We start from the raw sequence: 110810 nt of genomic DNA, 5'->3' as shown, positions 1-110810 counted from the left end.
GCAGGTGGCGGAGTCGGCGCGCCGCCTGATCGATCCGCGGCGCGACTCCCCGCCGGCGGCCATCGTCGTCCCCGACGTCCCCGCCACCCGGGTGATGTCGACGGAGCCGCTCGCCGAGACCGAGCCGATCACGCGGACGGAGGCGCTCGACCCGACCCGCCGGCTCGCGGCCGACGCGTACCCGGCCACGGAGGCGATCGCTCCGACGCAGCGCTTCACCGCGACCGAGCGGATCGCTCCGGCACCGCGCATCGCTCCGGCACCGCAGACCGCTCCGGCGCCGCTCCGCCCCGCGACCCCCCCTCCGCAGCGCCGCGGCCCGAGCCCGTGGCTGATCGTGCTGGTGCTCGCGCTGGTCGCGGTCGCCGTCGGGCTCGCGATCATCCTGATCGACGGTCCCCAGTCGCCTCTGCCGCAGGTGGACGGCGAGCTGGGCGACCACCTCCGTCAGCTGCGCGAGAGCATCCGCTCGTGAGGGGCCTCCGACTGCGCGCCGTCGGCGCCGTGCTCGCCTCGGTCCTGCTGCTGAGCGGATGCTCCTCCGCGCCGCAGGGCATCGACGAGGGCACCGCCCAGACCCTCGACGACGCGGTGGTGGCCGTCGCCGAGAAGGCCTCGGCCGACGACTACCAGGGCGCTCTCACCGAACTCGCCTCGCTGCAGTCGGCGCTCGACGCCGCGCTCGCCGAGGGATCCGTCAGCTCCGACCGCGCAGCGACGGTGCAGGCGCAGGTCGACGTCGTCCGCGGCGACCTCGAGGCCCTGATCGCGGGAGCCCCGGAGCCGGCACCGGCCGAGACGACCGAACCGGCTCCCGAGGAGACGACCCCGGTCGAGGAGGAGCCGGAGGACACGCCGGCCCCCGTCGAGACCGAGGACGACCCCGCCCCCTCGCCCGAGGAGTCGGAGCCGGAGGAGACGCCGACCGAGCCGGAGGAGCCCGCGGAGGAGACCCCGGCCGCTCCCGGCGACGACGCTCCGGGGAACAGCGGCGACGCTCCGGGGAACAGCGGTGGCGCACCCGGCAACAGCGGGAACGCTCCCGGCAACGGCAACGGCAACGGCAACGGCAACGGCAACGGCAACGGCAACGGCAACGCGGGCGGCAACGGCAACGGCAACGGCCCCGGCGCTCGCGGTGCGGCGACCGGGGTCGGCGCCCCCGCGGGCAGCGGTGCCGCGCCCGGGGCCGCGAAGGGCCCCGGCGGCCGCTAGAGCGCTACTCCTGCGTCGAGAGCACGGCGAACGCCGAGTCGAGCTCGACGTCCACGTCCGTGCCGTCCTCGCGGGTGACCTCCACCTCGAAGGCGTGGTCGGCGTCGTCGCTGCGCTCGGCCTCGGTGACGGTCCCGGAGCCGACGGCGCCCAGCGCCGCCTCGCTCGCGCGGGCGAGGTCGTCGCCGGTGAGGTCGTCCGGGTCCACGGCGGCCGCGGTCGGGTCGCCGGCAGGCACGCCGTCGTCGTCGGAGCCGGCCTGGAGAGCGCGGTCGTCGGGGTCCACGGACACGACGGCGAAGGAGTCGTCGAGGCGCACCTCGTACTCGAGGCCGGCGCGGTCGGTCAGGTCCAGCTCGTAGCCTGTGGCGCCGTCGTCGTCGCGCTCGGCCGAGGTGACGGTCCCGCCGCCGATCTCGGCGAGCGCTGCCTCGCTCGCGCGGTCCAGATCGCTGCCGGTGAGGGAGTCGGATCCCTCGAAGCCGTCGGTCGCGGCGTAGGCGATGCCCGTCCCGGCTCCGATCAGCACGACCGCTCCGGCGATCCCGGCGATGATCTTCGTCTTCTTCTGCACGATGGCTCCGTCCCGGCGCCGCTCGTCGACGCCTCCAGCACTCTCGCGGTCGGGCGCTGAAGCAGGCCTGAAGCGCCCGCTCAGCGGACGAGCGGCACCCGCACCTCGACCCGGGCGCCGCCCAGCGCCGAGTCGCCGACGACGACCCGTCCGCCGTGGGCCCGCGCGATCCCGGCGACGATCGCCAGGCCGAGGCCCGATCCTCCGGCGTCGCGCGCCCGGCCCTCGTCGAGGCGGACGAAGCGCTCGAGCACCCGCTCGCGCTCCGCCGCCGGGATCCCCGGCCCGTCGTCGTCCACCGCGAGCACCGCCTCCGCTCCGTCGATCCGGGTCGAGAGCGCCAGCTGCGAGGAGCGGTGCCGCACCGCGTTGTCGACCAGGTTCCGCAGCGCCCGCGAGAGCAGGGCCTCGTCGGCCACCGCCTGCACGGGCGAGATCCCGCTCGCGTCGACCCGGGCCCCGGAGTCGCGCAGGCGCCGCACCTCGCCGAGGGCGAGGTCGTCGAGATCCACGGGAGCCGCCGCCACGGCCAGGCGCGCCTCGTCCGCCCGGGCGAGCAGCAGCAGGCCCTCGATCAGCCCGCCGAGCCGCACCGACTCCTCCGCGACCGTCCTCGCCAGCCGGGCGGAGTCGAGCCGGTCCGGGTGCGCGAGCGCCACCTCCGCGGTCTGGCGCAGCGCCGCGACGGGGGAGCGCAGCTCGTGCGAGGCGTCCGAGACGAAGCGCCGCTGCCGCTCCTGCCCGCTCTGCAGCCGATCGAGCATCCGGTTGAGGGTGTGCGCCAGCCGGTCGACCTCGTCGCCGGAGCCGGGAGCGGGGATCCGGCGGTCCAGGGCGGAGGAGGTGACCGCCTCGGCCTCCTCGCGCATCCGCTCCACGGGGCGCAGCGCCCGGCCGACGACGACGGCGCACACCACCGCCACCAGCGCGATCAGCAGCGGGACGGCGACCGCGAGCAGCCCGATCGTCGTGGACACCGCCTCCTCGCGGCCCTCGTCGGGCACGCCGACCACGACGAGGGAGTCGTCGTCGAGCTCGCGGGCAACGACCACCACCGGCCCCTCGTCGTCCACGTCGACCGTGACCGGGTCGTCGCTCTCGGCCAGCGCGAGCGGAGGGAGGTCCTCCGCGTCCTCGCCCGCGGCGGCGACCCGCCCGTCGACCACGAGCTGGACCAGTCCCTCCGAGCCGCGGACGGCCTCCGGGCCGCCCTGCTCGACCAGCGCAGCGACCCGCTCCGCCTCGGCGTCGGCGGCGGAGGCGGCGCTCGAGGCGAGCACGGAGGAGAGGACCAGGACGAAGAGCACGCTCCCGAGGAGCGCGGCGGCGGCCACCACGGCGGTCGCGGCCGCGGTGATGCGGGTCCGCAGGCTCCGGCGGCTCACCCGGCCACCAGCGTGTAGCCCGCCCCGCGCCGGGTGCGGAGGGTGTCGCGGCCGAAGGGCCGGTCGATCTTGTTGCGCAGGGTGCGGACGTAGACCTCGACGATGTTCGGGTCGCCGTCGTAGTCGAAGTCCCAGACTGCTCCGAGGACGTCGCGCTTGGAGACGACCTCGCCCGCCCGTGAGACGAAGTACTCGAGGACGCTGAACTCGCGCGCGGTCAGCGGCACGGCGACTCCGCCCCGCTCGACGGTCCGGGACGCCGGATCCAGCACGAGATCGCCGACGACGCGCACCGTGGGCCGCTCGGCGGCTCCACGGCGGATGAGGGCGCGCAGCCGCGCGACGAGCACCGGGAACGAGAACGGCTTGGTGAGGTAGTCGTCGGCGCCGGTGTCGAGGGCCTCGACCTGGTCGAGGTCGCCGTCCTTCGCGGTGAGCATCAGGATCGGGGTCCAGTCCTCGGCGGCGCGCAGCCGCTCGCAGACGCGGAAGCCGCTGACGTCCGGGAGCATCAGGTCGAGGACGATGGCGGCGTAGTCGGCCTCCTGCGCGTACCAGAGGGCGTCGGTGCCGGTGGTGGCGGTGTCCACGGCGAAGCCCTCGGCCTCCAGGCCCGTCTCGAGGGCGCGGAGCAGGTTGATCTCGTCGTCGACGACCAGGATGCGGATGGCGGCCTCCCCGGGCTCGGCGCGCGGGGGCCCGCGCGAGCCCAGGCTAGCCGCGGCCCCGCTGAAGCCCGCCTGAAGCGCCGACGGACCACCGCGTCCCGCCGAGGCGCCGGCTCCCCGCCGGGACACCGGCCGGAGCGCGGTGTCCCGGCGGGACGCGCGGCGCCCGGGCGCGGGTCACTCGTCGCGGTCGGTGTACTCGCCCTCGCCCTCGGCGGAGGTGCCCGCGGCGCTGGTGTCGACGTAGCTGCCCTTGTCGGCGGTGCTCTGCTCGTTGACCGAGGTGTCGACGTAGCTGCCCTCGGCCTCGCCGGCGGTGTGCGAGACGCCCTCCGTCGAGGTGTACTCGCCGCCTTCGGTGTCCTCGGTGCTCGTGCCCTCGGCGACGTGACGGCCGTGGCCGGCGGTGTGCTCGTCGTGACCCTCGTGGTGGTCGTGGTGCTCGTGACCCTCGTGGTGCTCGTTGTCGTGGTCGTGGTGGGCCATGGCGGCCTCCTCGCTTCGTCGCGTCGGTGCGCGGTCGGATCCGCCGCGCTCGCTCCGAGACTTCTGCATCGGGGGCGGGGGTGCAAGACGTGGCGGCTGCACATCCGTGCCGCGCAACTCCTACCGGCGCCGGATCCGTCCGCCTAGCCTCCGGGGATGAGCAGACCCCCTCGCACCCGCTGGAGCGTCATCGGCCAGCTCGGCCCTGCCTTCGACGACGGCGGTCCGATGCTGCTGGTCGAGGCCCGATCGGCGTTCGGGCGCCGCCCGATGCACCGCGCCAAGGCGCAGCTGCTGCTGTCGGCGCTCCGCCACCGCGCCCGCGAGCTCGGGGACCGCGCCGAGTACGTCCGCTCCGAGACCTTCGGCGAGGCCCTCGCCGGGCGCGACGACCTCGAGGTGATCGACCCGCCGACCCGCGGCGGCCGCCGCCTCGCCCGCAGGCTCGGCATGAGCGTTCTGCCCAGCCGCGGCTTCATCACGGCCGAGGAGGACTTCCGCGAGTGGGCGCTCTCCCGCTCGGGCAAGCGCCTGCTGCTGGAGGACTTCTACCGGTGGAGCCGCGAGCGCACCGGCGTGCTGATGCGCGGCGACCAGCCCGAGGGCGGCCGCTGGAACTACGACCACGACAACCGCCAGCCTCCGCCCAAGGGCGCCTCCCGGCTCGGCCTGCCCGACCCGTGGTGGCCGGAGGAGGACGACATCGACGAGGAGGTGCGCGCCGACCTCGCGCGCTGGGAGGCCGAGGGGGCGGTCCGCCTGGTCGGCGCCGACGGTCCGCGCCGCTTCGCCGCGACGCCCGCCGAGGCCGAGGCGGCGCTCGCCGACTTCGTGTCGTCGCGCCTGGGCGACTTCGGGACCTACGAGGACGCGATGCTCTCGGGCGACTGGACGATGGCGCACTCGCTGCTCAGCGCCCCGATGAACCTCGGCGTGCTCGATCCGCGGACGGTCGTAGAGGCGGCCGAGGCGGAGTACGCCGCCGGGGGCGCGCCGATCGCGGCGACGGAGGGGTTCATCCGCCAGATCCTCGGCTGGCGCGACTACGTCTGGAACCTGTTCTGGCACCTCGGGCCGGAGTACCGGAACCGCAGCCGCGCGCTCGGCGCCTCCAGGCCGCTGCCCGCCGAGCTGCTCGCTCTCGACCCGAGCGGCATCGAGGCGAACTGCCTGCACGAGACGCTCGACGACGTGCACCGGCACGGCTGGGCGCACCACATCCAGCGCCTGATGGTGCTCGGCAACTGGGGGCTGCAGCGGGGGTGGGATCCGGCGGAGCTCAACGACTGGTTCGTGGACGTCTTCGTCGACGGCACGGAGTGGGTGATGCCGGCGAACGTGATCGGGATGTCCCAGCACGCCGACGGCGGCGTCGTCGCGACGAAGCCGTACGCCTCGGGCGGCGCCTACATCAACCGGATGTCCGACTACTGCGGCGGCTGCCGCTTCGACCCGAAGGTGCGCCTGGGCGAGAACGCCTGCCCGGTGACCGCCGGGTACTGGGCCTTCCTCGACCGGGCCGAGCCGGTCCTCCGCGGCAACCACCGGATGGCACAGCCCCTCGCGGGCCTGCGCCGCCTCGCGGACCGCGAAGCGGTGGTCGACCAGGAGCGCCTGCGCGAGACGTACTGACGCGGGGTCGGCGGCACGCCCACCGCTACTCCGCGCGCACGAAGCGCGACACGGTGACCGCGACCGTCACCGCGGTCGTCCCCTCCACCGCCGCGAGCCGAGCGTCCAGCGCCTCGGGATCCACGTGGTGGGCACTCGGCCCCATCAGCACCTCGGCGCGCAGCTCGTCGACGCTCATGAGCACCGTCGTGTCCAGCTCGCTGCGCTCCCCGAGCGCGAACCCCGCCAGCTGCTCGTCGAGCCGCTCCGCCTTGCCGGCGTCGATGCCCAGCATCCCGAACCGCTCGCGGATCTCGTGCAGGTGCCTCTCGCGCGGAGTGACGACGACGGCGACGCCGCCCGGACGGAGCACCCGCCGCATCTCCGGGGCGTTCCGCGGCGCGAAGACGGTGAGCAGCGCGTCGGCGGAGGCGTCGGCCAGCGGGAGGGGCTGCCAGAGGTCCGCGGTCGCGATCGCCGCCCGGGGATGCGCGCGGGCGGCGCGGCGGGCGGCCGGGGCCGAGAGGTCCAGGCCCAGCCCGTCCGCCGCCGGATGCGCCTCGAGCACGGCCGCGAGGTACGCCCCGGTGCCGCAGCCCAGGTCGACCACGAGCCGTGCGCCGGCGGGGACGGCCGCGGCGACCGCGTCCTGGATCACCCGGTAGTGGCCGGAGCCGAGCAGGTCGGCGCGGGCCTGCACCATCGCCGTGGTGTCGCCCGAGGTCGCGTGCCTCCCGCGCAGGAGCGAGGCGTAGCCCTGGCGCGCGAGATCGGCGCTGTGCCCGAGGGTGCAGCGGAGCGAGGAGGGGCGGGGCAGCGCATCGGGGGCGAGCGCGCCGCCGCAGACCGGGCAGGCGAGGGCGGGCAGCACCGTCGATCCGGGTCGGGCGGCCGGATCGAACGCGCTCACTCCGCTCCGGGCGCGCGCGCCCGCATGGCGGTGACCGCCGCGTTCAGCGTCGCGATGGTCGGCACCGCGAACAGCGCCCCGGCGAGCCCGGCCACCTCGAGCCCGGTCGCGACTCCGAGCACCACGGCGAGCGGATGCACCTTCACGGCGGTCCCGAGGATGAGCGGCTGCAGCACGTGCCCCTCGAGCAGGTGCACCAGGATCACGACGCCGACCATCACCAGCGCGGCGACGGGCCCGCTGAACAGCAGCGCGACCAGCGCGGCGAGCGCACCGGTCACGATCGCGCCGAGGATCGGGACGAACGAGCCGAGGAACACCACGATCGCGATCGGCACGACGAGCGGCAGCTGCAGCGCGAGCGCGCCGATGCCGATGCCGACGGCGTTGATCCCGGCGACGCCGAGCTGCGCGATCACGAACTGGCTGAGGGTCCGCCAGCCGGCGGCGCCGCCGCGCTCCATCGCCGGGCGGGCGCGGCGGGGGAGGAGGCGGAGGAACCAGTGCCAGATCCGGCGGCCGTCGAGGAGCAGGAAGATCAGCGAGAACAGGGTGAGGAGGGTCCCGGCGAAGACCTCGGCCAGCTGGGAGCCGACGGCGAGGGCCCCGGACGCGATCGTCGACGCCTGCGCGTCGGCCCAGTCGACCGCGCGCTGCGCCCAGTCCGAGAGCTGCACGTCCGAGAACGACAGCGGCGGGCTCCGCAGCCACGCCTCGACGCCGTCGACCGCGTCGAGGGCGCGCTGTCCCACTCCGCTGAAGCCGGAGCGGGACTGCACGACCACCAGCCCGACGAGGCCGGTCAGCAGGAGGAGCATCAGGACGATCGAGACCAGGACCGCGAGCGGGCGGGGGAGCCGCAGGCGCTCGAGCCGGTTCCGCAGCGGAGTGAGGAGCGCGGTGAGCAGCAGCGCGATCAGCACCGGCACGACGATCACGGGCAGCAGCGAGACGAGGCGCACGAGGAGGTAGAGGAGCCCGGCGACGGCGAGGAAGCGCCACGACCAGGCGGCGGCGATCCGCATCCCGGTCGAGACGTCGCCCGAGGCGTCGTCCGGAGAGTCCGCGAGGGCCGGAGCCGGGACCGCTGCCGGGGGAGCGGCGGCCGCAGGCGGACTCGCCGCCGTGCCGTGCCGCTCGTCGCGCGCTCGCCGTCCCCGCATGACCCCTCCGATCCTCTCGCAGTGTACGGCGGAGCGGCCGTCCGGGACCGGGAGGGAGCCCGGGGGCGCCCCGCCTGGAGGGATCGGGGCGCCGGATGCGCCGGCAGCGGCTCGTCCGGAGGGCGGAACGCGCCGGATCGCGCCGTCTCCGCCCCGTTCCCCGCCTCGGCCGCGGGAGGCCGGTCCGCGCCGGTAGCGTCGCGCGGGTCGATGCCGAGCGAGGAGGGCGACGGATGCTGGAAGCGGTTCTCGCGATCGCCGCGTGGTGCGCGGGCGCGGTGCTCGTCGTCAGCGGTGCCCTGAAGCTCGGCCGCGCGGAGCGGTTCCGGGCGAGCCTCGAGGCGCTCGGGGTCCCCCTCCTCCTCCGGCGCCGCGGCTGGTTCGCGGCCGCCTTCCCCGTCGTCGAGATCGCGCTGGGCGCCGCGGTGGTGCTGGCGCCCGCTCCGGCGCACCGTGCCGCCCTCGTGCCGGTGGCGCTCCTCGACGCCGTGTTCCTCGTCGTCGCCGTCCGCGCGGTCCGCGCGGCGGAGGACGTCGACTGCGAGTGCTTCGGCGGGCTGGGCTCGGCGCGGATGACCGGACGCACCGTCGCGAGGAACGCGGTGCTGCTCGCGCTCGCGGTCGCCGGGGCGCTCGGCGGGCTCGCTCCGGCCGCGCTGCTCGGCGGCGGCGGTGCCTCGGCGGCGGCGTCCGGGCTCGCCGCCGCTCTCGCCGCGGTCTCGCTCGTGCTGGTGCGCGACCGCCGTGCGGCGTCGACGGCCGCTCGCGTCCGGGCGGCCGCCCGCCTGTCCGCAGCCGACAGGGAGTCCCCGCCGGGGCCCGCGCGCGAGGATGCCCTCTCGGCCGCCGACCTCTCGTTCGTCACGGTGGCCGGCGAGCTCCTGACGCTCGAGGAGCTGTCCCGCCCGGCGACGCACCTCGTCTTCTTCTCGCCCTCGTGCGCCGCCTGCCACGAGCTCGTCGAGCGCTTCCGCTGGTGGCCCCACGGCCTGCGCCCGGGCGAGGAGCTGCTGCCCGTCCTTCTCGGCCGCCGCGAGGACTTCGCGGTGCACGCCGTCTACGGGCCGCTCGTCGACCACGCCCTCTACGATCCGGAGGGCCGCGTCGCCGCCGTCCTCGGCCGAGCCGGGACGCCGGGGCACGTGCTGCTCACGCCCGAGCGTCCGCTCGGCGACGGCTGGACCTCGGGAGCCGCGTCGATCGAGGCGCGCGTGCTCCGGCCCGGGTTCCTCGCCGAGCTGCAGGCGGGCGGCCCGGACCCGGCTCCGGCGGCGGGCGGCGCGGTACCGGCGGGGTGACGACGGCCGGAGGGCGGAGCAGTGCCGCCGGGTCGACGACGACCGACCGACGGCGGCCGGGCTCAGCGGCGCTCGAACTCGCCGGACATCGAGCCGTGCACGGGGTGGGCGGGATCGTCACCGACGGCGCGGGAGGGATCGTCGATCTCGACGGCGCGGGACGGGGCCTCCTCGTCGCTCGCGTCGAGGCCGAAGCCGTCCTCGAGCAGCTCCTGGGCGATGCGGCTCGAGAGGCCGCTCCTCTCGCCCGGTCCGGGGTCGCTCTCCGGGTCGACGGGGGCGGCGAACGCCTGCTCGAGTCCGGACGCCGGCATTCCGGCGTCGTCGATCGAGTCGGCTCGTCCGTCGGAGGGTCCTCGTGCAGGTCTCGGCATGCGCCCGAGCGTAGAGGACGGGCCCCTGAAGGTCGACGCTCCGTCGCGCACTGCCTGGCCGCCTGCGCGCCGGGTCAGTCGTGCAGCGACCAGGAGTGAGGAGCGACCTGGACGCCGCCGACGGTCGCCGTCTGGTCGCCGATGTTCAGCGCGAGCCGCGCGGTGCGTCCCTCCGGGCCCTCCGCCACGAGCAGCACGGCGGTGTTGGAGAGGTCGACCGTGCGGGTGCTCGCGCCGACCAGCCACGGGTTCCGTCGGCGGAACGCGACGACCTCCTGGTGGGCCCGGTAGGCCTCCCCGCCCGGCCACTCGGCGGGATCGGCCGGGAACTCCGGGCGGATCGCGTCGTCGCCGCCGATCCGCTCCTCCTTGACGCCGCGCAGGCCCCGCTCGTCGCCGGAGTAGATGCTCGGCACGCCGGCGACGAAGCCGAGGATCGCCGTGGCGTGGCCGTGGTGGCGCTCGTCACTGACGGCGCTGGCGATCCGGGTCACGTCGTGGTTGCCGACGAAGGTCAGGGGCAGGAACTCGCGGACGAAGTCGTCGTGGCGCTTCAGGGACCAGGCCAACTCGAAGAGGTTCGCCTCCTCGAGGGAGTTGCGGACGGCCTTCCAGAGCTCGTACTGCGTGACCGAGTCGAGCCCCGACTCCCGCACGTAGCCGGTGTAGTCGCCGTGGATGACCTCGCCGACGAACCACGCGTCGGGGAAGCGCTGCCGCACCGGATCGATCGCCGCGCGCCAGGCCGCCGGCGCGACCGCGTACGCCGCGTCGAGCCGCCAGCCGTCGATGCCCCGCTCGAGCCAGTGCGCGAGCACGGAGGACACGTGCTCCGCGACCTCGGGGTTCCCGTTGTCGAGCTCGACCAGGGCGTCGTGCCCCTCGAACACGTCGACGCGGAGGCCGTCGACCTCCTGCGACCGCTCGCTGCGGGAGAAGCGCGCCGCCTCGGGGGAGCCCTCGCCGGCCGCGACGGCGGCACGCCACCAGGGGTGCTCCCGTCCCACGTGGTTGAAGACCCCGTCGAGCAGCACCCGGATCCCGCGCTCGCGGCACGCGGCGATCAGCGCGTCGAGGTCTGCCTCGTCGCCGAGGCGGGGATCGACCCGGAAGTGGTCGACCGTGTCGTAGCCGTGGGTGGAGGAGGCGAAGACCGGCCCCAGCAGCAGCCCGTTGCAGCCCAGCGCCAGCAGGTCGTCGAGCCAGGGGAGCAGGGCGCGGAGGCGGTGCTGCGGCTCGTCGTCCGGGCCCGGACCCTCCGAGGCGCTCGCTTCGGCGCCCGTGAAGCCGAGCGGGTAGACGTGCCACCAGATCGCCGTCGAGATCCAACCGTCCGTCTGAGCCATCGTGGCCGTCCTCCCGGCCCGCTCAGGCGCGGGCCGCCGTCACTGTAGCGAGGCGGGCTGGACCGGAGCCGCGCCCGCTCACGGGCCGGGCCGCAGGGCGGTGATCCAGGCCAGCACGGCCAGGCCCGCCCGCACGGAGGCGGGTGCCGTGACGGAGCAGACGAGCAGTGCGAGAGCCGCGCAGGCGAGCCCGGCCACCGCGCTCCTCCGCTCGCCCGCCCACCGCAGCGCCCGCACGGACGCGATCACCGCGGCGACCGCCACGGCGACGGCGGGGAGGGCCCAGAGCGGATGCACGGAGGACGCGAGCGCGAGCAGGCCCAGCGCGAGCGCGGCGAGGCCGGGCTCGTACGGCCGGCGGGCGGGAGGGTGCCGCCGGGGCGGCCTGGGGAGGGCCGCGTCGCCCGGAGCGGGTGGAGGGAGGAGTGCCGTCGTCGTCATGAGCCGATCCTCGTCAGGCGGCGGACTCTGCGGAGAGGCGATCGGCGGACCGGTGGACGAGAGGCGCCGAGCGCCTCCTGTGGAGGGACCGACCGGCGCGATCGGCGTCGTTCCGGGCGTCTCGGGGCCGGAATCGCCGGAGATCCGGGGCGGGGCTGGTAGGTTACCGACGGTCCGACCGGTTGAGGACGTCCGTCCCCGGCCGAGGACGATCCATCGAAACCAGCTGTTCCGACAGCGAGAACGTCCTGGGAGGACACTCCATGGCTGACAAGTCGCTCAACCGCACCGAGCTCGTCGCGAAGATCGCCGCCGACTCCGGCCAGAGCCAGGCCGCCGTCAACGGCGTCCTCGACTCGCTCTTCACCACCCTCGCCGACTCCGTGTCGAACGACGTGAAGGTCACCATCCCCGGCTGGATCGCCGTCGAGCGCACCTCCCGCGCCGCACGCACCGGCCGCAACCCGCAGACCGGCGAGACCATCCAGATCGCCGCCGGCCACTCGGTCAAGGTCTCCGCGGGCACCAAGCTCAAGGCCGCCGCGAAGTAGTCGCGCCCTCCGACACGGCCCCGGCACTGCGCCGGGGCCGTCGTCGTCCGCGGACGCGGCCGCCGATCGTCCGCGGACGCGGCTGCCGATCAGCCGCGGAACGTAGGCTGGACCGGTGAATCGAACCGTCCGGATCGTCGGCCCTGCGCTCGTGCTCGTCGCCGCAGCGCTCGTCGCCCTCCTCGCGGCCCTGGCCTTCGGCGGGGGAGCCGCAGCTCCGCTGCTGAACGATCCCGGCCCCGTGGTCCGGTACGGCCTCCCGATCGCCAAGCTGGCCGTCAATCTCGGCGCCGCGGGGATGATCGGCTCGCTCGTGCTGACGCTGTTCGCGCTGAGCCCCCGCGCCGCCGCCGCCCGCGAAGCCCGGTCCTCGTCCCGATCTTCGACCGCTCACGCCTCCTCGCGCGGCGGCCAGTCCTCGCGCGGCGGCCAGTCCTCCTCCCGCGCCGGATCGACGCGCACCGCGGTCGCCCCCGCGCGCCCCGCGCCCGGCGAGGCCGCGCCCGAGCCGCGCACCGAGTTCTCGATCGCCCTCGACGTCGCCGCCGCCAGCGCCGCCTTCTTCGCGGCGGCCAGCGCGGTGACCGGGTTCCTCACCTTCCTCAACGTCACGCAGACGCCACTGAGCCTCGATCGCGACTTCGGCACCAAGCTCAGCTACTTCATCGGCAGCATCGAGGTCGGCCAGGCCTGGCTCATCACGACCCTGCTCGCGGCCGTCGTCACCGTCCTCTGCTTCGCCGTCCGCAACCAGACCGCGCTCGTCTTCGTCACGGGCCTGGCCCTGCTCACGCTGCTGCCGATGGCGCAGCAGGGGCACGCGGCGGGAGCGAGCGGGCACGACGCCGCCGTCACGGCGCTGGGCCTGCACCTCGTCTTCGCGGCGATCTGGCTGGGCGGCCTCATCACCGTCATCGCCCTGCGGCCCCTGCTCGGCGGCTCCCGCCTGCTGCCCGTGATCGAGCGCTACTCCAGCCTCGCGCTCGTGAGCTTCGTCGTGGTCGCGGCGTCCGGCTACGTCAGCGCCGAGCTCCGGCTCGCCACTCTCGACAACCTGCTCACCGGCTACGGGATCCTCGTGCTGGTCAAGGTCGCGGCGCTGGTCGCGCTGGGCCTGTTCGGCGTGCTGCAGCGCCGCTACCTCATCGAGCGGATGCGGAAGGCCGGCGGCGTCGGCGGCCGCAGCTTCTGGTGGCTCGTCGGCGCCGAGATCGCCTTCATGGGGATCGCCTCCGGAGTCGCCGCGGCTCTCGCGCGCACCGCGACCCCGGTCGACCAGATCGCCGCGAGCCAGCTCACGGATCCGACCCCGGCTCAGCTGCTGACGGGCGAGCCCCTGCCGCCGCCCGCGAGCGCGATGAACTTCCTCACGCTCTGGAACATCGACCTGGTCTGGCTCCTGGTCTGCTCCTTCGCCATCGCGTTCTACGTCGCCGGAGTGGTGCGCCTGCACCGCCGCGGCGACCGCTGGCCCCTGCACCGCACGATCCTCTGGATCGCGGGCATGCTCCTCCTGGCCTACATCACGAACGGCGGGGTGAACGCGTACGAGAAGTACCTGTTCAGCGCCCACATGCTCTCGCACATGGTCCTCACCATGGCGGTGCCGCTGCTGCTCGTCCCGGCGGCACCGGTCACGCTCATCGCCCGCGCCGCCGCCCGCCGCACCGACGGCTCCCGCGGCGCCCGCGAGTGGGTGCTGCTCGCCGTGCACTCGCGCTTCGCCACCGCGATCTCGCACCCGATCGTCGCCGCGCTGCTGTTCGTCGGGTCGCTCTGGGGCTTCTACTACTCCCCGCTGTTCCGCTGGGCCACCACGGACCACATCGGCCACGAGTGGATGATCGTCCACTTCCTGATCACCGGCTACCTCTTCGTCAGCGTCCTGATCGGAGTGGACCCGAGCGTGCACCGCGTGCCCTACGCGATGCGCCTGCTGCTGCTGCTGGGCACCATGGCGTTCCACGCCTTCTTCGGCCTCGCACTGATGACGGGGGAGGGGCTGCTCCTCGCCGACTGGTACGGAGCGATGGGCTGGGGCACGTCCGCGCTCGCCGATCAGCAGGCGGCCGGCGGCATCGCGTGGAGCATCGGCGAGATCCCCACCCTCGCGCTCGCGATCGTCGTCGCGATGATGTGGAGCCGCTCCGACGCCCGCGAGACCAAGCGCCGCGACCGCCAGGCCGACCGCACCGGAGAGGCCGAGCTCACGGCCTACAACGACCGCCTGGCCGCCCTCCAGAAGCGCGGCTGATCCGCGCCCGGGCCCCGGGGTCCCGGCGGCCCGCGGGTACAGTGGAGCGGTGACTCAGCCGACCCTCTCCGACGAGCAGCAGCGGGTCTTCGACCTCATCGAGAACACGCGCGAGCACCTGTTCGTCACGGGTCGCGCGGGCACGGGCAAGTCCACCCTGCTCAACCACCTGAGCTGGAACACCGACAAGCAGATCGTCATCTGCGCCCCCACCGGCGTCGCGGCGCTGAACGTCGGCGGCCAGACCATCCACTCGCTCTTCCGACTGCCGATCGGCGTCATCGCCGACTCCGACCTCGACCAGCCGCCCGAGCTGCGCAAGCTCCTCAACACCATCGACACGCTCGTCATCGACGAGATCTCCATGGTCAACGCCGACCTGCTCGACGGGATCGACCGCAGCCTCCGGCAGGCGCGGCAGCGGCGCTCCGAGCCGTTCGGGGGCGTGCAGGTCGTCCTCTTCGGCGACCCGTTCCAGCTCGCACCCGTGCCCGGCGATCCGGAGGAGCGCGCCTACTTCGCCGACCGCTACCGCTCGCTGTGGTTCTTCGACGCCCTCGTCTGGCAGGAGGCGCCGCTGCGGATCGTCGAGCTCGGCCGGATCCACCGGCAGAGCGATGAGCGCTTCAAGTGGATGCTCAACGCGGTCCGCTTCGGCATGGTGACGAAGGAGATCGCCGACGTGCTGAACGCGGCGGGCGCGCGGACGCCTCCGGCCGACGACGCGATCACGCTCGCGACCCGCAACGACACGGTCAACCGCATCAACCAGGCGGCGCTCGCGCGGCTGAAGGGCCCGCTGAAGACCGCGTCGGCCGAGATCAGCGGCGACTTCGGCGGGCGCGCCTATCCAGCGGACCAGAACCTCGAGCTCAAGATCGGCGCGCACGTGATGTTCCTACGCAACGACTCCGAGCAGCGCTGGGTGAACGGCACGATCGGCCGGGTGACGAAGGTCGCGGGGACGGTGTGGGTCGAGGTGGACGGCGAGGTCCACGAGGTCGAGCCCGCGACCTGGGAGCGCTACCGCTACTCCTACTCCGCCGCGACGAAGAAGCTCACCCGCGAGATCGTCGCCGAGTTCGCGCAGTTCCCGCTCCGCCTGGCGTGGGCGGTCACGATCCACAAGTCGCAGGGCAAGACCTACGACTCCGCCGTGGTCGACCTCGGGCAGCGCGCCTTCGCCCCCGGGCAGACCTACGTGGCGCTCAGCCGCATCACGAGCCTCGAGGGGCTCTACCTGACGAGGCCGCTCCGGCCGAGCGACATCATCGTCGACAAGGACGTGCTGCGCTTCATGTCCGAACGGCGAGCCGAGCCGGCCGCCGTCGCGGAGGCGTCCGCGGACTGACGCCCCGCGGAGGACGTGGGAGCAGGGGCCTCAGGCCGCCGCGCAGGTCCGGGCGAGATCGCGGAACAGCTCCGTCGTCAGCCGGTACGCCTCCGCGACCTCCGCGATGACCCGCTCGCGCTCCTCCTCGTCCCAGCCCGCGGCGTCGAGCTGCTCGCGGTAGGTGGCGCGGAAGGCCGACGGTGCGGCGATCTCGCCGAAGAGGAAGAAGCCGACGCCGTTGGTCTCGAAGCCGAACCGCCGCTGCAGCAGCCCGCGGACGATCGCGCAGCCGGAGAGGTCGCCGAGGTAGCGCGTGTAGTGGTGGGCGACGAAGCCGCCGCTCCAGCCCGCGGCCACGGTGCGGATCCGGTCGACGTAGGCGCTGGTCGAGGGCAGCGGGCGGATGCGCTCCCGCCAGTCCTCACCGACGAGGAAGCGCAGGTCCTCCGCGATCGCGGGGAGCCGGGTGAGCTTGGCCGAGAGGAAGGGCTCCGCGACCGGATCGCCGGCCATGTCCTCCGCCACGGCCTCGAGGGCCTCGTAGACGAAGTAGTGCTGCGAGATGAGCGCGATGTAGTCGTCGCGGCTGCCGGAGCCGGTCATCAGCGAGGTCATGAAGGCGGCGCCCTCGTCGTCCGCGCCGGACTGCCCGATGCGCAGGCGCAGGGCCTCGGAGAACGGGATGACGTTCGACACGGTGGCCTCCCTCGGCGACTTAGGTCTGCCTTACCTTAGCCGAGCGGAGCCGCTGGGACCAGAGGCGTCAGTGCCCGTGTCCGCCGTCGACGACGGAGTGCATCATCCCGCCCATGTCGCCCGTACCGCCCGAGGAGGCGGCCATGGCGGGGGTGGCGAGGGCGGAGACGGCGAGCGCGCCGGCCAGGAGTCCGACGAGAGCTCGCGACGGCGAGACGGCCTTCTCCTCGACGCGCGGAGAGCGGAGCGAGACGGCCACCACGGCGACCGCGATCAGCTGGAGGACCGCGGCGGCCAGCGCGGGGAGGGGCTCGGCGAGTGCGCCGAGGGCCAGAGCGAGGGCGAACGCCGCCAGGGAGGCGACCGCGACGACCAGCGCGGAGCGCGGCACGACGATCCGGCCGCGTGCCAAAACGAGGACCGCCCAGAGGATCTCGACGGCACCGAGCACCCCGATCACCGGGGCCTGCACGCCCTCGCCGCCGGCGGCGAGCGAGAGGTGGACGAGCCCGGCGCCGAGTCCGGCGAAAGCGGCGTTGCAGCGGGCCACGGTGGTCATGGCGGCTCCTTCGCTGGATCGGGGAAGAAGAGGAGGCCCCGGATCGACACACCGCATCGTGTCGTCCGGGGCCGTTCAGTCCGTCCGCCGCGGAAAACGGCGGGCCCACGGCGGACGGAGTAGAGGGGGGCGGCGGGTGCCGCCCGGGTCAGGCGGTCGCGGCGGTGCGCGTCCTCGCCGTCTTCTCGGTGCCGAGTCCGACTCCCAGGAGCACCAGCGCGCTGGCCAGGTGCAGGAAGTGGTCGGCGGTGTTCAGCGCCAGCACGTTCAGGGCGGTGTCGACCAGGAAGAAGCCGACGATGCCGAGCAGCAGGTACACCGCTCCGACGGTCACGTTGACGGTCTTCGCCGCGGCGACGGTCGACAGGCCCGCGATCAGCAGCGCGCCTCCGATGAGCAGGTGGGCGATGTTGTGCAACGGGTTCACCTCGAAGATGCCGAGCAGGAGCCCGCCTTCGGTCGAGAGGAACTGCACGCCTCCGGTCACGACGAAGCCGAGGAGCCCGACGACGACGTAGACGGCTCCGAAGAGAGTCGCCAGCAGTCGATTGGGGGATCTGCGCATGGTCTCTTACCTCCTTCGAGCAGCGCCTCTGCGCTGTACTCCCTCTCTTCGTAACCCGGCGCCTGCCGGTTTGGGAACGGGGTGGACTCCGCCGGTCACGGTCAGGACACGAATCGCGATCGCGCGCTCAGCGGCCCTCTCCGGCCCGACGGAGCCCCCGTACAGTGGTGCCGTTCGCAGACGACGGGGGAGTCGCACGGCATGGGATCTCGCAGACGGACGCGGACGGGACTGCTCGTCGTCCCGGTCCTCGTGCTCGCACTGGCCGGCTGCACGCCCGCCGCCGCCTCGCGCGTGGCGGAGGCGCCCGCGCAGGCGGCGTCGGAGGAGCTCGCCTCCGCCCTGTCGGGGTTCCTCGACGAGACGGTCGGCGTCGCCGGCGCGACCGGAGCGGTCGCCGGGGTCTGGTCGCCGTGGGGCGGCAGCTGGGAGGGCGCAGTCGGCTGGGAGTCGGACGAGCGCACCACCGCCCTCACCACCGACGCGCACCTGCGGCTCGGCACCGGCGGCACCGAGGCGATGACCTGCGACGTGGTCCTCGCCCTCGCCGACTCCGGCCGGGTCGACCTCGACGCCGACGTCGGCGAGACGCTGCGCTCCCTGCCCGGCATCGACGGCCTCACGCTGCGCGAGCTCTGCGCGCACACCTCCGGCCTGGCCGACTTCCGCTCGGCGCTCTGGCCGACCGTGCTCCAGAACCCGCCGCGGCAGTGGCCGACGCTCGAGCTGCTCGCCGCGGCCCAGGTGCGCGGCGCCTCAGCCGAGCCCGGAGCGGCGTGGTCCGACTCCGCCACCGGTCCGCTGCTCGCCGGCATCGTCGCCGCGCAGGTGACCGGTCGGAGCATCGGGGAGCTCTACGACCAGTACGTGGTGCCGCGGTACGGGCTGCGCAGCACGGAGCTGCCCGGCGCCTCCGAGGTCGATCTGCCCGCTCCGTCCCCCCGCGGCTACGCGGTCGCGCTGGACCCGGCGACCGGGGAGAAGCGCTGCGACGTGCGACTCGACGTCACCGCCGCGTCCCCGTCCGCCCTCGGCGCCGCCGGCGGAGCGCTGACCGATCTGGAGGACCTCCGGCGGCTGGCGACGGGTCTCGCGGCCGATCCCGCGGGCGACGCCATGTGGCAGGACCCGGTCGTCCAGGGCCAGGGCCGCGCCGACTACCTCCGCGCCGGGCTCGGCGGGCACGAGGCGGGACCCCTCCGCGGCTTCTCGGGTCTCGCGCCCGGCTTCGTCACCGCGGCCTACTCCGACCCGGTCTCGGGCCTGACCGTGGCCGTCTCGATCAACAGCTCGACGCCCGGCGGCGACTTCGCCGCGACGGTCGCCCGCACCCTGGCCGCCATCGCGGTCGAGCAGGGAGCCGCGACGGGAGCCGAGGGCCTGCCCCGGCTCCCGTGGACGGCCGACGGCGAGCGCGGCGCCGTGCAGGGGACCCCGACGCGCTGCTGATCCGGCGGCGCTCTACTCTGGTGCCATGCCGATCACTCCCGACACCAAGGACTGGACCTGGGTCCTCGAGCGCCCCTGCCTCGAGTGCGGTTTCGACGCCTCGCTCGTCGACGCCGACGAGGTCGCCGAGCTCATCCGCGAGAACGCCGCCGCCTGGCCCTACGTGCTCGACCGCGACGACGCGGCGGGCCGGCCCGACGACGAGACCTGGTCGCCGCTCGAGTACGCCGCGCACGTGCGCGACGTGCACCGCATCTACCGCACCCGCGTGCAGCTGATGCTCGCCGGCGACGACCCGCTCTACCCCAACTGGGACCAGGACGTCACCGCCGTGGAGGAGCGCTACGACCAGCAGGACCCCGCGACGGTCGGCCGCGAGCTGGTCGAGGCGGCCGATCGCATCGCCGAGGTGTTCGACTCCGTCGCCGGCGCCCAGTGGCAGCGTCGAGGCCGCCGCAGCGACGGCGCGGCGTTCACGGTCGACACGATCGCCCGCTACTACCTGCACGACGTCCAGCACCACCTGCACGACGTGCAGGGCTGAGCTCAGGTGTCGATGAGCTGCGGATTGAGGAACGAGAGCGTCCTCGCGTAGGCGAGCGCCGCAGAGGCGGGGCTGACCGCGTCGCGCAGGTTGCCGTTCGCGAAGTGCCGCTGCGTGTCCGGGTAGGTGTGCGCCGTGACCGGCGTCCCCGACTCCTTCAGCCGCCCGACGAACGACTCCGGGTCGTCGCCCGCGGGCCACTCGTCGCTCTGCGCGTAGTGCAGGAGGGTGGGGCACGGGACCAGCACGTGCTCCTCCGCACCGAGGGTGGCGTAGTACGCGACCACCGCGTCCACGAGCCCGGTGCCCGCGGCGAGCAGCCCGAGGCGGCCGCCGAAGCCGAAGCCGATGACGGCGCTGCGCGGCGCCCCGGCCGCGACTCCGGTGCCGACCGCCTCGGCGACGGCGGCGAGGGTGCGGTCCTGCGCGGCCATCGCGGCGAGGTCGCGCGCGTCCTCCGGGGCGAGCGTGGCCCAGCCGTCGTAGAGGTCGGGCACGAGCACGTGGTAGCCGTGCTTCGCAACGGCCTCGGCGAACGGCTCCAGCCACGGCAGGCGCCCGAAGACGTCGTGCAGCACGACCACCACGGGCCGGCCGGGGTGCCCGTACTCGAGGGCGACGCCCGGCGACGGGATCTGGACGAGCTCTGTCACCCCTCCACCCTGCCCTCTGCGTCCCGCGATCCCGCGCGCTGCCACTGATCCGCCCGGCGTGTCGCGTCGGAACGCCGCTCGGGCGCCTCACCGCTCCGCGCGGCCGTGCGGCTCCAGCGGCAGGACGACCTGCTCGCGCAGGTGCTCGTAGACGACCGAGGTGCGCACGTCGGCGACCTCGCGGCGCTGCGTCAGCTCGTCGATGACGAAGGCGTAGAGGTCCTGGTTGTCGCGGACGGCGACGTGGATGATGAAGTCCTCCGAGCCGGAGGTGACGAACACGCCGACCGTCTCGTCGAGGCCGGCGACCCAGTCGCGGAAGGCCTCGATGATCTCGCGCGACGGCGGACGGATGCGGACCGCGATCAGCGCCTGCACGCCGCGCCCTAGGGCCGCGAAGTCGAGGGTGAGCGTCGCGCCGGTGATGACGCCGCGGCGCCGGAGGCTCCTCGTGCGGTCGAGGGCGGTGGTGGGCGAGACGTGCACGGCGGCTGCGAGGTCCCGGTTCGTGATCCGTGCCTCCGACTGCAGGACCTGCAGGATCCGGACGTCGAGTTCGTCGAGTGCCGCTCCTGGGCCGTTCTGCTGGTCGTTCATACGGAGATCCTGCCGCAGGGGACCCCTCCTGCCTACTCTTCGTGACGTCACTTCGCACGAACCGAGGAGCAGCATGACCATCCCCGCCCCCGACGCCGTCGGCTTCCACCCCGACGAGATCGACACCGCCGCGCCCACCCGCTCGGCCCGCCTCAAGTGGGTGGTCGTCGTCGACGAGTCCCTCCCCGCCGGTCGCGCCGTGAACGCCGCGATCTGCGTGGGCGCCGCGACGGCCGCGCACGTCGCGGGACTGCTCGGACCGAGCCCCGCCGACGCGTCCGGATCGCTGCATCCCGGTCTGCCGTGGGCCGGCTGCACGGTCCTCGCCGCCGACGCGGCCACCCTGCTCGCGATCCGCGAGAAGGCCGAGGCGCACGACGGGACGTTCGTCGCCGACATGCCCGCGTCGGCGCAGGCCACCCGGGTGTACGACGAGTACCGGGAGGCGGTGGCGGCGAGCGGCTCCGACGAGCTGCAGTACCTCGCGGTCAGCCTGGTGGGGCCGAGGAACCGGATCGACAGGATCGTCGGGCGGCTGCCGCTGCTGGGCTGACGGACACCGCGGGGCTGCCGGACGCCGCTGCGCTGACGGACGCCGCTGCAGCGCCGGAGGAGGAGCCGCTCGCGTCGGGCCGGAGGAGGAGCCGCTCGCGTCGGGCCGGAGGACCGGCCGCAGACGAGGGGAGAGGAGAGCGAGTGACGGGAATCGAACCCGCGCCATCTGCTTGGGAAGCAGAAGTTCTACCATTGAACTACACTCGCGCGGCGCCGCTCGGGCGCACCAGGACATCGTAGCAAGGCCCGGAGCCGGCCCACGCCCCGGGGTCGCGCCACGCCCTAGGATCGCAGCGTGCTCCTCTCCGACCGCGACATCTCGCTCGAACTCGCCTCCGGCCGCGTGGGGCTCGCCCCGCACGATCCGTCGATGCTGCAGCCGTCGTCCGTCGATGTGCGCCTCGACCGCTTCTTCCGGTTGTTCGACAACCACCGCTACCCGTACATCGATCCGGCCGAGGACCAGCCCGAGCTGACCCGCCTGGTCGAGACGCCGCAGGGCGAGCCGTTCATCCTCCACCCGGGAGAGTTCGTGCTCGGCTCGACCTACGAGGAGGTGTCGCTGCCGGACGACATCGCGGCGCGCCTCGAGGGCAAGAGCTCTCTCGGACGGCTCGGGCTGCTGACCCACTCGACCGCCGGGTTCATCGATCCGGGCTTCACCGGCCACGTCACCCTCGAGCTCAGCAACGTCGCGACGCTCCCCATCACGCTCTGGCCGGGGATGAAGATCGGCCAGATGTGCTTCTTCCGCCTCAGCTCGCCCGCCGAGAAGCCCTACGGCTCGGCGGAGTACAGCTCGCGGTACCAGGGCCAGCGCGGTCCGACCGCGTCGCGGTCGGCGCTCAACTTCCACCGCACGGACGTCTACACCGACTGACGCCGGCGCAGGGATCAGGGCGTGGGGGTCAGCCCAGCAGGCGGGGGAGCTGCAGCACGAGCCAGGGGGAGAATGCCCAGGGGGTCGAGCGGACGGCGGCGAGCGTCGCCTCGGCGTCGACCCACTCGTAGTCCATGACCTCGTCGAGGCGCGGATCGAGGGCGTCGCGGCTCGACAGCGTCGCCGTGTAGACGGGGCAGATCTCGTTCTCGACGACGCCGGACGCGTCGACCGCGCGGTAGCGGAAGTCCGGCAGGGCGACCTCCAGAGTGGCCAGTCGGGCGCCGAGCTCGCGCTCGGCCCGGCGGACGACGGCGTCCTCGATCCGCTCGCCCGGGGCGGGGTGCCCGCAGAAGGAGTTGGTCCAGACGCCCGGCCAGGTGCGCTTCTCGAGCGCGCGGCGGGTCACCAGCAGCGCGCCGTCCGGGGAGAAGACGTGGCAGGAGAACGCGAGGTGCAGGGGGGTGGCCGTGTCGTGCACGGTCGCCTTGTCGGCGACCCCCACGGCGTTCCCGGCCTCGTCGAGGAGGACCACCTGCTCGATCCGGTCCGTCTGCACAGTGGCGGCTGGCGAAGTCATACCCGCAAGTCAAGCACGCCGCAACACATCAGCCGGCTTATCGTCCTGGTTCTCCCCTTTGTTAGCCTTCCCACGTGGATACGCGCGACCCCGTGGTTCTGTCCCGGTTGAGGCAGGAGCACGTCGATGCCGTCCTGGACAGGTTCTTCTCGTTGGCGAGGTCCCGGGCGGTGCGTCTCGGACCCCGCTACCTGACCCTCTGGCAGACGCTGGAGGCCAACACCCGCGGCGGCAAGCGCTTCCGCCCGCTGATGGTGATCTCGGCGTACGAGGCCCACGGCGGCCAGGATCCGGAGGCCGCCGCCCATCTCGGCGCGGCGTTCGAGCTGTTGCACACCGCGCTGATCGTGCACGACGACGTGATCGACCGCGACTTCGTGCGCCGCGGCGGCCCGAACGTCTCGGGCAGCTACCGCGACGAGGCGACGACCGCGGGCCTCTCCATCCCGATCGCCGAGCACCGCGGCACCTCGGTGGCCGTGATCGCCGGGGACCTCGCCCTCACCGGCGCCCACCGCCTCGTCGAGGGCGTCGGCGCCTCCGACGGCGTGCGGGCCCGCCTGCTCACCCTGCTCGACGAGGCCGTCTTCGCCTCCGCCGCGGGCGAGCTGGCCGACGTGGACTTCTCCCTCATGCCGGGCATGCCCTCGGTCGACGAGGTGCTCGAGATGGAGCGCCTCAAGACGGCCGTCTACTCCTTCGAGGCGCCGCTGCAGGCCGGAGCGATCCTCGCCGGGGCCTCGGACGCCGCGGTGGACGCGCTCGGCGAGTTCGGCCGCTGGATCGGCATCGCCTACCAGATCGTCGACGACCTGCTCGGCGTCTTCGGCTCGGAGGGGCAGACCGGCAAGACCACGCTGGGCGACCTCCGCGAGGGCAAGCGCACCGTCCTCATCGCCCATGCGGCCGGCACGGACTGCTGGCCCGACATCGAGGCGCTGATCGGCGACGAGCACCTCGCGCCCGAGACCGCGGAGAAGGTGCGCGGCATCCTCGAGGAGTGCGGCGCCCGCAGCTACGCCGAGGGGCTCGCGAACCAGTTCGCCGATCGCGCCTGGGCGGCTCTGGAGACCCCCGCGGTGTCGGAGGCCTTCCGCAACGAGGTCCGCCCGCTCGTGGCCAGCGTGGTCGGGCGCACCCGATGAGCGCTGTCCGCCACGCGCGGATGCGCGCGACGATGCGCTCCGCCCGGCCGAGCCCCCGTACGGTGGCACGATGAGCCGCCAGAGCGAACTGTACGACCGCGTCGCGCACGAGTCGTCCGCGCAGGTGATCCGCCGCTACTCCACCTCCTTCGGGCTGGCCACTCGCCTGCTCGCCCCGGGCGTCCGCGAGCGGGTGGAGGACGTCTACGCCCTCGTGCGCGTCGCCGACGAGATCGTCGACGGCGTCGCCGCGGAGGCCCGTCTCGACCGGGCCGCGGTGGAGGAGTCCCTCGACGCCTTCGAGGCCGAGACCGAGCGCGCGCTCGCCTCCGGCTACAGCTCCAACCTCGTGATCCACGCCTTCGCGCGGACCGCGCGGGCGACCGGATTCGGCACCGAGCTCACCCGGCCGTTCTTCGCGTCGATGCGCGCCGACCTCCGCGAGACCGAGCACACCCCCGAGTCCTTCGAGGCCTACGTCTACGGCTCCGCCGAGGTCGTCGGGCTGATGTGCCTGCACGTGTTCCTCGCGGCGCCGGACGCGGGCCTCGTCTCCGAGGCCGCCCGCGCGCGGCTCGTGGCCGGAGCGCGCCGCCTGGGCGCCGCGTTCCAGAAGGTCAACTTCCTCCGCGATCTCGCCGCCGACGTCGACGGCCTCGGCCGCAGCTACTTCCCCGGAGTCGACCCGCGGGCGTTCTCCGAGCGCGACAAGGCCTCGCTGCTCGCCGACCTCGACGACGACCTCGCCGAAGCCGCCGCCATCGTGCCCGAGCTCCCGCGCTCGAGCCGGCGCGCGGTCCTGCTCGCCCACTCCCTCTTCGCCGCCCTGGCCGACCGGATCCGCGCGACGCCCGCCGAGGAGCTCCTCCGCGCCCGCGTCAGCGTGCCCACGGCCGCCAAGGCGGCGCTCGCGGCGAAGGCGGCCGTGTCGACGCTGGGCCCGCGCCTGGGCCCCGGCCCCGTCCGCGCGACCCGCTCGAGGACCGGCCCGCACCGCGCCGTCGTCATCGGCGGCGGGATCGGCGGGCTCGCCTCCGCCGCGCTGCTCGCGCGCGACGGCTACGACGTGACCCTCCTGGAGGCGCGCGAGGCCGTCGGCGGCCGCGCCGGCTCGTGGGAGCACGAGGGCTTCCGCTTCGACACCGGTCCCTCCTGGTACCTCATGCCCGAGGTGTTCGACCACTTCTTCCGCCTCATGGGCACCAGCGCCGAGGAGCGCCTCGACCTCGTCACGCTCGACCCCGGCTACCGGGTCTACAGCGAGGGCGTCGACGAGCCGATCGACGTGCTCGCCGACCTCGAGTCGAACCTCGCGCTCTTCGAGAGCATCGAGCCCGGAGCGGGCGAGCGGATGCGCGCGTACCTCGACTCCGCGCGCGACACCTACGAGATGGCCAAGCGCCGCTTCCTCTACACGAGCTTCTCGTCCTTCCTCCCGCTGCTGCGCCGCGACGTGCTCAGCCGGACCGGGAAGCTCGGCCGCCTGCTGCTCACTCCGCTCGACACGTTCGCGGCGACGGCGGTCACCGACAACCGGCTGCGCCAGATCCTCGGCTACCCGGCCGTCTTCCTCGGCTCCTCGCCGTTCGCCGCGCCGAGCATGTACCACCTGATGAGCCACCTCGACCTCGCCGACGGGGTGCTCTACCCGATGGGCGGATTCACGAAGCTGATCGAGGCGGTCGCCGACGTCGCCGAGGAGGCCGGCGTCACCGTCCGCACGTCCTCGCCCGCGACGCGGATCCTCACCGCGCGCTCGCCCCGCGGCGGACGCCGCGGCGCCGAGGTCGTCGGAGTCGAGTTCACGGGCCCCGACGGCACGGAGCGGATCCCCGCCGACCTGGTCGTCAACGCCTCCGACCTCTTCACCACCGAGCAGTCGCTCCTCCCCGAGGAGCTGCGGACCTACCCGCCCGCCTACTGGGAGAAGCGCGAGCCCGGCCCGAGCGCCGTCCTCGTCCTCCTGGGCGTGCGCGGGGAGCTGCCCGAGCTCGAGCACCACACCCTGCTCTTCACGAAGGACTGGCGCGACAACTTCGACAAGATCTTCGGCGAGCACCCGACCGTGCCCGACCCCGCGTCGATCTACGTCTGCCGCCCGAGCGCGACCGATGCGAGCACGGCTCCAGAGGGGCACGAGAACCTGTTCGTGCTCGTGCCGATCCCGGCCGACACCTCGATCGGCCACGGCGGAGTCGACGGCGCGGGCGACGCGCGCGTCGAGGCCATCGCCGACCAGGCCATCGCGCAGATCGCGTCCTGGACCGGCGCGACCGACCTGGCCGAGCGGATCGTCGTCCGCCGCACCATCGGCCCGGCCGACTTCGAGAGCGACCTCGGCGCCTGGCGCGGCTCGATGCTCGGACCGGCCCACGTCCTCTCGCAGAGCGCCTTCTTCCGCGCCGGGAACGTCAGCAGGCACGTCGACGGACTGCTCTTCGCCGGCAGCTCCACGATCCCCGGCATCGGCCTGCCGATGTGCATCATCAGCGCCGAGGTCATGCTCAAGCGCGTGCGCGGCGACGTGTCGACCGAGCCGCTGCCCGTGCGGGAGGCGCCGTCCGCTCCGGTCGCGCCCGTCGCCGTGGGGGAGTAGGCGTGGGGATCCTCTACCTGCTCGCGCTCCTCGTCTCGATCACCGGGATGATCGTGCTCGACCGCCGCTTCCGGCTGTTCTTCTGGGCGGACGCGCGACGCGCGGCGATCGTGCTGCCCGTGGGAGTCGCGTTCTTCCTGGTCTGGGACCTCGTGGGGATCGGCCTGGGCGTCTTCTTCCGCGGCGAGACCTCCTACATGACCGGCCTGCAGATCGCGCCGGAGCTCCCGGTCGAGGAGGTCCTCTTCCTCACCCTGCTCTGCTACCTGACGATGGACGTGCACGGCTTCCTCTCGCAGCGGGTCGCCCGGCGGGCGGAGGCGCGCGCGTGACCTACCTCCTCCTCAATGCCGTGTTCCTCGCGGTGGTGCTGGTGCTGCTGCTGCTCGCGCTGCGCCGACGCGTCCTGCGCCTGCCCGCCGTCCTCGGCACCCTCGCCGTGCTGCTGGTGATGACCGCCGTGTTCGACAACATCATGATCGGAGTGGGCCTGCTGGTCGCCTACGACGACGACCTGATCTCGGGCATCCGGATCGGTGTCGCTCCGATCGAGGACTTCGCCTACGCGATCGCCGCGGCCCTCGCCCTCCCGGCGCTCTGGGTGCTCCTGCCCTCGCGTCGTCGGAGCGAGCCGTGAACCGGCTGCGCGCGCTGTTCGTCTCGAGCCGCCCGCTGAGCTGGGTCAACACCGCCTACCCGTTCGCGGCGGCGTACCTGCTGACCACCCGCGAGATCGACCTCGCCTTCGTGCTCGGCACGATCTACTTCCTCATCCCCTACAACCTCGCGATGTACGGGATCAACGACGTCTTCGACTACGAGTCCGACCTGCGGAACCCCCGCAAGGGCGGCGTCGAGGGCGCCGTGCTCGACCGGAGCGAGCACCGCGCGACGCTGATCGCGGCGGTGGCCACGAACGTGCCGTTCCTGGTGGCGCTCGTGCTGCTCGGGTCACCGGTCTCGTGGCTGGTCCTCGCGATCAGCGTCTTCGCCGTGATCGCCTACAGTGCGCCGGGGCTCCGCTTCAAGGAGCGCCCGTTCGTCGACTCGCTGACCTCGGCGACCCACTTCGTCAGCCCGGCCGTCTACGGGATCGCCCTCGCGGGCACCGTGGTCACCGGACCTCTGGTGGCGCTGCTCGTGGCGTTCTTCCTCTGGGGGATCGCGAGCCACGCCTTCGGCGCGGTGCAGGACATCCTGGCCGACCGCGCGGGCGGCATCGGCTCGATCGCGACCGTGATCGGAGCGAAGGCGACCACGCGCTTCGCCATCGCCGCCTACGTCGCGAGCGGCCTGCTCCTGCTCCTGCTGCCCTGGCCGGGGACCCTCGCGGCGATCCTCGCGGTGCCGTACGCGGTGAGCATCTGGCCGTACCGGTCGCTCGAGGACGCCGAGGCGGAGCGGGCGAACGCGGGCTGGAAGCGCTTCCTCGCGCTGAACTTCCTGACCGGCTTCCTCGTCACGCTCCTGCTGATCGTGTTCTGGATCGCCACGGTCTGATCCGCGGCCGGCGGCGCGCGGGGAGGGGCCTCGCCCGCGTCTCCCGCGGGACGGGCCTCGTCAGTCCCGGCGGGCGGGCGGAGCGAGCCGCGGCTCCGGCACGACGGGGGCGGTGGCCGGCGGGCGGCGCACCGGCAGGAGCAGCACCAGCCCCACGGCGAGGACGAGGACGAGCCCGAGGATGCCCCAGTACTGCACGTTCGCCTCGCCGCTGCCCGAGACGGCCGCGGCGATCGAGACGGCGGCTGCGAAGGCGGCGGGCGCGAGGAACGAGGCCGCCCGCCCGGTGGTCGCGTAGAGGCCGAAGATCTCGCCCTCGCGTCCCTCCGGGATGAGGCGGGCCAGGTAGCTGCGGCTCGCCGACTGCGCCGGGCCGACGAACAGGCACAGCAGCAGGCCGAAGATCCAGAACACCGTGCTCCCCCCGTCGTGCAGGACGAAGACGGCGGTGCCGCAGACGACCAGGCCGATGAGCGAGGCGACGATCACGGCCTTGGGGCCGATGCGGTCGTCGAGCGCGCCGACCGAGATGGTCGCCACTCCGGCCACGACGTTCGCGGCGATGGCGAACAGGATCACCTCGCCGGCGTCGAAGCCGAAGGTGCCCTGCGCCAGCACGCCGCCGAAGGTGAAGACCCCGGTGAGCCCGTCGCGGAACACCGCGCTGGCGATGAGGAAGGCCACGGTGCTGCGGCTCTCGCGCCAGAGGGCGGCGACCTGCGCGAAGAGCGCGCGGTAGGAGGCGATCACGCCGACGCGCTCCGCCCGGCTCGCGCGCGCCGGCGTCTCCGGCACCGCGACCAGCACAGGGAGGGCGAAGACGGCGAACCACACGCCGGCGACCAGGATCGAGACGCGCACGTCGAGGCCGTCGTCCCCCGTCACTCCGAAGAGCCCGACCTCGGGCGAGATGAAGCCGAAGTACACGATCAGCAGCAGGACGATCCCGCCGACGTAGCCCATGCCCCACCCGAAGCCGGAGACGCGGCCGATGGTCGCCCGGGTCGAGACCTGGAGGAGCATCGCGTTGTAGTTGACGCTCGCGAACTCGAAGAAGACCGTGCCGACCGCGAGCAGTCCGAGTCCCAGCCAGAGGAGGGCCGGGTCGGGGCGCACGAGGAACATCAGCAGGATGCAGAGGACGACGACGGCGGAGTGGATCCCGAGCCAGAGCCGGCGGCGCCCGCCGAGGTCGGCCCGGCGGCCGGTGATCGGCGCGATCACGGCGACGACCACGCCGGCGGCGGCGAGGGACCAGCCGAGCGCGGCCGAGACTCCGCTCGAAGTGCCGAAGAGCCCGTCGGTGGTCAGGTAGACGGTGAAGACGAAGGTGGTCACCACCGCGTTGAAGGCCGATCCGCCCCAGTCCCACAGGCCCCAGGCGAGGACGGGCCAGCGGCCGGTGCGCGTCGTCATGGGCCCACCGTAGGGGGAGGAGGTGAACGGCCGGAAGCGGCGGGACCCGCGAGTCTGAGAGTTGAGCCGATGCGACTCAACTTCTCGCCTCCGGACTTGACGCGAGACGACGGACGCGTAAACTTGAGCGTGCGGGGCTCAACTCCCGCAGAGGATTCCGCACCACCCGTCAACTGACCGGCAGCCGCCCGCGCGACGCCGATCGCGAAGGAGAACAACGCATATGTCCCGTGCCGTAGGCATCGACCTGGGAACCACCAACTCTGTCGTGGCCGTCCTCGAGGGAGGCGAGCCCACCGTCATCGCCAACGCCGAGGGCTTCCGCACCACGCCGTCCGTCGTGGCGTTCACCAAGGACGGGGAGGTGCTCGTCGGCGAGACCGCGAAGCGCCAGGCCGTCACCAACGTCGACCGCACCATCGCGTCGGTCAAGCGCCACATGGGCACCGACTGGACCTTCGGCGTCGAGGACAAGAAGTACACCCCGCAGGAGATCTCGGCCCGCATCCTGGGCAAGCTCAAGCGCGACGCGGAGCAGTACCTGGGCGACAAGGTGACCGACGCGGTCATCACCGTCCCGGCCTACTTCAACGACGCCGAGCGCCAGGCGACCAAGGACGCCGGCGAGATCGCCGGCCTCAACGTCCTGCGCATCATCAACGAGCCCACCGCGGCCGCGCTGGCCTACGGCCTCGACAAGGGCAAGGAGGACGAGCTCATCCTCGTCTTCGACCTCGGCGGCGGAACGTTCGACGTCTCCCTCCTCGAGGTGGGCAAGGACGACGACTTCTCGACCATCCAGGTCCGCGCGACCTCGGGCGACAACCGCCTCGGCGGCGACGACTGGGACCAGCGCGTCGTCGACCACCTGGTCAAGCGCTTCAAGGACTCGACCGGCGTCGACGTCTCGAAGGACAAGATCGCTCGCCAGCGCCTCAAGGAGGCCGCGGAGCAGGCGAAGAAGGAGCTCTCCTCGAGCACCTCGACCAGCATCCAGCTGCCCTACCTCTCGCTCACCGAGAACGGTCCGGCGAACCTCGACGAGACGCTCACCCGCGCCAAGTTCGAGGAGCTCACGAGCGACCTGATCGAGCGAACCCGCAAGCCCTTCACCGACGTCATCGCCGAGGCGGGCGTCAAGGTCGAGGACATCGCTCACGTGGTCCTCGTCGGCGGCTCGACCCGCATGCCGGCCGTCGCCGAGCTCGTCAAGAAGCTCACCGGCGGCAAGGAGCCCAACAAGGGCGTCAACCCGGACGAGGTCGTCGCCGTCGGCGCCGCGCTGCAGGCCGGCGTCCTCAAGGGCGAGCGCAAGGACGTCCTCCTGATCGACGTGACCCCGCTCTCGCTGGGCATCGAGACCAAGGGCGGGATCATGACGAAGCTCATCGAGCGCAACACCGCGATCCCGACCAAGAGGTCCGAGACCTTCACCACGGCCGACGACAACCAGCCGTCCGTCGCGATCCAGGTCTTCCAGGGCGAGCGCGAGTTCACCCGCGACAACAAGAACCTGGGCACGTTCGAGCTGACCGGCATCGCGCCGGCCCCGCGCGGCATCCCGCAGGTCGAGGTCACCTTCGACATCGACGCCAACGGCATCGTCCACGTGTCCGCGAAGGACAAGGGCACCGGCAAGGAGCAGTCGATGACGATCACGGGCGGCTCGTCGCTGCCCAAGGACGACATCGACCGCATGGTCCGCGAGGCCGAGGAGCACGCCGCCGAGGACAAGGCCCGCCGCGAGGCCGCCGAGATCCGCAACAACGCCGAGACCCTGGCGTACTCGATCGACAAGCTGATCAAGGACAACGAGGACAAGCTGCCCGAGGACGTCAAGTCCGAGGTGCAGGGAGACGTCGACGCGCTGAAGACCGCGCTCGCCGGCGACGACGACGCGGCCGTCAAGACCGCGTTCGACGCCCTCAACGCCTCGCAGACCAAGATCGGCCAGGCGATCTACTCCCAGGACCAGGCCGCGCAGAGCGCCCCCGCGGACGCTCCGGCCGACGGTGACAAGAAGGACGACGAGGACATCGTCGACGCCGAGGTCATCGACGAGGACGAGCCGAAGGACACGAAGTAGCCATGGCAGCCGAGAACGAGCCCCAGGACCTCCCCGAGGAGCAGCCGGCCACCGGCGGCGAGGCGGGAGCCGAGGCGGCGCAGGACGCCCAGGACCAGGAGGGCCTCATCGAGGCCGAGGGGCCCGACGTCGAGACCAGCCTCTCGGACGCCGACCTCTCGTTCCTCTCGGGACAGTCCAGCGCCGAGACGCTCGCGGCCGAGCACCTCGCCGATCTCCAGCGGGTGACCGCGGAGTACGCGAACTACCGCAAGCGCACCGAGGCCAACCGCCAGGTCGACAAGGAGCGGGCGATCGGCGACGCGGTGAAGGTCATCCTCCCCGTGCTCGACGACCTCGACCGCGCCGAGAAGCACGGCGACCTCGCCGAGGGAGGGCCCTTCACGGCCATCGCGCAGAAGCTGCGCGGCGGAGTGGAGAAGCTCGGCCTGGTGAAGACCGGCGCCGTGGGCGACCTGTTCGACCCGAACATCCACGAGGCGATCTTCCAGCAGCCCACCCCCGGCGCCGAGACCTCCACGGTCGCGGACGTCGTCGAGGCGGGCTACTACCTCGGAGGCTCGCTGCTGCGGGCCGCCAAGGTGGTCGTGGCAGTCCCCGCCGACTGACCCCGCCACCGGCACCACCACCGCGGAGGACCCCGCCCCGCTCGGCAGCACGCTGCCGGACCGGGGCGGGGTCCCTCGCCGCATTCGACACAGGAAGAGGCACATGGCCAGCCAGGATTGGTTCGACAAGGACTTCTACAAGGTCCTCGGCGTGTCCAAGGACGTCTCCGCCGCGGACCTGAAGAAGACCTACCGCAAGCTCGCCCGCCAGTTCCACCCCGACTCCAACCCGGGGGACGCGAAGGCCGAGGCGCGCTTCAAGGAGATCAGCGAGGCGTACACCGTGCTCTCGGACGCCGAGCAGCGCAAGGAGTACGACCAGATCCGCGCCATGGGCGGCGGAGCGCGCTTCACCGCGGGCGGCCAGCCCGGAGGGTTCGACGACGTCTTCGGCGGCATGTTCGGCCAGGGCGGGCGCACCTCCTACAGCACCCAGCAGGGCCCGCCGCCCGGCTTCGAGGACATCCTCGGCGGCATGTTCGGCGGCGGAGGCAGCCGCTTCGGCCAGCCCAGCGGCGGCTACCGCGGCTTCGGCGGCCCGCAGAAGGGCGCCGACGTCACCGCCAGCACCACCATCGACTTCCGCACCGCGACCCGGGGCGACACCGTCCAGCTGCAGACCGGCGACGGGCGCACCCTCTCGGTGCGCATCCCCGCCGGCGTGGCCGACGACCAGAAGATCCGCGTCCGCGGCAAGGGCCGCCCCAGCCCGGACGGCGGCGATCCCGGCGATCTGGTGCTCACCGTCTCGGTGCGCAAGCATCCGGTGTTCGAGCGCGACGGGCTGAACCTGCGCGTGACGGTTCCCGTGACCTTCGTCGAGGCCGTCTTCGGCGCGACGATCGAGGTGCCGACCCTCGGCGGCGAGCCCGTCAAGCTCCGGGTCGCCGCAGGCACCCCGAGCGGCCGCGTCCTGCGCGTCAAGGGCCGCGGCGTCACGACCCCCAAGGGCACGGGCGACCTGCTCGCCGTCCTGCAGGTCGCCGTCCCGAGCCACCTGTCCGCCGCCGCCCGTGAGGCCCTCGAGGCCTACGCCGCCGCCGAGCCGGACGAGGACCCGCGCGAGGACATCCTGGAGAAGGCCCGCTACTAGCACCGGATCGGCGCGACCGGTCGGAGGAGGAGACATGGACGAGAACACGCCCGTCTTCGCGATCGCCGTCGCCGCCGATCTGGCGGGGATGCACCCGCAGACCCTGCGGCAGTACGACCGGCTCGGGCTCGTGAGCCCGACCCGCACCGCGGGCAAGTCGCGCCGCTACTCGATGCGCGACGTGGTGCAGCTGCGCGAGGTCGCGCGGCTCTCCTCCGAGGGCGTCTCTCTCGAGGGCATCGCGCGCATCCTGCAGCTCGAGAACCAGGTGCAGTCGCTCTCGCAGCGGGTGCGCGAGCTGGAGTCGGCCCTCGCCGACGAGCTCCTGAACCGGCCGGGCCGCCGCGTGTTCGCCGCCGGACTCGAGGGGGACGTGGTCACTCTGCGCCACGGCACGCGCGCGCAGCGCCGGACCGAGCTGGTCGTCTGGCGCCCCGCGCCACGATCAGGGGCCGCCGACGACGCCACACCCTGAACGAGGGGTAGCCTGACCGGGCGCCGCCCCGTCATCGCGGCGCCTGCCCCTCCGCTCGGGGCGGAGAGCAGGAGGACCGCCGTGGACCACGACAGCAGCACCCCGCGCGACGAGCGCGACGCCCGCCGGGAGCAGGCCGCCCAGGAGCAGGCGTCGGACGCCTCGCGACAGGAGCAGGCCCCGAACGCCACGCGCGCGTCCCGCAGGACGCCCGTCGTCCCCGACAACGGGTTCTCCCGCGAGTCCTACGCGATCCACGCCACCCGCAGCGACCTCCCCCTCTTCTCGGATGCGCTGAACGCCGGCCGCGACGACTCCGGCTGGCTGTCGTCGCTCTCGAGCACCCTCGCCGGACCCACCGGGCCGGTCGGCTCCCCGGACTCGGCCGCCGAGACGGCGCAGGCCGCGCTCGACCGCCGCACCCGCCGTCGGAGAGAGGAGTCCGACTCCTGAGCCGCGGCTCCGGCTAGTCGCGCAGGCGCGTGGCGGCCATCCGGGCGTCGACCAGGCGGCCGCCGCTGAGGCGGGCGAGGATCACGGAGCCGAACGGCAGCGCGCGCACGAGGGGCAGACCCTCGACCCGCTCCTCGTCCGTGTAGCCGAGGAGGACGTACATCCCGACCACGGCGATCGCGGCGATCGTCGCGACCCGCGCCGGGATCTGGTCCATCGTGCCGCCTCCGCCGTCGATCGGCTCGGCGAGCGTGACGCACATGAGGAAGATCGACGCGTAGACCGCCAGATGCACGTGGGAGCGGCTCCACGGGCGCGCGAGCGCGGCGATCGGCAGGATCCAGAGGGCGTACCAGGGGTGGATGGCGGTCGACGCCGTCACGAACGCGAGCAGCGCGCCGGACAGGCGGGCGAGCGGATCGATGGAGCGCCGCGACAGCATGAGGCGCGCAGCGATCAGGCCGGCGAGCCCGAGCGCGAGGATCTTGACCACGGCGATCGCCGCGGCGGGGTCGTGACCGGTGAACTCGACGGCGCGGGAGACCGAGACCGTGACGAACGACATCGGCGCGTACCAGTGCAGGATCGAGCCGGGCACGACCATCGCCGCGACCCAGCCGACCCCGACGCCCGCGAGCAGCCCGACGGCGACCACGAGGCCGAGCGCTCCGGCGCCCGTCCAGAGCCAGCCGCGGGTGCGCTCGCGCCACGTCGCGTCGTGGCGCAGCCACAGGAGCGCGAGCACGGGGAGCGCGATCACGGCGATCGGCTTGATCGCGATCGCTCCGGCCATCAGCACGACGGCGGCGATGCGCCGGTCGGTCTGGGCGTAGTAGAGCGACGCGAGGATGAGCGCCAGCATCACGGAGTCGTTGTGGCCGGCGACGACGAAGAGCACGAGGGTCAGCGGGTTGGCGACGATCGTCCAGGCGGTGAGCGGGACCGAGAGGCCGCGCAGGCGCGCCAGGCGGAGCGCGTAGACGGCCATGACGGCCACGCCCGCGACCGACACGGCGCGGAGCATCGCGATCGAGAGCTCCGGTGCGCCGTAGCCGGCGAACTGCACGGCGGTGCGCTCGATCAGGAGGTAGAGGGGCCCGTAGGGCGTGGGCGTGTCGGCCCAGAGCGGGTCGACGCCGAGGTCGAACCAGCCCGGGAGCGTCGCGACGCCGTGGGTGTAGGGGTCGATGCCCTGGGTCATCAGGCGACCCTGCGCCACGTAGGAGAACATGTCGTGGCTGAACAGCGGCACCGTCACGAGGAGCGGAGCGGTCCAGGCGAGGGCCGCCACCACGATGGTGCGGACGGAGCCGGGGCCCGCCGCGAGCGCGACCGTGCGCAGGCGGAGCCACGCGATCAGCAGCAGCATCCCGCCGCCCACGACGAGGGCGCCGCTGGACTCGGTGAGCCAGCCCGTGGCGCGGATCGAGGCGACGAGAGGCCAGTCGCGGATGGGCGAGCCGGCGGGCAGGTAGCCCACGCCGAGCGAGCCGAGGAGGATCGCGATCGAGCCCAGCAGGCCCGTCGCCAGCGGTGCGGCCTCCATGAAGCGGAGCCGCGGTCGGCGCTGCCGTCCCGTTGCCCGGGCCGTGTCCGGCCGCTCGATCGTCCCCCGTGAAGCCATCGGAGCCACGCTAAAGGATGGGACTCCGAAGTGCATGGACGGCCGGTGAACGGTTGATCAGTCGGCGCTCAGGTTGTACAAGCACCCGCACGCGCACCGATCAGGGCAGGCGCGGCACCGGGGCCGGCTCCGCGAAGCGCAGCTGGTTGCCGAACGGATCGATCACGTCGAGCGCGAAGCCGAACGGCGTGCGGGTGATCCGCGGGTTGAGGTAGGGGTACGCCTTCGCGTCGAGCTCGGCGTGCAGCTCGCGGACACCGCGGAGGGCGACGTGCACCGCGGCGCCGGGACTGCCGTCGCGGTGGTGCTCGCTGAGGTGCAGGCGGAGCCCCGAGCGCGACACCTGCAGGTAGAGGGGGGCGTCGAGCGCGGCGCGGTGCTCCCAGTCCACCTCGAAGCCGAGGTAGTCGACGTAGAACTCGCCCGCCTTGGCGACCGAGAAGATCCGCAGGATCGGCACGGCCGCCTCCAGTCGCACCGGCTCGAGCCGGTCCGGCTCCTCCGCGCTCGACCGGTCCCGTGCACGCCGTCTCGTCTCCACGCCACGAGGCTAGCCGCCCCGCGGCCGGCCCGGCGCCGGAGGGTCAGTCGACGAGATCGAGACCGCGCAGCAGCCGGAGGGTCTCGACCCCGGCGGGCGGGCAGCGGCCCGCATCGGAGCCGTCGACCCAGTGCAGCGAGTCGATCTCGCCGCTCGGGCGCGCCTCCCGGTCGAGCTCGGCGGCGAAGACGCTCATGTGGACCTCCCGCCCCTCCGGCTCGCCGTGCGCCTGGGTGCGGACGGTGAACAGGGGCTCGAGGCCGAGCGCGACGGCGCCGAGCTCCTCGCGGGCCTCGCGGGCCGCCGCCTCGATCCCGCTCTCGCCCTCGTCGACCTTGCCGCCGGGGAGGTAGAGGACGTCGCGGCCCCGCGCCGTGACCATCAGGACGCGCCGGTCGCGGAGGACGGCGACGGCGGACACGACGATCGGCGGGAGGGTGCTCATCCGCTCATCATGCCCGCCGCGGGCGGACCGTCGCGGCGCCCCCGCGGCTACCATGGGGGCACACCAGAAGGACGCGCGCAGCCGGCGCGCGCCGGGGCCCCGTGCGCCCGAACAGCTGAGGAGCAACCCGTGGCAGAACCCACCACCCTCGACAAAGTCATCACCCTCGCGCAGCACAGGGGATTCGTCTTCCCCTCGGGTGAGATCTACGGGGGCACCCGCTCGGCGTGGGACTACGGGCCGCTCGGCGTGGAGTTCAAGGAGAACATCAAGCGCCAGTGGTGGAAGACCTTCGTGCAGGGCCGGGGCGACGTCGTCGGCCTGGACTCCGCGGTCATCCTGCCCACGGCGATCTGGCACGCCTCGGGACACGTCGGCGTCTTCTCGGACCCGCTGACCGAGTCGCTGATCACCCACAAGCGCTACCGCGCCGACCACCTCTTCGAGAAGTACGAGGAGGTCAACGGCCACCCGCCCGTGAACGGCCTCGCCGACATCCCGGACCCGGAGCACCCCGACAAGGTCGGCCAGTGGACCGAGATCAAGCAGTTCTCGGGCCTGATGAAGACCTACCTCGGCGTCGTCGACGACGAGTCGGGTCTGCACTACCTGCGTCCCGAGACCGCCCAGGGCATCTTCACCAACTTCGCGAACGTGCTGCAGAGCGCCCGTCGCAAGCCGCCCTTCGGCATCGGCCAGATCGGCAAGGCGTTCCGCAACGAGATCACCCCCGGCAACTTCATCTTCCGCACCCGCGAGTTCGAGCAGATGGAGCTCGAGTTCTTCGTCGAGCCCGGCACGGACGAGGAGTGGCAGGAGACCTGGATGCAGCTCGCCTGGGACTGGTTCGTCGGGCTCGGGATGAACCCCGAGAACATCCGGCAGTACGAGCACCCGAAGGACAAGCTCTCCCACTACTCCAAGCGCACCGTCGACATCGAGTACCGCTTCAGCTTCGCCTCGGGCGAGTGGGGCGAGCTGATGGGAGTCGCGAACCGCACCGACTACGACCTCAAGACGCACATCGAGCACTCGGGCAAGGACCTCTCGTTCTTCGACCAGAACAAGAACGAGCGCTACGTGCCGTTCGTGATCGAGCCGTCGTTCGGCCTCACCCGCGCGCTCATGGCGTTCCTCGTCGACGCCTACGAGGAGCAGGAGCTGCCGCCGAACGCCAAGGGCAAGGTCGAGACGCGGACCGTGCTGCACCTCGACCCGCGCCTGGCGCCGGTGAAGGTGGCCGTGCTGCCGCTCTCGCGCAACGAGGCCCTCTCGCCGCTCGCGCGCCGCGTCGCCGACCAGCTGCGCCAGCTCTGGAACGTCGACTTCGACGACTCCGGAGCGATCGGCCGCCGTTACCGCCGCCAGGACGAGATCGGCACCCCGTACTGCGTGACCGTCGACTTCGACTCGCTCGAGGACGACGCCGTGACCGTCCGCGACCGCGACACGATGAAGCAGGAGCGCATCCCGCTCGAGCAGCTCGAGTCGTACCTCTTCACCGGGCTCCGCGGGGCCTGACGCTCCTCCCGGGACGCCGCCGACCGGACGGGCCGGCGGCGTCCCGGAGGGCGCGGACCAGCCGGCCCTGCGGTCAGCGCTCGCGGGCGAGCAGGGCGAAGACGAGGGTCGAGGTCCACTCGCCCTTGCAGAACTCGTCCTCCCGGTGGTGCGCCTCGGGGCGCATCCCGAGGCGCTCGCAGAGGCGGGCGGAGGCGGTGTTCCGAGCGTCGAGCTGCGCGATCACGCGGTGGGCGCCGAGGGTGTCGAACGCGAGGTCGAGCAGCGCCCGGGCGGCCTCGGTCGCGTAGCCGCGCCCCTGCGCCTCCGGGTGCAGCACCCAGCCGATCTCGACCGCCTCCTGCTCGACGGACGTCGCGATGAGCGTGAGGTCGCCGATCATCCGCCCGGCGAGGACGCCCTCCCGGGGGACGATCGCCAGCACGGCCACGTCGCCGTCAGCGGCGAGCCGTGTCGAGGGGAGGCGGCACTGCAGGTGCGCCCGCGACTCCTCGGGCGTGCGCACCGGCCAGCGGAGGAACCGGACGGCGTCGGCGTCGCCCTGGTAGCGCGCGTGGTCCTCGGCGTCCTCCGGTCCGAGGGGACGCAGGAGCAGGCGCTCCGTGAGCAGCGGCGCGGAGCACAGCGGTTCCGCGTCGAAGGGGAGCCGGAGGCTCACGCGGTGGCGGCGTCAGAGTCGGGGCGCGCGGCGGCGGGCTCGGCCGGGACCTCGATGCCGAAGAGCGCCTCGAGCCCGGTGAGGTACGCCTCCTGCGCTCCGGCGCGCGCGTAGTCGCGGGCGCGGACGCTCGGGGTGTGCAGCAGCACGCCGGCGAGGTGGCGGAGCGCCTGCTCGGTGCGGCCGTCCTCGTCGCCGCGCGAGCGGGCCCGCTCGATCTCGGCGTCGAGCGCGTCGAACACGTGAGCGCGCAGGGCGACGACGGCCGGAGTGAGGCTCTTCTCGTCGGCGACGTCCGAGAACTTCCGGGCCGCCTTGTCGACGAGCGCGCGCGCCTGCTGCGACGCGTCGAGCACGTCGAGAGGCGCGTGCAGGCTGATCGTCTCGAGGTCGAGGAGCTCGACGCCGGCGACCGAGGTGACGTCGGAGGCGACGTTGCGCGGCAGGCCCAGGTCGATCACGAGCTGGCGCTCGCGGGAGAAGCCCTGGAGGCGCCCGGCGGCGAGCAGGGCGGCGTCGAGCACCGGCTCCTGGGTCGTGGTGCAGGTGATGACGATGTCGGCCGAGACCGCCTCGAGCGCGAGATCGGCGGCGGCGATGGGCCGGAGCGAGCGGCGGGCGGCGAAGCCCTCGGCGCGGCCGGAGGGGGAGTGCACGGCGATGTCCACCACTCCGCGGTCGCGCAGGGCCGCGACGGTCGCCCGCGCGTAGCTGCCGGTGCCGACGAGGAGGACGCGGGCGGCCCGCCAGTCGGTGACGCGGCTCGCGGCCAGGTCGAGCGCGAGGCGCACGATCGAGCGGCCGGCGCTGCCGAGGCCGGTGCGGTTCTTGATGCCGCGCGAGGTCTGCGAGGCGCGCTGGAACAGCCGCTCGAGCTCGGAGGAGGTGGTGCCGAGGCGGCGCGCCTCCTCGAGGGACCGGCGGACCTGGCCCGCGATCTCGCCCTCGCCGACCACGACGGACTCGAGCCCGCTGGAGACGGCGAAGAGGTGCTCGGCCACCCGGTCGCCCGAGACGACGTCGACGCTCCCGCGCAGCTCGTCCTGCTCGACGCCGGTCGCGGCGCTGACGGCGGCGGTGGCGGCCTCGACGGCGACGGCCTGCGCGGCGGTCAGCGGCTCCTCGATGTCGAGGTAGGCCTCGAAGCGGTTGCAGGTCGCGACGACGACGGCTCCGGAGACGAAGTCGATCCCCTCGGAGAGGGCCGCGGTCACGGCGGAGGAGTCGACGGAGAGCTTCTCGAGGAGATCGAAGCTGGCGTTCTTGTGCGACGCCGTCAGACACAGAAGCACCACGTCAGTCTACGCGCGCTCTGCGGGGCGGGGTCCCCGGACTGGGGAGGAATGCACGGATGCGCCTGGAATAATGCCGCGGTGACCTCCCCCACCGACGGCCTGCTCGATCCGCTGCACCCCCTCTCCGCCGGCCGCACGGCCGACTCGCTGCTCCTGCGCGCCTACCGCTCCGAGCGGGGCGAGAGGACGCCCGTCTGGTTCATGCGCCAGGCCGGCCGCAGCCTCCCGGAGTACCGGGCCCTGCGCACCGACACGAAGATGCTCGACGCCTGCCTCGACCCGGCGCTGGCGAGCGAGATCACCCTGCAGCCGGTGCGGCGCCACGGAGTGGACGCGGCCATCTTCTTCAGCGACATCGTGATCCCGCTGCGGCTCGCGGGCGTCGGCGTCGACATCGTCCCCGGGCGCGGTCCGGTGCTCGAGAAGCCGGTGCGCACGGCCGCCGACGTCGCCGAGCTCGCCTCGATCGACCCGTCCGTGCTCGACGAGACGCTCGAGCCCATCCGCGAGGGCGTGCGCCGCACCGTCGCGGGCCTCGGCGACACTCCGCTCATCGGCTTCGCCGGCGCTCCCTTCACCCTGGCCGCCTACCTGGTGGAGGGCGGCCCGTCCAAGGACCACCTGCGCGCGCGGACGATGATGCACGCCGACCCCGCCGCCTGGGCCCAGCTGATGGAGTGGACCGCCGAGGTCACGGGCCGCTTCCTCCGCGCGCAGGTGCTCGCCGGGGCCAGCGCCGCGCAGCTCTTCGACTCCTGGGCCGGGGCGCTCTCGCTCTCGGACTACACGACCCACGTCGCTCCCGCCTCCGCGCGCGCCCTCGTCCACGTGCGCGACCTCGCGTTCGACCACGGGGAGACGCGCCGCAACGTCCCGATCGTGCACTTCGGCGTCGGCACCGGCGAGCTGCTCGGAGCGATGCACGGCATCGGCGCCGACGTGGTGGGCGTCGACTACCGGATCCCGCTCGACGAGGCCAACCACCGCCTCGGCGGCTTCGTGCCGGTGCAGGGCAACGTCGACCCGGCGCTGCTGACCGCGCCGTGGGAGGTCCTCGAGTCCCACGTCGACGACGTGCTCCGCCGGGGCCTGAGCGCCCCCGCGCACGTGCTCAACCTCGGCCACGGCGTGCCGCCCGAGACCGACCCCGACGTGCTCACGCGCCTCGTCGCGTTCGTGCACGCCTGGCGGCCGTGAGCGAGGAGCGCCCCCGCGACGCGGCGTCGTACGACGTCGCGGTCGTCGGCGGCGGAGTGGCGGGGCTCGCCGCCGCCGCGGAGTGCCTGCGCATCGGCCTGCGCGTCGTGGTGCTCGAGGCGGGGGAGCGGGTCGGCGGCTCCGTCTCTCCGCTCGCCCTGGCCGGAGCCGCGCTCGACGCGGGCGCCGAGAGCTTCGCCACCCGCGGCGGCCACGTCGAGCGGGCGCTCGCCGCGCTGACCCTCGACGGCGTCCCGCTCGCCGAGTCGATCGTCGAGCCCCGGACGCACGGCTCGTGGCTGCACCTCTCGGGCGGCCGCTCCGTGCCGTCGCCCCGGGCCGGCATCCTCGGCATCCCCGGCACGCCGCTCGCCCCCGACGTCGTGCGGGCGATCGGCCGCCGCGGCGCCTGGCGCGCCTGGCTCGACACCCTGATGCCGGTGCTGCGCATCGGCCGCGCGCACTCCCTCGCCGAGCTGGTGCGCACCCGGATGGGCGAGCGCGTGCTCGAGGACCTGGTCGCGCCGGTCGTCTCCGGCGTCTACTCGAGCCGGCCGGACGACATCGACGTCGACCTGGCCGCACCCGGACTGAACGGCGCGCTCACCCGCGCGGGCTCCCTCGCCCGGGCCGTGGCCGCCCTCCGCGCGAACCTCCCGGCCGGAGTCGCGGTCCGCGGGCTCGAGGGCGGGATGCACCGCCTGGTCGCCGCGCTGGTCCAGCGGATCGACTACCTCTCCGGCGAGATCCGCACCGGCGCCTCCGTGCAGCGGCTCGAGGGCTCCGACGGGGACTTCGTCCTGACCCTCGCCGACGGCGCTCTGAGCGCCCGAGCGGTGATCGTCTCGACCCCGGAGCGCGACGCCCGGGCGCTGCTCGCCGGCCTCGCTCCCGCCGTCGCGGAGCGCGCCGACGAGGCGCCCCACGACTCCGTCGAGCTGGTGACCCTGGTCCTCGACGACGCCCGCCTGGACGCAGCCCCCCGCGGCTCCGGCGTGCTCGTGGCGCCCACCGCCACCGACGTCACGGCCAAGGCGATCACGCACGCGACCGCGAAGTGGGACTGGCTGGCCGCCTCCCTCCCTCCCGGCCGCCACGTGCTGCGCCTCTCCTACGGGCGCCCGGGCGAGCGCCCGCCGCTCGAGGGGCGCACCGATGCCGAGGCGGCCGCGATCGCCCTGCTCGACGCCTCGACGCTGCTCGGACTCGCCCTCGATCCGGCCTCGCTCGTCGACTCCGCCCGGGTGCGCTGGGCCAACGTCCGCCCCGCCGCGGCGCTCGGCCGCCGCGCGCACCTGGAGGCGTTCCGCGAGGCGCTCCTCCCGATCGAGGGAGTCGCCGTGACCGGCACCTGGATCGCGGGCACGGGCCTCGCCTCGGTGCTCCCGCACGCCGCCGAGACGGCCGCCCTTATCCGGCGCCGACTGGTGCGTCAAGGAGTCGGGCTGCCGAGCGACGCCCGCGACGCCGACGGCTACTCTTAGGCCCAGGCATCCGCGCGAGCGCGCGGCGTGCCCCGGCACGAGTGGTCACCGACCGCGTGGACGATCGCGAGAGCGACCCAGGACGAGGAGTAGGCGTGAAGGGCAAGATTCTTTTCGTGGCAGGAGCCGCAGCCGGGTACGTGCTGGGAGCACGCGCCGGCCGCAAGCGGTACGAGCAGATCGCCTCGGCGGCAGGCCGCTTCTGGCGGACCCAGCCGGTGCAGGACGTCGCGGGCGCCGTCGGCGGTGCCGCGAAGACCCAGCTGAGCAGCGTCTCGGACAAGGCGTACGAGGTCGTGCGCTCGGTGGTCGTCAAGGCCGTGTCCGGCGGCAGGAAGGCCCAGGGAGCGAGCGACGCGGAGGCGTCGGCGGCCGCCCGCAAGGCGGCCTCGAAGGTCGACGAGGCCGCGGCGTCGGCCGGCTCCGGCGGGTCGACGACGTCCACCTCCACCAGCAGGGCCTAGTGCTCATCCCTCCGGCCGTGCCAGGCGCGCGCCGGCCGGCACGTCCCACCCTCGAGGAGCTCCCGTGGTGAACGAACGCAATCCCAAGAACGCCCGATCACTGGGAGAGCTGGTCAGCGACCTGCCCGGCCTCGTGATCGAGCTCGTCAAGGCCGAGGTCGCCTCGCTGAAGAACGAGCTGGCGGGCAAGGCGAAGAGCGCGGGTCTGGCCGTCGGCCTGTTCGCGGTCGCGGCCTTCCTCCTCCTGACCGCGTGGGCGACGCTGGTCGCCTTCGCGATCATCGGCATCGCCTCCTGGCTGCCGGCCTGGCTGTCGGCGCTGATCGTGACGGTCTTCTTCCTCCTGGTGGCCGTGATCCTCGCCCTCGTCGGCGTGCGCACCATCAAGAAGGCCGTGCCGCCGGTGCCGCAGGACTCGATCGACAGCATCAAGAAGGACGTCCAGGCGTTCAAGGGAGTGGGCAGCTATGACAACTGAGCGATCCGTCAGCAGCACCACGCCCCGCTTCGTCGACCCGGCGGAGCTGAAGCCCGGCCAGCTGAAGGCCGACATCGAGCGCGCTCGCTCCGAGCTCGCCGCGACCCTCGACGCGATCGAGTACAAGGTCAACGTGCCGCGCAAGGTGCGTACCGCCCAGCGGACGATCGAGCGCAAGCTCCAGGTGGTGCGCCGCCAGAACCCCTCCGCGCTGATCGCCGGAGCGGTCGGCGCCGCCGCCGCCGTGGGCCTCGTCGTCTGGGGCGTCGCGAAGCAGATCATCGAGGACTGAGTGCCGGAGGGCCCGGGGCGCTAGCGTCCCGGGCCCTCCGGCGCCAGAGCCCCCGCCGCTTTTGTGCATCGGCACGAGCGGAGGGATGATGGATCAATGACCGATCAGACCGCCGGCACGGCGGGTCCCGTTCAGTCCGCCCCCGACACGAGCGCCGCCGCTCCGGCGCCGCAGCCCCCCGCCGATCAGGATCACTCCGATCAGGCCCTGGGATACACGCTCTGGGCGGTTCTCCGCAGGGATCCCGCACGTCCGTTCACCCTCTCCAGCGACGCCGTGGATCCCGCGGTGAAGCAGTACGAGCACCTCGTCGCCCAGCTCGAGGGCGAGGGCGTGACCGTCCGCGGCACCTACGACGTCTCGGCCCTGCGCGCCGACGCCGACATCATGCTGTGGCTCACGGGCCCGGCGCCCGAGGAGCTGCAGCGGGCCTACCGCGAGCTGCGGCGCACGGAGCTGCTGGTCGGCCTCCTGCCGACGTGGAACGCGATGGGCGTGCACCGCGACGCCGAGTTCAGCTCGAACCACCTCCCCGCCTACATGCGCGGGAAGGCGCCGGCCCGCTGGCTCACGGTCTACCCCTTCGTCCGCTCCTACGAGTGGTACATCCTCCCCGAGGAGGAGCGCCGCGCGATGCTCGCCCAGCACGGGCGCCAGGGCTCGCGGTTCCGCTCCGTCCTGACCAACACGGTCGCCTCGTTCTCGCTCGGCGACTACGAGTGGATCCTCGCCCTCGAGGACGAGGAGCTCGTCAACCTCGTCGACCTCATGCGCGACCTGCGCGCCACGGAGGCCCGCCGCCACGTGCGCGAGGAAGTCCCCTTCTACACAGGACGGCGCATCGACGCCGACCAGATCGCCGAGGTGCTCCGATGAGCGACACGACCAGCGAGCCGATCCTCGTCCGCGGGGCCACCCCTGCGGCGGCGTCCGGCCCCGAGCACGTCGAGGTCCCCGTGGCCTACGACGCGATCCTCCTCGCCGGCTTCGGCGGGCCCGAGGGTCAGGACGACGTCATCCCGTTCCTCCGCAACGTCACCCGCGGCCGCGGCATCCCGGAGGAGCGCCTCGAGGAGGTCGCCCACCACTACCGCCACTTCGGCGGCGTCAGCCCGATCAACGCGCAGAACCGCGCGTTGAAGAAGGCGCTCGAGGCCGAGCTCGCGAACCGCGGCATCGACCTCCCCGTGCTCTGGGGCAACCGCAACTGGGCGCCCTACATGAGCGAGGCCGTCGCCGAGGCGAAGGAGCGCGGATTCACCAACCTGCTCGCCATCGCCACCAGCGCGTACTCCTCCTTCTCGTCCTGCAGGCAGTACCGCGAGGACTACGCGGCGGCGCTCGACGCGACCGGCCTCGAGGGCGAGCTGCGGATCGACAAGGTGCGCCAGTTCTTCGACCACCCCGGCTTCGTGATGCCGTTCATCAAGGCCGTCCACGACGGGCTTGACGAGCTGCGCGAGCGGATGCCCGACCTCGATGTCACGTCCGAGGTGGAGGTGCTGTTCTCGACGCACTCGATCCCCATGGCCGACGCCGAGCGCAGCGGACCCCACGAGCGCCACGACGACGGCACCGTCGTCGACGTGCACGAGTTCGGACCGGGCGGCGCCTACGAGGCGCAGCACCTCGCCGTCGCCGAGGTCGTCATGGCCGCCGCCACGGACGAGGACGCGCCCTGGCAGCTGGTCTACCAGTCGCGCTCCGGCCCGCCCACCCAGCCCTGGCTCGAGCCGGACATCAACGACGCCATCGCGGAGCTGCCGGCCCGCGGCCGCCGCGCGCTGCTGATCGTCCCGCTCGGCTTCGTGTCCGACCACATGGAGGTCATGTGGGACCTCGACAACGAGGCCCTCGAGACCTCGGAGGAGCACGGACTCGTCGCGCTCCGCGTCGCGACCCCCGGCACGGACCCGGTCTACGTCTCCGGCCTGGTCGACCTGGTCCTCGAGCGCGTCAACGGCGTGCCGACCGAGGACCGGGCCTCGATGACGGCGCTCGGCCCCTGGTACGACGTCTGCCGCCCCGGCTGCTGCGAGAACGTGCGAGCGGGGTTCAAGCCCGCCCTGGCGGGAATCGCACCGTGATGAGGAGTCGTCTGTCGTGAGCATCAGAGTCGGCACCCGCGCGAGCGCGCTCGCGGTGGCGCAGACCCGGATGACGGCCGATCTGATGTCGGCCGCCGCGGGGGTCCCCGTGGAGCTGGTGCGCATCGAGTCGGACGGTGACCGCATGCGCGGCTCGCTCGCCTCCCTCGGCGGCACCGGCGTGTTCGTCAGCGCCCTGCGCGACGCGCTGCTCGCCGGGCGCTGCGATGCGATCGTGCACTCGCTGAAGGACCTGCCCACCGCTGCGGTGGAGGGCCTGCTGCTCGGAGCGGTCCCCGAGCGGGAGGACCCGCGCGACGCGCTCTGCGCCCGCGACGGGCTCACCCTGGCGACCCTGCCGGTCGGAGCCCGCGTGGGCACGGGCTCGCCCCGTCGGCGCGCGGCGCTGCTGGCCGCCCGTCCGGACCTCGAGATCGTGGACATCCGCGGCAACATCGACACCCGGCTCCGGAGGGTGCTGCCCGGCAGCGACTCGCCGCTGGACGCGATCGTGCTCGCCCTGTCCGGCCTGCGCCGCCTCGGCCGGGTCGACGCGATCACCGAGGTGCTCGGCTTCGACGTCTCCCCGCACGCCCCCGGTCAGGGAGCGCTGGCCATCGAGGTGCGCGACGAGGAGCCGTCGGAGGAGCTGCGTGCCGCTCTCGCGGCGGTCGAGCACGTGCCGACCCGCGCGGCGATCACGGCCGAGCGCTCGCTCCTCGCCTCCCTCGAGGCCGGGTGCGCCGCTCCGATCGGAGCCTCCGCGGTCGTCGAGGAGGACCGCGTGGTCCTGCACGGCGTGGTCTTCGCCGTCGACGGTACGGCGTCCCTCGCACGGGAGGTCGCGGAGCCGGTCGATAACGGTTCGGTCGGCGGTGGTCGACACCGGGCGGATCCGCAGTATGGTGGTCGCGAACTGCCCGTCGTCGAAGCCGCGTTCCGTTGCGGCTCTCTGCTCGCTGACGCGCTTCTCGGTGCGGGTGCCGCCGAACTCGCACCCCTGGGAGCCCCTTCGTGATCGTCCCCGCCGCCTACTCCCAGTGGGAGAAGCCGCTGCAGGGGTGGCGCATCCTCGTCCCCCGCGGAGGCCCGTGGGGGGACGGTGTCGCCGCCGCTCTCCGTGCCAAGGGAGCCTCGCCCGTCGTCGCTCCGATGATCAACTTCGCGCCGACCGACGACTTCCCGGCGCTCGAGCAGGCCCTCGCCGACCTCGAGGCCGGCGCCTTCGACTGGATGACCGTCACGAGCGCCACCACGGTCGACGTCCTGTCCCTCCTGCGCACCACCGTGCCCGCGAGCACCAAGGTGGCGGCGGTCGGCGAGACCACGGCGGCCGCGCTCGTCGCCGCCGGGTACTCCGTCGACCTCGTCCCCTCCGAGGACAACTCCGCCCGCGGCCTCCTGGCCGAGTGGGAGGAGGCCACCGGCGGCCGACACCCCCTGCGCGTGCTGACGCTGCGGTCCGAGATCGCCAAGCCGCTGCTCACCGAGGGCCTCACCCGCATCGGGCACGACGTGCGCTCCGTGGTCGCCTACCGCACGGTCGGCGTCCCGGTGGAGGAGCGCGTCGTGGCGGATGTCGCCGGCGGAGCCGTGCACGCGATCCTCGTCACCTCGGGCAGCGTCGCGGAGCAGGTCCAGAAGCAGCTCGGCCCGGTGCCCGAGTCGATCCTCGTCGCCGCGATCGGCCCGCAGACCGCGAAGGACGCCCGCGCCTTCGGCCTGCGCGTCGACGTCGTCGCCGACGAGCGCTCGGCCTCCTCCCTCATCGACGCGGTCGCCGCCGTCGCCACGGAGCGCGCTCCCCGCTGAGCCGCCTCCCCAGCGCGACGTCGGCCGGGAGGGGCGGGCCCCGCCCCACAGGCCGGGGACCCGCCTCTCGGCTGACGTCCTGCGTCCGGAGCACCTCCACGGGGTGGGGCGTCCGCGCTCCCGGGAGGTGCTCGGCGGGGCGGGATTACGCTGGAGGATATGACTGCCATCCGCCCGCGCCGCCTCCGCACGACCCCCGCACTCCGCCGTCTCGTCCAGGAGACGCGCATCCACCCGGCGCAGCTGATCCTGCCCCTCTTCGTGGCCGAGGGGATCACCGAGGCCCGGCCGATCGGGTCGATGCCGGGGGTGATGCACCACTCGCTGGACAGCGTCCGCGGAGCGGTGACGGAGGCGGCCGAGGCGGGGATCGGCGGCGTGATGCTGTTCGGCGTGCCCACTACGCGCGACGCGGTCGGCTCCGGTGCGACCGACCCCGACGGCGTGCTCATTGCCGCGACGCGGGTCGTCGTGGAGGAGGTCGGCGACGCGCTGGTCGTGCAGACCGACCTGTGCCTGGACGAGTTCACCGACCACGGACACTGCGGCGTGCTCGACGACCGGGGGCGCGTCGACAACGATGCCACGCTCCTCCGCTACGAGGAGATGGCGCTCGCCCAGGCCGAGGCCGGCTCCCACCTGCTCGGGCTCTCGGGAATGATGGACGGCCAGGTCGGAGCGATCCGCGCCGCTCTCGACGGCGCCGGGCACCTGGACACCGCGATCCTCGCGTACTCGGCGAAGTACGCCTCCAGCTTCTACGGTCCGTTCCGCGAGGCCGTGCAGTCCACGCTGGAGGGCGATCGCCGCACCTACCAGCAGGACCCGGCCAACCGCCGCGAGGGCCTGCGCGAGGCGACCCTCGACCTCGCCGAGGGAGCCGACGTGGTGATGGTGAAGCCGGCCATGAGCTACCTCGACGTGCTCTCGGACGTCGCCGCCGTCTCGGACGTGCCGGTCTGGGCGTACCAGGTGTCGGGGGAGTACGCGATGATCGAGGCCGCCGCCGCGAACGGCTGGATCTCGCGCGAGCCGGCGATCCTGGAGTCGGTCACGGGGATCCTCCGCGCGGGGGCCGACGCGGTTCTCACGTACTGGGCCGTCGAGATCGCTCGCGACCTGCTGAAGTAGCCGCTCCTCCTCCTGGGAGCGAGCCTCGGCATCTCGTCACAAAGCGCTCCTCCGGCGCGAGGGCGCCGGGCGGCGCGCGTACCCTGGAGGGGTGACCACCTCGGCGAACGACACCCTGTACGAGCGTGCCCGGCACGCGATCCCCGGAGGCGTCAACTCGCCCGTCAGAGCGTTCCGCTCGGTCGGCGGGACCCCGCGCTTCATGGTCTCGGCCGCCGGCCCGTACATCACGGACGCGGACGGGCGCGAGTACGTCGACCTCGTCTGCTCCTGGGGCCCCGCCGTCCTCGGGCACGCGCACCCCGAGGTCGTCGCGGCGGTGCAGGAGGCGGCCGCCCGCGGTCTCTCGTTCGGCGCGTCCACTCCCGCCGAGACCGACCTCGCCGAGCTGGTCGAGGCGCGGATCACGGCCGGGGGAGTCTCGCCGATCGAGAAGCTCCGCCTGGTCTCCACCGGCACCGAGGCGACGATGACAGCGATCCGCCTCGCACGCGGCGTCACCGGCCGCGACCTGCTGATCAAGTTCTCCGGCCACTACCACGGCCACTCCGACGGGCTGCTCGCCGATGCCGGCTCCGGTCTCGCGACCCTCTCGCTGCCCGCCTCCGCCGGCGTCACAGCCGCGACCGCGGCCCAGACGATCGTGCTGCCGTACAACGACCTCGAGGCGGTGCGCGCGGTCCTGGCCGAGCGCGGCGCCGACATCGCGGCGGTCATCACCGAGGCCGCGGCCGCCAACATGGGCGTCGTCGCTCCGGATCCCGGCTTCAACGCGGCCCTCGCCGACCTCGTGCACGCGAACGGCTCGTTGCTGATCATGGACGAGGTGCTGACCGGCTTCCGCGTGAGCGCCGGCGGCTGGTGGGGGCTCGAGAACCGCGGCGCCGAAGCTCCGTACCGGGCCGACCTCTACACCTTCGGCAAGGTCATCGGCGGAGGGATGCCGGTCGCGGCCCTCGGCGGCCGTGCGGACGTCATGGACCACCTGGCGCCGCTCGGGCCGGTGTACCAGGCGGGCACCCTCTCCGGGAACCCGGTCGCGGTGGCCGCGGGCATCCGGACGCTGCAGCTGGCCGACGACGCGGTCTACGCCTCGCTGGACGCCACGGCGCTGACCCTCCAGCGCGAGGTGTCGGCGGCGCTGACGGCCGAGGGCGTCGCGCACACGGTGCAGACGGCCGGGAGCCTCTTCAGCTTCATGTTCACGGACCTGGGCCGGCCGGTGCGCGACTACGCCGAGGTCCAGGCGCAGGAGTCGTTCCGCTACCCGGCGTTCTTCCACGCGATGCTCGACGCGGGCGTCTCGCTGCCGCCGTCGGTGTACGAAGCCTGGTTCGTCTCGGCCGCGCACGACGACGCGGCGATCGGACGGATCGTGGACGCGCTGCCGGCGGCGGCGAAGGCCGCGGCGGCCGCTCGGGCGTAGGCTCCGGGGCCACCCGCGGATCAGTCGGGAGGCGCCCGCCGCACTGGAGCGGCGGACGTCCCGCGGGCCCGGCCGCCGGCGTGCGGCGACCGGGCAGGGGCCCTCAGCCCCGGCGCGAGACCGACTTCGGCAGCACGAACACCAGCGCGAAGGCGGCGACCGCCATCAGGGTGCTGAGGAGCATCGCGGGAGCCGCGGCGTCGAGGAACCCCGAGGCGACCGTGTCCGGACCCGTGATGACGAGGCTCCCGAACAGCACGCTGCCGATGACCGCGATGCCCACGGCCGAGCCGATGCGCTGGATCGCCGAGATCACGCCGCTCGCCGCGCCCGCGTCCTGCGGGTCGACGGTCGAGACGATGAACTGCACGTTCGGGGCGATGAAGAAGCCGTTGCCGAGGCCCGCGATCAGCAGCGGCGGCAGGAGCTGCCAGTTGCTGATCGAGTCCGGGGTCGCGGTCAGCAGCACCAGCCAGACCCAGCCGAGCCCGATGGCGAGCAGTCCGCTGCCCATCACCAGGACGTTGCGCCCCAGGCGCGCGGTCATCCGGTTGCTCTGCGAGGAGCTGATGATGCTGCCGATCGCGAAGGGGATCGACACCAGGCCCGACTCGAGCGCGGTGTGGCCGAGGCCCGACTGCCAGAGCAGCGAGATGGTGAAGAAGATGCTGGTGAAGGCCGCGAAGTAGACCAGCGCGAGGATCACGCCTCCGGTGAAGGCCGGGTGGCGGAACAGCGACGGCGGCACCAGGGGAGCGCGGCCGCGGCGGACGTGGAGGACCTCCCATGCGCCGAACGCGGCGAGGAGCAGGACTCCGCCGGCGATCGAGAGGAAGGTCCACAGCGGCCAGCCCTCGTCCTCGCCCTGGATGAGCGGGACGAGCAGGGCGACCAGGCCGCCGGAGACGAGCACGAGGCCGAGCCAGTCGACGCCTCCGCTCGGGGCGCGGTCGCCGGCCTCGAGGTCGCGACGGGCGGGGAGGAGGACCGCGGCGGCGATCAGGGTCGCGACGCCGATGGGCAGGTTCACCCAGAAGACCAGGCGCCAGCCGTTCTCGTCGCCGAAGGCCTGGATGATCAGGCCGCCGATGATCGGGCCGAGCGCCGACGAGACGCCGAGGACCGCGCCCATGACCGCGAACGCCTTGCCGCGCGAGGGACCGCGGAACAGGAGCTGGATGTAGGCGTTGACCGCCGGGACGAAGACGCCGCCCGCCAGGCCCTGCACGATGCGGGCGATGACGAGCTGGGTGTCGTCCGCGGCCAGTCCGCACGCGAAGCTGGCGACGGTGAAGAGGGCGATGCCGCTGACGAAGACCCACTTGTGCCCGAAGCGGTCGCCGAGGCGGCCGGCGGGGATCAGGGCGAGGCCGAACGCGAGGGCGTAGCCGGAGATGATCCAGGAGAGCGTCGACTCGGAGGCGTCGAGCGTGGTGCGGATGGTGGGCAGCGCCACGTTCACGATGGTCGTGTCGAGCAGGGCGATGAACATGCCCGCGAGCAGGACGATCAGCGAGCGCCAGGCGCGCTTGTCGGGGGCGGGAGGGGCGCCGGTCGATCGGGCGGTCGACGTCTCGGTCATCGCAGGAGTGCCTTTCGAGCAGGGGGGGAGGGGTGGTCCGTCAGACCTGTTCGAGGGACGCGACCGGATGTGAATGCTCGCAGGAGAAACCGGGTTTCCGCACGCCGGGATCTGTGGGGGCCTTCAGGCGGAGGGCTCGCCGCAGGCTCGCCTCGCGGGGCGTCAGCGGATGCGCGACTCCGCCAGACGGGCGCAGTCGATGCAGAGCTCGGCCGTGGGCCGGGCGGCGAGGCGGGCGGCCCCGATCGGGCGGCCGCACGAGGCGCAGTCCCCGTAGCCGCCGGTGCCGAGGCGGGCGCGAGCGGCGTCGAGCTCGCGCGCCGTGCGGGCGAGAGCGTCGCGGACTCCGGCCATCCGCGACCACTCGGCCGAGAGCGGCGTGCCCTCCGGGTCGTGCTCGTCATCGGCGGTGCCGTCGGCACGGTCGCGCAGGAGCTCGGCCAGCGAGGCCTCGAGCCGGGCCGCCTCGTCGCGCGTCTCGGCCTGCCGCTCGGCCAGCAGCGCGTCGAGGAGGCGCGCCTCGTCCGGATCCATCGGCATCCGACCATGCTGCCACCCACGCGAGCGGCGGGGCATCGTTGTGCGATCCGGCGCTGACCCGGCGGCGGGCGGCGGGGCAGACTAGAGGCATGCCCGTCGTGACCGTGCTCCCCGACCGCCTCGAACTCCGCCTCACCGCGGCCGAGCGACTGCTCGCGTTCCACCGCAGCGACGTCGTCGTCGACCGGTCGAGCATCCGCTCGGCGACGGTCACCGAGGACCCCTGGATCTGGGTGCGGGGCATCCGCGCGCCGGGCACCGCGGTGCCGCTCACGCTCGCGGCCGGCACGTGGAAGTTCCACGGCGGCAAGGACTTCCTGCTGATCAAGCGCACCGCCTCGGCCGTCGTGATCGACCTGGTCGACGAGGACTACTCCCGCCTGATCGTGAGCACCAAGCACGCTCCCGAGCTGATCGCGGCCCTCCAGCTGGGGACGACGACCGCGGCGATCCCCGTGATCGAGACCGACGACCTCGTGATCGTCGCCGAGGTCGCCGAGCAGGCGGAGCGGGCCCAGGCGGCCGCCGCGGAGAAGCGCGCGAAGACGAAGGCGAAGGCGGCGGAGGCCGCGGCCGTGGCCGCGGAGGCGGCGGGTCCGGCGACGGTGGTCGAGGGTCAGGAGGCGGCGAGCGGCGGGAGCGCGGCGGCCGCGGCGACCGCGGCTCCGGAGGCGGACGGCGCCGCGGAGGACGTCGCGGCGCCGACGGAGTCAGCAGCGGGGGCCGCTCCGAAGAGCCCGAAGGCCGCTCCGAAAACGAGTGCTCGGACCGCCGCGAGCACGCCGGCCGAGTCCGGGGCTTCCGCGCCCGTGGACGTCATCGGCTCCGAGCCGATCGACTCCGCAGCTCCGGTGAAGCCCGCCGAGCCGAAGCCCGCCGAGCCGAAGCCCGCCGAGAAAAAGTCCGCGGGATCGAAGCCCGCCGAGCCGAAGCCCGCCGGATCCGAGTCCGCCGAGCCCGCCCCCGCGAAGCCGGGGCCGGCCGCGAAGCCCGCGCCGAAGCCCCGCACGCCGGCGAAACCCCGCGCCGCGCGCCCCGACTCCTCCGTCGGTCACGCGTCGGCCGAGCCGAGCGGCGCCACCGAGGCCGCGGAGTAGCGCACCGCCGCACGAGCAGCAGCCACGCAGCGCCGGCCGAGGCGCCCACTCCTCCACGCTCGAGGCGGGCGGACGCCCTCCGCCGACGCCGTGCCCTCAGGCGCGGACGTCCACCAGTGTCCGACCGTGCGAGCGGCCGGCGAGCACGTCCTCGGCCGCGTCGACCGCCCCGCCGAGCGGCACCGTCGTCGTCAGCTCGTCGAGCAGCTCCAGGTCGAGGTCGTGGGCGAGGCGGCGCCAGGCCTCCTCGCGGAGCTTGCGCGGCGCCTCCACCGAGTTGATGCCGGCCAGCGTCACTCCGCGCAGGATGAACGGCATCACGCTCACCGGCAGGTCCGGGCCCTGCGCGAGACCGCACGCCGCCACGGTGCCGCCCCACCCCGTCTGCGCGAGGGCGTTCGCGAGCGTGTGCGAGCCGGCGGAGTCCACCGCTCCCGCCCAGCGCTCGGACTGCAGCGGCTTCCCGCCCTCCTGCAGCTCGGCGCGGTCGATGACGTCGGAGGCGCCGAGGCGCTGGAGCAGAGCGCCGTGCTCGCCGAGCCGGCCGGTCGAGGCGACGACCTCGTGGCCGAGGCGCGCCAGGAGCGCGACGGCGAGCGACCCCACGCCTCCCGAGGCCCCCGTCACCAGGACGGGACCGCTGCCCGGCCGCACGCCGTGCCGCTCGAGCGCCAGCACGGCCAGCATCGCCGTGAAGCCCGCGGTGCCGATCGCTCCGGCCCGTGCCGCCGAGATGGCGCCGGGAAGCCGGAGCAGCGACGCGGAGTCGACACGCGCCCGCTCGGCGAGCCCGCCGTCGTGGCGCTCGCCGAGGCCTGCGCCGTTGAGCACCACCCGGTCGCCGGAGTCGAAGCGCTCGCCCGCCTCGCCGTCCGCGTACTCCACGGTGCCGACCAGGTCGATGCCGGCGACGAGCGGGGTGCGGCGCACGATCCCGGGCCGCCCCGCCAGCGCCAGGGCGTCCTTGTAGTTGACGCTCGAGTACTCGACGGCGATCGACACGTCGCCGTGCGAGCGGTCGGGATCGTCGCGCTCGAGGAGGCGGGCTCGGTTGGGGGTGTCGGTGTCGGAGTCGGAGTGCCGCTCGACGACGATGGCTCGGTACATGGGCCCACGCTACGCCCGCGGGCCCGCGGCCGGGCGGTCAGTTCAGGGGCCGGGTGCCCTCGGGGAGCGATCCGCCGGAGTAGAGGGCGGCGGCCGCGTCCTGGAGCGCCGTCAGGGCGACGCGCTGCGTCCACGGACCGTAGGAGACGCGGGCCAGCCCGAGCTCCTCGAAGCGGGCGGGGGACTGGGATCCGGGGACGCCGATGACGCTGACGCGCTGCCGCCCGAGGGCGGCGACGAGGGACTCCAGCTCGGCGTCCTGGAGCAGCCCGGGGACGAAGAAGCAGGTGGCGCCGGCGTCGAGGTAGGCGCGGCCGCGCTCGACGGCGTCGGCCAGGACCTCATCGCGGTCGCGGTCGCCGGCACGGAGGAGCACGTCCGTGCGGGCGTTGAGCGCGAAGGGCACCGCCTCCTCCTCGGCCGCGGCGACGGCCTTCTCGACCGCTCGCAGCGCCTCCGGGAGCGGCTTCGCCTGGTCCTCGAGGTTCGCGCCCACGACGCCGATCCCGATCGCGCGCCGGACCGTCTCGCCCGCGTCGCCGTAGCCCGCCTCGAGGTCGGCCGAGACCGGGACCTCGACGGCGGCGACGATGCGCTCGATCATGCCGAGGTGCAGCTCCAGCGGGATCCGCTCGCCGTCCTCGTAGCCGAACGCCGCTGCGATGGAGTGGCTGGCGGTCGCGAGCGCCCGGGTCTCCGGGAGCGCGGCGACCGTGGTCGCGCTGATCACGTCCCAGACGTTCACCACCTGCAGCAGCTCGGGGGCGGTGTGGAGGTCGACGAGGGTGCGCCCGCGCGCTTCGATGCTCATGGCACGAGCGTAGGGCCCGCGTGCGCGGCGCAGGCCGCCGCATCGCAGTCGGCGCAGACCACGAGCTGGGCGCGGCAGGAGAGGTCGGTGCAGTTGCGCATCCGGCTGGTCGGCGCGGCGCACGAGGTGCAGCGGCCCAGCACCTCGGCGTCGGGGGAGAAGGAGACGGAGCCGCGGCCGTCGAAGACGTACAGGGCCCCCTTCCACAGACCGCGGTCGCGCCGCGCCTCGGCGTAGCGGACGACGCCTCCGTCGAGCTGGTACACCTCGCCGAAGCCGCGCGCCGTCATCAGGCTCGACAGCACCTCGCAGCGGATGCCGCCCGTGCAGTACGTGACCACGGGCCGGCCCTTGAGGTGGTCGTAGACGCCGGCGTCGAGCTGCTCGACGAACTCGCGGGTGCTGGAGACCCCCGGCACGATCGCCCCCTCGAACCTGCCGATCTCGGCTTCGAAGGCGTTGCGGCCGTCGAAGAGCACCACGTCGTCGCGCTCGGCGACGAGGGCGTCCAGCTGGTCCGGGTCGAGCCGCGGAGCCGTCCCTACGACCCCGTCGGCGTCGACCCGCAGCTCGTCGGGCGCGCCGAACGAGACGATCTCGTCGCGCACCTTCACCGAGAGACCGGGGAAGTCGAGGCTGCGGCCGTCGTCGTCGAGGCCGGAGCCGTCGCTCCACTTCACCTCGAGTCCGTGGAATGCCGAGTGCTCACGGGTGCGGCGGACGTAGCGCTTCAGGGCGTCCATCCCGCCGCCCAGCGTGCCGTTCACCCCGTGCTCCGAGATCAGCAGGCGCCCGCGCAGGCCCAGCGACTCGCACAGCTCGCGCTGCCACAGCCGCACGGACTCGGGGTCGGCCAGCGGCACGAAGCGGTAGAACAGCAGGATCTTCGGCAGCACCGGCACATCCTACGAGGACGTCCGGACCGGGGCGCGGCGTGTGGCAGCATCGTCGGGTGCCCGACGCCTCCGCCCCCGTGCCGCACTCCCGCCTCGAGGACGTCTTCGGTCTCGTCACCGGTGCGTTCGTCGTGTCGCTCGGCCTCTACCTGCTGCGCGCGAGCCAGGCGGTCACGGGCGGCACCGCGGGTCTCGCACTGCTGCTGGGGTACCCGCTCGACATCCCGTTCGGCGTGATCCTCGTCACGGTCAACGTGCCGTTCCTCGCCCTCTCGCTGTGGAAGAAGGGCTGGCGGTTCACGCTGCGGACCATGTTCTCGATCGTGCTGGTCTCGGTCCTGGCGGGGCTGCACCCGCTGGCGTTCGGCGAGCTGCGGATCGAGCCCGTCTACGGCGTCCTCACGGGCGACGTGCTCGCGGGGATCGGCCTCCTGATCCTCTTCCGGCACGGGTCGAGCCTGGGCGGATTCAGCATCGTCGCCCTGATCGCGCAGGAGCGGCTCGGCTGGCGGGCGGGCTACGTGATGATGGCGCTCGACGCGTGCGTGGTCGCGGCCGCGCTGCTGGTGGTGCCTCCGCTGAACGTGCTGATCTCGGCGGCGGGAGTGGTGGTGCTCAACCTGGTCCTGGCGTTCAACCACCGGCCCGGGCGCTATCTCGGGTCCTGACCCCCTCCGCAAGCCCTTCGGCGCGCACCGCCGGGTTCCTAGGCTGAGGGCGCGGGCCCCCGCCCGCCCTTCCCGAACGGAGAAACCGGATGTCCGACTGGACCTACGACCCCTACGCCCGCCTCGGCGAGGTGCCGACCTTCGCGCTCGAGAGCGACGACATCGCCGACGGTGCGCCCCTGTCCGCCCGCCACTACGGCGAGGGCTCCGGCGGGGAGGACGTCTCGCCGCACCTGCGCTGGTCGGGAGCCCCCGCCGAGACGAAGAGCTTCGCCGTGACGGTGTTCGACCCCGACGCGCCCACCGGCTCCGGCTTCTGGCACTGGGCCGTCTACAACCTCCCGGCCGACACCACGGAGCTCCCCACGGGAGCCGGAGCCGCCGGCTTCGAGCTGCTCCCGGCGGGCGCGCAGACGCTGCCTAACGAGATGCGGCTGCGCCAGTTCGTCGGAGCGGCGCCGCCGGACCGCGAGCACCGCTACTTCTTCGTGGTGCACGCCCTCGATGTCGAGTCACTCGACCTCGACCTGGAGTCGACGCCGGCGATCCTCGGCTTCAACGCGCACTTCCACACCCTCGCGCGGGCGCAGATCGTCGCCACGGCGACGCCGGACGGCGCGAAGGACTGACCGCTCCGCGGGGAGCGCGCGCTACCCGAAGAGGGTGCGCGCCTCCTCGTAGCGGGCGTCCGGCACCGTCTTGAGGGTGCCGAGCGCCTCGGCGAAGTCCACGTGGTAGATGTCGGTGCCGCGCAGGGCGACCATGCGGCCCCAGTGCTCGGCGACGACGGAGTCGATGGCGGCCATGCCCAGGCGGGTCGCGAGGACGCGGTCGAACGCGGTGGGCGTGCCTCCGCGCTGGATGTGGCCGAGCGTGGTGGCGCGGGTCTCGATGCCGGTGCGCTCCTCGATGAGCGGGGCCAGCAGCTCGCCGATGCCGCCGAGGCGGGGCCGACCGAAGGCGTCGAGGCCGCGCTCGGAGTGGGCGTCGTCCATCGTGTCGAGCGAGAAGCCCTCGGCGACCACGACGAGCGGTGCGCGCCCGCGGTCCTGCGCGCTCTGCACCCACTCGACGATCCGGTCGAGGGAGGTGCGCTTCTCCGGGATGAGGATGACGTGGGCGCCCGCGGCCATGCCGGAGTGCAGGGCGATCCAGCCGACGTGGCGGCCCATGACCTCGGCGACCATGCAGCGGCCGTGCGAGTCGCCGGTGGTGCGGAGGCGGTCCATCGCGTCGGTCGCGATGCCGACGGCGGTGTCGAAGCCGAAGGTGTAGTCGGTGGCGCCGAGGTCGTTGTCGATGGTCTTCGGGACGCCGACGATCTTGAGGCCCGCGTCCGTGAGGCGCTTGGCCGCGGCCAGGGTGCCCTCGCCGCCGATCGCGATGATCGAGTCGATGCCGTTGCGGTCCATCATCTCGGCGATCTTCTCGGGGCCGCCGTTCTCGCCCTCGAAGGGGTTCGTCCGGCTGGTGCCGATGATCGTGCCGCCCTGCTTGGCGATGCCCTGGATCTCGGGGCGGCCCAGGGGCAGGAGGTCGCCGTCGACCACTCCGCGCCAGCCGTTCCGGAAGCCCACGAACTCCTGGTCGTAGACCTTGATGCCCTTGTAGACGGCACCGCGGATGACGGCGTTGAGGCCGGGGCAGTCGCCACCGGAGGTCAGGATCCCGATCTTCACCCGCTCAGGTTAGAGGACCCGGTGAACGGATGTGCACGCAGACGACGACGGGCCCCTCCTCGCCGCCTCGAGGAAGGGCCCGTCGTCGTGCTCTGTGCTGGTGGGACTAGGTCGTGACGAGCTCGCCGTTGACGCCGCGGGGGAAGAATCCGCCGGTGCGCGTGCCGGCCGCGGGGTTCAGGTACACGATGTTGAGGACCTGGCCCGGGGTGCGGCTGAACGCGATGGAGCTGCCGTCGGTCGGGACGATGTTCGCCTGGCCGTTGACCTTGACGCCCTGGTCGAGGTCGGTCTTGCCGTCGAGGCTGTCGCGCGCGTCGGAGAGCTTGTTCGCCGAGTCGGACAGGTCGGCGGCGTAGATCGCCGAGCGGATCGCGCCCGCGTGGTACGCCTCCACCGCGAGGATGCCGGCGGCCGCGTCGAGGTAGGTCTTCGACTGGATGAGCGGGGCGGCGCCCTTGTAGGCGGTCACTCCCACGTCCTCGAAGACGAAGGCGCCGAGCAGGAAGTTCGACTCGCTCGCGAACGGGTCGAACGACTGACCGGCCTTGATCAGCCCCGCCGCAACGGCGGCGGAGTTGAAGCTGTCCTTCAGGTTGATCGCCGGGCGGGCCACCTTCGCGGTGCCCAGCGCGGCCCGCAGGAACTGCACGTGGGCCTTCTCGTCGTTCGCGACCTCGGTGGCGAAGCTCTTCAGCCACGGGGTCTTGAAGTCGACGGGGCGGCCGCCGATGACGCCGCCGGGCGTGCCCTTGCCGGTCACGTCCGAGCCGCCGAGGCCGGTGCCGTAGACGGCGCGGAGGTAGAACTCGGCCTCGAGGTACTCGAGGTTGAGGGCGAAGTTGAGGATCGAGGCGTCGCTGGGGCCGCTGGCAGCGACCTCCTCGGCGGAGGCGGTGGGCGCGGCGAGGGCCGCGGCTCCGATGCCGAGGCCGGCGACGCCGGTGGCCTCGAAGAAGCGGCGACGGTCGAGAGCGGTCTCAGAGCTCTTGACGATCGCGTTGCGGATGAAGGTCGTGTCGAACATGTGCGCATCTCCAGTGTTAGGCGGGTGCCGGGCAGCTGGAGCGCCGCCGCGACAGCGCGAAGCTACGCCCGGGACCGACCTGCTGACCAGTGGAAACGGGCGATCGGATCCGCGCATGTGTTCACGCCGTCTGAACCAATCCGCCGGGCGTGTCGCTCCGAACACGTCGTGGATGGGGGTTCTGCGGAGGAGCGTCCGATCCGGTGTCGGAGCCGCCGGTTAGCATCACTGCGTGTCGATCCCCGCCCCCGCTCCCGAGCCCTCCTGGGCGACGGTCTACGCGCCGTCGGAGCCCGTGAGCCTCGCGCTCACCCTCCGCACGCTGCTGCGGGGCTCGGGCGACCCGACCATGCTCCTCGACGCGTCCGGCTTCTGGCGGGCGTTCCGCACGCCGCTCGGCCCGGGCACGCTGCACCTGCGGCAGGCGGCGGACGGCGTGGTCCACGCGCGCGCCTGGGGCGGGGGAGCGGAGTGGCTGATCGACGCGGTCCCCGAGCTCCTCGGCCACGGCGACGACTGGAGCGGGCTCGACCTGTCGGCCCACGCGCCGCTCGCCGAGGTGCTCCGCCGCTCGTCGGGCCTGCGCCTCACGCGCGCGAACCTGGTGTTCGAGATGCTCGCGCCGTCGGTCCTCGAGCAGAAGGTCACGAGCACGGAGGCGTGGCGCGCCTACCGGGTGCTGGTGCGCCTCCACGGGGAGCCCGCCCCGGGGCCGGTCGCTCTGCACGTGGCTCCGAGCGCGCAGCAGTGGCGGCGCGTGCCCTCGTGGGACTGGCACCGCGCGGGAGTGGATCCGCGGCGCTCGCGGACCGTCCTCACCGCCGCGCTCGTCGCCTCCGGCCTCGAGCGGACCCTCGCGCTCGGGCGAGGCGGCGACGAGGTCGCCCGCCGGCTGCAGTCGGTGCCGGGGATCGGGCCGTGGACGGCGTCCGAGGTGATGATGCGCGCCCACGGAGATCCGGACGCGGTCAGCGTGGGCGACTACCACCTGGCCGCGGCCGTCGGCTTCGCGCTCACGGGCCGGCTCGGGGTCGACGACGACGGCATGCTCGAGCTCCTCGAGCCGTGGCGCGGGCACCGGCAGCGGGTCATCCGGCTGATCGGCTGCAGCGGAGCGAGGAAGCCGCGGCACGGCCCGCGGATGACCATCCAGGACCACCGCCGGCACTGATCCGCTCCTCCACAGGGGCGGCTCGCGGGCGAGTCGGCGCGACCACCGCGTCACGCCGCGTCCGGGCGGCGGGTCGGGCTTAGCCTCGGAGGATGCAGCAGTCGACGACCCCAGGTGTGCCCGGCAGCGACCCGGAGCGCGAGCCCGACGACGCGGCCGTGCGGAGCGGGGTCGACGCGACGATCGGTGGTCGGACGCCGGAGGGCGGCACGGGGTCGGACGACGAGGTCGAGGCCGGTGAGGCGCGCGACTCCGTGAGCGGGGCCGAGGTCGTGCCGGCGCCGGAGTCCGCGTCCGAGGACGTGGCCGAGCCTCAGGACGAGCAGGAGTCCGACGCTGAGGACGAGGACCTGCGCGAGCCCGGTGTTCAGGACGAGGACGAGGTCGTGCGCGACGCTCAGGACGAGGCCGTGAGCGAGCCCGATGCAGAGGACGAGGTCGTGCGCGACCCTGAGGACGAGGTCGTGCGCGGGCCCGACGCCGCGTCGGAGTCGGAGCACGCGGCGCCCGCCGCCGCCGAGCCCGAGGTCGACGACCGCCCGATGATCGAGCGCGTCGAGTCCCTGGTCCGCCGCTGGATCGCGCGCAGCGGCGAGTTCCCGGTCGAGCCCGCCGCCCAGCGGCTCGCGGGCGTGCTCCAGGACCCGAACGGACTCGACTTCACCGTCGGGTTCGTCGACGGCGTCGCCCGGCCCGAGGACCTCTCGGTCGCGGCCGAGAACCTCGCGGCGCTCACCGCGAAGACGCCCGCCTTCCTCCCCTCCTATCTGCGCGCCGCGATCAGCACCGGCGGCGCCGTCGGCCCCGTGCTGCCCTGGGTGGTCGTGCCCGCGGCCCGCCGGGTCCTCCGCCGCCTCGTCGGGCACCTCGTGGTCGACGCCTCGGAGGCGCGTCTCGGTGCGGCCGTCGCCGCGCTGCGCGAGGGCGGCGACCGGCTCAACCTCAACCTCCTCGGCGAGGCCGTGCTCGGCGAGCGCGAGGCCCGCCGGCGCCTCGAGGGGACCCTCCGCCTGCTCGAGCGGCCGGACGTCGACTACGTCAGCGTCAAGGTCTCGAGCGTCGTCAGCCAGCTGTCGATGTGGGCCTTCGAGGAGGAGGTCGACCGCGTCGTGGAGCGGCTCACCCCGCTCTACCAGGCCGCCGCGTCCGGAGCCGACCCCACCTTCATCAACCTCGACATGGAGGAGTACCGCGACCTCGACCTGACGGTCGCCGTGTTCCGGCGCCTCCTCGAGCAGCCGGGCATGCTCGACCTCGAGGCGGGCATCGTCCTGCAGGCCTACCTGCCCGACTCCGTCCGCGTGCTCGACGAGCTGACCGGGTGGGCGCAGGAGCGCCGGGCCCGCGGCGGAGCCCCGATCAAGGTGCGCGTCGTGAAGGGCGCGAACCTCGCGATGGAGCGGGTCGACGCGGCCCTGCACGACTGGCCGCTCGCGACCGTCGGCAGCAAGGTGGAGGCCGACACGAACTACAAGCGCCTGCTCGACCGGGCGCTGCGGCCGGAGCGCGTCGACGCGGTGCGCGTGGGCGTCGCCGGGCACAACCTCTTCGACCTCGCCTGGGCGTGGCTCACGGCGACCGAGCGCGGGGTGACCGGCGCGGTCGAGATCGAGATGCTGCTCGGGATGGCGACCGGGCAGGCGCGCGCCGTCCGCGAGGACGTGGGACGACTCCTCCTCTACACGCCCGTCGTGCACCCGCACGAGTTCGACGTGGCCATCTCGTACCTCATCCGCCGGCTCGAGGAGAACAGCAGCCCCGAGAACTTCCTCTCGGCCGCGTTCCGCCTCGACGACGAGGAGGTGCTGCAGCGGGAGCTCGGCCGCTTCCGCGCCTCGCTCGAGGCCCTCGACGACTCCGTCCCGCCGCCGAACCGCACGCAGGACCGCCTGCGGGAGTGGTCCTCCGGCTCCGGCCGCCGCCTCGTGCAGGAGCACGCCCGCGCCGGCGAGCGGGCGCAGGACCCGGCCGCCGCGGGCCTGACGCAGGCCGTCCTCGGCCTCAGCCGCGGCTCCGGTGCCGCCGCCGCGACCGCGGGCTTCCACAACGAGCCCGACACCGACCCCGCCCTCCCCGGCAACCGCCGCTGGGCGCGCCTGATCACCGAGCGCATCGCCGGCTCGACCATCGGAGCGGGCACGGCCGACGCCGCGCGCGTGAGCACCGAGGCGGAGCTCCAGGAGGTGCTGCGCACGGTGTCCCGCCGCGCGGAGCGCTGGGGCGAGCGCCTGGGCTACGACCGAGCGGCCGTGCTCGACCGCGCCGGCCTCGTCCTCGCCGCGAACCGCGACCGCCTGATCGAGGTGATGGCCTCCGAGACCGGCAAGACGATCGCCGAGGCCGACCCCGAGGTCTCCGAGGCCATCGACTTCGCCCACTACTACGCCACCCGCGCCCGCGAGCTCGACGCCGTCACCGGGGCCACCTTCGTCCCCGCTCGGGTCACCGTCGTCGCTCCGCCGTGGAACTTCCCGGTCGCCATCCCCGCCGGATCGATCCTCGCGGCGCTCGCCGCCGGCTCCGGAGTCGTGGTGAAGCCGGCGCCCCAGGCCCGCCGCTCGGCGGCTGTGCTCGTCGAGGCGCTCTGGGACGCGGGCGTCCCGCAGGAGCTCCTCGCCCTGGTCGACCTCGACGAGGAGGAGCTGGGACGGGCGCTGATCACCGACCCCCTCGTGGACCGCGTGCTGCTCACCGGCTCCTACGAGACCGCCCGCCTCTTCCGCTCCTGGCGGCCCGGCCTCGCACTGCAGGCCGAGACCAGCGGCAAGAACGCGATCATCGTCACTCCCCACGCCGACTACGACCTCGCCGTCGCCGACATCGTCCGCAGCGCCTTCGGGCACGCCGGCCAGAAGTGCTCCGCCGCCTCCCTGGTGATCCTGGTCGGCTCGGTCGCCCGCTCCAAGCGCTTCCGCGCCCAGCTGGTCGACGCCGTCACGTCGCTCCGCGTCGGCCGGCCCGACGACCCGTCGGCGGTGATGGGGCCGCTCATCGAGGAGCCCACCGGCAAGCTCCTGCACGCGCTCACCACGCTGGGCGGAGGCGAGTCGTGGCTCGTCGAGCCGCAGCGCCTCGACGAGAGCGGCACGCTCTGGTCGCCCGGGATCCGCGAGGGCGTCACCGAGGACAGCTACGTCCACCTCACCGAGTTCTTCGGCCCGGTGCTCGGGATCATGCACGCGGCGACCCTCGAGGACGCCGTCCGGATGCAGAACGGCACCGAGTACGGGCTCACGGCCGGGCTACACTCCCTGCACGCCGACGAGCTCGCCCTCTGGATCGACTCGGTCGAGGCGGGCAACCTCTACGTCAACCGGGGCATCACCGGAGCGATCGTCCGGCGCCAGCCCTTCGGCGGCTGGAAGCGCTCGTCCGTCGGCGGCGGCGCGAAGGCGGGCGGACCCAACCACCTCATCGGCCTCGGCTCCTGGAAGCCCTCGCCCGCGCGCACCTCCTCGACGCTGCACCTGCGCGGCCTCGACGACCGCGCGCGCCAGTTCATCGAGGCGGCCCAGTCCTCGCTCCGGTTCGAGCAGTTCGACCTGCTCCGCCGCTCCGCCCTCTCCGACCAGCTCGCCTGGGCGACCGAGTTCGGCGTCGTCACCGACATCTCGAAGGTCGGCGTCGAGCGGAACCTGTTCCGCTACCTCCGCGTGCCGATCGCGCTGCGCCTGGCCGACGGCGGCGACCTCGGAGAGCTCCTCCGCGTCATCGCCGCCGGCCTGCTGACCCGCTCCCGGATGGACATCTCCACGTCCCTCCCGCTCCCGCCGCGGGTCCAGGAGATGCTCGGCGGCGACGAGCTCGCCGAGATGGCGGGCCTCGTCCCGCGCATCGTCGTCGAGACCGACGCCCAGTGGCTCGAGCGCGCCGCGGCCGGCCGCATCACGGCCCCGCGCATCCGCATCATCGGCGACATCGTCTCCGACCGCGTCGACGGCTACGCGGGCCCGCAGGCCCCCGGCAGCCCGACGCACGGACAGCAGGCCGTCGTCCGCCGATCGTCCGACTCGACCGGCTCCTTCACCGACGTCGTCGCCGGCATGACCCGCGGCAGCACAGGCACGCCGGTCCCGCTCACCCGCGCCGACGGATCCCGCGTCTCCCTCGCGACCGCCCTCGCCGAAGCCCTCGGCGGCGCCCTCGACACCGCCGTCTACGCCGACCCGGTCACCCCCGCCGGCCGCGTCGAACTGCTGCCCTTCCTCCGCGAGCAGGCGATCTCGATCACGAACCACCGCTTCGGCAACCCGATCGATCTGAGCGACGACGTGCTGTAGTCGATTCCACGCCCGTCCCTGACGGGCGTGGCGCGGTCGGCTTCTCGACGGGGTGCGTTCTGTGGAGCGGGGGGCGTTCGGCTACAGCGATCCGCTCGCACGCGGATCGCTGGTTCGCCTCGGGGGCGGTGCTCGCGGGGATGGTGTGGATTCTGTGTGGCGCGGTCGGCTTCTCGACGGGGTGCGTTCTGAGGGGCGGGGGGCGTTCGGCTACAGCGATCCGCTCGCACGCGGATCGCTGGTTCGCCTCGGGGGCGGTGCTCGCGGGGATGGTGGGATCAGGCTGGCGCTGGTCGGCCTCCCGACGGAGCCCCGGGACGCGGCTCAACGAGGCGCGGGGGACTTACTTGTCGCGGCAAGTAGTGGGTAGGGTGGGGGGATGAGTGCGCCCGAGACACGCTGGCTGACGCCCGATCAGCTCGACGCCTGGCTGCGCTTCATCGCGGTCGTGGAACTGCTGCCGGGCGCCCTCGACACGCAGCTGCAGCGCGACGCGGGACTCACGCACTTCGAGTACCTGACCCTGGCGATGCTGTCCGAGGCGCCCGACCGCGCCCTCCGGATGACCACGCTCGCCGCCCGCACCAACGCGACCCTGCCCCGGCTCTCGCACGTGGTGACCCGCCTCGTCGCCCGCGGCTACCTCGAGCGCCGCCCCTGCGCCTCCGACGGCCGCGCCACGAACGCGGTGCTCACCGACGCCGGCCTCCAGAAGATCGTCGACACGGCGCCCGGTCACGTCGCGACCGTGCTGGCCGACGTCATCGATCCGCTCGACGCCGAGCAGATCCCGCAGCTGGCCGACATCATGTCGCGCATGCTCGCCCGGCTCGACCCCGAGGGCAGGATGACGGTCGACGCCGTGCGCTCCTCGCTCGGAGACCCCGACACCCGCTCCTGCTGAGCGCACCGACCCCTCACTTCCGGGGCGGACCGGCCTCGGCCGCGGCCGGATCCGTGCACAGGGACTCCCGGACGTGCCCGTCAGGGTCCTCGAGGCCGCGCCCGCATGGAGCCGAGGTCCTGCACCGCGACCGGCTCGGCGCCGCCGGAGGCCGGCCCGTTCCCGAGCACCTCGCCGATCTCCTCCCGGCTGCCGACGCTCACCGCGAAGAGGCCCTGCACCCGGGAGCGCGCGTCGATGATCTCCTTCGACCTGGAGGTCGAGAAGGAGGGGTGCGGGAGGAGCATCGCGGACACGTGCTCGGAGGCGACGGAGCTGGCGGCATCGTTGCTGAACAGCGGGCTCAGGGCTGAACAGAGGATCCAGGGTCCGGCCGAGCGCCGGGGCGAACGCCCTCGAGCGCTCCGGATCCGTGAACGGGAGGTCGACGAGGATCGAGTCGACGGCCCTCCGCGTCAGTACAGCGATCGGCCGCGCGACACGCGGGAGTCCGTGCCATCATCGCCTCGTGCAGTTCACCACGACGCTCTTCCAGATCGGCAACAACACCGGCATCGAGGTGCCGCCCGAGGTCCTCGAGGCACTCGGCGGCGGCAAGCGTCCCGCCGTCGCGGTGACGGTGAACGGCTACCGCTTCACCAGCACGGTCGGAGCGATGGGCGGACGCGCGCTCATCCCGTTCTCGGCCGACAAGCGCCGCGAGACGCAGCTCGCCGGCGGTGACGCGATCGACGTCGTGATCGAGCTCGACACCGCGCCGCGCGAGGTCGTCGTGCCGGAGGACCTGGCGTCCGCGCTGGCCTCGGCGGGCGCTGCGGAGCGCTTCGCCGCGCTCTCGCCCAGCGCGCGGAAGGCCCACGTCACGTCGGTCGAGGGCGCGAAGGCCGCCGAGACGAGGGCGCGCCGCGTCGCCTCGATCGTCGCGGCGCTCGCCGGCTGACGGGCGCGCCACGGTCCGGGACGCCACCTCGACGCCGGATAGGCTGCCTCCGGCGCCCCACGGCGGAGCGCTCTGGAAGCGGAGTCGGGGGACTTGATGGGTGCGGTTCGGCGTTGGGTGTTCCCGATCGTGTGGATGGTCATCATCGGAGCGGCGAGCATCGCCCTGGTGAAGATCGCGTTCTTCCCGGACGGCGCGGCCGAGGCCGATCCGACGCAGCCGACCGGTGAGATCACCGAGCCGACCGTCACGGTCGCCCGCGGCACGGTCACCAACGACCTCACCCTCCAGGGCACCGTCGCCGCCGACCCCGCCGTGCCGCTCAAGGCGACGGCGGCCGGAACGGTCGACGACGTCTACGTGCAGCAGGGCGCGGCCGTCGCGTCGGGCGATCTCATCTACGACATCCGCGTCGAGACTCCGCGCGACCCGGTCGAGACGACCGGCCCGGACGGCGCCGTCACCCTCACCCAGCAGGAGCCCTCCGTGCGCTTCGAGCGGGTCTACGCCGCGACCGGCGGCACCCTCAGCGCGCTCGGCGTCATCCACGACCAGGCCGTCACGGTCGGCGAGGTGACCGGACAGGTCGCGCCGCCGAGCTACGCCGTCACCGGCACGATCGACGCGCAGCAGCTCTACCGCATCCAGAACCGGCCGACGGAGGCGCAGGTCGCGATCACCGGCGGGCCCGCCGGCTTCACCTGCACCGACCTCACCATCAGCACCCCTCTCGCCGGAGCCGGCGAGGGCGGCACGACCGGCGGAGCGACGGACGGCGGCGGCGGTGGAACCTCCACCGGCGGCTCCGGCACGAGCTTCACCTGCCAGGTGCCGACGGAGGTCACCGTGTTCCCCGGGCTCGCCGCCTCGGTGACGCTCGCGGGAGGCAAGGCGGAGGACGTCCTCGTCGTGCCGACCACCGCGGTCGAGGGCACCGCCCAGTCCGGAGTCGTGTTCCGCCGGGCGGACGACGGCAGCACCGAGGAGGTCCCGGTGACGCTGGGACTCACCGACGGCAGCTCCGTCGAGATCACCGGCGGAGTGGAGGAGGGCGCCGAGCTCCTGCAGTTCGTGCCGGGCGCGGAGGAGGCTGCTCCCGACGTCCAGCTGGGCGGCGACTGCATCGCGCAGCCCGACGGCTCGGTCTTCTGCTCGTGACGATCCTCCGGCTCGAGGGGATCCGCAAGGTCGTCCCGCTGCCCGATGCGCCGCCGCTGACGATCCTCGACGGCGTCGATCTCGAGGTGGGCGAGGGCGACCACGTCTCGGTCGTGGGGCGCAGCGGCTCCGGCAAGTCGACGCTGCTCAACATCCTCGGACTCATCGACGAGCCGACCGAGGGGCGGATGCTGCTCGAGGGTGCTCCCACCGAGACCCTGTCCTCGCGGGCCCGCGCGCGCATCCGCGGCGGCAGCATCGGCTTCATCTTCCAGCAGTTCAACCTGCTGGAGGGGCGGACCGCCCGCGAGAACGTGATGACGCCGCTGCTCTACGCGACCGGATCGGAGTTCTGGCGCCGCCGCGACCTCGCGGCCGAGATGCTGGAGCGGGTCGGCCTCGGGCACCGCGTGGACTCGATGCCCGGGCGCATGTCGGGCGGCGAGCAGCAGCGGATCGCGATCGCCCGCGCCCTGGTGCGCCGACCGCGGCTGATCCTCGCCGACGAGCCGACGGGCGCCCTCGACACCGACACCGGCGAGAGCGTGATGGGCCTGCTCGACGAGATCGCCCGCGAGTCCGGCTCCGCGCTGGTCACCATCACCCACGACCCGGCCATCGCGGCGCGGGCCGAGCGCCACTACCGGCTCGACCACGGCCGCCTGGGCTCGACCGCGGATGCGGGCCCCGTCGCCGAGGCGGTGGTCCTCTGATGCGCGCGCTCGTCGGGATCGCCGGCGCGATCGTCGAGGCGTGGACCGAGCTGCGGATCCACCGCGGCCGCGTGCTGCTCTCGCTGATCGGAGTCGCGGTGGCCGTCGCCGCCCTGACCGCGGTCGTCGCCGCCGGTGGCATCGCCCGCCAGGCCAGCATCGAGCAGGCCGAGCGCTCCAGCGGGCGCCCGGCGAGCCTCTTCCTCTCCGCCTACCCCTCCGGTACCGGCACCTCCGAGGTGGATGCCGACGCACTCCAGGCCGCGTGGACCGGTGCGCTCGAGCGCTACTCCATCACCTACGCGAGCCGCTCGACCTACGGCAGCGCGCGCGTCCAGTTCGCCGACGGCGCCGTCGACGTCGCGGTGCAGGCGGTCGACCAGCCCTTCGCCGAGATGCACCGGCTGAAGATCGTGGACGGCTCCTGGTTCACCGCCCGCGACTCCCAGCACCTCGCTCCCGCACTCGTCGTCAACGAGCGCTTCTGGGAGCGGATCGGGAGCCCGGATCTGCGCACCCACCCGGTGGTCACCCTGCTCGGCTCCGAGCGCGACGTCACGGGCGTGGTGGTCGGCGTGACTCCCTCCTCGCAGTTCGAGACGGATCCGTCGATGATGATGCTCGCGGACGCCTACCCGGCGGTCGCCCGCGACGCCGACCCGCAGTACGGCGGGCAGGGCGTGCCGAACTACGAGATGTGGGTGCCGCTCGACCTGGCCGAGCCCCTCGCCGCGGCGGTGGAGCGCGACGTGGCCGGCGCCCTGGGATCCGACTTCGAGGTGTCGGTCGACCGGCAGGACTACCTGGTCTACGACTCCGACCCCTTCGGCGTGCTGACCTGGGTGATCGGCGGCGTGGCGGGCCTGGTGCTGGCGCTCGGCGCGCTCGGACTGCTCAACATCGCCCTGGTCACCGTCCGGCAGCGGATCCGCGAGATCGGCATCCGACGCAGCTTCGGCGCCTCCTCCGGCCGCATCTTCTTCTCGATCATGATGGAGAGCGTCGTGGCGACCGTCGTCGCGGGAGTGGTCGGCGTGACGGTCGCGGTCATCCTCGTCACCAACCCGTGGACGGTGGCCTTCGTGCAGGACAACGGGATCGCCGACATCCCGCCTTTCCCGGCCGAGGCGGCGCTGCTCGGGCTCGGGGCGGCGACCCTCGTCGGCGCGCTCGCGGGCCTGGTGCCGGCGATCGTCGCCGTGCGGGTGAAGGTGATCGACGCGATCCGCTACTGAGGCCCGCCGAGGGTGACGACGAGCTCGTCGCCCTCGAGCGCGGCGCGCGCGTCGGAGTAGTGCGCGATCCGGGGCAGCCCCCGGGTGCTCGCACTCTCGTGGCTCCCGACGACGATCACGCGCATGCCGGCGTCCAGACCCGCCCGGATGCCGGCCTCGGCGTCCTCGAACACCAGCGCGTCCTCGGGGGAGACGCCGAGCAGGGCCGCGGCGGCGAGGTAGCCGTCGGGAGCAGGCTTGCCGTTCGCGACGTCGTGGGCGGTGACGACGGTGTCGGGGGAGGGGACGCCCGCCGCGGCCAGACGGGCGGCCGCCAGTGCCGGGCTCGCGGACGTGACCAGGGCGACGCGCTCGCGGGGGAGTGAGGCGAGGAACGCCGTCGCGCCGGGGATCTCGACGGTGCCCTCGGTGTGCCCGAGCTCGTACGCGTCGAGCTCCGCGACGATCGCGTCGACGTCGCTGCCGGCCGGAGCGAAACGGCGGACGCTGTCGGCGGCGCGGACACCGTGAACGGCGCCGAGCACCGCGTCGTGGTCGAGAGCGAAGCGCTCGGCGAAGGCGCCCCAGATGGTCTCGACGACGGCCGTCGAGTCGACGAGCGTCCCGTCCATGTCGAAGAGGGCGGCGCGGGCTCGGAGGAGGTGGGGCATGCGTCCATCCTGGCGGTCGGCGGCCTCCGGCGTCTGCCGGAGCGGACAGCGCTCGGACAGCGCGCGATCAGCCCGCCCTCAGGCCATGCATCGTGTCGCGGCGCTACGGTGGTGCGAGATCGCGGGCAGACGCCCGGAGGGGAGTGGAGGACGCCATGACGGACGACAACGGAACCGGCACGGACCAGGGCGCGAGCACGGGCGGCGAGGCCTCCGGACCCCGCGCCGGATGGTACCCGGACCCGGCGGGCTCGTCCCGTCAGCGCTGGTGGGACGGGACCGGCTGGACGGAGTCGCTCCGCGACGCGCCGGCGGCCACTCCCACCGCCCCGGCCGAGAGCGGGTCGGCGCAGGCCGTCGCGACTCCCGTTCCGCCGACCGCACCGACTCCGCCCGCGCCGCCCGCCGAGCGTCCCGCCTACGGGGAGACGTCGAGCGGAGCGGCGACGAGCTACGGACAGTCGGCCTCGGGTCGGTATCCGCAGCAGCCGTCGTCCGCCGACCCGCAGCAGAGCTACGGGCAGGGCTACGGGCAGCAGGGCTACGGCCAGCAGGGCGCCGGCCAGCAGCAGCCGCAGCAGCCGCAGCAGGGCTACGGCCAGCAGGCTCCCCAGCAGTACGGCCAGCAGCCGCAGCAGCCCTACGGCCAGCAGCAGCCGCAGTACCCGGCCTACTCCGCGGCTCCCGGAGCACCCGTGCAGCAGCGTGACACGAGCATCGTCACGTCCACCCCGTGGATCTGGGTGGTGGTCCTCCTGCCGCTGCTCTCGGCGCTGTCGATCTTCCTCCTCCCGCCGAGCGCGATCGTCGACTCGTCGATGGCCTCGACCTACGGGCCGAGCTCCTCGATGGGGATGTCGACCGCCTACCTCGTCGGCCTCGGCGTGCTCCAGGTCGTCGGCTTCCTGATCTACGCGGCGGAGGTCGTCTTCGCCTTCCTCGACTGGCGCCAGCTGAAGCGAGCCGGCCTGCAGCGTCCGTTCCACTGGGCGTGGGCCTTCCTCGCCGCTCCCTACGTCTACGTGATCGGCCGCAGCGTGGTCGTGAAGCGCGTGACCGGCGGCGGCCTCCTCCCGCTCTGGGTCTTCCTCGGCGTCGTGGTCGTGTCGTTCCTCATCGCGATCGGCTGGACGGTGTCGCTGTTCTCCCTGATGACGCAGGCCTTCGCTCCCGCGGGCTTCTGAACCCGTGCGCGCCGCCGATCTCGTCCTGACCGGCGGCGCCGTCTTCACCGCCGACGCCGTGCGCTCCCGAGCGCACGGCGTCGCTGTCGTCGGAGGGCGGATCGTCGCGGTCGGTGCCGACGCCTCCGACCTGATCGGGCCGCGCACCGAGGTGGTCGACCTCGAGGGCCGGATGCTCGTCCCCGGCTTCCAGGACGCCCACGTGCACCCGGTCTGGGGCGGTGCCGCGCTGCTGCGCTGCTGGCTCGGAGCGGGAGGGTCGCCCGCCGAGCACCTGGCGACGGTCGCCGAGTACGCGGCTCGGGAGAGCGGAGCGGAGTGGATCCTCGGCGGCGGCTGGAACCTGCCCGACTTCCCCGGAGGCACTCCGACCGCCCGCGAGCTCGACACGGTCGTCCCTGACCGGCCCGCCTTCCTCACCAACGCCGACGGGCACGGTGCCTGGGTCAACTCCGCCGCACTGCGCCTCGCGGGGATCGACCGCACGACGCCGGACCCCGCCGACGGCCGCATCGAGCGCCTGGCCGACGGCACCCCCTCCGGCACCCTGCACGAGGGGGCGATGGACGCGGTCCGCCGCCACCTCCCGCCCGCGAGCGCGGACGAGCTCCACCGCGCGCTGCTCCTCGGGCAGGAGACCCTGCACTCGTTCGGAGTGACGGCGTGGCAGGACGCGATCATCGGCTCCTACGGCGATGTGGGCGACCCCGGTCCGGTGTACCGCCGCGCGGCGCTGAGCGGCGAGCTGACCGGGCGCGTCCGCGGTGCGCTGTGGTGGGACCGAGGCCGCGGCGTCGAGCAGATCCCGGAGCTCGTCGAGCGGCGCGCGGCGCTCGCCGCTGACCGCTTCGCTCCGACGACCGTCAAGATCATGCAGGACGGGGTCGCCGAGAACTTCACGGCGGCGATGCTCGAGCCCTACCTCGACGGGCACGGCGGCCACGGTCACGGCGACGGCCTCTCGATGGTCGACCCGCGCCTCCTGAACGAGGCCGTGCCGCTCCTGGACGCGGCCGGGTTCCAGGTGCACTTCCACGCGATCGGCGATCGCGCCGTGCGCGAGTGCCTGGACGCCGTCGAGCGGGCGATCGAGGCGAACGGGCGCCGCGGCAACCGCCACCACCTCGCCCACCTGCAGGTCGTGCATCCGGACGACCTGCCGCGCTTCCGTGCGCTCGACGTCGCGGCCAACCTGCAGATGCTGTGGGCCTCGCTGGAGCCGCAGATGGTGGAGCTGACGCTGCCGTTCCTCGGTGAGCGGCGCGGCTCGTGGCAGTACCCCTTCGGCGACCTGCTCCGCTCGGGCGCGGTGCTCGCCGCGGGGAGCGACTGGCCGGTGTCGACGCCCGACCCGCTCGCCGCGATCCACGTCGCGGTGAACCGGCTCTCGGCGCCGTCCGAGCGCGAGCCGGGGTGGAACGAGGAGGTGTTCCTCCCGGAGCAGCGCCTCGACCTCGCCACCGCCCTCTCCGCCTCCACGGCCGGCTCGGCGTGGGTGAACGGCCTGGAGGGCGAGTCGGGCTCGATCGCCGTGGGACTCGCGGCGGACTTCGCCCTGCTGGACCGGGACCCCTTCGCCGGCGACCCCCGGGCGATCGGGGACACCCGGGTGCTGGGCACCTGGATCGGCGGCGAGCGCGTCCACACCGCAGCGGACGCGCCCGCCTGATCCGGGTCGTTCAGGAGGCGGCGCTCAGCAGGTGATCGCTCCGCCGATGATCCCCGCGAGCAGCCCGCCGGTCGCGGAGGCGATCGCGCCGGGACCGGAGATCGCGCCGATCACCCCGCCGGTCGCGGCACCGCTGACGCCGCTCCCGGCGACGCAGTGGCCCCACTCGGGCGAGCTCCAGTCGCTGTTCAGGTGCAGGCCGCCCACCGCGGAGCGGGACGCCGAGTCCGGGGCGAAGTGGAAGGTGAGCGTGTCGGAGTCGTCGATCGACCAGTGGCCCGACACGGTGCGGCCGCGTCCGACGTCGATCCTCTCCGGGAGTGCGTCGGACGTCTCGGCGCCGTCCGTGAAGCCGACCCCGCCGCCCGCCAGCTCGACGATCCGCGTGCCGTCGGTGACGTCGAAGGTCACCGTCGACGCCGATCCGCCCCGTGCCTCGAGGTGCACCCGGCTGCTCGTCTCCTGCCTCGCCGGCTCGGCGTGCGCGGCCTGCGCTGTGAACATCGGCACCGCCAGCAGAGCGGCCGCCGCCGCGACCAGTGCCGTGCTCGTCCTCTGTCGTTCCATCGTCGTTCCCTCCATCGGATTCCGATCCAGGAGGGAGGGCTCAGCGCCGCCGGTCGACGAGGGCGAGGACGACGGACGCCACCGCTGCCGCGACGGCGGCGGTGACCACGACGTCCCACGGATTCTCGGCGCCCACCGCGGTCGCGACGAGGTGCCCGGCCAGGACGCCGACGAACAGAGCCGGCAGCATCAGCCAGATGCGCCGTCTCCGTCGTGCCGCCGTACCGGCCTGTTCGCAGTCGCTCATGCTCGCCCTCCTGGATTCACCATACAGGTATGGAGTACCGGGCGGTCGCGACGCGCGTCGAGGAGGTGGCGCGATCCGTCAGGCCTCGCTGCGCTGGATGAGGCGGGAGAGGACGATCGCGGAGCGCGTGTGGTCGACGTTGGGCGCGATGCGGACCTTCTCGAGGGCGAGCTCGAGGCTGGGGATGTCGCGCGAGCGGATGTGGACGATCGCGTCGGCGGAGCCGGTGACCGTGCCCGCGTCGACGACCTCGGGGACCGCGGAGAGGATGCGGCGGAGCTCGTCCGGAGCGACGGTGCCGCGGCAGAAGAGCTCGACGTAGGCCTCGGTGGCCATGCCGTCGACCGCGGGGTCGACCTTGATCGTGAAGCCGCGGATCACGCCGTCGGCCACGAGGCGGTCGACGCGGCGCTTCACCGCGGAGGCGGAGAGCCCGACCACGCCGCCGATGTCGCCGTAGCCCGCGCGGGAGTTCTGGCGCAGCAGATCGAGGATCTTCCGATCGATGTTGTCCATGCTCCGAGGATAGGCGCGGCCGGAGCGGCGCCTGGACGGCAGCAGAGTGCCACTGGAGATTCGTGACGCCCGGCTATATAGTTGCTCTCGGTCAATAGTTGATTGCAGTCAACTAGAACCGCCGCCGTGCTGAAGAGGAGCCCATGTCACACCCCGAACACCGCGCCGCATCGCGCGGAACCACCGCGCCGCACGCCCCCGCCGGGCCGGACGGCGCCATGTCGCACCGCCAGGTGCTCGAATCGCTCAGCGGCCTGCTGCTGGGCATGTTCGTCTCGATCCTCGCGGGCACGGTCGTGTCGACCTCGCTGCCCCGGATCATCTCCGACCTCAAGGGCGACCAGAACGCCTACACCTGGGTCGTCACCGCGACCCTGCTCGCGACCACGGTCTCCACTCCGCTCTGGGGCAAGTTCGCCGACCTGTTCAACCGCAAGCTGCTGATCCAGCTCGCCCTCGGCCTGTTCGTCATCGGCTCCGCTCTGGCCGGCTTCTCGCAGGACACGAACATGCTGATCGTCTTCCGCGTGTTCCAGGGCCTGGGCGCCGGCGGACTCGCCGCGCTGAGCCAGATCATCATGGCCGACATCATCAGCCCCCGTGAGCGCGGCAAGTACGCCGGCCTCTTCGGCGGCGTGATGGCGATCGGCACCGTCGGCGGCCCGCTCCTGGGCGGCGTCGTGACCGACGCGTTCGGCTGGCGCTGGAACTTCTTCATCGCGATGCCCGTCGCGATCGTCGCGATCGTCCTCCTCCAGATGACCCTCCGCCTCCCCGCGCACCCGAAGCGCAAGGTGCGGATCGACTACCTCGGCGCCGTGCTCATCGCGGGCGGCGTCTCGCTCCTGCTGATCTGGGTCTCCCTCGCTGGCAAGAACTTCGACTGGGCCTCGTGGGAGACCGCGGTCATGGTCGGCGGCGCCGTCGTGCTGCTGGTCGCCGCCGTGATCACCGAGCTCACCGTGGCCGAGCCGATCATCCCGATGGGGATGTTCAAGAACCGCACCTTCAGCCTCGCCGTCGTGGCGAGCATCTCGGTCGGCGTCTCGATGTTCGGCGTCGCCGTCTTCCTCGCGCAGTACATGCAGCTGGCCCGCGGAGCCACGCCGACCCAGTCGGGCCTGCTCACCATCCCGATGATGGCCGGCCTGCTGATCGCCTCGACGATCTTCGGCGGGATCATCTCGCGCACCGGCAAGTGGAAGGCGATCATGATCAGCGGCGGCGTGCTCGCCGTGATCGGCACCTCCCTCCTCAGCACCCTCCGCTACGACACGGACCTGGTCCTCGTCGGGATCTACATGGCCGTCCTCGGTGCCGGCCTGGGCATGCTGATGCAGAACCTCGTCCTGGTGGTGCAGAACTCGATCGAGGTGAAGAACCTCGGCGTCGCGACCAGCGCGGTCACGTTCTTCCGCAGCCTCGGCGGCACCGTCGGAGTCTCGGTCCTGGGCTCGATGCTCGGCACCGTGATCGCCGACCGCATCAAGACCGGCATCGCGGGTCTCGCTCCCGCCGACCAGGCTCTCGCCGCGCAGGCGCTGGGCAGCGGCACGATCCCGCAGCCGGCGACCCTGCCCGACGCCGTGCGCGTCGTGGTCGAGAGCGCCTACGGGATCGGCGTGGGCGACGTGTTCCTCTACAGCATCCCGCTCGCCGTGGTCACGCTGATCGCCGTCGTCCTCCTGCCCAACGTGAGCCTCGGCTCGAAGAACGCGGTGCAGCTCAAGGCGGAGCCGACCACTCCGCTGCAGGCCGCGGAGGACGCCCTCATCGCCGCCTCGGACGGCCAGGCGGCGCTCCGCCCCGTCGGCCAGGCCCGGCGGACGGACGACGCGACGCACGCCCGGGAGGGTCGCGAGGCCACTCCCGCCGGACACGGTCGCCACGCCGACGAGGAGCGGCAGGAGGAGCCGGTCGGGCATGCCCGCCACGCCGCTCCCACCGGCTCCGTCGACGTGATCGAGCGCTCCTGATGCCCGCCGCCGCGCCCTCGGCCGAGGCGCTGCACGAGGTCGAGGAGCAGATCACCGTGCTCGCCGTCCAGGTGCGCCTCGCCGTCCGGGACGCGGCGGCGTCGATCGACCCGGCGCTGCCGCCCTTCGGACTGCGGCTGCTGCGGATCCTCGAGCGCTGCGGTCCGGTCCACTCCGGCGCCGCGGCGGAGCGGCTCGGGGTCGACCGCAGCGCGATCAGCCGCCAGGCCCGCCAGCTCGCCGAGCTGGGCCTGGTCGAGATGACCTCCGATCCCGCCGACGGCCGAGCGCGGTTCCTCTCGCTCAGCGCGGCCGGATGCGAGCGGATGCGCGACCTCGGCGGCCGTCAGCGGCAGCGGATGCAGGAGGCGCTGAGCGCCTGGCCCGAGGAGGACCTGCGCGCGTTCGCGGGATACCTGGAGCGGCTGACCGCGGCGGAGTGAGTCGATTGATCTGAACGAGTGGCGCGGACCGACGGGGTCCGCGCCACTTCTGCGTGCGGGCCGCCGGACGCGGCGCGGGCGCGCTGACCGCGTGCCGTCTCGCGCCACCCGGTGCCGACGCCATCGTGGTCGTTCTACATTTCCTGAGAAGTTCTCACTCAGGAGGCGATGACCCTGTTCTCTTTCGACCATGCAGCAGCGGCGGAGCTGGTCCGCGCCTCGGACGAGGCGGCGGAGGCGCTCGCCTCCCAGGAGCTGCTGAGGTCCGTCGCTGCCGAGTACGCGCTTGGCGAGTTCCGCGGCGCGTACGCCGAGCTGTTCCGCCGGGTCCGCCTCTGCGACAGGGAGAACCGCGGTCGGCTGAGCGCCGAGCTGCGCGAGCTCGCCGACACGGTGCGGCTCGTGGTGCGGAAGGCCGAGGAGGAGCGTCGGCGCCGGGAGGAGTATGCGGCCTGGGAGCGGCGGGCGGACGAGCGCGAGCAGCAGCGCCGCCTCGATCCGGTCGCGGCCCTCGCGGCGGGCGTCGATAAGGTCGTCGACCGGCCGCCGTCCGATCGGCCGGTCGTGCCTCCGCCGATCCGTGCGCAGTTCTCCCCCCGGTCGGTGCCCCGCACGTCCCCGGGCGGCCCCGCCGCGGGAGGCACGACCTCCGCCGACCCCGAGCGCCTCGACGTCTTCGTCTCGCAGACCCGGCAGGCGGACGAGGCGATGCGCTCCCGGCTCCAGGATCTGATGGCCGCCTGGGGAGCCTTCGGCAACCGCTGCTCGTGGGCGCCGGTCGAGTCCTTCTCGGTGCTCCGGGGCTTCCGCGAGCTGCTGTCGATCGGTGCGGCCGACGCGACCTGGGTCGAGCAGATCTCCCTGGCCTTCACCGCCGCGGGGGGAGCGGCGCTCTCCGTTCCGGTCCTCGACGCCGTCGGCACCCTGGCGCGGCCCCGGGGCGGCCGGAGCCTGCTCGACTCCCTCGCGGCGCTCTCGTCCGACGATCTCGCGACACTCCTGGCGGCGTCGCCCGACCTCGCGGCGCGCCTCGGGCGACTGGCTCCGACCCTCGTGAACGACTGGTGGCGGAGCCTCGACTCCACGGACGGCGCGCGCTTCTCGCCGCAGCAGGAGGCGCTGGTCGCCGGTCTGCCCGGGGTGATCGGGAATCTGGAGGGTGTTCCCTACCGCGCCCGGGTGAGGGCGAACGAGAGGGCGCTGAGGGCGCGGATCGCGGCGCTGAGGAGCGAGGCGGCGGGCCTGCGCGGGAAGGCGGGCGACGGGGAGCGACTCGCGGCGGTGGAGTCGCAGCTGGTGGCGCTGAGGGACGTGCGGGCATCGCTCCGGCGCGGTCTCGGTCAGGATCCGCGCTTCCTCGTCTCCCTGACCGCCGACGAGCCTCCGCTCGCCGCCGTCTCGATCGGCGATCCCGACACCGCCACGAACGTCACCTACGCCGTCCCCGGGATGGGACAGACGACGGAGAGCATGACCCGATGGACGAAGGCGTCGCAGAATCTGCAGTCGCTCCTCCCGCCCGGCAGCGCCGTCGTCTCCTGGATCGGCTACGAGACCCCGCCGATGGCGCGGCTCGGCGGGAACGGCATGGACGTCCTCACCTCGAACCAGGCGGTCGCCGGCGGCGCCGCACTCGCCTCGGCTGTCCAGGGGCTCTCCGCGGTCCGGGGCGACGACCTGCCGAAGCCGAACGTCGTCGCCCACTCCTACGGCAGCACCGTCATGGCCGTCGCCGCCTCGCGCTCGGACGTCGAGCTCGGGGTCGTCGTGACGCTGGGCTCGGCCGGCCTCCCGGACAGCGTCGACGAGGCGAGCGACCTGCACGCGGAATCCGTCTTCGCGGGGCAGGCGCGGGACAAGTACCTCGGCGAGACCGAGAGCGGCGACGAGGCCGCGTGGATGGGCCGCGCCTTCAGCTGGAACCACCACACGGATCCCGCTGACGAGGACTTCGGCGCGCGCGTCTTCGGTGTGGAGACCGGAGGCGACGCCGGGAGGATCGTGACGGATCACGCTGCGCTGAAGAGCGACGACGGCGATCTCGCGGGGTATCTCGACACGAACACCGAGTCCCTGCAGAACGCGGCGTGGGCCGTCTCCCGGCGACTCGACCTGCTGACCGAGAACCGGCCGCTCGGACCGACCGCCTTCCAGAAGGCGGTCGTGGGAGCCTCCCATGGCGGGTAGAGGCTCTCCTCAGTGGACGGGCGTCGCGCTGACCGTCGCCGCTCTGCTCGTGATGTCGATGACCGCTTGTGCAACGGAGAAGGAGGCGAGACCGGTGAGCACGATGAGTCCTCGGGAGGGTCGGGATCGGGTGGTGGAGTTCGTGCAGGACTCCGCGGGGCGGCTCGATGTGGAGGGGTGGTGGCCGCGGAGCGGCGCGGCCAGGCCCGATGTGTGCGGCCCCGGCGACCGGGTGAGCGGTGCGAGCTACAGCTACGCCTGGTGGGCCCCGGCGGGCACCGATGTCGAGGGGGATGCGCGGAAGGTCGCGGACTACTGGGAGTCGCTGGGGATGACGGTGAGAGTGACCGATTCGACTCCGCGCCCGACGGTCTACGGGCAGGGCGGACCGGTGCTGCGGGCGAGCTTCGTCACCGGCGCTGTCGAGGAGATGTACATGATCGGGGCGGAGATGCCGTGCGCGCCCGGCGATTTCGAATCACTCCTCCTCGAGGACGAGGCTCAGCGCGCGGCGGGTGCGGTCCTTCCGGGTGATGAAGGGGTCGTCCCGAAGCCGGATCCGTGGGACCTCCCACTCCAGTCCGATCCGTCGGGTTCCGGCTCGGAGGGATGAGCCGCCCCGTCCACCGCGTCCGGATCGGAGATGCCGACGTCGCTTCCGTTGCCGGGGGAGGGGTCGGCCTCAGCGCGGTGCGCCCACCAGCTGCGCGACGTGCACGACGAAGGCGCGGCGGCGGTCGCGCGTCTCCTCCCCGCCCCGGGAGGCGAAGGGGGTGAGGTGCCAGATCTCGCACAGGCCGAGGAGGGCGATGAAGAGGTCGTCGGCCGACCAGCTCGCGTCGACGACGCCGGTGCGCTGCCACTCGAGGACCCGGGCCTCGGGGGCGGGGACCCCGCCGAGCTGCTCGCCGGCCTCCTCCCAGACGCCGGCTCCCTCCAGGCGCGCCCACGTGAGCAGGCGCAGGAACTCCGGGTGCTCCCACACATGGTCGAACATGCGGCCCGCGAGGTCGGGGAGGTCCGCCGCCTCGGCGAGGAGCGTCTCGTCGAGAGCGCCGAGCGCCTCGACGACGGTCGCGACGAACAGGCCGCGCTTGCCGCCGTAGTAGGCGTAGAGCCGCTCCTTGTTCAGACCCGCGGCCGCGGCCACGCGGTCGACCCGGGCGCCCGCGAAGCCGTGGGCGGCGAACTCGACGGAGGCCGCGCGGAGGATCCGCTCGCGTGCGGGCAGCGCCGCATCGGATGTCGGCTCCATGGTTCACCTCCGGGCGCTCGAACGATACACTCTTCTTCGCCCAACCAACTGGTTGGGTTGGTTCGGCCCCGATGACGCGGCTCGGATCCGGACCCGCCGGTCCCGCTCCGCTCCGTGTGAAAGGCCGCCATGCCCTCCCCGTCCGCTCCCTCCTCCGCCCGCCGCTGGTGGGTGCTCGTGATCCTCGCGCTCACGCAGCTCGTCGTCGTGCTCGACGGCACCATCGTCACGATCGCCCTCCCCGCCGCGCAGGCCGACCTCGGCCTCACCGACGTCGAGCGCCAGTGGGTCGTCACCGCCTACGCCCTCGCGTTCGGCGCGCTCCTGCTCCTGGGCGGCCGCATCGCCGACTACACCGGCCGCAAGCGCACCTACCTGATCGGCATGATCGGCTTCGGCGCCGCCTCCGCCTGGGGCGGCCTCGCCACCTCCGGCACGGAGCTGATCGCCGCCCGCGGGCTGCAGGGCGCCTTCGCCGCGCTGCTCGCCCCGGCCGCTCTGGCCCTCCTCACCGTCTCCTTCCCCTCCGGCCGCGAGCGGGGCACGGCCTTCGCCGTCTTCGGAGCGGTCGCCGGAGCGGGCGCCGCCGTCGGCCTCGTGCTGGGCGGGCTGCTCACCGAGTTCGCCGACTGGCGCTGGTGCCTCCTCGTCAACGTCCCCGTCGTCGTGGTCGGCGCGATCGCCGGCCAGCTGCTCGTCACCGAGAGCCGCGCGGAGGGGCGCAACCGCTTCGACGTCGCCGGGACGATCACCGTCGCGCTCGGGCTCGCGAGCGTCGTCTACGGCTTCACCCTCGCCGAGCAGGGCTGGCTCCGCGTCGACACCCTCGGCTTCCTCCTCGTCGGCGTGCTGCTGCTGGCCCTCTTCGTGCGGATCCAGGCCCGCTCCGACCACCCGTCGCTGCCGCTGCGCATCGTCGCCGACCGCGTCCGCGGCGGAGCCTTCCTGGTCCAGGCGATCGTCGGCAGCGTGATGATCGGCTCCACCCTCTACCTGACCCTGCACCTGCAGCTGGTCTTGGGCCTGCCGCCGCTCGAGGCGGGCCTGGCCAACCTGCCGATGACGGTGACGATCATGATCGTCGCGGGAGTCGCCGCCAAGCTGCTGCCGCGCACCGGCCCGCGCGTGCTGATGATCGTCGGCCCGCTGATCGCGGCGGCCGGGCTCCTCTACCTGAGCCGCATCACCCCCGACGGCGGCTACCTCCTCGAGGTGCTGCCCGCGCTGATCCTCCTGGGCATCGGCATGGCGATGGTCTTCGTGCCGCTGCAGAACCTCGCGCTCACCGGAGTCGCGGCCCACGACGCCGGTGCCGCCGGAGCGACCGCGAACGCCGCCATGCAGATCGGCGGCTCGATCGGGCTGTCGATCTTCACGACCCTCTACGCGGGAGTCGCGGGCGAGCAGCAGTCGCCGGTCGCCTTCGTCGACGGCTACTCCGCGGTCTTCGTCGCGGCCGCGATCGGGCTGGTCGTCGCCTCCGTCGTCGCCGTCGCGATGATCCGGGTGAAGAAGGAGGAGTTCCTCGCCCAGGCTCCGAAGGAGGCCGTCGCCCACCTGGGCTGATCCCGGCCTAGGCTCGGAAGCGCCATGCAGCCACTGACCGAGACCGAGATCCGCGAGTCCTTCGTCAACGCCTCCCGCAAGGAGGTCGCCGACCTCGCGCTGCCGAAGGACTTCGACGCGCTGGACTGGTCGGTCATCGACCATCTCGGCTGGCGCGACCGGAGGATGGGCCGCCGCGCCTACGTCGTCGTGCCGCTGGAGGAGCGCCTCGTCGGGGTCCTGCTCACCCAGGCCGACGCCCTGCCGCGCTCGCGGGCGCAGTGCTCGTGGTGCCGCGACGTGCAGCTCCCGAACGACGTCGTCTTCTTCGGGGCGCGGAAGGCCGGAGCGGCCGGGCGGGCGGGGGACTCGCTCGGCACGCTCGTCTGCTCCCGCTTCGAGTGCTCGGTGAACGTGCGGCGGCGCCCATCGGTGGCCTACATCGGCTTCGACCTCGAGGCGGCGCGAGCGCAGCGGATCGCGACTCTGCGGGCGCGCACCGAGGGCTTCGCGCGCGAGGTGCTCGGCGAGGCGTGACCGCGCTCAGCGGCGCGTTGACGCGCGCACGTGCATCCGCTCGCCCTGGCGGCCGAAGAGGCTGAGGAACTCGACCTGCTGCTCGTCGGCGCGGCCGAACCAGTGCGGCACCCGGGTGTCGAACTCGGCGGACTCGCCGGCCGGCAGCACCAGATCGTGCTCGCCGAGCCGCAGGCGGAGCCGCCCGCTCAGCACGTAGAGCCACTCGAAGCCCTCGTGCGCGCGCTGCTCCGCCGGCTCCGTCACCGGCCCGGCCGGGAGCGTGTGCTTGAACGCCTGGAGCGCGCCCGCGTCGCGGCTGAGCGGCTGGATGAGCATGCCGTTCCGGCGCACCGGCCGGCCGTGCACGCGGGGATCCTCCGGCGCGGCGCCGACGAGCTCGTCGAGCGGCGCCCCGAGGGCGCGGGCGATCGGGAGGAGCAGCTCCAGCGTCGCGCGACGGCCTCCGCTCTCGAGGCGCGAGAGGGTGCTCGCCGAGATGCCGGTCTCGGCCCCGAGGGACGCGAGCGTGCGGTCGCGGCGGGTGCGCAGGCGCCGGAGCCGTGGTCCGACGGCGGCGACGATCTCGTCGTCGGACGGGGCGGGCGGGGTCTCGGGCACGACGCCATCCTGGCACGGGCGGTCGCGCCGCATGCCGGAACGGCACGGATCCTCGCGGCCCAGCCCGGGGCGGCGGAGCATCGACCCATGACCTCCACCGACGCCCCCACCGGCCCGTCCGTCCCCGCCCCCGCCGACGTCCTGATCCTCGGCGCCTCCTTCGCCGGCCTCGCCGCCGCCACCGCCCTCGGCCGCAGTCTCCGCGACGTCCTCGTCGTCGACGGCGGACCTCCGCGCAACGCACCCTCGCCCGGTGCCCACAACGTGCTGACCCGCGACGGCGTGCCGCCCACGGAGCTGGTGCGCCTGGCGCGCGCCGAGGCCGAGGGCTACGGAGCCCGGGTGGTCGAGGGCGAGGCGGTCCGCGCCTCCGCGGGTGCCGAGGGCGTGACCGCGACCCTCGCCGACGGCACGGTCCTCCGCGCGCGCCGCCTCCTGCTCGCGACCGGCGTCCGCGACCTGCTGCCGGAGATCCCCGGGCTCGGCGCCCGCTGGGGACGGGACGTCCTGCACTGCCCCTACTGCCACGGCTTCGAGGTGCGCGGCCGGCGGATCGGCGTGCTCGGCAGCTCGTTCGCCGGGCACCAGGCGCAGATGTTCCGACAGCTCAGCGACCGGACGTCGATCCTGCTCCACGGCGCACCCGCGCCCGCCGGCGACGAGGCGGCGGCGCTGGCCGCCCGCGGGATCGCTCTCGTGCCGGGTCGCGTCGAGAAGGTCCTCGTCGAGGACGACCGCCTGGTCGGCGTGGTGATCGACGGTCGACGGCACGAGCTCGACGCGCTCGTCGTCGGCCCGCGGGTCGAGGGGCGGCTCCCCGAGGGGCTCGGCCTCGAGCTCGCCGACCACCCGTCGGGAGTCGCGCGGCACCTCGCCGTCGATCCGATGGGCCGGACCGGCGTCGCCGGGGTCTTCGCCGCGGGCTCGCTGGTCGAGCCGATGGCGCAGGTCGTCGCCTCGTCCGCCGACGGGCTGCGCGTGGGCGCGGCGATCAACCACGACCTGATCGAGGAGGAGATCGCCGCCGCGCTGCGGGCCGCCTGACGCGCGCTCAGCGGCGGCGGTACTCCAGCTCCGGGCGGCCGGGGGAGCCGTAGCGGGGCGCGCGGTCCGCGACTCCGGAGTCGGCGAGATGCTCGAGGTAGCGGCGGGCCGTCACCCGCGAGATGTCGAGGCGGGTGGCGAGCTCGGCCGCCGAGAGGCCGACGGGACCCAGCAGCGCGGTGACGGCCTCGAGGGTCTGGGCCGAGAGCCCCTTGGCCAGACCCGGGGCGTTGGAGGTGCGGAGCGCCGCGAAGGCCCCGTCCACCTCGTGCTGGCTGGCGACGTCGGCGCCGTGCATCCGCTCGCGGTAAGACCGGTAGCTGGCGAGCTTGGCGGCGAACGCGCTGAAGACGAACGGCTTGATCAGGTACTGCACGATGCCGGCGGCGACGGAGGCGCGCACGTTCGCGGCGTCGCGGACGGCGGTGATCGCGATGACGTCGACGTCCAGGCCCGCCGCCCGGACGGCCCGGCAGAGGTCGAGGCCGCCCATGTCCGGCAGGTTCATGTCGAGCAGGATCAGCGCGATGCCCGGGTCCGCGCGCAGCGCCCGGATCGCCTCCGCCCCGCTGCCGGCGACCGCGGCCACCTCGAAGCCGTCGACCCGTCGGACGTAGTCGGCGTGGGCGCTCGCGGTCAGCGGCTCGTCCTCGACGACGAGCACCCGGATCACGACGCCACCCGCGCGGGCAGCGGCAGCTGCACCGTGAACACCGCGCCGACGTGGCGCGAGACCTCGATCGAGCCGCCGAGCCGCTCCACCACCTGCTGCACCAGCGCCAGGCCGATGCCGCGGCCGAAGCCGTCCGACTCCTTCGTCGAGTAGCCGCGCGCGAAGACGTCGGCGGTGCCGGCGACTCCGGGGCCGCTGTCCGAAACCTGCACCACCAGCTCGCCCTCGGCGAGGCCGAGGTAGACCTCCACCCACGGCTCGCGGTCCGGAGCGGAGGAGGCGGTCGCGTCGAGGGCGTTGTCGATCAGATTGCCCAGCACCGTCACGAGGTCCCCGGGCTCCAGCCCCTGCGTGCCGGGCTCGAGGTGCGTCTCGAAGTGCAGCTCGACGCCGCGCTCGCGGGCCTGCGCGGCCTTGCCCAGCAGCAGGGCGGCGATCACCGGCTCCTGCACGGAGCCGAGGACCCGGTCGGCCAGGCGCTGGCTGAGGTTCAGCTCGCCGGCGGCGAACGCGAGCGCCTCGTCGGGCCGGCCGAGCTCGATCAGCGACGCGATGGTGTGCAGGCGGTTCGAGAACTCGTGGGTCTGCGAGCGCAGCGCGTCCGAGAGGGTGCGCAGCGACTCCAGCTCGCCGCTCACCCGCTGCAGCTCGGTGCGGTCCCGGAGCGTGACGACCGTGCCCAGGGGGCGGGCGCCGGGGGAGGCGGCGGGCCGCTCGTTCACCACGAGGATCCGCTCCCGGGCCACGACCAGGCGGTCCGAGACGGGCTCGTCGTCCTGCAGCAGCTCGCGCAGGGCGTCGGGGAGGTCGAGCTCGGCGACCGGCACCGGCGTCCGCACGCCCTCGAGCCCGAGCAGCTCCAGCGCGTGGTCGTTGGCGAGCACCAGCCGGCCGCGGTCGTCGACCAGCAGCAGCCCCTCCCGCACCGAGTGCAGGACGGACTCGTAGTAGGCGAAGACCTGGCTCATCTGCTCCGGGCCCCGCCCGCCCGTGACGCGGCGCAGGTAGCGGGCGAGGAGCCACGAGCCGAGCGCGCCGAGCGCGACCGCCCCGAGCGCGCCCCACGCGACGACCTGCACGCGGGCGGCGAAGGAGGCGTCCACGGCCGAGAGCGTGACGCCCGCCGACACGAGCGCGACGACCGCCCCGTCGGCGTCCTCGATCGGCGCGACGGCGCGGACGGAGGGCCCGAGCGTGCCGGTGTACGTCTCGGTGAAGGTCCGCCCCTCCAGCGCGGGCTCGATCGTGCCCTGGAACGGCAGGCCGATCCGGTCGCGGTCGCGGTGGGTGTACCGGGTGCGGTCGGGGGCCATGATCGTGAGGAAGTCGACGCCGGTGTCCCGCATGACCTCCTCGGCGTACGGCTGCAGGCTCGCGGAGGGATCCGCGCCGGCCGTCGACTCGAGGACGAACGGATTGTCGGCCACCGTCCGCGCCACGACGAGGCTCCGCTGGGCGGCCTCGTCGCCCGCGCGGCTCCGCGCGTCGAGGGCCAGCACCGCGACGGCCGCCGCGGCGATCAGCAGGATGCTCAGCAGCTGCACGGCGAACAGGCGCGCGGCGATGCTGCCGCGCGGTCCGCGTGCGCTCGGCGTCCTGACCATGCCACTCCCTCGTGAGCGAGCGCTCGGGGCGCCCCGCCGTGAACAGTATGAACGCAACCGTGCCGGGCTCCCGAGGCGGGGCCACCATCGTCCTACCCCCTCACCTCGACGAAGAGAAGGACACCCCCATGGCGAAGACGCCTCAGACGCCGTCCGACCGGCTGATCCCCGCGGTCACCCCTCCGAAGACGCGGCGGCGCATCGACCGGAACCACTGGCTCTACATCGCCGTCATCATCGCCGTGGTCGCCGGCGTCGTGGTCGGACTCGTCGCTCCCGCCTTCGCGGCGACGCTCGAGCCCGTCGGCAAGGCCTTCGTCGGACTGATCAAGATGATGATCGCGCCGATCATCTTCTGCACCATCGTCATCGGCATCGGCTCCATCGCGAAGGCCGCCACGGTCGGCAAGGTCGGCGGACTCGCGCTGGGCTACTTCATCGTGATGTCGACCTTCGCCCTGGCGATCGGCCTCGTCGTCGGCAACATCCTGCACCCGGGCGAGGGCCTCGACATCTCGAGCGCCACCTACGACACCAGCGACCTCAAGGCCGAGAGCACCAGCGACTTCGTCCTCGGGATCATCCCCGTCTCGCTGTTCTCCTCGCTCGTGGACGGCAGCATCCTGCAGACCCTCTTCGTCGCGCTGCTCGTCGGCTTCGCGCTGCAGAAGATGGGCGCCAAGGGCCAGCCGATCCTCGGAGCGATCAAGCAGCTCCAGGTCCTGGTCTTCCGCATCCTCTCGATGGTGCTCTGGGTCGCCCCGATCGGCGCGTTCGGCGCCATCGCCGCGGTCGTCGGCAAGACCGGCTGGGGAGCGGTCGTCGCTCTCGCCACCCTGATGATCGGCTTCTACATCACCTGCGCGATCTTCGTGGTCGTCGTCCTCGGCCTGCTGCTGCGCCTGGTGACCGGCGTCAGCATCTTCTCGCTGATGAAGTACCTGGCCCGCGAGTACCTGCTGATCGTCGGCACCTCCTCCTCGGAGGCGGCGCTGCCCCGCCTGATCGCGAAGATGGAGCACCTCGGCGTCTCCAAGCCCGTCGTCGGCATCACCGTGCCCACCGGCTACTCCTTCAACCTCGACGGCACGGCGATCTACCTCACGATGGCGTCGCTGTTCATCGCCTCGGCCACCGGAGCGCCGATGTCGATCCCGGAGCAGATCGGCCTCCTCCTCTTCATGATGATCGCCTCGAAGGGCGCCGCGGGCGTCACCGGAGCGGGCCTGGCCACGCTGGCCGGCGGCCTCCAGTCCTTCCGCCCCGACCTGGTCAACGGCGTCGGCGTGATCGTCGGCATCGACCGCTTCATGTCCGAGGCCCGCGCGGTCACCAACTTCACCGGCAACGCGGTCGCCACCCTTCTCGTGGGCACCTGGACCAAGCAGATCGACATGGTGCAGGTCCGCGAGGTCCTCGGCGGGCGCTCGCCCTTCGACGAGACCACGCTCGGAGCGGACGAGCACGAGGCCCCCGCGTCGGGCACCTCGATCACCGAGGGGATCGCCTCGATCCAGGACTCCGATGAGGCGTCGCGGATGCGTGCGGAGATCGCGGCCAAGCGCTAGCCGATCCGATCGCGAAGGCCCCGCCTCCCGGAACCGGTCCGGGAGGCGGGGCCTCCGTCGTGCGCGGGTCAGTGCCTCCGCACCCCGAGCAGAGGCAGGGTCACCGAGCAGAGCGGCCCGATCAGCACCGCGAAGAGGAGGGTGCCGAGGCCGGCGTCGCCGCCGAGGGCCCAGCCGATGAGCAGCACCGTGAGCTCGACGCCCGAGCGCGCCACCCAGATCGGCAGGCCCGTGCGGGTGTGCAGGCCCAGCATCAGACCGTCGCGGGGCCCCGGACCGAGGTGGGCGCCGATGTAGATCCCGCTCGCGACCGCCAGAAGCACGAGGCCTCCGGCGAAGAGCAGGCCACGGGCCCACCACTCCTCCGGCGTCGCCAGCACGCGCAGCCCGACGTCGATCATCGTGCCGACCACGAGCACGTTCAGCACGGTGCCGAGACCGGGCCGCTGTCGGAGGGGGATCCACAGCAGCAGGACGAGCAGGCCGATCACGTTCGTGAGCAGTCCGATCCCGAGCCCGGTCTGGTGCGCGACCCCCTGGGCGAAGACGGTCCACGGGTCCACGCCGATCGCCGCGCGGATCATCATCGCGTCGGCGAATCCGTAGAGGATCAGGCCCACCAGCAGGCGCGGCACGGGTCGGAGGCGCCACTGGCCCGCTGGGGGAGCGGCGGCGGCAACGGGAGCGGTGAGGGTCATGGACTCATCACAGCGCGACATTGGCCTTCTTCGCGCGGTCCAATCCGGCTACCTTGGACGCATGGCTGATGTCCACTTCGGCGCGCGCGCCCTGCAGACCCTCCTCGGCGACTGGCGCGAGCAGCGCGGCACCCGGCCCGCCTACCTCGCTCTGGCCGACCGGATCCGCCTCCTCGGGATCGACGGCCGCATCCCCGCGGGCAGCCGCCTGCCCGCCGAGCGCGAGCTCTCGGCCCGCCTCGGCGTCAGCCGCACGACCGTGGCCGCCGCGTACCGCGAGCTGCGCGACAGCGGCTACCTCGTCAGCGTGCGCGGCTCCGGCAGCGTCACCCGCCTGCCGGGAGCGGCCGTGCACGCGGTGCCCTCGCTCGCGCCGGACTTCCTCGACTTCACCAAGGCGGCCCTGCCCGCCGTCCCCGAGCTGGCCGAGGCGTACACCCGCGCGGCGCAGGCGGCCCCCGAGCACTTCGACTCCGGCTCCTACGACACCGTCGGCCTGCCGGTGCTGCGCCGCGCGATCGCCGAGCGCTACACCGCGCGGGGTCTGCGCACCGAGCCCGGCCAGATCATGGTGACCATCGGCGCGCAGCACGCGATCGCGCTCGTCGCCCGCACCCTGCTCGCGCGGGGTGACCGGGCGCTGATCGAGGCCCCGACCTACCCGCACGCCTACGAGGCCCTCCGGCTGGCCGGCGCGCGGCTCGTGCCGGTGAACGTCGACGGGGCGGACGGCTGGGACGGAGAGGGCCTGATCGCCGCGCTGCGCGGCACGAGCCCGAGCCTGGCCTACCTGATGCCCGACTTCCACAACCCGACCGGCCGCTCCATGGCCCCCGAGCTGCGGGAGCGGGCGATCGCCGCCGCGGCCCGGCAGGGGACCCTGATCATCGCCGACGAGACGACGGCCGAGCTCGACATCGACCGGCGGATGTCGCCGCTGCCGTTCGCCGCCTACGGGCCCGAGGGGACGGTGCTCTCGATCGGCTCCGTCGGCAAGACGCTGTGGGGCGGCATCCGGATCGGCTGGATCCGCGCCGAGCGGGCGGTGATCCGCAAGCTGGCGCTGGCGCGCTCGGCGAGCGACCTCGGCACGCCGATCCTGGAGCAGCTCCTGGTCGCGGACATGCTCGGCCGGATGGACGGCGTGCTGGAGCTGCGGCGCTCGCAGCTGCGCGCGGGCCGCGACCACCTCGAGGCGGCCCTGGCGCGCGCGATCCCGGAGTGGAGCGTGCCGCGGGTCTCGGGCGGTCTCTCCACCTGGGTGGGCCTGGGCCGGCCGGCGAGCTCGCAGCTGGCGCTCGCCGCCCGGACGGCGGGACTGCTGATCACCGCGGGCCCGCGCTTCGGGATCGACGGCGCCTTCGAGCGCTTCCTCCGCATCCCGATCGGCTACTCGCCCGAGGCGACCGACCGGGCCGTGGAGGCGCTCGCGACGGCGTGGGCGCAGGTCGCCCGGCACCCGGCGGCCGACCCGGGGTACCTCGCCGACGTGGTCTGAGGTGGAGTGCCCGCCGGGCGTGTGAGATCGTTCTCTCATGAGCGACGGGTACGGCTACCTGCTGGTCCACTTCGTGGAGGACCGGACCGGCCACAGCGAGAAGATCTTCCTCTCGCTCAGCCGGGGCGACGATCCGCTGCGCTGGCGCGCGCTCGGGCCGGTGCTGGAGTGGACCGGCGGCACGGGCGGCGTCCGCGACCCCCACATCGTCCGCGGTCCGCGGGGCTTCCACCTCGTCGCCACCGACCTCCGCGTCTGGCGGCCCGAGGGCCCGGACTGGGACCTCTACCGGCACCGGGGGAGCCGCGACCTCGTGGTCTGGGACTCCCCGGACCTCCTCGAGTGGTCCGAGCCGCGCGCGGTCGCCGTCGCTCCCGCGGGCGCGGGCATGGCCTGGGCGCCGGAGTCGGTCTACGACCCGGTCTCGGGCGACTTCCTCGTGCACTGGTCCTCCGGCCTGGCCGAGGACGGCGACCCCGCCACCGGCGAGACGGGCGACAGCCGCATCCTGATGTCCCGCACGCGCGACTTCCTCACGTTCACCGAGTTCGAGACCTACCTGCGGCTGCCCGGCGGAGTGATCGACATGACGCTGCTGATCGAGGGCACGGCCGTCCACCGCTTCGCCAAGCAGCACGACGAGGCCCCCGACACGATGCAGGTGTTCCAGCAGGTCGGCTCCTCCCTCTTCGCGGACGACTTCGCCACCGTCGCGCGGGGGATCGGGCAGGAGCTCGGCCCGAGCATCGAGGGGCCGCTGGTCTTCCGGCACCACCGCGAGGAGCGCTGGTCGCTCTGGGTCGACCAGTACGCCCTCCGCCCCTACGGCTACCGCGCCTACACGAGCACCGACCCGGCCTCGGGCCGCTGGGAGCTCGCGGAGGAGTTCGACCTGCCCGAGGACACCAAGCACGGAGCGGTCCTCCCGCTCACCCGATCCGAGTACACGGCGCTCGACGAGCGCCACCCCGCCTGAGAGGCCCCGCATGACCGACTTCAGCCCCCGTCTCGCCGACGCCCTCGTCACCGTCATCGGTGCCGACGGCGCTCCGCTCGCCCACGCCGACGTGACGGTCGAGCAGCGCCGCCACGCCTTCGCCTTCGGCTGCACCCCTCCGAGCACCGACCCCGCGCGCGCCGAGGAGCGCCGGCTCTGGCTCGACCTGTTCGACACGGCGACGCTCCCCGTCTACTGGGGCCGCTTCGAGCCGGAGCGCGGCCGCACCGCGACGGAGGAGGTGCTCGCCGAGGCGCGCGCGCTCGCCGCGGACGGCGTCCGGCTGAAGGGGCACCCGCTGGTCTGGCACTACGTGAAGCCGGAGTGGCTCGACGCGCTGCCGCTGGACGAGGCCGAGCAGCTCCTCCGCGCGCGCATCCGCCGGGAGGTGGGCGCCTTCGCCGGGCTGATCGACACCTGGGACGCGATCAACGAGGTCGTCATCATGCCGCGCTTCGCGAACGAGCCGGACGGCGTGACGAACGCCGTCACCCGCCTCGCCCGCGAGAAGGGACGCGTCGGCATGGTCGAGCTGGCCTTCTCGGAGGCGCGCAGCCTCGGCACCGGACCGGTGCTCGTGCTGAACGACTTCGACCTCGGGCCCGAGTACGAGCGGCTGATCGAGGACGTGCTCGAGGCCGGGATCCGGCCCGACGCGATCGGCCTGCAGTCGCACATGCACCAGGGGTTCCGCGGGGAGGAGCAGATCACGGCGATCTGCGACAGGTTCGCGCGCTTCGGCCTGCCGCTGCACTGGACCGAGACCACCCTCGTCTCAGGCGAGCTGATGCCCGCCGAGATCGAGGACCTCAACGACCACGTGGTCGAGGACTGGCCGACCACCCCGGAGGGGGAGGCGCGGCAGGCGGACGAGATGGTGCGGCACTACGAGACGCTGGTCGCGCATCCGGCGGTCGAGGCGATCACCTACTGGGGCTTCGACGACGCCGGCGCCTGGCTCGGAGCGCCGGGCGGGTTCCTCCGCCGCGACGGGAGCCCGAAGCCGGCCTACGAGGCGCTGCGCTCGCGGATCCGCGGGGACTGGTGGCTCGAGCCGACGGTGCTCCGGACGGACGCCGATGGGCGCGTCGGCGTGCGGGCCTTCGCCGGGGACTTCGCGCTCTCGAGCGCGGGGGCGGGCGCTGCAGTGAGCCTCCCCGTCGGGTCGTCGACGGCGGAGGTCCGCCTGGGCTGAGGGCGTCCGGGGCCGGCCGGTGGCGCCGGTCGCCCCGTCGCGCGCCCCGGAACGCCGCGTCCCTCCCAACACTCAGTCGGCTGATGGAAGACTCGGAGGGTGCATCTCCTCGCGGTCCTCAGCATGAAGAACCGGGCGCTCATCGCGCTCGTCACCGTCGTCATCGCCGTCTTCGGCGGAGTCGCCCTGACCGGGCTCAAGCAGGAGCTCGCGCCGTCGATCTCCTTCCCGCAGCTCGCCGTCGTCACGTCCTACCCGGGCGCCGCTCCGGAGGTGGTCAACGACGACGTCTCGACGCCGATCGAGACCGCCATCCAGGGGGTGCCGGGGCTCGAGACGACCAGCGCGACGTCCTCCACGGACTCCTCCCTCATCTCGGCGTCCTTCACCTACGGCACCGACCTCGCCACCGCCGAGCAGAAGATCCTGCAGGCGATCAACCGGATCAAGAGCACGCTCCCGGACGGCGTCGACCCGCAGGTGGTCACCGGCTCCCTCGACGACCTGCCGGTGCTGCAGCTCGCCGTGTCGAGCGACGGCGACGCGGACGCGCTGGCCGAGCGCCTGCGCACCACGGTCATCCCGGACCTGGAGAAGGTCGAGGGCGTGCGCGAGGCGGCGCTCGTCGGCGAGACCGCTCAACGCGTCACGATCACCCCGGACGACGCGGCGCTCGCCGCGGCCGGCCTCTCGACCGGCGACATCCGCTCGGCCCTGCAGCAGAACGGCGTGCTCGTCGCGGGCGGACAGATCACCCAGGACGGCTCGACCTTCTCGGTGCAGTCGGGCGTCAAGCTCGACTCGACCGACGCGATCGCGGCGCTGCCGCTGCTGCCGTCCGCAGGTGCCTCCGCGGGTGCGGGCGGCGCCGGTGCGTCAGCGGGCGCGGGTGCCTCCGCGGGCTCCGGCGCTTCAGCCGGCGGCTCCGACGCCGGAGCGGCGGCGGGAGGCGCAGCCGCGACCGCGGAGCCGACCGTCACCACCCTCGGCTCCGTCGCGACGGTCGCCGTCACCGACGCCCCCGTCACCTCGATCTCGCGCGTCAACGGCCAGCCCGCCCTGACCCTCTCGATCACCAAGCTCCCGGCCGCGAACACCGTCGACGTGTCGACCGGCGTGGCCGCGCTGCTCCCGGACCTCGAGGAGTCGATCGGCGACAACGCCGCCTTCACCCCGGTCTTCGACCAGGCGCCCTACATCCAGGAGTCGATCGCGTCGCTCGCGCAGGAGGGGGCGCTCGGCCTCGTCTTCGCCGTGCTGGTGATCCTGCTGTTCCTGCTCTCGGTGCGCTCGACCCTGGTCACGGCCATCTCGATCCCGACGTCGGTGCTGATCACGTTCATCGGCCTGCAGACGGCCGGCTACACCCTCAACATCCTGACCCTCGGCGCGCTCACCATCGCGATCGGGCGTGTGGTCGACGACTCCATCGTCGTGATCGAGAACATCAAGCGGCACCTCGACGCGGGCGAGGACCGGGCCCGGACCATCGCGGTCGCCGTCCGCGAGGTCGCCGGCGCGATCACCGCCTCCACGATCACCACGGTCGCGGTGTTCCTGCCGATCTCGTTCGTCGGCGGCACCACGGGCGAGCTGTTCCGGCCCTTCGCGCTGACCGTGTCGATCGCCCTGCTCGCCTCCCTCGTGGTGGCGCTGACGATCGTGCCGGTGCTCGCCTACTGGTTCCTCCGCCCCTCGAAGCGGCCGGCGGTGCGCCAGGCCGCGCAGGCGGCGCTCGCGGAGGAGCGCGCGGCGGCCGGAGGGGCACCCGCCTCGGGCGTCCCGGCCGACACCGCCGCGCCGGTCGAGGAGGCCCCGCACCACGGCGCCCACGCCGCTCCCCGCCGGGCGCGCGGGCTGCAGTCGGTCTACGGCCCGATCATCCACTGGACGCTGAAGCACTCGGTCGTCACCGTCCTCCTGGCGCTGCTCGTGCTCGTCGGGACCGGTGCGCTGTACCCGCTGATGAAGACGAACTTCCTCGGCTCCAGCGGGCAGGACACCTTCACCGTCACCCAGACGGTCTCCGTCGGCCAGAGCCTCGACGCGCAGGACGCGACGGCGCAGCAGGCGAGCACGGCGATCCTCGGCGTCGACGGCGTCGAGACCGTCCAGCTCACCGTCGGCTCCTCCGGCGGCCTGCAGAGCGCGTTCGGCGGGGGAGGCGGCGGCGGTACCTCGATCCGCTACTCCGTCACCACCGACGAGTCGGCCGACCAGGAGGCCGTGCAGGCGGACGTCCGCGACGCGCTGTCGGGCGTCGCCTCGGCCGAGGACATCAGCGTCGCCGCCTCCTCCGGCTTCGGCGCCTCCTCGGACATCGAGGTCGACCTCTCGACCGCCTCGCAGAGCGACCTCCAGAGCGCGAGCGACCAGCTCCTCGAAGCCCTGCGCGGGACCGACGGGATCAGCCAGGCCGAGAGCAACCTCTCCTCCTCGCTGCCCTACATCGCGGTGCGGGTCGACCGCGACGCCGCGGCCCGGGCGGGTCTCAGCGAGGTCGCCGTGGGCACGATCGTCAGCCAGGCGCTCCAGCCCAGCCAGGTCGGCAGCGTCGTGATCGACGACCGCACCCTCTCGATCTACCTGGCCGACGGGCAGCCGCCGGCCACCGTGGACGAGCTGCGGAACCTCGAGGTGCCGACCCTCACCGGCACCGTCGCGCTCTCCACCCTCGCGGCGGTCGAGCAGACGGACGGTCCGGCGAGCATCACCACCGAGCGTGGCCAGCGCACCGCGACCATCACCGTCACCCCGGAGGGCGACGACCTCGCCTCGGCCAACGTCGCCGTGCAGAATGCGATCGACGCGACGGCGCTTCCGGCCGGTGTCGACGCCTCCCTCGGCGGAGTGACCGCCGACCAGGCCGACGCGTTCTCGCAGCTGGGCATCGCACTGCTCGTCGCGATCCTGATCGTCTACGTCGTGATGGTGGCGACGTTCCGCTCGCTCCTGCAGCCGCTGCTCCTGCTCGTGTCGGTGCCGTTCGCGGCGACCGGCGCGATCCTCCTGCAGGTGATCACCGGCGTGCCGCTGGGCGTGCCGTCCCTGATCGGCGTGCTGATGCTGATCGGCATCGTCGTCACGAACGCGATCGTGCTCGTGGACCTGGTGAACCAGTACCGCGACCGCGGGATGCCGGTTCGGGAGGCGCTGCTGCACGGCACCGAGCGGCGGCTCCGGCCCATCCTGATGACCGCCCTCGCGACGATCTTCGCCCTGCTGCCGATGGCGCTGGGGATCACGGGCCACGGCGGCTTCATCTCGCAGCCGCTGGCGATCGTCGTGATCGGCGGCCTGGTGTCCTCGACGGTGCTGACCCTCGTGGTCCTGCCCGTCGTCTACAACCTGGTCGAGGGGTATCGTGAGCGGCGGCGTGCCGCCCGCGCCGGGAAGGCGTCGGCATGACGGACATCAGGGATGCGGCCGAGACGGTCGGCTCGCGCTGGCGCAGCGGCCCAGAGCGCGCCACCGCGGTCCTCGACGAGATCGGTCCGGAGCGCTTCGTCGCCCGCGACTTCCGCCCGGGCACGCTCCGGCACCTCGTCCTGATCCGCTTCCGCCCGACGGCGCTGGTCGCCGAGGCGGACGAGGTCACCCGCCGCTTCCTCGCTCTGGCCGACGAGTGCGTCCGCGACGGACGGCCCTACATCGAGTCGATCGAGACCGGGCCGCAGCTGAGCATCGAGGGCGCGGGCGAGGGGTTCGACCGCGCGTTCCTGCTGACCTTCTCCTCCGAGGGCGACCTGCACTACTACCTGGGCCGGCCGGCCGTCGAGGACCCCGCGCACTGGGATCCGGCGCACGACGCGTTCAAGGAGTTCGTCGGGCCGTTCGTCGACACGGCCGGCATCGTCGCGTTCGACTTCCGACCCGAAGCGCACTGATGGCGACTCCCGAGTTCGTGCTGCGGCTGCGCGACCGGATCGGGACCGAGCTGCTCTGGCTCACCGGCGTGACCGCGGTGATCCTCCGCGAGGAGCCGGCGCTCGAGGTCCTGCTCGTCCGGCGCGCCGACACCGGCGCCTGGACGGCCGTCACCGGGATCATCGACCCGGGCGAGACCGTCGCCGGCACCGCCCGCCGCGAGGCGCAGGAGGAGGCGGGCGTCGAGATCGAGGTCGAGCGCCTCGTGCAGGTGCACACCCTGCCGCCGATGCAGTACCCCAACGGGGACCGCTCGCAGTACCTCGACCACGTGGTGCGCTGCCGCTGGATCTCGGGGGAGGCCCACGTCGCGGACGACGAGTCGACCGAGGTCGGCTGGTTCGCGCCCGACGCGCTGCCGCCGATGTCGGACGAGCACCGCGCCCGGATCGAGCGGGCGCTGTCGGACGAGCCGGGCTGCTCGATCGACTGACGGCGGGGGTGCGCGCCGGACGAGGGCGGGGCCGCCTCCCGGGAGCGGCTCGGATCGGAGCGGGCGTCCTGCCGTGTCGGCCTTCGACCGGACGGGCCCTCGGGCCGGGCTCCTCGGACCAGGCTCGCCTCGGAGCGGGCGCTGCTCAGACCGGACGCGCGAAGCAGAGCACCGCGTCGTCGCCGACGTGGGCTCCGAAGCCGTCGATCGCCGTGAAGCCGAGCGCCTCGGCCGCTGCGGCGAGCTCCGGGGCGGCGGCCAGGCGCAGCGTGCGGATCCGCTGCACCCGCGCCCACGACTCCGCCGCCGCGACGAGCCGTCGGGCGACTCCCGTGCGCCGGTGGACGGAGGCGACCACGAGCTCCAGCACCTCGGCGAAGTCGTCCGGGCCGGGAGCGAGCACCAGCACGCCGGACGCCGCCCCGTCGATCCGGGCGATCAGGACGCGGGCGTGCGGGGGCGGGACCGCGGCGAGGAGGCCCTCCGCTGCGGCTGCGTCCTCGAGGCGGACGACGACTCCGCTCACGAGCCCAGGTGGGCGCGGAGGAACTCGACGACTCGAGCACGCAGAGCGTCGTCGAGCAGCGCGATCGAGTGCAGCGAGCCGGGGAGGACGAGGAGGTCGACGCTCGAGCCCGCTCCGCGCAGCGCCTCGGCGAAGCGGGTCGACTGGCTGAGCGCGACCCGTTCGTGCGCCGCGTGCGCGATGAGGAACGGCGGCTCGGAGCCGTCCACCTGCGCGAGGGGCGAGGCGGCGGTCGCAGCGGGGCAGGAGGCGAGGTCCGCGCAGTCGAGGTAGCTGCGCACGGCGGCCGCGACTCCGACCACCGGGTCGTCGTCGGCGAGGCCGGCGGCGCTGAGATCGGAGGGGCCGCTCAGGTCGACCACGGCGGCCAGGCGCGACGAGGTCGCAGGCAGTGTGCCGAGCAGAGAGGCGAGGGTGCCGCCGGCCGAGCCGCCGAAGGCCGCCACCTGCTCCGGATCGATGCCGAAGCGCGCGGTCTGCTCCGGCTCGAGCAGCCAGTCGAGGGCGGCCGTCACGTCGTCGAGCTGCGCGGGGAACACGGCGGCGGGCGCGAGGCGGTAGTCGACCGAGACGGCGACGAATCCCTCCGATCCGAGCCACTGGCAGATCGGGCGCCAGTTCGCGTCGGCCTTGCCTCCACGGGCCCAGCTGCCGCCGTGCACGACGAGGACGGCGGGCCGCGGCTCCGCCGACGGGGCAGGGGAGGAGCAGACGTCGACGCTCTGCCCGGTGCTCGCGTCGTAGACGACGCCGGCCGTCACGCTCACGCCGGACCAGTCGGGTGCGGGTGCCGCTCCGAGCGCCTGCGCCACCGGCTCCGAGACGGGAGTGGTGCTCGCGCAGCCCGAGAGGAGCAGTGCGAGGGCGGCCAGGACCGCGGCGACGCGTCGCGGGGATCGGGTGGGCTCGCGCATGAGTGCGATCAGCGTACGGGGTGCCCGGCGCCCCGGATGCGGCACCCCCGCGATCAGGGGGTGCCGGGCTCGCGCTGCAGCCGGACCAGGACGACCCCCGCGAGGATCAGCGCGCCGCCGCCGAACTGGATCGGCGCGGGCAGCTCGCCGAGGATCAGCCACGCGGCCGCGATCGAGAACAGCACCTCCGTCAGGCCGACGAAGGAGGCGATCCGCGTGCCGAGACGGCGTCCGCCCTCGATCCCGAGCAGATACGCCAGCACCGTCGACATGCCGAGGATCACGCCCGCGGGGAGGAGCCAGCTGACCTCCGCTCCGACGAACACCACCTCTCCGAAGGTCGCGCGCAGCGGTGTGACGCCGAGCGCCCCGAGTGCCAGCAGGATCGCGGCGCCGACCGTCATCGCCCCCGCAGTGAGCGCGATCGGCGGCAGCTCCGGATCCACTCGGCCGGCGATGACGTAGTAGACGCACAGGCCGAGCGAGGCGGTCAGCGCCCAGGCGATGCCGACCAGCTCGGGGGTCGACTCGCCGGACAGGTCGAGCACGAGCACCAGGCCGCCGAGCGCGAGCGCGGAGCCGGCGAGGGTGAAGCGGCCGGGGTGCCGGCGCGTGCGCGCCCAGGCGAAGAGGACGAGGAACACCGGCGCGAGGTACTCGATCAGCAGGGCGACGCCGACCGACATGTGCTCGATCGCGCTGTAGAAGCAGAGCTGCGCGGCGATCACGGCGAAGACTCCGTAGAGGGCGATCGTGCCGAGGTTGCGGCGGAGCACGGGCCAGCGGCCGCGGAGGGACAGGATCGCCGGGATCGCGAGGATCAGGGCCGCGCCGCCCGCGCGCCAGAGGACCGCGGACGCCGGCGTCCAGCCCGCCTCGAGGAGCGGCTTCACGAACGGCCCGCCCAGACCGAACGCCGCCGACGCGGCCAGCGCCGCGACGAGGCCGGAGCCGAGGCGCCGTGCCGGCGCGCTCGCGGCGGGGAGGGTGACGGCAGCAGTGCTCTCGGCGGTCATGGCCGGCTCCTTCAGGAGTCAAAAGGATTACACTCGTGACAGCGAGCTGATCGCACACTACTGAGCCGCACTGTCAGGAGTCAACATGGTGTTCGCCTATGACGTCGAGGCGTCGCTCACCTCCACCGCCACCCTCGTCAACACGCTCCCCGAGCTGTCGCCGTCCGGCGAGGACGAGATGGCGACGATCGAGCAGCTGGACGACTTCCTCCTCGAGAACCGGTACACGGGCAGCCGCGACGGATCGGCCGAGGAGCTGGAGGCCGTGCGGGCGATCCGCTCCTCCCTCCGCACCCTCTGGCTCACGCGGGCCGAGGAGGACCTCGTCCCCGTCGTCAACGGGATGCTCGACTCCGGCCGCGCGCTCCCGCAGCTGGTCCGGCACGGACCCTACGGCTGGCACCTCCACGCGACGCGCGACGAGAGCCCGCTCGCCACGCGCATCCTGGTCGAGGCCGCCATGGCGTTCGTCGACGTGATCCGCGGCGACGAGCGCGAGCGGATCCGCGTCTGCGCGGCGGAGGACTGCGAGGCGGTGCTCGTGGACTTCTCCCGCAACCGCTCGAAGCGCTACTGCGACACGGGCAACTGCGGCAATCGCGCGAACGTGGCCGCGTACCGGGCTCGGCGGGCGTCGCAGTAGCGGACGGGCGGTCGTTGCGCGCGGGCGCGCGTCGATCGTGCTGCGGCTCGGGGCCGGGGGGCTGTATGCGGGGCGACTCCGCGGGGGACCGGTTGCGGAGGTGCGCGACTCCCGGGCTTCGCGGCTCCCGGGCTTCGCGGCTCCCGGCTTTCGCGGCCCCCGACCTGAGCGGCTCCTGGCCGCACGTCTCCCCGCCCTAGCCAGGCTCCGGGGCCGCGTGTAGACTCGCTCGGTCGGCTCTTGACACCGTGCGTTCTCGTGCGGATGGGTTTGTTAGTCAAGTGGGCCGAGTCTCCGACAGTCGTCGTGAGACGAATCACATGTGTGAATCGGCCCCGGTCAATGACTCGCCCGGGTTCTCCCCCTGCTGCCCCGCAGCAGTCCAGCGCACGGACGCCCCTCACGACGGGGCTCCTCCGGCGTCGCCTCCTCGCGCACGACCTGAACCCAGGAAGAACTGCCATGCCCAAGAACAAGAAGCCCGCCGGCGGACGTCCGGCCAAGAACTTCGAGCCCAACCGCTTCGGCGCCTCGAGCGGCAAGTCCCAGCTCGGCGGCCGCTCGCGCTTCCCCGGCGCCAAGCCGGGCTCGCGCAGCGAGGGCCACCGCGGATTCCGCGCCGTCGACGAGAACGCCCCCAAGAAGGCGCGCTGGAACGCCGACGAGCGCGCCGAGCGGGCCACCGAGCGCGCCGATCGGCCCGCCCGCGGGAACGACCGCGACGAGCGGCCCTCTCGCGGCTACGACCGCGACGCGCGTCCGGCCCGCTCGAACGACCGCGACGAGCGTCCGGCCCGCGGGTACGACCGCGACGCACGCCCGGCCCGCCCGAACGACCGCGACGAGCGTCCGGCGCGTTCCTTCGATCGCAGTGACCGTCCGGCCCGTTCCTTCGACCGCGATGCGCGTCCGGCCCGCTCGAACGACCGCGACGATCGTCCGGCGCGTTCCTACGGGCGCGATGAGCGTCCGGCGCGTTCCTTCGACCGGAGCGACCGTCCGGCCCGTTCCTTCGACCGCGATGCGCGTCCGGCCCGCTCGAACGACCGCGACGATCGTCCGGCGCGTTCCTACGGGCGCGACGACCGTCCTGCGCGTTCCTTCGACCGGAGCGACCGCCCGGCCCGTTCCTTCGACCGCGATGCGCGTCCGGCCCGCTCGAACGACCGCGACGATCGTCCGGCCCGCTCCTACGGACGCGACGACCGTCCGGCCCGCACCGGCGACCGCGACGAGCGCCCCTCGCGCGGCTACGACCGCACCGAGCGTCCCGCCCGCTCGTTCGACCGCAGCGACCGTCCGGCTCGCTTCTTCGACCGGGACGCGCGTCCCTCGCGCGGCCACGACCGCGGCGACCGCCCGACCCGCTCGTTCGACCGCGACTCCCGGCCCTCGCGCCGCGACTCCGGCTCGGACTTCTACCCCAGCCGCGACGCCCGTGCGCCGCACCAGGCCGACGATGTCGTGCTCGAGCGCCTCGAGGCGACGGCCACGCTCGCCGTCGACGTCGAGGGCGTCACCTTCGGCGACCTCGGCCTGGGCGGGAACATCGTCCGGATGCTGACCGAGCTCGGAGCGGCCGCGCCGTTCCCGATCCAGGCCGCGACCATCCCCGAGGTGCTCGCCGGCAAGGACGTCCTCGGACGCGGCAAGACCGGCTCCGGCAAGACCATCGCCTTCGGCGCCCCCGTCGTCGAGCGGCTGATGGAGAACAACGGAGCGAAGGGCCGCAAGCCGGGCCGCGCTCCGCGGGCGCTCATCCTCGCGCCGACCCGCGAGCTCGCCATGCAGATCGACCGGACGATCCAGCCGATCGCCCGCTCCGTCGGCCTGTTCACGACGACCATCTACGGCGGCGTCCCCCAGTACAAGCAGGTCGGAGCCCTCCAGCGCGGAGTCGACATCGTCATCGCGACGCCGGGCCGCCTCGAGGACCTCGTCGAGCAGGGCCGCCTCGACCTCTCGAACATCACCATCACGGTGCTCGACGAGGCCGACCACATGTGCGACCTCGGCTTCCTCGAGCCCGTGCAGCGCATCCTCCGCCAGACCGCCGACGGCGGCCAGCGGCTGCTGTTCTCGGCCACGCTCGACAAGGGCGTCGCGACGCTCGTGGACGAGTTCCTGGTCGAGCCGAGCGTCCACGAGGTCGCCGGCGAGGACCAGGCGTCCTCGACCATCGACCACCGCGTGCTCCTGATCGAGCACCGCGACAAGGCCGAGATCATCGAGCAGCTCGCCGCCCGCCAGGGCAAGACGCTGATCTTCGCCCGGACCCGCGCGTTCGCGGAGCAGCTCGCGGAGCAGCTCGACCACGCGGACATCCCGGCGACGAGCCTCCACGGCGACCTCAACCAGTCGCGCCGCACCCGCAACCTCGCGCTGCTCACCAGTGGACGCGTCGACGTGCTGGTCGCGACCGATGTGGCCGCGCGCGGCATCCACGTCGACGACATCGACCTGGTGATCCAGGCCGACGCTCCCGACGAGTACAAGACGTACCTCCACCGCTCCGGCCGCACCGGCCGCGCGGGCAAGACGGGCACGGTCGTGACGCTCATCACGCGCAACCGCCGCCGCCGCATGGAGGAGCTGCTCGACCGTGCCGAGATCGAGGCCGAGATGATCGAGGCCCGCCCCGGCGACCGCGTCCTGCGCGAGATCAGCGCCCCGGCCGAGTAGCCGCCGACCGCACGACGACGAGGCGCGGACCCCTGCATCGGGGTCCGCGCCTCGTGTCGTTCGTGGTGGGTTCTGTGGTGCGGCGTGACGGCGAATGCCGGATCGTGGTGACCCTCCGACTCCGCACTGCGCAGGGCTCCGCGCTGTGCGGCTTCCCGTGGGGCGGCGCTGCGTTGCGCGACTCTGTGCTGGACGACTCTGTGCTGGACGACTCTGCAGTGTCCGGCTTCGCGGAGGGCTTCTGCACGCACGAACGCCGAAGGGCGGACACCGCGAGGTGCCCGCCCTTCGGCGTGCTCACCGGCCGGAGCCGGTGAGGGGAATTAGCTGGCCGGGGGGGTCAGCACGGTGTCGATGAGGTAGACGGTCGCGTTGGCGGTCTGGACGCCACCGCAGATGACGGACGCGTCGTTGACCTTCAGGTCGTCGCCGGAACCGGTGACGGTGAGGTTGCCACCCTGGACGGTGGCGTGGTCGCCGGCGATCGCGTCAGGGGCGATCTGGCCGGGGACGACGTGGTAGGTCAGGATCGAGGACAGCGTGGCGGCGCCCTCGGGGGTCTTGAGGGAGTCGACGGTCGCGGCGTCGAGCTTGGCGAACGCGTCGTCGACCGGGGCGAAGACGGTGAACTCGCCGCTGTTCAGCGTGTCGACGAGGTTGACGTCGGGGTTGAGGCCACCGGAGACCGCAGCGGTCAGGGTGGTGAGCAGCGGGTTGTTCGACGCGGCGGTCGCGACGGGGTCGAGCGACATGCCCTCGACCGAGCCGGCGCCGTCCGGGACCTGCTCGGCGTACGCGGCACAGCCGGGACCGACGAGGTTCGCGGCCGGGTCCATGGTCGCCATGGGGGTCGAGGAGGCGGAAGCCGACGAGGTGGCCATCGGGGTCGACATCTCGGTCGCCGCGTCGCTGGCGGCGGTGGTCGAGCCGCTTCCGCTCGAGCAGGCGGTGAGGCCGAGGGCGGCGGTGCCCAGCAGGGCGAATGCGGCGAGGGCGGAACGCTTGGTGGATCGCATGGGATTACTCCTTCGTGAGACGGCCCCCACGTGATGCGGAGGACCTGTTCTGTGTGGACCGTGTCGCGGCCGTTGACATGTGTTCGGAGCCCTCCCTGCGGGGGTTTGGGTTTCTTTCGGTGATCTAGGTAACGGCTTCGTAACGGCAGGGAACCGGGACGGCGGGGAGCTGCTTCGCCGCGTCGATTACCCTGGAGACGTCGCGCGCACGCGTCGACACGACGACGAGAGGACGGGCGAGTGCAGACCCGAGGTGCACGAGTGGCTCGCGGCGTCGCCGCCGCTCTCGCCGCGACCGCCACGGCCGCCGCCTCCCACACGGTCGCGGGCGCCGAGACCCCCACTCCTGCCGTGCTCGCCCTCGCCGCGGCGTTCGCCGTCGTCGTCTGCGTCCTCCTCTCGGGGCGCCGTCCGTCCCTTCCCCGGCTGACGCTCTCCGTGCTCCTCAGCCAGATCGCGTACCACGGCCTCTTCCTCATCACGGGCAGCGGTGGGGAGGTGAGCGTGGTCGGGACGACGGGCACCGGCGCGCACTTCCACGACGGGTCGACCATCGAGCTGATCGCCGGCGGAGGCGGACACGCGGCTCACGCTCCGGTGATGCTCCTCGCCCACCTCGCTGCGGCTGCCTTCACGATCGCGGCGTTCCGGTACGGCGAGCGCCTCTTCTGGACGCTGGGAGCAGGCCTCCACCGCGTCGTCGTACGGATCGTCGCCCGCGCGTCCGCGGTCGCGCTCCCGTCGGCACCCGGCGTCTCGATGACGGGCACCCCCGAGCCGCGGGCGCCCCGATCCCTCGACGCGGTCCTCTCGATCCTCCGGCACCGCGGGCCGCCGCTGCGGGTCCTCCGCGCCGCCTGACGCCCCTCCCGTGCGGGAGTGGCTCCGGTCGGCGCCCCGCACGCACCGCGGACCCGCGCTGCGTCCAGAATTCTCGGCCCCGCGCCGGATCTCCCCCGAGGACACGACCGTCATGACCCGTTCTTCTTCTTCTTCTTCCTTCTCGCGGCTCCGCCTCGTCGGCAGCGGCGCACTCGTCGCCGCCGGATCGATCGCGCTCGCTGTCGCCGCGCCCACGGCGGCCAGCGCCCACGTGACCGCGGCGGCGAGCAGCACCGCCGCCGGCTCGTACACGGTGGTGACGTTCTCGCTGGCCCACGGCTGCGAGGGCTCGCCGACGACGGGACTCACGATCACGATGCCCGACGGCATCAACTCGGTCAGCCCGACGATCAACCCGAACTGGGACGTCGTGAAGAACGAGGTCGCGATCGCCGACCCGGTCACCGACTCCCACGGGAACACCGCGACCAAGCGGGTCTCGGACGTGGTCTACACGGCGAAGACGCCCCTCGCCGACGGCTACCGCGACACCGTCGCCCTCCAGCTTCAGCTCCCCGAGGACGCAGCGGGCTCCACGCTGGAGTTCCCCGTGCTGCAGACGTGCGAGACCGGCAGCACCGCCTGGGACCAGCCGACCGTCGACGGCCAGGACGAGCCCGAGCTGCCCGCTCCCACCGTCGCGGTGACCGCGGCGGAAGCGGGGTCCAGCCACGGGGGCGGACACGACGACGACGGCGACGGTGACGACGCGGTCGCGACCACCGCCTCGGCGACGACGGCCACGCGCGGCGACGACGTGCTCGCCCGCATCCTCGGAGTCGGCGGGCTCGTCGTCGGCGCGGTCGGCGTGGCCGTCGGGCTCGCCTCCCGCCGCCGCGGACCCCGGGCGTCGGCGTGACCCGTCGGAAGGTCCTCGTCGCCGCGACCGCGATCGGGCTGCTCGGTTCGATCGCGGTGGCGGCGCCCGCCAGCGCGCACAACTACCTCGTCTCGACGACTCCCGCTGCGGACTCGACCGTGACGGAGCAGCCGGGAACGCTGGTGCTGACGACGAACGACGACCTGCTCGTCCTCGGGACGGACGGGACGGCGGCGGCTCTGCGCGTCGTCGGGCCGGACGGGCTCTACTACGGCGACGGCTGCGTCAGCGTCGTGGGGCCGGAAGCGTCGATGCCGCTCGAGCTCGGCGCGGCGGGGGAGTACGAGGTGACCTGGCAGGTCGTGTCCACCGACGGGCACCCCGTGTCGGGCCAGTACGCGTTCGACTGGGCGCCGGCCGACGGGACCGCGCTCGCCGACGGGTCGGGCTCGGTCCCGGACTGCAACGGCACCGTCGCGGTCTCAGGAGGACAGGCCGAGTCCGCCGACGGGGCGCAGGCGACGTCCGGATCGGACCCGGCACTCCTCGGCGACGTCCTGTGGATCGGCGGCGCTCTCGCCGCGGTCGCCGCCGCCATCGGAGTGACGCTCCTCGTGCTGCGACGGCGACCCCGCGACTGAGGCTCGTGAGCCTCCTGGGGTGGCGGTCGGTCAGTTCAGGAGGCTCGCGAGGGGCCCTTCACCGAGACCGGTGAGGACGGCCGCCGCGTCCTCGTAGACGGCGACGGCTCCGGCCTCGCGGAGTTCGTGCTCCGAGGTTCCGCCGGAGAGGACTCCGACTGTTGCCAGGCCTGCGCGTTCGGCGGCCAGGACGTCCCAGGTCGCGTCGCCGACCATGATGGCGCGGTCGACGGAGACGCCCGCGCGGTCGAGCGCGATCGAGATCAGGTCGGGTGCTGGCTTGGCGGTGGAGACGTCTGCGCCGCTGGTGACAGCGTGAACGGAGCCGCCGAAGTCGAGGACGTCGAGAAGCACGTCCAGCTCGTTCTGCGGTGCCGAGGTGGCGAGGACGACGTGGACGCCTCGACCGACGAGCGTCGCGACGAGCTCGCGAGCTCCCGGGAGTGGAACGATGCGTGCTGTCGTCTCGGCGTAGTTCTTGGTGTGCAGCGACTTCACCAGTGCGCGCTGCTCCTCCTTCACGTCGTCCTCGAGGAGCATGTCGAGCAGCTCCGACGAGTCTGCGCCGATCGCTCGTTGGATGCGCCAGGCGGGCACGACGAGGTCGGCCTGCCAGAAGGCGCGCGACCACGCCTCGACGTGGAGGAAGTTCGTGTCGGCGAGGGTCCCGTCGATGTCGAAGAGCACCGCCGAGGTCCCCGTCGTCGCGTCTTTCCTGTCCTTCGTTCCTGCCATGTCGCTGCCCCTCTTGTCGCTTCCACGCCGATCGGCCCGTGCGTCCACGCTACGCGGGCGCGCCGAAGCGGGCCCGCCCCTTGACCTGCCCGTCCACGCCACCCGACCTGCCCCTTGTCACGGCCCGCCGGTCCCGGTCGGATCGTGTCCGCCCTCCGTCCCGTTCCCTGGCTCCCCGGGCCGGGTGACATGCTGCCGTCCCGTCGGGCTCGTCCAGTGCAGCGTGCCGTCCGGCTCCTGCCGGTGGGTCCACCCCGTGGTGTGGCGGAGCCGGTGGTGGTGTCGGCAGAGGTGCGCGAGGTTGTCGGCCGACGTGCTGCCTCCGTGCTGCCAGTCGTTCGTGTGGTCGACGTCCGCGTGGCGGGTGCTGCGGGTGCATCCCGGGAACCGGCAGGTCCCGTCGCGGTGCTGGAGGTGGCGACGCAGGTCCGCCGGCACTCGGTAGGAGTCGCGTCCGACGGAGAGGACCGCTCCGCTCTCCGGATGGGTGAGCAGCCGCGTGAACGAGGGAGCACCTGCTGCGAGACGCCGCGCGGTCTCCGGATCGACGGGTCCGTATCCGTCGAGGACGGCGGGCTGGTCGGAGCGCCCGAGGAGGGTCAGTGCAGGCACGGTCACCGCGACTTCGGCGCGCACTCCCGCCGGCATCGACGTGCCGTCTCCCTCGGCCGATGTCTCCCCGTCGACCAGCAGCGCAGCGGCGATGTCCGCGCGGAGCTGGCCCAGCGTCCGCTCCTCGTCCGGCAGATCCGCGAGGGAGCGGGCGGCCCGGTCGATCCTGTCCATCGCGCCGAGCACATCGGGAGCTGCGGTGTAGAGGTGCAGGATCGCCATCCCGTCGTCGAGGCCCTCCACCCAGAGCGCGCGACGACGGGCGCAGTCCCGATGACGTTCGCTGAGCGTCTGCGGGTGCAGCCGTTCCCGGAGCGACCGGAGGGCGCGTCGCAGCTGGGGCGGCGTGCAGGCGACCGCGATCGTCGCGGCCTCCTCGTCGAAGCGCCCACGGACCTCGGCGGGGACGTCGAGCGCTCCTCGCACCACGAGTCGCGCGTGCTCGGGGGAGAGCGCTCCGTCCGCGAGTGCGCGCAACGTCGCCGGGAGGTCGTTCACCAGCAGGCGTGCCTCGTCGACCAGTGCAGAGGCGTGCGCCTCCGAGACCCGGAGTCCCGTCGCGAGCTCCGCGATCAGCGCCCGGTGCGCCGCCTCCGCCCGATCCACCTGCACCTGGACGTGCTCGCCGACGAGCGCCGCGGGTGCCGCCATCGCGAGGCGGCGTGCCTCCTCGACTGCCCGGTACCGGGATGCCTCGACGGCGGACCGCTCAGCGTGCCGTGAGCGGACCGTCCCCACCGAGGTCAGCAGGTCGCTGCCGGAGGCCTCCGGATCGTTCGTGATGTGCATGTCGCCAGTGAAACGATTGCAGGCCTTCCCCGAATGGCTCCCCGCTCGCTCTGTGAGAAGAACGCCGAGTCGACCGCCTGTGGAGGAGCGACTACCTCCTGGCCTTCAGGCGTAGGCGCGCACTGTCTCCCGGATCGTCTGGGCGTGCTCGTAGATCTCGTCGAGTGAGGCGATCGGGTGCCGGGTCTCGACCTTCTCGGCGTCGAACGTGCCGAGGTACTTCTGCTTCCGGTTGAAATGGAGCCGAGCCACCGGCTTGCGGTTGTTGTCGTCGAGGATGACGGCGAAGTACGACTTCGCGTCTCGCTGCGCGATCCGGCTCACCTTCACTTCGCTGCAGGCGATGGCCTTGATGATCTGGTAGCCCTCGAGCTCTTCCAGCGTCGTCTCGATGTCGCTCTGCTCCTCGAGCTCCTCCTCCACGACGACCTGGCTGGTCAGCGACTGCTCCGCTGCAATCGCCTCCGTGCGGGGGAAGTTGGGTGCGCCGAGGGCGGTCTTCAGCCGCTCGTTGACCTGTTCGTTGAGGAACTGCTTCGAGGCTTTCGAGACGAGTGCGGAGAACTGCTCCCTCACCTTCTGCGTGTAAGCGCCGTCGTAGACCCGCGTGGTGAAGAACTTGATCCACTCGTCGCTCGGAGCGGTGAATTGAGCGCCGAGCTCCCGCTTCAGCTGCCCGATGTACTTGAGCTCGCCGGCCGCGTTGATGATCGAATCGAGGTCGAACACCTCTTTCGTGAGCTTCATCAGCTCGGGGATGAGAGTCTCGTCGATATCCGTCAGGTCGAGTACCAGGAACGGCTTCGCGTCCATGCGGTTGGGCGCGTCGAGGTCTGTGTAGAAGTGGTACTGCTCGCCGTTCGTGAGGATCGCGATCCTCGCGTTCGTGACGGCGAAGTAGCGGAAGAGCTGCGAAGCGTGCTCGATGCGGAGTGGCTCGGTGGACTTCTTGCATTCGATCAGCATCTGCACATCGCCGTTGTGGACGATCGCGTAGTCGATCTTCTCGCCCTTCTTCACTCCGACGTCGGCGATGAACTCGGGAACGACCTCGAGCGGGTTGAAGACGTCGTATCCGAGGATCGTCGAGATGAAGGGCATGATGAAGGCGTTCTTGGTCGCCTCCTCGGTCTGGATGATCTCCCGCTGCTGATGGACCTTGGTGGCCAGGGCGATGAGACGTTCGGTGAATTCCACGGTTGACTCCCGGTGAAGCTGAGCTGACATCGATGCAGACGAATGCTCTCCGATGAATGTCGGTCAGCGCCACCCCCCACGAGGGTCGCCCCCCCCTCACACCTTCCGCGGCACCGTGAACACGGTCTCCACTCCGGCCGAGTACAGCATCGAGTCCGGCGCGCGCGTCGCCAGCCCGGGGAAGCCCGCGGCGTCGAGCAGCCCGTCGTCGAGCGCCAGCAGCTGCGCGCGGCGCAGCGGCCAGGGCCGGTGCAGGTTGCGGCCGTACCAGGTGGAGCCCAGGTGGCGCTCGTGGTAGGCCCAGCGTGCGGTGAGGAACGAGGCGAGCGGGTCCTCGTCGATCGGGTCGCCCGGGCGGACGACGATCCGGGAGCGGGCGGCCGAGTCCGAGTGCCGGATCGTGTCGTAGATCACCGCGCCGTGGCGGTGCTCGATGCTCATCCGGGCCCAGCGGTAGGGGAGCCCGAACACCGCCTGCGCGGTGAGCACGGGAAGGAGGTGGGAGGCGTCGAGCGAGACGAACACGACTCCGCGTCGTCCCTGCTCGTCGACGGAGTAGAGCCGGACGTTCACCTCGGGGAAGGTGCCGAGCCAGGGCGCCCGCGGGCCGCCGAGGAAGGCCGTCCGCGAGAGCCGGAACGGGATCAGGCCCACCCAGGAGGAGCCGTCGTGCTCGTCGGGCCTCGTCCCGGCCGGGAGGTGGGGCGCCACCAGGGCGGGGTCGACCCGCCAGTGCAGGAACGTCGCCTCGGTCCAGCGCTGCTTCAGGATGCGCGGTCCGCCGAGCGCGGGCGCGGAACGGGTGACGGGTTCGACGGAGCTCACGCGCCCATCGTGCTCCGATGTGCTGCGAGCTCGCCCGTGCAGGCGCGCTCAGCGGCGCGCGGCGAGGGCCTTCAATGTCTCCAGCACCAGGGCCACCGGTGCGGAGGAGGCGGCGGAGTTCCGCACGACGGCCTCGAGGGAGCGGACGGGCCGGGGACGGACGACGGGCACGGCGCG

The 110810-nt window shown here is 73.3% G+C and carries 111 protein-coding genes and 1 tRNA gene (2 of these 112 only partly in view); 64 read left to right on the top strand and 48 right to left on the bottom strand.

What is annotated here, in order from left to right:
- Together C5C49_RS05550 and C5C49_RS16905 are read left to right on the top strand one after the other, a co-directional pair.
- Positions 1-475, top strand: partial view of a serine/threonine-protein kinase gene (locus C5C49_RS05550; protein ID WP_104345630.1) — the final stretch only. 815 nt of this gene lie to the left of the window's left edge; 475 of the gene's 1290 nt are visible here — the last part of the coding sequence; the start codon falls outside the window, past its left edge; the stop codon is at positions 473-475.
- Entirely contained in the window at positions 472-1215 is a 744-nt protein-coding gene (locus C5C49_RS16905) for a hypothetical protein (RefSeq protein WP_181135712.1), read from the top strand. Before C5C49_RS05550 ends, C5C49_RS16905 begins: the two co-directional genes overlap by 4 nt.
- 4 nt (positions 1216-1219) lie before the next feature.
- Here the strand turns inward: C5C49_RS16905 and C5C49_RS16900 are convergent, their stop codons facing one another.
- The 4 genes from C5C49_RS16900 to C5C49_RS16895 form a co-directional block, all read right to left on the bottom strand.
- Positions 1220-1789, bottom strand: a complete 570-nt coding sequence (locus C5C49_RS16900; RefSeq protein WP_104345629.1) for a PepSY domain-containing protein — start codon at positions 1787-1789, stop codon at positions 1220-1222.
- An 80-nt stretch (positions 1790-1869) separates the two neighbouring features.
- Complete coding sequence (locus tag C5C49_RS05535) at positions 1870-3174, bottom strand: cell wall metabolism sensor histidine kinase WalK (protein ID WP_258068392.1); 1305 nt, start codon at positions 3172-3174, stop codon at positions 1870-1872.
- Entirely contained in the window at positions 3171-3842 is a 672-nt protein-coding gene (locus C5C49_RS05530; protein WP_104249963.1) for a response regulator transcription factor, read from the bottom strand. Before C5C49_RS05530 ends, C5C49_RS05535 begins: the two co-directional genes overlap by 4 nt.
- A gap of 177 nt (positions 3843-4019) precedes the next feature.
- Positions 4020-4328: a hypothetical protein gene (locus C5C49_RS16895; protein WP_181027115.1), complete on the bottom strand. Its 309-nt coding sequence runs from the start codon at positions 4326-4328 to the stop codon at positions 4020-4022.
- A 156-nt stretch (positions 4329-4484) separates the two neighbouring features.
- Between C5C49_RS16895 and C5C49_RS05520 the strand changes: the two genes are divergently transcribed.
- On the top strand, positions 4485-5960 hold the full coding sequence (locus C5C49_RS05520) for a cryptochrome/photolyase family protein (protein ID WP_104345628.1): 1476 nt from the start codon (positions 4485-4487) through the stop codon (positions 5958-5960).
- A 25-nt stretch (positions 5961-5985) separates the two neighbouring features.
- Here the strand turns inward: C5C49_RS05520 and C5C49_RS05515 are convergent, their stop codons facing one another.
- Together C5C49_RS05515 and C5C49_RS05510 are read right to left on the bottom strand one after the other, a co-directional pair.
- On the bottom strand, positions 5986-6810 hold the full coding sequence (locus C5C49_RS05515) for a methyltransferase domain-containing protein (RefSeq protein WP_374953845.1): 825 nt from the start codon (positions 6808-6810) through the stop codon (positions 5986-5988).
- Between the two features lie 35 nt (positions 6811-6845).
- Positions 6846-8012 carry an AI-2E family transporter gene (locus C5C49_RS05510; RefSeq protein ID WP_104345626.1) on the bottom strand — a complete coding sequence of 389 codons (1167 nt, stop codon included), beginning with the start codon at positions 8010-8012 and terminating at the stop codon, positions 6846-6848.
- A gap of 233 nt (positions 8013-8245) precedes the next feature.
- Between C5C49_RS05510 and C5C49_RS05505 the strand changes: the two genes are divergently transcribed.
- Complete coding sequence (locus tag C5C49_RS05505; protein ID WP_104345625.1) at positions 8246-9310, top strand: MauE/DoxX family redox-associated membrane protein; 1065 nt, start codon at positions 8246-8248, stop codon at positions 9308-9310.
- Between the two features lie 62 nt (positions 9311-9372).
- Here the strand turns inward: C5C49_RS05505 and C5C49_RS05500 are convergent, their stop codons facing one another.
- The 3 genes from C5C49_RS05500 to C5C49_RS05490 form a co-directional block, all read right to left on the bottom strand.
- A complete protein-coding gene (locus C5C49_RS05500) occupies positions 9373-9684 on the bottom strand; it encodes a hypothetical protein (RefSeq protein ID WP_146078496.1) in 312 nt (103 codons plus the stop codon).
- 74 nt (positions 9685-9758) lie between these two features.
- Complete coding sequence (locus C5C49_RS05495; protein WP_104345624.1) at positions 9759-11030, bottom strand: alpha-amylase family glycosyl hydrolase; 1272 nt, start codon at positions 11028-11030, stop codon at positions 9759-9761.
- Positions 11031-11108: 78 nt separating this feature from the next.
- Entirely contained in the window at positions 11109-11471 is a 363-nt protein-coding gene (locus C5C49_RS05490; RefSeq protein WP_104345623.1) for a hypothetical protein, read from the bottom strand.
- Positions 11472-11734: 263 nt separating this feature from the next.
- On the opposite strand from C5C49_RS05490, the gene C5C49_RS05485 reads away from it, so the two are divergent.
- From C5C49_RS05485 to C5C49_RS05475, 3 genes are all read left to right on the top strand, one after another.
- Positions 11735-12022 carry an HU family DNA-binding protein gene (locus tag C5C49_RS05485; RefSeq protein WP_056037903.1) on the top strand — a complete coding sequence of 96 codons (288 nt, stop codon included), beginning with the start codon at positions 11735-11737 and terminating at the stop codon, positions 12020-12022.
- Positions 12023-12137: 115 nt separating this feature from the next.
- Positions 12138-14276: a bifunctional copper resistance protein CopD/cytochrome c oxidase assembly protein gene (locus C5C49_RS05480; RefSeq protein ID WP_258068391.1), complete on the top strand. Its 2139-nt coding sequence runs from the start codon at positions 12138-12140 to the stop codon at positions 14274-14276.
- 49 nt (positions 14277-14325) lie between these two features.
- On the top strand, positions 14326-15627 hold the full coding sequence (locus C5C49_RS05475) for an ATP-dependent RecD-like DNA helicase (protein WP_104222908.1): 1302 nt from the start codon (positions 14326-14328) through the stop codon (positions 15625-15627).
- Between the two features lie 30 nt (positions 15628-15657).
- Here C5C49_RS05475 and C5C49_RS05470 read toward each other — a convergent pair whose 3' ends face one another.
- The 3 genes from C5C49_RS05470 to C5C49_RS05460 form a co-directional block, all read right to left on the bottom strand.
- Positions 15658-16305 (bottom strand): heme oxygenase (biliverdin-producing), encoded by a 648-nt coding sequence (locus tag C5C49_RS05470; protein ID WP_104246937.1) that lies wholly within the window; start codon positions 16303-16305, stop codon positions 15658-15660.
- 67 nt (positions 16306-16372) lie between these two features.
- Complete coding sequence (locus C5C49_RS05465) at positions 16373-16864, bottom strand: hypothetical protein (RefSeq protein ID WP_104345622.1); 492 nt, start codon at positions 16862-16864, stop codon at positions 16373-16375.
- Positions 16865-17012: 148 nt separating this feature from the next.
- Positions 17013-17429, bottom strand: coding sequence for a DUF4383 domain-containing protein (locus tag C5C49_RS05460; protein WP_104246935.1), 417 nt, complete (start codon positions 17427-17429; stop codon positions 17013-17015).
- A 201-nt stretch (positions 17430-17630) separates the two neighbouring features.
- Here C5C49_RS05460 and C5C49_RS05455 point away from each other — a divergent pair, with 201 nt between their 5' ends.
- Both C5C49_RS05455 and C5C49_RS05450 read left to right on the top strand, forming a co-directional pair.
- Positions 17631-18878: a serine hydrolase gene (locus C5C49_RS05455; protein ID WP_104267178.1), complete on the top strand. Its 1248-nt coding sequence runs from the start codon at positions 17631-17633 to the stop codon at positions 18876-18878.
- 25 nt (positions 18879-18903) lie between these two features.
- The gene (locus C5C49_RS05450) at positions 18904-19422 is read left to right on the top strand and encodes a DinB family protein (RefSeq protein WP_104345621.1); all 519 of its coding nucleotides are present in this window, start codon (positions 18904-18906) and stop codon (positions 19420-19422) included.
- Positions 19423-19424: 2 nt separating this feature from the next.
- On the opposite strand, the gene C5C49_RS05445 is transcribed toward C5C49_RS05450, so the two are convergent.
- Both C5C49_RS05445 and C5C49_RS05440 read right to left on the bottom strand, forming a co-directional pair.
- The gene (locus tag C5C49_RS05445; RefSeq protein WP_104237610.1) at positions 19425-20075 is read right to left on the bottom strand and encodes a dienelactone hydrolase family protein; all 651 of its coding nucleotides are present in this window, start codon (positions 20073-20075) and stop codon (positions 19425-19427) included.
- 87 nt (positions 20076-20162) lie between these two features.
- A complete protein-coding gene (locus C5C49_RS05440; RefSeq protein ID WP_104345620.1) occupies positions 20163-20672 on the bottom strand; it encodes an Lrp/AsnC family transcriptional regulator in 510 nt (169 codons plus the stop codon).
- Positions 20673-20745: 73 nt separating this feature from the next.
- Between C5C49_RS05440 and C5C49_RS05435 the strand changes: the two genes are divergently transcribed.
- Positions 20746-21225, top strand: coding sequence for a DUF2000 domain-containing protein (locus C5C49_RS05435; RefSeq protein WP_104345619.1), 480 nt, complete (start codon positions 20746-20748; stop codon positions 21223-21225).
- A 138-nt stretch (positions 21226-21363) separates the two neighbouring features.
- On the opposite strand, the gene C5C49_RS05430 is transcribed toward C5C49_RS05435, so the two are convergent.
- A tRNA-Gly gene (locus C5C49_RS05430) sits at positions 21364-21434 on the bottom strand.
- 88 nt (positions 21435-21522) lie between these two features.
- On the opposite strand from C5C49_RS05430, the gene dcd reads away from it, so the two are divergent.
- Positions 21523-22107 (top strand): dCTP deaminase, encoded by a 585-nt coding sequence (gene dcd, locus C5C49_RS05425; RefSeq protein ID WP_104222898.1) that lies wholly within the window; start codon positions 21523-21525, stop codon positions 22105-22107.
- Positions 22108-22135: 28 nt separating this feature from the next.
- On the opposite strand, the gene idi is transcribed toward dcd, so the two are convergent.
- Positions 22136-22687: an isopentenyl-diphosphate Delta-isomerase gene (idi, locus tag C5C49_RS05420; protein ID WP_104222897.1), complete on the bottom strand. Its 552-nt coding sequence runs from the start codon at positions 22685-22687 to the stop codon at positions 22136-22138.
- Positions 22688-22857: 170 nt separating this feature from the next.
- On the opposite strand from idi, the gene C5C49_RS05415 reads away from it, so the two are divergent.
- The 5 genes from C5C49_RS05415 (at position 22858) to C5C49_RS05395 (ending at position 27928) form a co-directional block, all read left to right on the top strand.
- Positions 22858-23832 (top strand): polyprenyl synthetase family protein, encoded by a 975-nt coding sequence (locus C5C49_RS05415; RefSeq protein ID WP_244229492.1) that lies wholly within the window; start codon positions 22858-22860, stop codon positions 23830-23832.
- A gap of 70 nt (positions 23833-23902) precedes the next feature.
- Positions 23903-26428 (top strand): phytoene desaturase family protein, encoded by a 2526-nt coding sequence (gene crtI, locus C5C49_RS05410; protein ID WP_104345618.1) that lies wholly within the window; start codon positions 23903-23905, stop codon positions 26426-26428.
- A 2-nt stretch (positions 26429-26430) separates the two neighbouring features.
- Positions 26431-26760, top strand: coding sequence for a lycopene cyclase domain-containing protein (locus C5C49_RS05405; protein ID WP_104222894.1), 330 nt, complete (start codon positions 26431-26433; stop codon positions 26758-26760).
- A complete protein-coding gene (locus C5C49_RS05400) occupies positions 26757-27065 on the top strand; it encodes a lycopene cyclase domain-containing protein (protein WP_104222893.1) in 309 nt (102 codons plus the stop codon). Before C5C49_RS05405 ends, C5C49_RS05400 begins: the two co-directional genes overlap by 4 nt.
- Entirely contained in the window at positions 27062-27928 is an 867-nt protein-coding gene (locus C5C49_RS05395; RefSeq protein WP_104222892.1) for a prenyltransferase, read from the top strand. The genes C5C49_RS05400 and C5C49_RS05395 overlap by 4 nt, the downstream gene beginning before the upstream one ends.
- A 60-nt stretch (positions 27929-27988) precedes the next feature.
- Here C5C49_RS05395 and C5C49_RS05390 read toward each other — a convergent pair whose 3' ends face one another.
- A complete protein-coding gene (locus C5C49_RS05390) occupies positions 27989-29344 on the bottom strand; it encodes an MFS transporter (RefSeq protein WP_104226134.1) in 1356 nt (451 codons plus the stop codon).
- A 223-nt stretch (positions 29345-29567) separates the two neighbouring features.
- Here C5C49_RS05390 and dnaK point away from each other — a divergent pair, with 223 nt between their 5' ends.
- From dnaK to C5C49_RS05365, 5 genes are all read left to right on the top strand, one after another.
- Positions 29568-31430, top strand: a complete 1863-nt coding sequence (gene dnaK, locus C5C49_RS05385; RefSeq protein ID WP_104222890.1) for a molecular chaperone DnaK — start codon at positions 29568-29570, stop codon at positions 31428-31430.
- A gap of 2 nt (positions 31431-31432) precedes the next feature.
- A complete protein-coding gene (locus C5C49_RS05380) occupies positions 31433-32038 on the top strand; it encodes a nucleotide exchange factor GrpE (RefSeq protein WP_104222889.1) in 606 nt (201 codons plus the stop codon).
- Positions 32039-32141: 103 nt separating this feature from the next.
- Positions 32142-33131 carry a DnaJ C-terminal domain-containing protein gene (locus C5C49_RS05375; protein WP_104222888.1) on the top strand — a complete coding sequence of 330 codons (990 nt, stop codon included), beginning with the start codon at positions 32142-32144 and terminating at the stop codon, positions 33129-33131.
- Positions 33132-33165: 34 nt separating this feature from the next.
- Positions 33166-33606, top strand: coding sequence for a heat shock protein transcriptional repressor HspR (locus C5C49_RS05370; RefSeq protein WP_104345617.1), 441 nt, complete (start codon positions 33166-33168; stop codon positions 33604-33606).
- 81 nt (positions 33607-33687) lie between these two features.
- Positions 33688-34059 carry a hypothetical protein gene (locus tag C5C49_RS05365; RefSeq protein WP_104345616.1) on the top strand — a complete coding sequence of 124 codons (372 nt, stop codon included), beginning with the start codon at positions 33688-33690 and terminating at the stop codon, positions 34057-34059.
- A gap of 13 nt (positions 34060-34072) precedes the next feature.
- Here the strand turns inward: C5C49_RS05365 and mptB are convergent, their stop codons facing one another.
- The 3 genes from mptB to C5C49_RS05350 form a co-directional block, all read right to left on the bottom strand.
- Positions 34073-35683, bottom strand: coding sequence for a polyprenol phosphomannose-dependent alpha 1,6 mannosyltransferase MptB (gene mptB, locus C5C49_RS05360; RefSeq protein WP_146078786.1), 1611 nt, complete (start codon positions 35681-35683; stop codon positions 34073-34075).
- A gap of 100 nt (positions 35684-35783) precedes the next feature.
- Positions 35784-36224: a glyoxalase superfamily protein gene (locus tag C5C49_RS05355; RefSeq protein WP_208543318.1), complete on the bottom strand. Its 441-nt coding sequence runs from the start codon at positions 36222-36224 to the stop codon at positions 35784-35786.
- 43 nt (positions 36225-36267) lie between these two features.
- On the bottom strand, positions 36268-36669 hold the full coding sequence (locus tag C5C49_RS05350; protein WP_104222884.1) for an NUDIX domain-containing protein: 402 nt from the start codon (positions 36667-36669) through the stop codon (positions 36268-36270).
- A 129-nt stretch (positions 36670-36798) separates the two neighbouring features.
- Between C5C49_RS05350 and C5C49_RS05345 the strand changes: the two genes are divergently transcribed.
- On the top strand, positions 36799-38190 hold the full coding sequence (locus C5C49_RS05345; RefSeq protein WP_104226140.1) for a glycine--tRNA ligase: 1392 nt from the start codon (positions 36799-36801) through the stop codon (positions 38188-38190).
- A gap of 73 nt (positions 38191-38263) precedes the next feature.
- On the opposite strand, the gene C5C49_RS05340 is transcribed toward C5C49_RS05345, so the two are convergent.
- Positions 38264-38848: a GNAT family N-acetyltransferase gene (locus C5C49_RS05340; RefSeq protein ID WP_258068390.1), complete on the bottom strand. Its 585-nt coding sequence runs from the start codon at positions 38846-38848 to the stop codon at positions 38264-38266.
- On the bottom strand, positions 38845-40140 hold the full coding sequence (locus tag C5C49_RS05335) for a glutamyl-tRNA reductase (RefSeq protein ID WP_104222952.1): 1296 nt from the start codon (positions 40138-40140) through the stop codon (positions 38845-38847). Before C5C49_RS05335 ends, C5C49_RS05340 begins: the two co-directional genes overlap by 4 nt.
- A 51-nt stretch (positions 40141-40191) precedes the next feature.
- Here C5C49_RS05335 and hemE point away from each other — a divergent pair, with 51 nt between their 5' ends.
- From hemE to hemL, 11 genes are all read left to right on the top strand, one after another.
- Positions 40192-41340, top strand: coding sequence for a uroporphyrinogen decarboxylase (hemE, locus tag C5C49_RS05330; RefSeq protein WP_104222882.1), 1149 nt, complete (start codon positions 40192-40194; stop codon positions 41338-41340).
- Complete coding sequence (locus tag C5C49_RS05325) at positions 41337-42824, top strand: NAD(P)/FAD-dependent oxidoreductase (RefSeq protein ID WP_244229490.1); 1488 nt, start codon at positions 41337-41339, stop codon at positions 42822-42824. The genes hemE and C5C49_RS05325 overlap by 4 nt, the downstream gene beginning before the upstream one ends.
- 95 nt (positions 42825-42919) lie before the next feature.
- A complete protein-coding gene (locus C5C49_RS05320) occupies positions 42920-43288 on the top strand; it encodes a hypothetical protein (RefSeq protein WP_146076613.1) in 369 nt (122 codons plus the stop codon).
- Positions 43289-43355: 67 nt separating this feature from the next.
- Positions 43356-43766 carry a phage holin family protein gene (locus tag C5C49_RS05315; RefSeq protein ID WP_244229489.1) on the top strand — a complete coding sequence of 137 codons (411 nt, stop codon included), beginning with the start codon at positions 43356-43358 and terminating at the stop codon, positions 43764-43766.
- Positions 43756-44058: a DUF3618 domain-containing protein gene (locus C5C49_RS05310; protein WP_104222879.1), complete on the top strand. Its 303-nt coding sequence runs from the start codon at positions 43756-43758 to the stop codon at positions 44056-44058. The genes C5C49_RS05315 and C5C49_RS05310 overlap by 11 nt, the downstream gene beginning before the upstream one ends.
- A 96-nt stretch (positions 44059-44154) precedes the next feature.
- Positions 44155-44934 carry a hydrogen peroxide-dependent heme synthase gene (hemQ, locus tag C5C49_RS05305; protein WP_104233087.1) on the top strand — a complete coding sequence of 260 codons (780 nt, stop codon included), beginning with the start codon at positions 44155-44157 and terminating at the stop codon, positions 44932-44934.
- A complete protein-coding gene (locus tag C5C49_RS05300) occupies positions 44931-46145 on the top strand; it encodes a ferrochelatase (RefSeq protein ID WP_104345615.1) in 1215 nt (404 codons plus the stop codon). Before hemQ ends, C5C49_RS05300 begins: the two co-directional genes overlap by 4 nt.
- Before the next feature lie 16 nt (positions 46146-46161).
- Complete coding sequence (gene hemC, locus C5C49_RS05295; protein ID WP_104283147.1) at positions 46162-47163, top strand: hydroxymethylbilane synthase; 1002 nt, start codon at positions 46162-46164, stop codon at positions 47161-47163.
- Complete coding sequence (locus C5C49_RS05290) at positions 47163-47957, top strand: uroporphyrinogen-III synthase (protein WP_104222950.1); 795 nt, start codon at positions 47163-47165, stop codon at positions 47955-47957. The genes hemC and C5C49_RS05290 overlap by 1 nt, the downstream gene beginning before the upstream one ends.
- A gap of 159 nt (positions 47958-48116) precedes the next feature.
- Positions 48117-49088, top strand: coding sequence for a porphobilinogen synthase (gene hemB, locus C5C49_RS05285; protein WP_104345614.1), 972 nt, complete (start codon positions 48117-48119; stop codon positions 49086-49088).
- 91 nt (positions 49089-49179) lie between these two features.
- The gene (hemL, locus tag C5C49_RS05280; protein WP_104222874.1) at positions 49180-50514 is read left to right on the top strand and encodes a glutamate-1-semialdehyde 2,1-aminomutase; all 1335 of its coding nucleotides are present in this window, start codon (positions 49180-49182) and stop codon (positions 50512-50514) included.
- A gap of 103 nt (positions 50515-50617) precedes the next feature.
- On the opposite strand, the gene C5C49_RS05275 is transcribed toward hemL, so the two are convergent.
- Together C5C49_RS05275 and C5C49_RS05270 are read right to left on the bottom strand one after the other, a co-directional pair.
- Positions 50618-52096 (bottom strand): MFS transporter, encoded by a 1479-nt coding sequence (locus tag C5C49_RS05275; RefSeq protein ID WP_104233092.1) that lies wholly within the window; start codon positions 52094-52096, stop codon positions 50618-50620.
- Between the two features lie 162 nt (positions 52097-52258).
- The gene (locus tag C5C49_RS05270) at positions 52259-52636 is read right to left on the bottom strand and encodes a TraR/DksA family transcriptional regulator (RefSeq protein WP_258060010.1); all 378 of its coding nucleotides are present in this window, start codon (positions 52634-52636) and stop codon (positions 52259-52261) included.
- A gap of 89 nt (positions 52637-52725) precedes the next feature.
- Between C5C49_RS05270 and C5C49_RS17440 the strand changes: the two genes are divergently transcribed.
- Entirely contained in the window at positions 52726-53733 is a 1008-nt protein-coding gene (locus C5C49_RS17440; RefSeq protein ID WP_308471225.1) for a hypothetical protein, read from the top strand.
- Positions 53734-53829: 96 nt separating this feature from the next.
- Here the strand turns inward: C5C49_RS17440 and C5C49_RS05260 are convergent, their stop codons facing one another.
- The 3 genes from C5C49_RS05260 to C5C49_RS05250 are packed head-to-tail and all read right to left on the bottom strand — an operon-like array spanning position 53830 to position 56547.
- Positions 53830-54840, bottom strand: a complete 1011-nt coding sequence (locus tag C5C49_RS05260; protein ID WP_104345613.1) for an MDR family oxidoreductase — start codon at positions 54838-54840, stop codon at positions 53830-53832.
- Positions 54841-54877: 37 nt separating this feature from the next.
- The gene (locus C5C49_RS05255) at positions 54878-55651 is read right to left on the bottom strand and encodes an isocitrate lyase/phosphoenolpyruvate mutase family protein (RefSeq protein WP_104345612.1); all 774 of its coding nucleotides are present in this window, start codon (positions 55649-55651) and stop codon (positions 54878-54880) included.
- The gene (locus C5C49_RS05250) at positions 55648-56547 is read right to left on the bottom strand and encodes a rhodanese-related sulfurtransferase (RefSeq protein ID WP_104222869.1); all 900 of its coding nucleotides are present in this window, start codon (positions 56545-56547) and stop codon (positions 55648-55650) included. Before C5C49_RS05250 ends, C5C49_RS05255 begins: the two co-directional genes overlap by 4 nt.
- Positions 56548-56603: 56 nt before the next feature.
- On the opposite strand from C5C49_RS05250, the gene C5C49_RS05245 reads away from it, so the two are divergent.
- Complete coding sequence (locus tag C5C49_RS05245) at positions 56604-57215, top strand: YitT family protein (RefSeq protein ID WP_244230588.1); 612 nt, start codon at positions 56604-56606, stop codon at positions 57213-57215.
- An 89-nt stretch (positions 57216-57304) separates the two neighbouring features.
- Positions 57305-57844 carry a YbhB/YbcL family Raf kinase inhibitor-like protein gene (locus C5C49_RS05240; RefSeq protein WP_104345611.1) on the top strand — a complete coding sequence of 180 codons (540 nt, stop codon included), beginning with the start codon at positions 57305-57307 and terminating at the stop codon, positions 57842-57844.
- Positions 57845-57865: 21 nt separating this feature from the next.
- On the opposite strand, the gene C5C49_RS05235 is transcribed toward C5C49_RS05240, so the two are convergent.
- Positions 57866-58894: a 6-phosphofructokinase gene (locus tag C5C49_RS05235; protein WP_104233097.1), complete on the bottom strand. Its 1029-nt coding sequence runs from the start codon at positions 58892-58894 to the stop codon at positions 57866-57868.
- Between the two features lie 106 nt (positions 58895-59000).
- Positions 59001-59921: a ferritin-like domain-containing protein gene (locus C5C49_RS05230; protein WP_104222865.1), complete on the bottom strand. Its 921-nt coding sequence runs from the start codon at positions 59919-59921 to the stop codon at positions 59001-59003.
- 232 nt (positions 59922-60153) lie between these two features.
- On the opposite strand from C5C49_RS05230, the gene C5C49_RS05225 reads away from it, so the two are divergent.
- From C5C49_RS05225 to C5C49_RS05215, 3 genes are all read left to right on the top strand, one after another.
- The gene (locus tag C5C49_RS05225) at positions 60154-61092 is read left to right on the top strand and encodes a DNA-3-methyladenine glycosylase (RefSeq protein WP_258068389.1); all 939 of its coding nucleotides are present in this window, start codon (positions 60154-60156) and stop codon (positions 61090-61092) included.
- Between the two features lie 542 nt (positions 61093-61634).
- A complete protein-coding gene (locus C5C49_RS05220; RefSeq protein WP_104345649.1) occupies positions 61635-65372 on the top strand; it encodes a bifunctional proline dehydrogenase/L-glutamate gamma-semialdehyde dehydrogenase in 3738 nt (1245 codons plus the stop codon).
- Between the two features lie 379 nt (positions 65373-65751).
- A complete protein-coding gene (locus C5C49_RS05215) occupies positions 65752-66276 on the top strand; it encodes a MarR family winged helix-turn-helix transcriptional regulator (RefSeq protein ID WP_104233099.1) in 525 nt (174 codons plus the stop codon).
- Between the two features lie 80 nt (positions 66277-66356).
- Here C5C49_RS05215 and C5C49_RS05210 read toward each other — a convergent pair whose 3' ends face one another.
- Positions 66357-66572 carry a hypothetical protein gene (locus tag C5C49_RS05210; protein WP_104283155.1) on the bottom strand — a complete coding sequence of 72 codons (216 nt, stop codon included), beginning with the start codon at positions 66570-66572 and terminating at the stop codon, positions 66357-66359.
- A 212-nt stretch (positions 66573-66784) separates the two neighbouring features.
- Between C5C49_RS05210 and C5C49_RS05205 the strand changes: the two genes are divergently transcribed.
- The 4 genes from C5C49_RS05205 (at position 66785) to C5C49_RS05190 (ending at position 70322) form a co-directional block, all read left to right on the top strand.
- Positions 66785-67216: a YdeI/OmpD-associated family protein gene (locus C5C49_RS05205; RefSeq protein WP_104328834.1), complete on the top strand. Its 432-nt coding sequence runs from the start codon at positions 66785-66787 to the stop codon at positions 67214-67216.
- A gap of 135 nt (positions 67217-67351) precedes the next feature.
- The gene (locus C5C49_RS05200) at positions 67352-68374 is read left to right on the top strand and encodes an efflux RND transporter periplasmic adaptor subunit (protein WP_104246912.1); all 1023 of its coding nucleotides are present in this window, start codon (positions 67352-67354) and stop codon (positions 68372-68374) included.
- Positions 68371-69087: an ABC transporter ATP-binding protein gene (locus C5C49_RS05195; RefSeq protein ID WP_104283158.1), complete on the top strand. Its 717-nt coding sequence runs from the start codon at positions 68371-68373 to the stop codon at positions 69085-69087. The genes C5C49_RS05200 and C5C49_RS05195 overlap by 4 nt, the downstream gene beginning before the upstream one ends.
- Positions 69087-70322, top strand: a complete 1236-nt coding sequence (locus C5C49_RS05190) for an ABC transporter permease (protein WP_104345610.1) — start codon at positions 69087-69089, stop codon at positions 70320-70322. The genes C5C49_RS05195 and C5C49_RS05190 overlap by 1 nt, the downstream gene beginning before the upstream one ends.
- Here C5C49_RS05190 and C5C49_RS05185 read toward each other — a convergent pair.
- The gene (locus C5C49_RS05185; RefSeq protein WP_104345609.1) at positions 70316-70972 is read right to left on the bottom strand and encodes an HAD-IA family hydrolase; all 657 of its coding nucleotides are present in this window, start codon (positions 70970-70972) and stop codon (positions 70316-70318) included. The genes C5C49_RS05190 and C5C49_RS05185 overlap by 7 nt on opposite strands.
- Before the next feature lie 155 nt (positions 70973-71127).
- Between C5C49_RS05185 and C5C49_RS17290 the strand changes: the two genes are divergently transcribed.
- Both C5C49_RS17290 and C5C49_RS05170 read left to right on the top strand, forming a co-directional pair.
- The gene (locus C5C49_RS17290; protein WP_258068388.1) at positions 71128-72156 is read left to right on the top strand and encodes a DUF2510 domain-containing protein; all 1029 of its coding nucleotides are present in this window, start codon (positions 71128-71130) and stop codon (positions 72154-72156) included.
- A gap of 4 nt (positions 72157-72160) precedes the next feature.
- Complete coding sequence (locus tag C5C49_RS05170) at positions 72161-73825, top strand: amidohydrolase (protein WP_104345608.1); 1665 nt, start codon at positions 72161-72163, stop codon at positions 73823-73825.
- Positions 73826-73849: 24 nt separating this feature from the next.
- Here the strand turns inward: C5C49_RS05170 and C5C49_RS05165 are convergent, their stop codons facing one another.
- The 3 genes from C5C49_RS05165 to C5C49_RS05160 all read right to left on the bottom strand — a co-directional run bounded on the left by C5C49_RS05165 (position 73850) and on the right by C5C49_RS05160 (position 75155).
- Entirely contained in the window at positions 73850-74392 is a 543-nt protein-coding gene (locus C5C49_RS05165; protein ID WP_146084854.1) for a hypothetical protein, read from the bottom strand.
- 40 nt (positions 74393-74432) lie between these two features.
- Positions 74433-74639, bottom strand: coding sequence for a hypothetical protein (locus tag C5C49_RS16720; protein WP_146084853.1), 207 nt, complete (start codon positions 74637-74639; stop codon positions 74433-74435).
- Positions 74640-74717: 78 nt separating this feature from the next.
- Complete coding sequence (locus C5C49_RS05160) at positions 74718-75155, bottom strand: Lrp/AsnC family transcriptional regulator (RefSeq protein ID WP_104222855.1); 438 nt, start codon at positions 75153-75155, stop codon at positions 74718-74720.
- A gap of 218 nt (positions 75156-75373) precedes the next feature.
- On the opposite strand from C5C49_RS05160, the gene C5C49_RS05155 reads away from it, so the two are divergent.
- The 4 genes from C5C49_RS05155 (at position 75374) to C5C49_RS05140 (ending at position 80374) form a co-directional block, all read left to right on the top strand.
- On the top strand, positions 75374-77131 hold the full coding sequence (locus C5C49_RS05155; RefSeq protein ID WP_104345606.1) for an MDR family MFS transporter: 1758 nt from the start codon (positions 75374-75376) through the stop codon (positions 77129-77131).
- Positions 77131-77574, top strand: a complete 444-nt coding sequence (locus tag C5C49_RS05150; RefSeq protein ID WP_104222853.1) for a MarR family winged helix-turn-helix transcriptional regulator — start codon at positions 77131-77133, stop codon at positions 77572-77574. Before C5C49_RS05155 ends, C5C49_RS05150 begins: the two co-directional genes overlap by 1 nt.
- Before the next feature lie 168 nt (positions 77575-77742).
- Entirely contained in the window at positions 77743-79761 is a 2019-nt protein-coding gene (locus C5C49_RS05145; RefSeq protein ID WP_104345605.1) for an alpha/beta hydrolase, read from the top strand.
- A gap of 49 nt (positions 79762-79810) precedes the next feature.
- A complete protein-coding gene (locus tag C5C49_RS05140) occupies positions 79811-80374 on the top strand; it encodes a hypothetical protein (RefSeq protein WP_146084852.1) in 564 nt (187 codons plus the stop codon).
- 69 nt (positions 80375-80443) lie between these two features.
- Here C5C49_RS05140 and C5C49_RS05135 read toward each other — a convergent pair whose 3' ends face one another.
- On the bottom strand, positions 80444-81016 hold the full coding sequence (locus tag C5C49_RS05135; RefSeq protein ID WP_104222850.1) for a TetR family transcriptional regulator: 573 nt from the start codon (positions 81014-81016) through the stop codon (positions 80444-80446).
- Positions 81017-81145: 129 nt separating this feature from the next.
- Here C5C49_RS05135 and C5C49_RS05130 point away from each other — a divergent pair, with 129 nt between their 5' ends.
- Complete coding sequence (locus C5C49_RS05130; RefSeq protein ID WP_104325523.1) at positions 81146-82582, top strand: MFS transporter; 1437 nt, start codon at positions 81146-81148, stop codon at positions 82580-82582.
- Between the two features lie 24 nt (positions 82583-82606).
- Positions 82607-83098, top strand: a complete 492-nt coding sequence (locus C5C49_RS05125; RefSeq protein WP_104222848.1) for an FBP domain-containing protein — start codon at positions 82607-82609, stop codon at positions 83096-83098.
- Between the two features lie 6 nt (positions 83099-83104).
- Here the strand turns inward: C5C49_RS05125 and C5C49_RS05120 are convergent, their stop codons facing one another.
- Positions 83105-83698, bottom strand: a complete 594-nt coding sequence (locus C5C49_RS05120) for a helix-turn-helix domain-containing protein (RefSeq protein WP_258068387.1) — start codon at positions 83696-83698, stop codon at positions 83105-83107.
- A gap of 87 nt (positions 83699-83785) precedes the next feature.
- On the opposite strand from C5C49_RS05120, the gene C5C49_RS05115 reads away from it, so the two are divergent.
- Positions 83786-84742, top strand: a complete 957-nt coding sequence (locus tag C5C49_RS05115; protein ID WP_104297646.1) for an NAD(P)/FAD-dependent oxidoreductase — start codon at positions 83786-83788, stop codon at positions 84740-84742.
- Positions 84743-84749: 7 nt separating this feature from the next.
- Here C5C49_RS05115 and C5C49_RS05110 read toward each other — a convergent pair whose 3' ends face one another.
- Positions 84750-85415 (bottom strand): response regulator, encoded by a 666-nt coding sequence (locus C5C49_RS05110; RefSeq protein WP_104223809.1) that lies wholly within the window; start codon positions 85413-85415, stop codon positions 84750-84752.
- The gene (locus tag C5C49_RS05105) at positions 85412-87019 is read right to left on the bottom strand and encodes a sensor histidine kinase (protein ID WP_104345602.1); all 1608 of its coding nucleotides are present in this window, start codon (positions 87017-87019) and stop codon (positions 85412-85414) included. Before C5C49_RS05105 ends, C5C49_RS05110 begins: the two co-directional genes overlap by 4 nt.
- Positions 87020-87147: 128 nt before the next feature.
- On the opposite strand from C5C49_RS05105, the gene C5C49_RS05100 reads away from it, so the two are divergent.
- Complete coding sequence (locus C5C49_RS05100) at positions 87148-88587, top strand: cation:dicarboxylate symporter family transporter (RefSeq protein WP_104223811.1); 1440 nt, start codon at positions 87148-87150, stop codon at positions 88585-88587.
- A 68-nt stretch (positions 88588-88655) separates the two neighbouring features.
- Here C5C49_RS05100 and C5C49_RS05095 read toward each other — a convergent pair whose 3' ends face one another.
- Positions 88656-89285 carry a YitT family protein gene (locus tag C5C49_RS05095; protein ID WP_374953113.1) on the bottom strand — a complete coding sequence of 210 codons (630 nt, stop codon included), beginning with the start codon at positions 89283-89285 and terminating at the stop codon, positions 88656-88658.
- Between the two features lie 61 nt (positions 89286-89346).
- Here C5C49_RS05095 and C5C49_RS05090 point away from each other — a divergent pair, with 61 nt between their 5' ends.
- From C5C49_RS05090 to C5C49_RS05065, 6 genes are all read left to right on the top strand, one after another.
- Positions 89347-90783, top strand: coding sequence for a PLP-dependent aminotransferase family protein (locus C5C49_RS05090; protein WP_104237649.1), 1437 nt, complete (start codon positions 89347-89349; stop codon positions 90781-90783).
- Between the two features lie 37 nt (positions 90784-90820).
- Positions 90821-91759 (top strand): glycoside hydrolase family 43 protein, encoded by a 939-nt coding sequence (locus C5C49_RS05085; RefSeq protein WP_104345601.1) that lies wholly within the window; start codon positions 90821-90823, stop codon positions 91757-91759.
- Between the two features lie 10 nt (positions 91760-91769).
- Positions 91770-92975 carry an endo-1,4-beta-xylanase gene (locus tag C5C49_RS05080; RefSeq protein ID WP_104345600.1) on the top strand — a complete coding sequence of 402 codons (1206 nt, stop codon included), beginning with the start codon at positions 91770-91772 and terminating at the stop codon, positions 92973-92975.
- A gap of 99 nt (positions 92976-93074) precedes the next feature.
- The gene (locus C5C49_RS05075) at positions 93075-96383 is read left to right on the top strand and encodes an efflux RND transporter permease subunit (protein WP_104345599.1); all 3309 of its coding nucleotides are present in this window, start codon (positions 93075-93077) and stop codon (positions 96381-96383) included.
- Positions 96380-96862, top strand: coding sequence for a Dabb family protein (locus C5C49_RS05070; protein ID WP_104223816.1), 483 nt, complete (start codon positions 96380-96382; stop codon positions 96860-96862). The genes C5C49_RS05075 and C5C49_RS05070 overlap by 4 nt, the downstream gene beginning before the upstream one ends.
- Complete coding sequence (locus C5C49_RS05065) at positions 96862-97335, top strand: NUDIX domain-containing protein (protein ID WP_104233119.1); 474 nt, start codon at positions 96862-96864, stop codon at positions 97333-97335. The genes C5C49_RS05070 and C5C49_RS05065 overlap by 1 nt, the downstream gene beginning before the upstream one ends.
- Before the next feature lie 145 nt (positions 97336-97480).
- Here C5C49_RS05065 and C5C49_RS05060 read toward each other — a convergent pair whose 3' ends face one another.
- The 3 genes from C5C49_RS05060 to C5C49_RS05050 are packed head-to-tail and all read right to left on the bottom strand — an operon-like array spanning position 97481 to position 99791.
- The gene (locus tag C5C49_RS05060) at positions 97481-97861 is read right to left on the bottom strand and encodes a GNAT family N-acetyltransferase (protein ID WP_104345598.1); all 381 of its coding nucleotides are present in this window, start codon (positions 97859-97861) and stop codon (positions 97481-97483) included.
- Positions 97858-98775 carry an alpha/beta hydrolase gene (locus tag C5C49_RS05055; protein ID WP_104345597.1) on the bottom strand — a complete coding sequence of 306 codons (918 nt, stop codon included), beginning with the start codon at positions 98773-98775 and terminating at the stop codon, positions 97858-97860. The genes C5C49_RS05060 and C5C49_RS05055 overlap by 4 nt, the downstream gene beginning before the upstream one ends.
- A 53-nt stretch (positions 98776-98828) precedes the next feature.
- Positions 98829-99791 carry a DMT family transporter gene (locus C5C49_RS05050; RefSeq protein WP_104345596.1) on the bottom strand — a complete coding sequence of 321 codons (963 nt, stop codon included), beginning with the start codon at positions 99789-99791 and terminating at the stop codon, positions 98829-98831.
- Positions 99792-99876: 85 nt separating this feature from the next.
- Between C5C49_RS05050 and C5C49_RS05045 the strand changes: the two genes are divergently transcribed.
- Both C5C49_RS05045 and C5C49_RS05040 read left to right on the top strand, forming a co-directional pair.
- Positions 99877-100434, top strand: coding sequence for a CGNR zinc finger domain-containing protein (locus C5C49_RS05045; protein WP_104226176.1), 558 nt, complete (start codon positions 99877-99879; stop codon positions 100432-100434).
- Positions 100435-100896: 462 nt separating this feature from the next.
- Positions 100897-103116: a DEAD/DEAH box helicase gene (locus C5C49_RS05040; protein ID WP_104345595.1), complete on the top strand. Its 2220-nt coding sequence runs from the start codon at positions 100897-100899 to the stop codon at positions 103114-103116.
- Positions 103117-103439: 323 nt separating this feature from the next.
- Here C5C49_RS05040 and C5C49_RS05030 read toward each other — a convergent pair whose 3' ends face one another.
- Positions 103440-104132, bottom strand: coding sequence for a fasciclin domain-containing protein (locus C5C49_RS05030; RefSeq protein ID WP_104223824.1), 693 nt, complete (start codon positions 104130-104132; stop codon positions 103440-103442).
- A 261-nt stretch (positions 104133-104393) separates the two neighbouring features.
- Between C5C49_RS05030 and C5C49_RS05025 the strand changes: the two genes are divergently transcribed.
- The 3 genes from C5C49_RS05025 to C5C49_RS05015 are packed head-to-tail and all read left to right on the top strand — an operon-like array spanning position 104394 to position 106475.
- Positions 104394-104993 carry a hypothetical protein gene (locus tag C5C49_RS05025; protein WP_104287867.1) on the top strand — a complete coding sequence of 200 codons (600 nt, stop codon included), beginning with the start codon at positions 104394-104396 and terminating at the stop codon, positions 104991-104993.
- A gap of 10 nt (positions 104994-105003) precedes the next feature.
- Positions 105004-105873, top strand: a complete 870-nt coding sequence (locus C5C49_RS05020) for a YcnI family protein (protein ID WP_146084851.1) — start codon at positions 105004-105006, stop codon at positions 105871-105873.
- Positions 105870-106475 carry a copper resistance CopC family protein gene (locus tag C5C49_RS05015; RefSeq protein ID WP_104345592.1) on the top strand — a complete coding sequence of 202 codons (606 nt, stop codon included), beginning with the start codon at positions 105870-105872 and terminating at the stop codon, positions 106473-106475. Before C5C49_RS05020 ends, C5C49_RS05015 begins: the two co-directional genes overlap by 4 nt.
- 30 nt (positions 106476-106505) lie before the next feature.
- Here the strand turns inward: C5C49_RS05015 and C5C49_RS05010 are convergent, their stop codons facing one another.
- From C5C49_RS05010 to C5C49_RS04990, 5 genes are all read right to left on the bottom strand, one after another.
- Positions 106506-107210, bottom strand: a complete 705-nt coding sequence (locus C5C49_RS05010; protein WP_104345591.1) for an HAD family hydrolase — start codon at positions 107208-107210, stop codon at positions 106506-106508.
- Positions 107211-107327: 117 nt separating this feature from the next.
- On the bottom strand, positions 107328-108611 hold the full coding sequence (locus C5C49_RS05005; RefSeq protein WP_104345590.1) for an HNH endonuclease signature motif containing protein: 1284 nt from the start codon (positions 108609-108611) through the stop codon (positions 107328-107330).
- A 105-nt stretch (positions 108612-108716) separates the two neighbouring features.
- Positions 108717-109808 carry a type I restriction endonuclease gene (locus C5C49_RS05000; protein ID WP_374953844.1) on the bottom strand — a complete coding sequence of 364 codons (1092 nt, stop codon included), beginning with the start codon at positions 109806-109808 and terminating at the stop codon, positions 108717-108719.
- 96 nt (positions 109809-109904) lie between these two features.
- Entirely contained in the window at positions 109905-110633 is a 729-nt protein-coding gene (locus C5C49_RS04995) for a YqjF family protein (protein WP_104345588.1), read from the bottom strand.
- Positions 110634-110681: 48 nt separating this feature from the next.
- A protein-coding gene (locus tag C5C49_RS04990; RefSeq protein WP_104267139.1) for a LysR family transcriptional regulator crosses the window boundary here: on the bottom strand, positions 110682-110810 show its end. The gene runs 759 nt beyond the window's last position; the window shows 129 of its 888 coding nt (coding positions 760-888); its start codon lies beyond the right edge, outside the window — the gene reads right to left on this strand; its stop codon occupies positions 110682-110684.

Origin of the sequence: Rathayibacter sp. AY1E2, assembly GCF_002932325.1 — a bacterium.
Lineage (GTDB): Bacteria > Actinomycetota > Actinomycetes > Actinomycetales > Microbacteriaceae > Rathayibacter.
The sequence above is the reverse complement of the archived record's forward strand: the minus strand, read 5'-3'. Positions and strand labels throughout refer to the sequence as shown.

Excerpts from the sequence above, each read along its gene's own strand:
- C5C49_RS05500 (WP_146078496.1), bottom strand. The coding sequence starts at position 9,684 with ATGCCGAGACCTGCACGAGGACCCTCCGACGGACGAGCCGACTCGATC.
- C5C49_RS05095 (WP_374953113.1), bottom strand. The coding sequence starts at position 89,285 with ATGACCCTCACCGCTCCCGTTGCCGCCGCCGCTCCCCCAGCGGGCCAG.
- hemB (WP_104345614.1), top strand. The coding sequence starts at position 48,117 with ATGACTGCCATCCGCCCGCGCCGCCTCCGCACGACCCCCGCACTCCGC.
- C5C49_RS05455 (WP_104267178.1), top strand. The coding sequence starts at position 17,631 with ATGGGATCTCGCAGACGGACGCGGACGGGACTGCTCGTCGTCCCGGTC.
- idi (WP_104222897.1), bottom strand. The coding sequence starts at position 22,687 with ATGACTTCGCCAGCCGCCACTGTGCAGACGGACCGGATCGAGCAGGTG.
- C5C49_RS05010 (WP_104345591.1), bottom strand. The coding sequence starts at position 107,210 with ATGGCAGGAACGAAGGACAGGAAAGACGCGACGACGGGGACCTCGGCG.
- C5C49_RS16895 (WP_181027115.1), bottom strand. The coding sequence starts at position 4,328 with ATGGCCCACCACGACCACGACAACGAGCACCACGAGGGTCACGAGCAC.
- C5C49_RS05270 (WP_258060010.1), bottom strand. The coding sequence starts at position 52,636 with ATGCCGATGGATCCGGACGAGGCGCGCCTCCTCGACGCGCTGCTGGCC.
- C5C49_RS05115 (WP_104297646.1), top strand. The coding sequence starts at position 83,786 with ATGACCTCCACCGACGCCCCCACCGGCCCGTCCGTCCCCGCCCCCGCC.
- C5C49_RS17440 (WP_308471225.1), top strand. The coding sequence starts at position 52,726 with ATGCCCGTCGTGACCGTGCTCCCCGACCGCCTCGAACTCCGCCTCACC.
- C5C49_RS05040 (WP_104345595.1), top strand. The coding sequence starts at position 100,897 with ATGCCCAAGAACAAGAAGCCCGCCGGCGGACGTCCGGCCAAGAACTTC.
- dnaK (WP_104222890.1), top strand. The coding sequence starts at position 29,568 with ATGTCCCGTGCCGTAGGCATCGACCTGGGAACCACCAACTCTGTCGTG.
- C5C49_RS05465 (WP_104345622.1), bottom strand. The coding sequence starts at position 16,864 with ATGACCACCGTGGCCCGCTGCAACGCCGCTTTCGCCGGACTCGGCGCC.
- C5C49_RS05155 (WP_104345606.1), top strand. The coding sequence starts at position 75,374 with ATGTCGCACCGCCAGGTGCTCGAATCGCTCAGCGGCCTGCTGCTGGGC.
- C5C49_RS05005 (WP_104345590.1), bottom strand. The coding sequence starts at position 108,611 with ATGCACATCACGAACGATCCGGAGGCCTCCGGCAGCGACCTGCTGACC.
- C5C49_RS05190 (WP_104345610.1), top strand. The coding sequence starts at position 69,087 with ATGCGCGCGCTCGTCGGGATCGCCGGCGCGATCGTCGAGGCGTGGACC.
- C5C49_RS05485 (WP_056037903.1), top strand. The coding sequence starts at position 11,735 with ATGGCTGACAAGTCGCTCAACCGCACCGAGCTCGTCGCGAAGATCGCC.
- C5C49_RS05300 (WP_104345615.1), top strand. The coding sequence starts at position 44,931 with ATGAGCGACACGACCAGCGAGCCGATCCTCGTCCGCGGGGCCACCCCT.
- C5C49_RS05390 (WP_104226134.1), bottom strand. The coding sequence starts at position 29,344 with ATGACGACGCGCACCGGCCGCTGGCCCGTCCTCGCCTGGGGCCTGTGG.
- C5C49_RS05310 (WP_104222879.1), top strand. The coding sequence starts at position 43,756 with ATGACAACTGAGCGATCCGTCAGCAGCACCACGCCCCGCTTCGTCGAC.
- mptB (WP_146078786.1), bottom strand. The coding sequence starts at position 35,683 with ATGGCTTCACGGGGGACGATCGAGCGGCCGGACACGGCCCGGGCAACG.
- C5C49_RS05085 (WP_104345601.1), top strand. The coding sequence starts at position 90,821 with ATGAGCGACGGGTACGGCTACCTGCTGGTCCACTTCGTGGAGGACCGG.
- C5C49_RS05370 (WP_104345617.1), top strand. The coding sequence starts at position 33,166 with ATGGACGAGAACACGCCCGTCTTCGCGATCGCCGTCGCCGCCGATCTG.
- C5C49_RS05105 (WP_104345602.1), bottom strand. The coding sequence starts at position 87,019 with ATGGTCAGGACGCCGAGCGCACGCGGACCGCGCGGCAGCATCGCCGCG.
- C5C49_RS05045 (WP_104226176.1), top strand. The coding sequence starts at position 99,877 with ATGGTGTTCGCCTATGACGTCGAGGCGTCGCTCACCTCCACCGCCACC.
- C5C49_RS05510 (WP_104345626.1), bottom strand. The coding sequence starts at position 8,012 with ATGCGGGGACGGCGAGCGCGCGACGAGCGGCACGGCACGGCGGCGAGT.
- C5C49_RS05130 (WP_104325523.1), top strand. The coding sequence starts at position 81,146 with ATGCCCTCCCCGTCCGCTCCCTCCTCCGCCCGCCGCTGGTGGGTGCTC.
- C5C49_RS05260 (WP_104345613.1), bottom strand. The coding sequence starts at position 54,840 with ATGTACCGAGCCATCGTCGTCGAGCGGCACTCCGACTCCGACACCGAC.
- C5C49_RS05080 (WP_104345600.1), top strand. The coding sequence starts at position 91,770 with ATGACCGACTTCAGCCCCCGTCTCGCCGACGCCCTCGTCACCGTCATC.
- C5C49_RS05505 (WP_104345625.1), top strand. The coding sequence starts at position 8,246 with ATGCTGGAAGCGGTTCTCGCGATCGCCGCGTGGTGCGCGGGCGCGGTG.
- C5C49_RS05275 (WP_104233092.1), bottom strand. The coding sequence starts at position 52,096 with ATGACCGAGACGTCGACCGCCCGATCGACCGGCGCCCCTCCCGCCCCC.
- C5C49_RS05030 (WP_104223824.1), bottom strand. The coding sequence starts at position 104,132 with ATGCGATCCACCAAGCGTTCCGCCCTCGCCGCATTCGCCCTGCTGGGC.
- C5C49_RS05185 (WP_104345609.1), bottom strand. The coding sequence starts at position 70,972 with ATGCCCCACCTCCTCCGAGCCCGCGCCGCCCTCTTCGACATGGACGGG.
- C5C49_RS05255 (WP_104345612.1), bottom strand. The coding sequence starts at position 55,651 with ATGAGCATCGAAGCGCGCGGGCGCACCCTCGTCGACCTCCACACCGCC.
- C5C49_RS05160 (WP_104222855.1), bottom strand. The coding sequence starts at position 75,155 with ATGGACAACATCGATCGGAAGATCCTCGATCTGCTGCGCCAGAACTCC.
- C5C49_RS05440 (WP_104345620.1), bottom strand. The coding sequence starts at position 20,672 with ATGAACGACCAGCAGAACGGCCCAGGAGCGGCACTCGACGAACTCGAC.
- hemE (WP_104222882.1), top strand. The coding sequence starts at position 40,192 with ATGCACGGATGCGCCTGGAATAATGCCGCGGTGACCTCCCCCACCGAC.
- C5C49_RS05220 (WP_104345649.1), top strand. The coding sequence starts at position 61,635 with ATGATCGAGCGCGTCGAGTCCCTGGTCCGCCGCTGGATCGCGCGCAGC.
- C5C49_RS05215 (WP_104233099.1), top strand. The coding sequence starts at position 65,752 with ATGAGTGCGCCCGAGACACGCTGGCTGACGCCCGATCAGCTCGACGCC.
- C5C49_RS05520 (WP_104345628.1), top strand. The coding sequence starts at position 4,485 with ATGAGCAGACCCCCTCGCACCCGCTGGAGCGTCATCGGCCAGCTCGGC.
- C5C49_RS05230 (WP_104222865.1), bottom strand. The coding sequence starts at position 59,921 with ATGTTCGACACGACCTTCATCCGCAACGCGATCGTCAAGAGCTCTGAG.
- C5C49_RS05240 (WP_104345611.1), top strand. The coding sequence starts at position 57,305 with ATGTCCGACTGGACCTACGACCCCTACGCCCGCCTCGGCGAGGTGCCG.
- C5C49_RS05135 (WP_104222850.1), bottom strand. The coding sequence starts at position 81,016 with ATGGAGCCGACATCCGATGCGGCGCTGCCCGCACGCGAGCGGATCCTC.
- hemQ (WP_104233087.1), top strand. The coding sequence starts at position 44,155 with ATGACCGATCAGACCGCCGGCACGGCGGGTCCCGTTCAGTCCGCCCCC.
- C5C49_RS05435 (WP_104345619.1), top strand. The coding sequence starts at position 20,746 with ATGACCATCCCCGCCCCCGACGCCGTCGGCTTCCACCCCGACGAGATC.
- C5C49_RS05070 (WP_104223816.1), top strand. The coding sequence starts at position 96,380 with ATGACGGACATCAGGGATGCGGCCGAGACGGTCGGCTCGCGCTGGCGC.
- C5C49_RS05125 (WP_104222848.1), top strand. The coding sequence starts at position 82,607 with ATGCAGCCACTGACCGAGACCGAGATCCGCGAGTCCTTCGTCAACGCC.
- C5C49_RS05055 (WP_104345597.1), bottom strand. The coding sequence starts at position 98,775 with ATGCGCGAGCCCACCCGATCCCCGCGACGCGTCGCCGCGGTCCTGGCC.
- C5C49_RS05375 (WP_104222888.1), top strand. The coding sequence starts at position 32,142 with ATGGCCAGCCAGGATTGGTTCGACAAGGACTTCTACAAGGTCCTCGGC.
- C5C49_RS16720 (WP_146084853.1), bottom strand. The coding sequence starts at position 74,639 with ATGAGCGACTGCGAACAGGCCGGTACGGCGGCACGACGGAGACGGCGC.
- C5C49_RS05460 (WP_104246935.1), bottom strand. The coding sequence starts at position 17,429 with ATGCGCAGATCCCCCAATCGACTGCTGGCGACTCTCTTCGGAGCCGTC.
- C5C49_RS05380 (WP_104222889.1), top strand. The coding sequence starts at position 31,433 with ATGGCAGCCGAGAACGAGCCCCAGGACCTCCCCGAGGAGCAGCCGGCC.
- C5C49_RS05200 (WP_104246912.1), top strand. The coding sequence starts at position 67,352 with ATGGTCATCATCGGAGCGGCGAGCATCGCCCTGGTGAAGATCGCGTTC.
- C5C49_RS05450 (WP_104345621.1), top strand. The coding sequence starts at position 18,904 with ATGCCGATCACTCCCGACACCAAGGACTGGACCTGGGTCCTCGAGCGC.
- C5C49_RS05495 (WP_104345624.1), bottom strand. The coding sequence starts at position 11,030 with ATGGCTCAGACGGACGGTTGGATCTCGACGGCGATCTGGTGGCACGTC.
- C5C49_RS05090 (WP_104237649.1), top strand. The coding sequence starts at position 89,347 with ATGGCTGATGTCCACTTCGGCGCGCGCGCCCTGCAGACCCTCCTCGGC.
- C5C49_RS05165 (WP_146084854.1), bottom strand. The coding sequence starts at position 74,392 with ATGGAACGACAGAGGACGAGCACGGCACTGGTCGCGGCGGCGGCCGCT.
- C5C49_RS05050 (WP_104345596.1), bottom strand. The coding sequence starts at position 99,791 with ATGACCGCCGAGAGCACTGCTGCCGTCACCCTCCCCGCCGCGAGCGCG.
- crtI (WP_104345618.1), top strand. The coding sequence starts at position 23,903 with ATGAGCCGCCAGAGCGAACTGTACGACCGCGTCGCGCACGAGTCGTCC.
- C5C49_RS05350 (WP_104222884.1), bottom strand. The coding sequence starts at position 36,669 with ATGAGCACCCTCCCGCCGATCGTCGTGTCCGCCGTCGCCGTCCTCCGC.
- C5C49_RS17290 (WP_258068388.1), top strand. The coding sequence starts at position 71,128 with ATGACGGACGACAACGGAACCGGCACGGACCAGGGCGCGAGCACGGGC.
- C5C49_RS05065 (WP_104233119.1), top strand. The coding sequence starts at position 96,862 with ATGGCGACTCCCGAGTTCGTGCTGCGGCTGCGCGACCGGATCGGGACC.
- C5C49_RS05100 (WP_104223811.1), top strand. The coding sequence starts at position 87,148 with ATGGCGAAGACGCCTCAGACGCCGTCCGACCGGCTGATCCCCGCGGTC.
- C5C49_RS05150 (WP_104222853.1), top strand. The coding sequence starts at position 77,131 with ATGCCCGCCGCCGCGCCCTCGGCCGAGGCGCTGCACGAGGTCGAGGAG.
- C5C49_RS05490 (WP_104345623.1), bottom strand. The coding sequence starts at position 11,471 with ATGACGACGACGGCACTCCTCCCTCCACCCGCTCCGGGCGACGCGGCC.
- C5C49_RS05145 (WP_104345605.1), top strand. The coding sequence starts at position 77,743 with ATGACCCTGTTCTCTTTCGACCATGCAGCAGCGGCGGAGCTGGTCCGC.